This is a genomic window from Labrys sp. 22185, assembly GCF_052045555.1.
Taxonomy (GTDB): domain Bacteria; phylum Pseudomonadota; class Alphaproteobacteria; order Rhizobiales; family Labraceae; genus Labrys; species Labrys neptuniae.
The window spans coordinates 317,099-420,582 of the sequence record NZ_JBQEPH010000004.1 but is presented as its reverse complement, the minus strand read 5'-3'; the positions used below and the strand labels follow the sequence as shown (position 1 = coordinate 420,582).

Here is a 103,484-nt window from a genome sequence, read left to right as displayed (position 1 = left end):
CCCTTGATGATTTCCTCGACCATTTTCTTGGCATCGCCGAAGAGCATCATGGTGTTGTCCTTGAAGAAGAGCTCGTTCTCGACGCCGGCATAGCCCGAACCCATGCCGCGCTTGATGAAGAGGACGGTCTTGGCCTTCTCGACATCGAGGATGGGCATGCCGAAGATGGGCGAGGCCGGGTCGGTCTTGGCGGCGGGATTGGTGACGTCGTTGGCGCCGATGACGAAGGCGACGTCGGCCTGGGCGAACTCGGCATTGATGTCCTCGAGCTCGAACACCTCGTCATAGGGCACGTTGGCCTCGGCCAGCAGCACGTTCATGTGGCCGGGCATGCGGCCGGCGACGGGGTGGATGGCATAGGAGACGTCGACGCCCTCTTCCTTGAGCTGGTCGGCCATCTCGCGCAGGGCATGCTGGGCCTGCGCCACCGCCATGCCGTAGCCGGGCACGATGATGACCTTGCCGGCATTCTTCATGATGAAGGCGGCATCGTCCGCCGAGCCCTGCTTGACCGGGCGCGTCTCCGGGCCCTTGCCGCCGCCGCCGGCCGCCGCCGCATCGCCGCCGAACCCGCCCAGGATCACCGAGATGAAGGAGCGGTTCATGCCCTTGCACATGATGTAGGACAGGATGGCGCCCGACGAGCCCACCAGCGCCCCGGTGATGATCAAGGCAAGGTTGCCCAGGGTGAAGCCGATGCCGGCCGCCGCCCAGCCCGAATAGGAGTTGAGCATCGAGACCACCACCGGCATGTCGGCCCCGCCGATCGGGATGATGATCAGCCCGCCCAGCACCAGCGAGGCGATGACGATCAGCCAGAACAGGGTGTGGCTGGCCGAGAGCACGAAGGCGATGATCAGGGCGACCAGCAGCGCGGCCAGGGCCGCATTGATGACATGGCGGCTCGGCAGCAGGATCGGTGCGCCCGACATGTTGCCGTTGAGCTTGGCGAAGGCGATCACCGAGCCGGTGAAGGTGATGGCGCCGATGGCCACGCCCAGCGACATCTCCACCAGCGACTGCGCTTCGATCTCGCCGCCATGGGCGATGCCGAAGGCGGCGGGGGCATAGAGGGCGCCGGCGGCCACGAACACCGCGGCCAGGCCGACGCCCGAATGGAAGGCGGCCACCAATTGCGGCATCGCCGTCATCGCCACGCGCTTGGCCACCACGGCGCCGAGCCCGCCGCCGACGGCCAGGCCTGCGACCACCAGCAGCCAGCCCGACACGCCCGAGGGCGGGGCCACCGCCAGCGTGGTCAGCACGGCCAGGCCCATGCCGATCATGCCGAAGCGGTTGCCCTGGCGCGAGGAGGTCGGCGAGGACAGCCCGCGCAGCGCCAGGATGAACAGGACGCCGGCGACGAGATAGAGGAACTGGGTGAGATTCACGGACATGGACGCTTCCTCACTGGCCGGCGCCGGCGGCCGAAGAGGCCCCGGTCTTCTTGGTCTTGTCGGCGGTCTTGTCCTTGGGCTTGTACATGGCCAGCATGCGCTCGGTGACCAGGAAGCCGCCGAAGATGTTGATGGAGGCCAGCACCAAAGCCAGGAAGCCGAAGCCGCGGGCCCACCAGGGACCGCTCTCGTCCCCGGCCAGGGCGACGCCGACCGAGAGCAGGGCGCCCACCACGATCACCGAGGAGATGGCGTTGGTCACCGACATCAGCGGGGTGTGCAGGGCCGGGGTGACCGACCACACCACGTAATAGCCCACGAAGATGGCGAGCACGAAGATGGCGAAGCGGAAGACGAAGGGATCGATCGCCCCGCCGGTGGCGGCATGGGCGACGCCCCCCAGCGTGGCGGCGAGCTGGTCGGCATAGTCCTGGGCGTGTCTGGCGGCCTCGCCGGCAGCCTGCGCCGCGGCCTGGGCCTTGTCGAGAAGCTCTTGGGGCGTGTCGGCCATGTCGGTCTCCCTCGATGGGATGGATCTGATTGGGGGGCGGGTCTTCAGATCCGCCTCTTGATGAGATGCAGTCCGTTCCAGGCGGGTCCCGCTCCATCTCCCGATGGAGCTGAGAAGACCCGCCCCCGATCGTCAGGCCGGCTGGGGCTGGAAGGAAGGATGCACCACCGCCCCGTCCTTGGTGAGGAGGGTGGCCTTGACCAACTCGTCCTCCCAATTGGGCGCCAGCGTCTTTTCCTTCTTGTCGACCAGCGTCTCGACGAAGGCGAAGAGGTTGCGGGCATAGAGCGAGGAGGCGGAGGCGGCCAGGCGGCCGGGTACGTTGAGATGGCCGATGATCTTGACCCCGCCCGGCGTGACCACGACCTCGCCGGGGCGGGCGCCCTCGACATTGCCGCCGCGCTCCACCGCCAGGTCCACCAGCACGGAGCCTGGCTTGAGGCTGTCCACCATCTCGGCCGAGACCAGGCGCGGGGCGGGCCGGCCGGGGATCAGGGCGGTGGTGATGACGATGTCCTGCTTCTTGATGTGCTCGGCCACCAGGGCGGCCTGCTTGGTCTGGTACTCCGCCGACATCGGCTTGGCATAGCCGGCCGCGGTCTCGGCCTGCTTGAACTCCTCATCCTCGACGGCGACGAATTTGGCGCCGAGCGAGGCGACCTGTTCCTTGGCGGCGGGGCGCACGTCGGTGGCGGTGACCACCGCGCCCAGGCGCCGGGCCGTGGCGATGGCCTGCAGGCCGGCGACGCCCGCCCCCATCACGAAGACCTTGGCGGCGGGCACGGTGCCGGCGGCCGTCATCATCATCGGGAAGGCCCGGCCGAACTCGGCACTGGCGTCGATCACGGCCCGGTAGCCGGCGAGGTTGGCCTGGGAGGACAACACGTCCATCACCTGCGCCCGGGTGATGCGCGGCATCAGCTCCATGGCGAAGGCCGACACGCCCGCCTGCGCCAAAGCGGCGAGCGCCTCGTGCTGGCCGTAGGGATCCATGATGGCGAGCACCAAAGCGCCATGGGGATAGGCAGAAAGCTCGTCCGCCCGCGGGCGGCGCACCTTCAGCACGATGGCCGCGCCCGCCAGCGCCTCGGCATTGGAAGCCACCACGCTCGCCCCAGCCGCCGCATAGTCCTCGTCCGTGATCCCGGACGCCAGCCCCGCACCGCTCGCGACCCGAACCGTCGCGCCAAGCGCAAGCAGCTTCTTCACCGTGTCGGGCGTCGCGCCAACGCGAGGTTCGCCGGATTCAACTTCTGCCGGGACAGCTATGCCGATCATGATCGCTCCTCGCACAGGGCTGCAGGGATATGCAGAGAGGTCGCTCCGGTCTACGCCGGGATCGTTCGCCGAGAGCATTTTCCAGAAAAGCCGATAGACTTCTCGTTCAAGAAAACGCGTAAAAACAAATAGCTAGGTAAAAAGTGCGATTCGAAGAAATCGCGTTTTGCTCCAGGGGACGCGGCAACAGGCTCCCGCCCGGATGGAGCGGTCGCAGGTCCGGCCATGTCCCCTGCGGCAGCCGCCGCTTCAGTGGGAGAGGAGCAGCAGGATCAGAAGTCCCAGGATCAGCACGAGGGCGCCGGGCTTCCAGCTCCAGCTCTTCACCGCCATGCCGAATACGGTGGCGATGGTCGACAGGATCGCGATGATCGAGCAGATGCCCCAGCGGCCGCTGGTGCCGCCGATGGCCAGCGCAACCACGATGCCCAGGGTCCAGGCCATTCCGATCGCGGAAAAACGCAGGAACCCCTCATAGGTGTTCTTGTGATCGGAAAAGTCGTGCGCGGTCATCGTGTCGTGATGTGCTTCGGCCATTTTCATCCCCAGAATTGGATAAAGGGGCTTTAACCCGAAGAGCCGCTTTATGCAATGCGGCGATTTGGTGGCAGGCCCCGGCCGCCGGCGGCGTCCGTATCAATACCAGGCATCGGGCATGGCGGCCTTGCGCTCAGCCACGAAGGCCTCCAGCGCCTCGCGTTTATCCGCGCTGAGGGGTGGCGGCTCATACCCCTCCAGCATCGCCTTCCACTTGCGGTTGGCGCGCTGGACGATGTCGTGGCTACCCTCTTCGCTCCATTGCTCGAAGGAATTGTTGTCCGAGAGCGGGAAGTCGTAGAAGGCGGTTTCATAGTTGCGCATGGTATGGGCGCTGCCGAGGAAATGCCTGCCCGGCCCAACCTCGTGAAAGCCGTCGAGCGCGAAGGCGTTCTCGTCGACGGGCATACCCCGCGCGAAGGTATGGAAGGCGCCGAGCTGGTCGGCATCGATCACGAATTTCTCGTAGGACATCGCCAGGGCGCCTTCGGCCCACCCAGCCGCATGCAGGATGAAATGGGCCCCGGCCAGGAAGGCCGGCCACATCGAATTGGCACTCTCATAGGCGGCCTGGGCGTCTGGGATCTTGGAAGCGCACAGATTGCCGCCGCAGCGCAGGGGCACGCCGAGCCGGCGCGCCAGCGCGCCGATGCCGAGATAGCCGAGCGCCGGTTCCGGCGTGCCGAAGGTGGGGGCACCGGATTTCAGCGACATCGAGGACAGGAAATTGCCGAGGATGGCCGGCGCGCCCGGCCGCTCGAGCTGGGTGAGGGCCACGCACATCATGGCTTCGGCGAAGCATTGCGCCAAGGCGCCCGCCGTGGTCACAGGTCCCATGGCACCCCCGAGGATGAAGGGCACGCAAACAGCCGCCTGATTGGCCCTGGCGTAGGTGCGGATGACGCGCGAGGCCTCCCCGTCCAGCACCAAAGGCGAATTGGTGTTGACGTTGCCGAGGATGACGCAGTTGGCGTCGACGAAATCAGCCCCGAACAGCACGCGGCACATCTCGATGGAATCGGCGGCCCGCGGCGCCGTCGTCACCGAGCCCATGAACGCCTTGTCCGACAGGGTCATATGGGCCAACACCATGTCGAGATGCCGCTTGTTGACGGGCACGTCGACCGGCTCGCACACCGTGCCGCCGGAATGATGCAGCCAGGGCGTCAGATAGGCGAGACGGACGAAATTGCCGAAATCCTCCAGCGTGCCATAGCGCCGGCCGCGATCGGCATCGGAAACGAAGGGCGAGCCATAGGCCGGCGAGAACACCGTATTGGGCCCACCGATCACCACCGAGCGCTCGGGATTGCGGGCGTGCTGGACGAAACTCGCCGGGCAACTCGCCTGGATGATCGAGCGGACCAGGCCGCGTGGCGGGCGGATGCGCCAGCCATCGGTCTCGGCGCCAGCCTTGCGGAAGAGGTCGACGGCTTCCTGGTCGCCGCGGATCTCGAAGCCGACTTCCTCGAGGATGCGGTCGGCATGCTCCTCGATGCGGATGAGAGCTTCCTCTGACAGAATCTCATAGGGTGGAATCCGGCGGGTGATGTAAGCGGGCGCCGCCGGCCCGCTGCGCGCCCCGCGCCGTCCCGAACGGGCTCGCCTCGTCTCGGTCCCTGCTTCCGCCCCCATCGCGCCACTCCTGAATTGGACAGGGCGATGCTAGCCGGACGAAAATGTCTCAAAGACTGAAACCAGACATTCCCTGTTCTACAGGCGACAGTTTCTGCCCGCTCAGTGCACCGGCGAGATGATGGTGACGGAATGATCGAGCGAAAGCCGCCGGATGGCGAGTTCGGCCGCCATGACATTGTCGAGCCCGGTCAAGGTCGTCTCGGCCTCGTCACCCTTCGCCTCATGGCGGACTTCCAGCGTGCCGAAGCCGCGTTCGATGCCCTTGCGCTCAACGCCCAGAATGGCCCTGCCGGAAAGGGCCTCCTCGACGCCGTTGCGGATGGAGATCAGCACCAGGCGCCGGTCGGTAATCAGCACCACACGGTCCTTGGCCCGCCGATAAGCCGCCCAGGGGGCGCAGACGAGGTAAAGGCCGAACAGGAAGGCCGGCACGGCGAGCAGGCTGAACAAGGCCGGCAAGATCAAGGAGCCGCCATTGTGGACGGCCTGCCAGACGGCAGCGAGACAGGCCCAGGCGATCGGCAGGCTGAGCACGGCGAGCAGGACCCCGGCCCCGAGGGTCGGCAAGGCATTGCGCGCAGCCTCGCGCGGGTCAGGCGCGGTGACGTAGACAATCGGCTCGGCGGGCGCCAATGCCTTCACGGCCGCGCGTCGCGCCGCCTCGCTCAGCCTCAACAAGCCAGACATGGTTCTTTCCGGTCCAATTTACCTGTCACCCAATTTGCTTGTCGTCCAATTCGCTTGTCACTTGGGCCATCTGGCCATAAAAGACCGGGCAACAGGGCCCCATCTCACACGGTTTGAACACAATGGACAAGTTCACCACGCTCACCGGCGTCGCTGCGCCGCTGGAAATCATGAACGTAGACACGGACATGATCATCCCCAAGCAATATCTCAAGACCATCAAGCGCACGGGCCTCGGCGCGGGGCTGTTTTCCGAGATGCGCTTCAACGATGACGGCAGCGAGAATCCGGATTTCGTGCTGAACAAGCCTGCCTATCGCCAGGCCAAGATTCTGGTTGCCGGCGACAATTTCGGCTGCGGCTCCTCGCGTGAGCATGCCCCTTGGGCCCTGCTCGATTTCGGCATCCGCTGCGTGATCTCCACCTCCTTCGCCGACATCTTCTACAACAACTGCTTCAACAACGGCATCCTGCCGATCGTCGTCTCCGAGTCCGATCTCGAAAAATTGTTCGACGATGCTCGGCGCGGCGCTAATGCCACGCTGACGGTGGATCTCGAAGCCCAGGAAATCCACGGCCCGGATGGCGGTAGCGTCAAGTTCGACATCGATCCGGCCCGCAAGAACAAGCTGCTCAAGGGCCTCGACGATATCGGCGTGACGATGGAGAAGACCCCCTCCATCTCTTCCTTCGAGCAGAAGACGGCCGCGACACGGCCCTGGATCTGAGCCTGTCGCGTACGGCCGGGCAACCGCCCGCAAGGATACTTCAAATGCGCGCCCCGCTCGATGGCGAGACGCGCATGCAACTTCCTGTGGCACCACGAACTCTTGCCGATTACCACGGATGACGTTGGGAAACCGCCTTTGAGGCAGGAATTCTGAACGACCTTATTGTACCGGATAATGAAGAATTAACGATGATCAGCTTGTAGTATGCGCGCGATTCGCATGCTCATTCTGATTCCCGGTTTGGAAGGTCTGTGATGCCTCAACTGTCCCGCCGCCTCTTCGTGCTCGGCGCTCCCCTCCTTTTGGCCGGCTGCGCCTCGTCGAAGCGGCTTTCCGCGGACTCGATCTTCGACGGCTGGGGCGGCAGCGATTACGACTACGGCGAAATCTATGCGGGCTTCGACGACAACGGCAATCCGGTCCCGGCGATCGACCTGAGGCGGATCGACGGCGCCTTCCTGCGCCGGGAGGTTTCCGACCCGACCGGCGAGGCACCCGGCACCATCGTGGTCGACCCGCCCAATCACTATCTCTATCACGTGCATGAAGGCGGCAACGCTACGCGTTACGGCGTCGGCGTCGGCCGCGAGGGCTTTGCCTGGAACGGCCGGGCCACGATCAAGCGCAAGGCGGTGTGGCCGCGCTGGACCCCGCCCTCCGACATGGTGAAGCGCGACAGCGAAGCGGCCAAATGGGCGGGCGGCATGCCCGGCGGCCCCGGCAACCCGCTGGGCGCCCGCGCCATGTATCTGTTCCAGGGCAACCGCGACACGCTCTACCGCCTGCACGGCACCATCGACCCCTCCTCGATCGGCAAGTCGATGTCGTCGGGCTGCATCCGCCTGCTCAACCAGGACATCATCCACCTCTACAACAACACGCCCGTCGGCACGCGCGTTGTGGTGCTCGGCAATGGCGGTGATGGCGGTGACGGCAGCTACGACGACCAGGAAGCGGCGATGTGATAGCGGCGTCCGGCGAACGCCCGCAGGCCGCCCATTATAGTGCGGAGTATAGCAATTGCGGGACTGCCTCGGCGCGCTCGCAACCGTGCCGTCCTCAGTCGATCCCCTGTTGATTGACGTCACAGCCTCCACGTGACGAAATTTTCATGCGCAACCCTCTTGCGCATGAACCATCGCAGACCCGATTTTCAGGCCATGACGAACGGGTTCCTTCCGATGCATTACGCGCGCACTGCTCTGCTCCTTGCCGGCATGACGGCCCTGTTCATGGTGATCGGGCTCATGCTGGGCGGCAAGGGCGGCATGATGATCGCCTTGCTGGTGGCCATCGGCACCAATCTGTTCGCCTATTGGCGTTCGGGCGACATGGTGCTGTCGATGTACGGTGCCCGCGAGGTCAGCCCCGCCAGCGAACCGGGGCTCTACAAGCTCACGGCCGGCCTTGCCCGCAATGCCGGCCTGCCGATGCCCAAGCTCTATCTGATCGACGATCCGCAGCCCAATGCCTTCGCCACCGGGCGCGATCCGGCCAATGCCGCCGTCGCCATCAATACCGGCCTGCTGCAATCGCTGTCGCGCGACGAGGTTGCGGGCGTGATCGCCCATGAGCTTGCCCATATCAAGCATCGCGACACGCTCTTGATGACCATCACGGCCACCCTGGCCGGCGCCATCTCGATGGTAGCCAATTTCGGCATGTTCTTCTCCGGCAATCGCGAGCGCAACTCGCTCGGTCCGATCGGCTCCATCCTGCTCGCCGTGCTGGCGCCGCTCGCTGCCATGGTGGTGCAGATGGCAATCTCGCGCTCGCGCGAATATGAGGCCGACCGCCTGGGCGCCGAGATCAGCGGCAACCCGTTGGCGCTCGCTTCGGGCCTGGCACGCATCCAGAACGCCGCCCATGCCATTCCCAATGAGCAGGCCGAGGCCCATCCCGCCACGGCGCATATGTTCATCATCAATCCGCTGTCGGGCCGGCCAATGGACAATCTGTTCTCGACCCATCCCGACACCCGGAACCGCATCGCGGCGTTGGAAGAGCAGGCCCGGCGCATGGGCGCGGGCCGGCAGCCGCCCCGCCAGGGTGGGTTCGTCGAGGGCGTCAGCTTGGACGATCTCGGCCCACGCGGCCCGCAAAGCCCGAAGGGCCCCTGGGGCTGAGCCGGAGCGTTTGGATTTTGGCGGAATCGCCAGGGATCGCCGAGAATCGCAAAGACGCGTCGAACCAGAGAGTGCGAGCAAAGCGCGTTTCAGTCGAAACGCGCTTTGCTCTGTTCACTGGATCTTGGCGTAGCTCTCCGCAAAGCCGGCAAGCGGCAGCTGCACGCTGACATCGTTGCGCTGCAGGTTCTGGAATGTCGTCTTGAGCTGCTTGCCGGTCTTCATCCGGGCCAGCAGCCCGGCATCGAGCGGCGTGCCGACATAGCAGCCGGCGCCGTCGCAGGTCTGCAGGGGATAGCTCGCCACCTGGCCGTCATCGACCTGCAGCTTGAGGCCGGCCGGCAGATAGAGCCCGAGCGGCAGGCGCGCCAGCACCACGGGGGCGCGAGTGTCGCTGGGAACGCGGACCGAGAAGCCGACCACGAGCTGGCCGGTATTGTTCATCACCGCGTTTTCCTCGACCACGCAGTCGAGCGGCCCCTGCCGGGCGTCCGCGGTGCAGCGCGTCACCCAACCGGGCGCCGCGGGAGCGGGGGCTGCGGCAGGCGCCGGAGCCGCCGCCTTGGGAGCCTCCGGGGCGGCAGGTTTCTTGGCCTGCGCCTGCGCACTGCCCGCCAGCAGGCAGGCCAGGCCCGCCGCCACCGTCAATTCAACCACACGATGCATCGTCGCCTATCCGTCCTTCAATCTTACCAGCTGTAGCGAAGCCCGCCCGACCCGGTGAGGTCGTGCGAGGATTTGGAGAAATTGCCGCTGAACTTGCCGTAAACCGACAGGCCCGAGGCCGAGACCAGGTTCACGCCCGCTTCCACCAGAGCCGAATCCCGCGGCGCCGAAGCGCCGTAGACCACGAAATTATAGCCGGGTGCCGCCGTGAAGCCGGCTTCGACCGAGCGCCGGTTCGCGAACTCGTGCACCCAGGAGGCGCGCAGGAAGGGCTCGAGATAGGTCGTCTCGCCGAAATAGAAGCGGGTATCGATCTGCGCCCCCAGGAAGGATGGGAACGAGTTGATGGTCCGCCCGGCATAATTGAGGGCAAGGCCGCCAGTGGTGCCCTGGGCGTGCTCGGTCGAGCCGTCCAGATGCAGGGAGGAGAACTGCAGCGCCGCGAAGGGCGTGACGTTCACTCCCGAGAAATTGGCCTTGTAGCCTCCCTCCAGGCGCGCGCTGATGGCGCGGCCGTCGAAGCTGTTGCCGAGCGCGTCATAGGCGCCCGCCACCGGATTGACCGGGGCATCCGTGCCCTGGATCATGGCGTAACGCTGGGTCGTGGCGTGCAGAAAGTCGAAGCCGAGCAGACCGTTGGCGTAGAAATTGCCGTATTTGGCCGCCCCGTACAGCGCGACATGGCCGGCATCCACCTTACCCGTGGTGGCACGCTGCTCCACCCCGAAGGCGGAATGCCCGCCGCCCACCGACAGGCCGATCAGATAGTTCGGATCGAACTGGTAATCGAGGCCTGCCGCGATACCCTGGTTGTGGGTCTTCAGATTGCCCGAGCCGACGACGGTGTTGCCGTCGAAGGAGGAGCCGCCGCCATACCCAGTGATCCAGGCCCGCCACAGGCGGGTGTCGCAGAAGGATGCGCCCTTCACGGTTTTGCCGCCGACATCGGCGCTGCAGCCGCCGACGGTCTTGCCGGTGAGATCGACCGCATTGCCGTTGCGCCAGAAATCGGCCTGCTGCATCACCGAGCGCATGAAGGCACCGCTGTCGGAGAACAGCGTCTGCTGCACGCCGGCCGTGCCTTCGCCGTCGATGGAGTCATAGGTCTTCTGCAGCGCGGCCACGTCCGGCTGGAAGAAGATGGCTGCCGCCAGCGGCACGAATTTCGGCGAAGTCTGGTCGGTCTGGATCGCGTTGATCGCATTGCCGACGGCATGCCCGTTCTCAGTCAGGCCGTCGGCCGAGAAGTCGATCTTGGTGCGCAGGATCGCATCGTAATCGGTGAAGATCAGGCTGTAATTCGCCACCGCCGTCGGGATGGCATCGATGGTCATGCCGTTGTCGGTGACACCCTTTTCGGTGTGAACGATGACATGGTCGCTGGTACCCGGTGTCGCCTTGCCGGGGTTGAGCAGGTTGATCGAGACCTTGCCGGCGAGATCGGCCGCGCCCGAGACGTTGAGAAGGTCGGTGAAGCCGGGATTGCTCAGATCCGGCAGGGCCGCCGCCAGCATTGCCACCGACGTTGTCGTGCTCCAATCGGCGTTCCGGTCGAGGTCGAAGTCCAGCATGTAGGTGCCGTCGGCCTTCTGGCCGAAATAGCCGGTCTCGTTGGTGGTGAAGACCCGGTTGATGCCGCCAATCGCCATGAAGCCGGCATTGGAGAACAGATGGGCCGCGGTGTCGCCGAGCTGGACGGTGTTGCCGGTGACGAACCAGGCGCCGTTCTGGTTGTCGAAGGTGTTGAGGCCTGTTCCGAGCTTGACCGAACCGGTGACGAGGTTGGTGTTGGTCACCGCCTCGTTGCCGGCCGAGCCATAGACGGCGAGGCCATCGATCCAGCCGGTCCCGATCAGCTTCTTGTCCTTGTCGAGGGCGAGGCCGACGGTCTTGCCGAGGTCGGCTATGACGCCGGCATTGGCGAGCGTGTTGGTCGCCCCGTCGAGGAAGCCGACACCGGCGCCCATGCCTGTGCCGCCGACGATGCTGCTGTCGGCGTTGACGGTGATGGCGATGTTGCCATTGGTCTTGCCGGCGCTCTGGGCCAGGATGGCGAAGGAGCCGGAGCCGACGGTCATGATATTGCCGGTCTGGTTGATGGTGACGTCGCCGGCCTTGCCGTCGCCGCCGGCGGAACCGGCAAAGCCGATGCCGACGCTCTTGCCGTCGAGCAGGTTGGTGACCACGCCCTGCGCGGTTTCCGGCAGGGCATCAATGAAGGGCTTGGGCACGGTGAGGCCGCCCAGCGAATTGACCACGCCGCCGCCGCCGCCGATCGACTGGGCGAAGATGCCATGCGCATTGGTGCCATCGGTCGCAATCAGTTCGGCGGTGTTGATGACGCTCACCGCGCCGCCATTGCCGCCACCGCCTGCATCGGCGCCCCAGGCGCCGAGCCCGGTGGCCGCTGCGGCATAGCCGCCGCCACCGCCGACCGACTGGGCGAAGATGGCCGAGGAATTCTGGCCGAAGGTCAGCAGTGAACCGGCATTGGTGACCTTGACCATGCCGCCGTCGCTGCCTGCGGCCGCACCACGCTCGAAGGAGACGAGGCCGTAGGTTTCGCCGGACGAACCGCCGCCACCGCCGACCGACTGGGCCATGATGGCATTGGACTGGTCACCGGTGGTGATGATGCTGATCTTGATCGGATCATCGTTGCTATCCCCTGGCGTCAGATCAACGTCCTGGCCACCCGCGGCATTGCTGATGGTCACGTCACCGCCCTTGCCGCCCGCACCGGACTTGCCGCCGATCGCCACCGCGCCAAGGCCGCCGCCGCCGATACCGCCGCCACCGCCGACCGACTGCGCGAACAGGCCGTTGGAGAAATCTCCCTCGGTCTGCACGAAGCCGCTATTGGCGATGCCGACGCTGCCACCATCGCCCGAGGCACCGCCACTGCCGCCGACCTGCACGAGATTGACGCTGCCGACCAGGCTGCCGATGCCCTGCTTGTCATAGAGGAAGCCGCCGCCGGTGCCGCCACCGCCGCCGATCGACTGGGCCGTGACACCATTGGACTCGCGGCCCTCCGTGAAGATATCGCCGGCATTGGCGACAGCGACCGTACCGCCATTGCCTGCAGCGCCGCCGGCGCCGCCGATGGCGAGGGCGCTGAGCGAACCGCCGCCGCCAGTGCCGCCACCGCCGCCGACCGATTGCGCGGTGATGCCGTTCGAGAACAGGCCCTTGGTGCCGAGATAGGCAAAATTGGTGACCGTGACAGCGCCGCCATTGCCGGCCGCACCGCCATCGCCGCCGATATCGATCAGGCCGGAGCCCGCCCCGCCCTGGCCACCGCCGCCGCCGATCGACTGGGCGAGGATCGCGCCGGAGGAGATGGTGCCGTTGGCCTGGATGGCGCCGATCTCGACATCGCCCGACTTGCCGTTGGTCACGGTAACCGTGCCGCCATCGCCGGCCGAGCCGCTGTCGACGCCGAGGAGATTGGCGAGCGCACCGCCGCCGAGGCCGATCGTGCCGGTCAGGCCCGCAACGGCATTGCCGCTATTGCCGCCGCCGCCACCCACCGACTGGGCGAAGATGCCCCAGGAATAGATGCCTTCGGTCTGTATCTGACCCTGGTTGTCGATCGTAACCGTGTTGCCGTTGCCGGCCGAGCCGCCATAGCCGCCGACGGCGACCACATAGTTCTTGGCGATGCCGACGGCGCCGAAGGGCATGGCCGCCAGCGTGGCGTAGCTATAGGGGCTGGGCACCACGTCCTGCAGGCCGATGATGCCGCTGCCGCCCTGGCCGCCGCCGCCGCCGATCGATTGGGCGAAGATGCCGCTGGAGGCATCGCCCTTGGTGACGATCACGCCGTCATTGCCGACGGTGACGGTGCCGGCATCGTTGCCGGTGCCACCGAAGCCGCCCACCGTCGCCTGGAAGGAGAAATTGTTCTTGGTCTCTTCCGGTGCGGTGCAGACCACCGGCAGGGTGCAGGCCTTGGTCAGCACCAGCGAGAGGGAGTTGGCCTGGCCGCCATTGCCACCGCCCCCGCCGATCGACTGGGCCTGGATGCCATGCGAGCCGCTGCCATCCGTCTGGATCGAACCCGACTGGTCGACGGTGACATTGCCGGCCGTGTTGCCGTCGCCGCCGAGGCCGCCCACCGCGAAGCTGACATTGATCGTGCGACCCTGGCTGGCGCCGCCGACGCCGAGCACGCCCGACAGGCTCGAGCCGCCATTGCCGCCACCACCGCCGATCGACTGGGCGAGGATGCCCTGCGCCGCATCGCCCTGCGTCTGCAGATTGCCGTTGCTGGTGACCTTGACGTCGCCGCCAGTGCCGCCACTGCCGCCCTTGCCGCCAACGGCCGCCCCGAAGTTCAGATTGGTATTTTCACCACCAACGCCGAACACGGCCGAGCCCGCGAGCCCGCCATTGCCGCCGCCACCGCCGATCGACTGGGCGAGGATCGCCTGCGAGCCGATGCCCGTGGTGCCGATGTCGCCGGTATTGCCGATGGTGACGAGGCCGGCGCCGGTGCCGGCACCGCCGAAGCCGCCGAGCGAAGCGCTGATGTTCTTGGAACTGGTGCCGCCGAAGGCACCGGTGATCGACAGGCCGCCATTGCCACCGCCACCACCGATCGATTGGCCGGCCAGGCCGACCGAATAGTCGCCCGCGGTGAGGATGGTGCCGTTGCGCGTGACGCCGACATTGCCGCCGGTCCCGCCTGCCCCTCCGAAGCCGCCCATGCTCAGCGAGACGTCGACGGCATTCTGACTGACGCCGACCGCGCCGGCAAAACTCATGCCGCCATTGCCGCCGCCACCACCGATCGACTGGGCCAGCACGCCATCGGCATGGTCACCCCATGTGGTGATGAGCCCCGTCGAATCGACCGTCACGGCACCACCATTGCCCGCAGCGCCACCGAAGCCGCCGAGGGAGAGGGAGACACCGGCTTGCGTCGATCCGGACGCCCCACCGGTGATCGTCGCGGCGCCGCTGAAGCCGCCATCGCCGCCGCCACCACCGATCGACTGCGCCAGGATGCCGTTGGATCCTTTGCCTGTGATCTGGGTTTCGTCTCCAATCTGGGTTTTGCTTCCCGTCAGGATATTGTCGACGCTGGTCACCTTGACCGCGCCGGCATCGTTGCCGGTTCCTCCAAAACCACCGACGGAAATGCCGAAACCGGCAGTTGCTCCCTCGCTGAAGGTGAGTGACAGCGCCCCTGAGAACCCGCCACTGCCACCACCGCCGCCAATCGACTGCGCGTAGATGCCGTTGGAACCATCCCCCACGGTTTGAATGGTGGCGCTGTTGTCGGTCGGCAGGACCTTGCCGACGTTCGACTTGATGGTGACGTCGCCGCCGGTGCTGCCCGAACCGCCGCCACCGCCGACGCTGACGGAGGCGCTGCCGCCCGTGCCCGTGCTGACATTCAGATTGCCGGCGACCGAAAAGCCGCCATTGCCGCCACCGCCGCCGATCGACTGGGCCGCAAGGCCGTGGGCGAGAGCCCCCTTGGTGTAGATCAGACCGGTGCTGTCGACCTCGGCCGACCCGGCCTTGGCGCCATCGCCGCCGAAGCCACCGACGGAAACCGCCAGGCTGACATTCTGCTCGCCGATGCCGACGGCACCCGCCACGCTGGCGCCGCCATTGCCGCCATTGCCGCCGATCGACTGGGCGAGGATCGCCGTCGAACCGGCGCCGAAGGTTGCGACATTGCCGTTATTGCTGGCCTTGACGTTGCCGGCCGTGGCGCCGCCACCGCCGAAGCCGCCCACCGAAACGCCAAGAGCGACACCCTCGCCGATGGTCGCGCTGAGGCTGCCGGCAAAACCGCCATTGCCGCCACCGCCACCGATCGATTGCGCCAGCAGGCCGAGCGACAGGTCGCCCTTGGTCTGGAGATTGCCGGTATGGCTGACATCGACGTTGCCGGCCTTGCCACCGTCGCCGCCGAAGCCGCCGACGCTGGCATTCAGGCTGCCACCCTGCCCGATCTGCAGGGTGCCGGCGACGGAGAAACCGCCATTGCCGCCGCTGCCGCCGATCGACTGGCCGACGACGCCGCTGGACAGGATCCCGTCGGTCGAGACATCGCCGTTGACGGTGACCTCTACCGCATCGGCCTTGGCGCCATCGCCGCCCGTACCGCCGACGCTGGCCCCCAGAGCGACGCCATTGCCGATATTGGCCGAAAGCGTGGCGGCAAAGCCGCCATTGCCGCCGCCGCCACCGATCGACTGGGCCAACACGCCGGTCGACTGGTCGCCCTCGGTCGCGACCGCACCGGTCTGCGAGACCGTGACCTTGCCGGCCGTACCGCCATTGCCGCCTGCGCCGCCGACCGCGACCGCGATGCTCGCGCCACCCTCGGGCGACACCGTGATGGCGCCCGCGGCGGCAAAGCCGCCATTGCCGCCGCCGCCGCCCAGGGACTGGGCGAGAATGCCGGTGGACGAAGTGCCGAAGGTCGCCACGGCCCCCTTGTTGATGACGCCGACATTGCCGGCCGTGGCACCATCGCCGGCCGAACCACCGACCGCGACGGCCGCGCTGCCGCCGCCTTCGGGCGCGAGAGCGATGCTGCCGGACACGGCGAAGCCGCCATTGCCGCCACCGCCGCCGATCGACTGGGCCGCGATGCCGGCGGAGAAATTACCGAATGTGACGATGTCGCCATTGCTGCCGACGGTAACGGCGCTGGCGGTATTGCCCGAGCCGCCCTTGCCGCCGACGGCCGCCGAGAGGGAAACCACGCCCGAACCGGACACGCCGATGCCGAAGCCGCCATTGCCCCCGCCACCGCCGATCGACTGGGCGGTGATACCGGCCGAGAGGTCGCCGAGCGTGGTGATGTTGCTGGCCTGCTGCGTGCCGTTCTGGACGTTCACCGTGCCGGCCGAACCGCCATCACCGCCGCTGCCACCGAGCGAAAGCGACAGGGCGCCGACGCCACCGAGAGCCAGGGAGCCACTGAAGCCGCCATTACCGCCGCCACCGCCGATCGACTGGGCCAGGATGCCGCCGCCATTGGCGGTGGTGGCCTTGTAGTTGCCGTCGGCGACACTGCCCGTGCCCGCACCGTTGAGGATATCGCCATTGCTGGTGACGCTGACCGCCGACGCGGTACCGCCGCTGCCGCCGCTGCGGCCGACCGCGACCGACAGGCCAGCCGATCCGCCGAGACTCGCGGCAATGCTGGAGCCGCCATTGCCGCCGCCGCCGCCGATCGACTGGGCCAGCACACCGGCCGCATTGGCACCTGTGACCTGGACGGCCCCCTGATTGGTCAGATCGACGCCGCCGCCATTGCCGCCATCACCGCCGGTGCCGCCGACGGCAACACCGATCGAAATGCTGGAGGAGAGCGAAGCCGACCCCGAGAAACCGCCATTGCCGCCGCCACCGCCGATCGACTGGGCGACGAGGCCGTTGGAGGCATCGCCCTTGGTGAGGATCGGGCCGGTGCTCTTCACCGTCACGAGGGCGGCATCGGCCCCCGCGCCGCCACTGCCGCCGATGGCGACGGATGCCGCCCCGACGCCGCCGACATTGAAGGAACCGGAGAGGCCGAAGCCGCCATTGCCGCCGCCGCCGCCGATCGACTGCGCCAGCACGGCGTCGGAGCGGTCGCCCTCGGTCTGGATCGCGCCATTGCTGGTGACGGACACCGTACCGGCATTGTTGCCCGCGCCGCCCTTGCCGCCCAGCGATATCGCCGCCGAACCGGAAACGCCGACCAGGGGAGCACTGCCGCTCAAGGTGGCCGCAAAGCCGCCATTGCCGCCGCCGCCACCGATCGACTGGGCCAGCACGCCGGCCGAATTGTCGCCCTTGGTCAGGATGTTGTGGCTCTGGTCGACCAGGACGCCCGCGCCGCTGCCGCCGCTGCCGCCGCCGCCGCCGAGAGAGATCCCCGCAGAAACGCCGCCCGAAAGCGCGAGCGCGCCGGCAAAGCCGCCATTGCCGCCGCCACCGCCGATCGACTGGGCCAGGATGCCGGCCGAATTGTTCCCGTCGGTCTCGAGCGTAGCCGCGTTGCCCGTGGCACCTGCCGGCTTGTAGGCCTTGACCGTTACGGCGCCGCCATTGCCGCCGCCACCGGCCGTGCCACCGAGGCCGACATTGACGTTGCCGGCCACCGAGAGCTGGCCAGCCACGGTGGAGCCGCCATTGCCGCCGCCGCCACCGACGGATTGCGCCAGGATGGCGGCCGAATTGTCTTCCTTGGTCAGGAGGTTGCCGGTCGAGGTCACTGATACGATATCGCCATGCCCCGCCTGCGCGCCGCTGCCGCCGAGCGTGACCGAAGCACCGACGCCGCTGATCCCCGCACCGACGGCGAGGCCGCCATTGCCGCCACCGCCGCCGATCGACTGGGCCAGGATGGCGGAAGAGTTCTTGCCGCCGGTTGCGATGTCACCATTGCTGTCGACGGTGACGCTCTTGCCCGAGCCGCCCTTCTCGCCAGTACCGCCGAGGCCGACATTGGCGCTGGCCAGGCCAAGGCCGGCGGCAACCGACACGCCGCCATTGCCGCCGCCGCCGCCCACCGACTGGGCCAGGATGCCGCTGGCATTATCGCCCGCCGTGGTTATCACCGAGAGATTGGAGACATTGACCGTGCCGGCATCGCCGCCCTTGCCGCCGCCGCCACCGAGGGCGATCGAAGCCTGGACCAGCCCTGCCGAGCCGGCCACCGCCAGGCCGCCATTGCCGCCGCCACCGCCGACCGACTGGGCGAAGATGCCCGTCGAGCCACTGCCATGCGTCTCGATGCTGCCCTTGGTGTCGACCTGGACATTGCCGGCGCCACCGCCGTCGCCACCACTGCCACCGAGCGCGATGCTGGCGCTGATCGGACCGCCATTGGCGCTGATGCCGAAGCCGCCATTGCCGCCGCCGCCGCCCACCGACTGGGCGAAGATGCCAGCCGAGCGGTCGCCCCAGGTGATGATCGAGGCGCTGCTGGCCTGCGCAGGATCGACATCGTCACGCAGGACGCTGACATTCGCGCCCGTGCCGCCCACGCCGCCCTTGCCGCCCAGGGCTACCGTAATGCCGGTACCGACGGCTAGCGCGTTGCCGCCATTGCCGCCGCCGCCACCCACCGACTGCGCGAAGATGGCCGCCGAGTCCGTCACGGCACTCGAATCGGCCTTGGCATTGATGCCGGTTTCGATGGATCCGGCGCTGGTGACCGTGACGGCGCCGCCATTGCCGCCCGAACCGCCCTGGCCGCCCACGGTGAAGAGACCGCCCGAGGAGCCGCCATTGCCGCCGCCGCCGCCAACCGATTGCGCGAAGATGCCCTGCGAAAAGGACTGATAGGTGGTGATCGAACCGCCGGCCGCGTTGGTGACGTCGACCGTTCCGGCATTGCTGGTGGTCGAGCCCTTGCCGCCGATCGCCACGAGCCCGCCGGAGGAGCCACCGTCGCCGCCGCCGCCGCCGATCGACTGGGCGAAGATGCCGGTCGAATTGAAGCCCTTGGTGGTGATGCTGCCGCCATTGACCGCGGTGACGTTGCCGCCGGCGCCGCCGGCCGCGCCATCCGCCCCGAGCACGACGAGACCGCCGCCGCCGGAACCCGAACCGCCGCCGCCACCGATCGACTGGGCCAGGATGCCGAAAGAGTGGGTGCCGTTGGTGGTGACATCGCCGAAATTGCGGGCATCGACGGTGCCGGCATCGCCGCCCGTGCCACCCTGGCCGCCAATCGCGCCGAGGCCACCGGCGCTGCCGCTGCTGCCGCCGCTACCGCCGATGGATTGCGCCAGCAAGCCATGCGAATTGGCACCATGGGTGACGATGGTCAGGCCTTCCAGCGCCGTGACAGAGGCCGAGCCGCCGCGGCCGGCGCCCGATGCGTCGCCGCTGGAGGCGACGATGCCGCCGGCGCTGCCGCCGGCCCCACCCTTGCCGCCCTGGCTGATGGCCGCCAGGCCACCGGAATTGTCGCCATAGGTGGTGATCGTGCCTTCGCCCGCCGTCACGCTCGCTGCGCCGGCAGCGCCGCCCTTGCCGCCCTCGCCGCCGCTGCCGACCACCGTATAGGAACCGCCGCCATGGCCCCCGCTGCCGCCGATCGACTGCGCCACCACGCCATAGCCATTGGTAACGGTGATATCGCCCTTGCTGGTCACGGTGGCGCTGCCGCCAGCGCCGCCATTGCCGCCGCGCGCGCCGCCGCCGCCAAGATAATAGTCACCGCCATCGCCGCCATCGCCGCCCCGGCTGATGGCGATGACCCCGGGCTGTCCCGAAGTCGTCAGCGTTTGGCCGGTGCCGGCATAGTTGAGGTTGAGGCCGCCGCCCGTGAGGCTGCCGCCGGCGGCGCCCGGCTTGATGGTCATCGTGCCAGCGTCGCCATTGGTGCCGAGCGAGATGGTGATGGAGCCATCGGCCTCGTTGGGCGTGACGGTGGCGGGAATATCGACGCTGGTCGTATCGTAGCCGCCGCCACTTTTGGGGGTCTGGGTCTGCTTCGTATAAAGCGTGCTCGACCCCGCCTTCGGCGTCAGCGTGATGATGGAACCGTCGCTGTAGTTGATGACGGCGACGCCCGTGGTCTGGTTGAAACTCTGGCCCGTGACGGTCGGCGCACTGCCGCCGCCCGAACCGCCGCCGCCACCCGATGCCGGCGGCACGAACAGGGCACCGTCATGGCCGTTGCCGCCATCCCCGCCATTCTGCCGCAGCAGGACCTGGCCGTTCACGGGGCCGCTCAGGCTGTTGACGTTCAGCGTGGTCGGGCCGGCATCGAGCTGCACGCCGGTGGGCAGGTTGCCCGTACAGGTCTGGATCGACCCGCTCGTCGAGCAATCGGCAAGGGCTGGGCCCGCCATGCCGATCGACAGCAAGGAGGCACCGAGCAAGCTGCCTCTGAGATTGGCTCTCAATCGCGACAATGACGTCTGGCGGGAAGCAAGGTTCAGCTCGGCAACGCAACTCAGGTCACGACGATGGCACGTCATCTGGAATCCCCACCCGCTCAGACATCGGCGGGGGCTCCACGGCATGCTGATACCGCCTGGCTTCGACACAGGCGTCGATACCGGCTGATGGTTCCAACAAGTTGAGATAACTGATCCCGCCGCGGGGATACTGCCTCCACCCTCCGCCGGACCCGGCACGTCTTACCCCCCGGTAAGGCCGGATCGGCGCAGGCATGGATTTGTGGTCCCCGCGGACAAAAACTACCGCAACAAACCTTACCGTTCTATACGGTGCCCGTCGTATTTTTTGGTTTTTACTTTACATATCACGATCAAGTCACGAGTATATAAATTTAGATTTCATACTGTATAGATATATACTTACCAAACTGAATGATCTTTATAAAGAAACGAAAATCAAATCATCTATACACCAGACTACGATGTATTAAAATAATACAACAAGTTTTATCGATATAAATCGAAACAAGATTACCCTTCGTGCTTTGTTTCTAAATTCAAACAGGACAAATAATAAACATTGGAAAAAGTCGATGCCACTCATCTCAAAAAGCAGGCAGATTGGTATTTTATTACTCCGCGCAGGCCGAACCGGCGGCGCCCTTTCGCCGGATCTCAGGCGAGCGTCTTGACCCAATAGGCCACTGCCGGATCCCCAGGCCAGGTCGCGGCAAGAGCCTCGAACAGGCTCCGCGCCTCGGCCGGCTTCGAGGCCATCCTGTCGAAGGCCGCCATATAGGCCTGGCGGCGCTCGGGAGTGGCATCGTCGGGCCAGGGGCTGAAAACGGCCGTCTGCGCCGTACGCCCCCGCAGCACGACATTGCCGAGGGGCCGCAACCTCTCCGGTTCGCCGATGGCGGCGGCCGCGCGGGCGCCAAGGCAGACCGTGGTGCCGAACTGCTTGTTCAGCGCCTCCAGCCGCGCCGCCGAGTTCACGGCGTCGCCATGGGCGGTATAGTCGAGATGACCAAGACCACCGACGTCGCCCACGATCACGGGCCCGGTATCCAGGCCGATGCGGGTGCGGCCGAAGCCGAGGCGCCTGGCATCCTCGCGCTGGCGGAATTCCGTGGTGAAGCGGCCGATCTCGATGGCGCAGTCCAGCGCCGCCTTGGCATGTCCCTCGACCGTCAGCGGCGCATTGAACAGGCCGTGCACGGCATCGCCGACAATCTTGTCGACCATGCCGCCATGATGGATGACGATGGCGCAGACCCCATCGAAATAGGCATCGAGCGCACCCACCAGCGTGCGCGGCTCGGCGTTTTCCGACATGGTGGTGAAGCCCTCGATATCCGAGAACAGCGCCGTGACCTCCCGCAATTCACCCTCGATCTTCAGCTCTTCCGGCGCGGCTGTGAGGCGGCGCACGATCTCGGGGGAGAGGTAGCGTCCGAACTTGCGCTCGATCGCCCCACGCAGCTTGCGGGTATGGGCGAACATCACCACCAGGGCCGAATTGGCGGCGGCTATGGCCGGGATCAGCGGACCGGCAGGGTCGATCAGCAATCGCGTGCTGGCGAACAGGCCGGCACTGAAGCCGATCCAGCCCAGTATCAGCACCGCCAGCACCGAGCTTGCCGCCAGAGGGCCGAGCCACAGCGCAGCCGCCAGCGCCACGAGGCCGAGGGCGGAGGCGGCAAGTGGCTCGATCAGCCTCGGGCTGTGGATGCGCTGCGGGATGTCACCCGAGCGCAGGCCTTCGATCGCCTCGGCCTGGACCTGCACGGTCGGCGTGAGAGGTCCCGCGGCGGTCGGGAGCAGTGCGCCTGCTTCCGGCGCACTGGCACCGATCAACACGATGCGGCCGGCAAAACGTTGGGCCGGTATCTTGTCGTCCAGCACGTCGGCGGCCGAAACCGTGCGGGCGCGCCAGGTCGACGGAGCGGCGAGATGAAGCCGCACCGAAGCCCCCTCCCGCAAGGGAATGCGTGTCTCTCCCACCGAGGCGGTGGCTCCGTCGGGATCGAGCAGAAAGGCGGATGCGTGCTGCGCGCTTCGGAAGACCTCCATCGCAAAGCCCGCATAGATCTCGCTGCCGCCCCGCACGAAGACCGGCGCGTGGCGCACCTTCGAGCCGGTGACAGGAGAGAGCGACAAAGCGCCGATCGCAACCGCTCCATCCACGAGTGCCGCCGAGGGAGCGACGACACCGGCGGCCTTCTGGGACAGGTCCTGCTGCGGCACCGGAATGATCGGAGGCGGGAAGGGCAATGCATCCTTGCCGGCCTCGTCGGGCAACAAGCCCAGCACGACATCCGAGCGGGCGATCGCTTCGGCGAGTTGCTTGTTCTCATCAGGCAGGCTGTCGGCAACGCTCGTCAGCTCCGTCCGACCAGTCGATTTGGCATAGACTCTCAGCATCGGTGCCGGTGAGCGTCGGTCCGGGCCATCCAGCAGGATATCGACACCGATGACCTGTGCTTTCGCATCCTGCAGCTTGGTTACCAGATCGGTCAGCCCGCCGCCCCGTCGCCACGGCCACCCTCCCTTGGCGGCCAGGCTGGGCCTGTCGATGTCAACCACCACCACGCCATCGGGCAGGCGCTTGGGCGGGATCACGCTCTCGAGAAAGTCGAAGGCTTCTTCGCGCAGTGTGTTGGCGGCCCCGCCTGGATTGTAGACGAGAAAGCAAAGACCGAGGATGAAGGCCGCCAGGCCGGTGGCAATTGCGGGCTTGAAGGCAAGATCAGCCACGCGCCGCGTCCTGGCCGGCGCCGGCATGCGCCTCGCCGGGGACCGTTTCCGCCTGCGCCAGTTGGGTAAGCGCGGCCACATGGCAATGCACGATGGCGCCGCGCCGTTCGATCGCCCCCCGCTCCTCGAAAGCGGCGAGCAGCCGGTTGACCTTGGGCCGGCTGGCGCCGACGAAGCTGGCGATCGCGCTTTGCGAGATCGTCAGCGGCGCACTGCGGGCGCCGTCGGCGCGGGTGCGCCCGTACCGCTTGACATGCCAGAGCAGGAAGCGGGCCAGCCGGGCCTCGAGCGGATAGAGCGCGATCGATTCGAGCTGGTCGGTGGTGTCGCGCAGCCGCGCGCACAGCACCTGCAGGATCGGCATCTGCAGCGCGGGGCGGGTGGCGAGCAGCCGCACGAAGGAGGCCTGCGCGATGAAACCGGCAACCACCGGCCCGACCGCGGTGGCATCCGCAGTGCGCCTGCCGCTGTCCAGCACCGCGATCTCGCCGATCACGTCCCCCGGCCCGGCTTCACGCAGAATCAGCTCGCGCCCCTCGACGGAAACGATGGAAAGGCGGATCGTACCCTGGAGCACGATCAGCATGCCCTCACCCGGCGCCCCCCGCGAGAAGATCGATTCGCCGTCGCGAAAACGTTGTTCGATGGCAAGATTCGCAACCGCGTCGATATCCTCCGGGCTTGCGCCGGCAAACAGATCGAGGCGGGCAATGGCAGTGCGAAGCGGGACGGACATTGACGCAAATATTCCAGTCTCAAACGTAAATATGGCGGGTATAATGGCGATGTCGGGCTCGCTCGGCAAATTAAGCCCTAATGCCTTCTCATATTACCGGTGGCACTTCCACTGCAATGTCCTGATGACAGGCTCGGTAATCTTTGCCACTTTGCCGCCATGTCCGTCCCCACCATAGCCCCCTCCTCGCTGTCGCGCCTGCTCCTGCAGGCGGGAAGCCGGCTGGCGGACATCATCCTGCCGCCGCGCTGCCTGAGCTGCCGGGAAACCACGGCCAGCCACGCCAATCTATGCGTGACCTGCTGGCAGCAGCTGTCCCTGATCGAGCGGCCCTATTGCGAGAGACTGGGTATTCCCTTCGTCTACGACCATGGCGAGGGCATGGTGTCGGCCCAGGCGATCGCCGATCCGCCCGCCTATGGCCGGGCCAGGGCCGCGGCCCGCTATGAAGGCGCCTCCATCGAGCTGGTGCATCGGCTCAAATATGGCGACCGCGTCGAGATCGCGTCCTTCATGGGCCGGCTGATGACCCAGGCCGGACAGGACGTGCTGGCCGATGCTGACATGCTGGTGCCGATACCGCTGCATCGCCTGCGGCTGTGGCGGCGGCGCTTCAACCAGGCCGCCCTGCTGGCGCGCGAGATCGGCAATCGGAGTGGGGTGACCTATGAACCGCTGCTGCTCGGCCGCTCCAGGCGCACGGCCCATCAGGTCGGCCTCAGCCGCAGGGAACGGGCCCGCAACGTGCAAGGCGCCTTCGTGGTCCCGCCAAGCGCCAGGCCTGCGATCAAGGGCAAGCGCATCGTGCTGATCGACGATGTGCTGACCTCCGGCGCCACGGGCGAAGCGGCGGCGCGTGCCCTGCTGCGGGCCGGAGCAGCCAATGTCGACATGCTGGTGTTCGCCCGAGTAGCGACGCCGATCGAGTAACCGAACGGGACTGCCTAACTTGGATCCGATAGACCAATCGCCTCTTCTCGCCTGGCCCGACAGCCGCGAGTCCCTGCACAGTTCCCTGAGCGAAGCCGGCCTCGCCCCCGAAAGCGTCGCCCGGCTCGCCGAGCAGGCCCGGCCGGCGCTGGTGCTGGAAACCACGCCTTGCGAGGAAAGCCGGATTCCGCTCGGCGCCAGCAAGATCGGCGGCCTGCCCGATTTACCCGACACCATGGCCTGGCCGGAACGTCCGCCCTATGGCGATGCGGCCGAACGAACCCAGGCCCATCTCACCGAGGCGGATCGCCTGGCCAGCGAAGCCACGCGACCAGGCTCATGGCTGACGCCCGAGCACGCCCGCGAAGCCAGCCGCGAGCAGAGCGATCTCGCCCGGGCGGTGACAGCGGTGTTTCCCCTCGCCTTCATCGCCCAACTCGATCTGGCCGCGCTGTCGCTGACCCCCGGCTTTCCTGCGGCACTGCCCCATCACGGCCGCTTGCTGCTGTTCTGCGACTATTGGGTGAAGCCGAAACCCTACGATCCCCATGCTGCGACCGGGCTGCGCCTGATCTGGGACAAGACCCCGGTGGAGCGCCTGGAGCGCAAGGCCGAACCCGCCGCCCTGGCGGCCCTGGCGCAGGAACGCTGGAGCAGCCGCTTCAAGCCGGCCGCCGTGACGGCGCGCCCCGTCGTCACGGCCATCCCGCCGAGCGACAAGGGATTCGATGCCTTCCCGCATGGCGAGGAAGCCTCCACCTTCTGGGACGAGGATAGCGAGGAGATCCATTACGAGACCTGGCTCGGCCGCTACGGCACGCCGGGCGGCAAAGGCGGCGCCAACCACCAGCTCGGCGGCTGGCCGCGCCCGCTGCAGAACGGCATGCAGGCCCAGGCTCAGCTGGCTTCGCACGGTATTTTCTGCGGCACGGGCGAGGCCTATGCCAGCGCGGAGGCTCGCAGGCTGCTGCGCTCGGCGGATCGCTGGCGTCTGCTGCTGCAGATCGGCCGGGACGATGCCCTCGGCCTGCTGCCCTCCGGCGCACTCTATATCCTGATGCGCGAGCACGACATGCGCATCCGCGCCTTCGACCGGGCCTGGATGGTCTTCCAGAAACCGTGAGCGGATGCCTGCGGCTCCGGGACGCCCCTTCTTGTCGGCCTGCGGCAACTGCCTATAATACCGATTGATTTTGGTTCTCCGCCTTCCCATCTGTGGGCGAGGTCGTTTGTGGATGGAATGAAGGCAATGCCGCCTGTCGTCGTGTATTCGAAATCCTGGTGCCCCTATTGCAAGGCGGCCAAGGCCCTGCTGACCCGCAAGGGCATTCCCTTCGAGGAGATCGACGTCGACGGCAAGCCCGAGCTGCAGGAAGCCATGAGCCTGCGCGCCAACGGGCGGCGCACGGTGCCGCAGATCTTCATCGGGGACACCCATGTCGGCGGCAGCGACGATCTTCATGATCTCGAGGCTGCCGGCGGCCTCGACAAGCTTCTCGCTGCCTGAGGGAGACCTTTCATGCGTTTCAAAGCCGCCGTCCTGCAAATGCGATCCGGCCTGGTGCCCTCGGCCAATGTCGACATTGTCGCCGCTGCCGCCCGCGAGGCCAAGGCCGCCGGAGCGGACTATCTGCAGACCCCCGAGATGACCACCGTGGTCAATCGCGACCGGGCCGCCATGATGGCCGTGATCGGCGACGAGAAGACCAATCCCGAGCTCGACGCCTTTCAGGCCATCGCCCGCGACAACGGCCTGCACCTCCATATCGGCTCCATGGCGGTGCGCGTGGGCGACAAGGCCGCCAACCGCGCCTTCGTCATCGATCCCAAGGGCGAGGTGCTCGCCTCCTATGACAAGATCCATCTGTTCGACGTCGATCTTGCCGGCGGCGAGTCCTGGCGCGAGTCCAATGCCTATGTCGGGGGCGAAGAGGCCGTGGCGGTCGACCTGCCCTTTGCCCGGCTGGGCCTTGCCATCTGCTACGATGTGCGCTTTCCCCAGCTCTTCCGCGCCTATGGCGATGCCAGCGCTGATGTGATCAGCGCACCGGCCTGTTTCACCAAGCAGACGGGCGAGGCCCATTGGCATGTGCTGCAGCGCGCCCGCGCCATCGAGAACGGCGCCTGGATGATCTCGGCCGCCCAGGTCGGCCATCACGACGACGGCCGCGACACCTATGGCCATTCCGTCATCGTCGATCCCTGGGGCAGGGTGGTCGCCGATGCCGGCGATACGCTCGGCTTGATCTATGGCGAGGTCGACGTGCATGTCGTGGCGGCGACACGCGGCAAGATCCCCAATCTCAAGAATGCACGTTCGTTCACGGTAAAGACGGAACCCGCGCTGAGGGCTGCAGAGTGATTCGCTTTTCCCTCGTCTGCGACCAGGGGCACGAGTTCGAAAGCTGGTTTCGCGACAGTGCCGCCTATGACGACCAGGCCGAGCGCGGCCTGCTGAGCTGCGCCTATTGCGCCTCCACCAAGATCGGCAAGGCCATCATGGCGCCGCAGGTGGCTCGCAAGGATCGAGAAAGCGGGAATCCCGACATCAAAATTCGCGAAAACCTGGCGGCCTTGCCGCAGCCGGTAGCCCTGACCTCCCCGGAAGAACAGGCTTTGCGGACCAAGGTGCGCGAACTGCATGCCATGCTGACGGCGAAATCCGACTATGTCGGCGACAAATTCGCCGCCGAAGCCCGCAAGATGCATGATGGCGAGATCGAACATCGCACCATCCATGGCGAGGCGACCGGCGAGGATGTCCGCAGCCTGCTCGAGGACGGCATCGACATCCTGCCTCTGCCGATGCTGCCGGACGACCGGAACTAGCATTGGGGGCCGGTCTGCGGACCACTCCTTTCAAGATCGTTCGAACAAGCCAGGAAAAAGGGTTGAGATGGGGCAGCGCAACCCCTCATCCGCCTGCCGGCACCTTCTCCCGCAAGGGGAGAAGGAGGCATTTTGGAAGGCGCCGCGCTGGCCAATCACCTTCTCCCCTTGCGGGTGTCGTCAACTCTCTTGAGTTGACTAGAGGTGCCCCGGAGGGGCGGATGAGGGGTCGCACCACGCTATCCGGACAAAAGACCTCGACACCTTGAAAGGGCTGGAGTTCAGACCAGCCTGCAAAGCCAATGCCTGCCGATAGCTCCGGCGGGTCCCAAACCTTGCCCCCAATCCCACCTTCCCTATCCGCGCGCTCGGCCCTACAGTTCCCGAAACGAAAGGGAGGTCGATTGCGCATCCTGCTGGTCGAGGACGCCGAGGATCTGGGCGATGCCATGGTGGCGAGGCTGCGCAGCTCCGGCCATGCCGTGGAGTGGCTGCGCGACGGCGCGCTCGCTTCCGAGCGCCTGCGCGAGGAAACCTTCGACGCGGTGGTGCTCGACGTGATGCTGCCGGGCCGCGACGGCTTCGCCATCCTGTCCGATCTGCGCCGGGCCGGCCATGGCACGCCGGTCCTGGTGGTCACCGCCCGTTCGGAGGTCGACGACAAGATCAGCCTGCTCGATCTCGGTGCCGACGACTATCTGGTCAAGCCCTTCGACCTGCGCGAATTCGAGGCCAGGCTGCGCGCCGTGATGCGCCGGCCGGCCGGCATGCGCGCCAGCACCATCGAGGTCGAGGCCCTGACGATCGACCTCGCGGCGCGCACGGTCGCGATCCAGGGCAAGCCCATCGATTGCGGCCGGCGCGAATTCCGCCTGCTCGAAATCCTCGTCGCCAAGCTCGGCCAGGTGGCACCCAAGGAGCGACTGATGGACCAGGTGTTCAGCCTGGACGACGAGGTCTCCATTAACGCCCTGGAACTGCTGGTCTCGCGGCTGCGTCGCAAGCTGCAGGGCGCCGGCATCGAGATCGTGACGATGCGCGGCGCCGGCTACATGGCGCGGCGGCATGACGGCACCTGACGCTCCTGCCCGCGCTACCGCCTCGATCCGCCGTCGCGTGCTGGCGGCCGCCCTCATCGTGCTTGCCCTCGCCGCGCTCGCCTTCATCGTCTTCATCCATTCCTATGCCCGCCGCGCCGCCGACGAGGCCTATGACCGGTTGCTCACCGCCTCCGCCCTCACCATCGCCGGGGCCGTGCTGGTCGAGGAGGGGCGCGTCACCGTCGAACTGCCTTACGCCGCCCTCGCCATGCTCGGCTCGGGTGGTGACCGCATCTATTACCAGGTCGAGGCGCCCGACGGAGCCCTGGTCACCGGTTACGGCGACCTCGCCGAGGATCTGCCGGCCGTGCGCTCGGCCGAAACCGTCTTCGCCGATTCGAGTTTTCACGGCGAACCCGTGCGGGTCGCCAGCATCGGCCGCCTGATCTCTGCCAGCAACGCCGCCGGCTGGGTGACCATCCGCGTCGCCGAGACGCGCGGCGCGCGCACCGCCCTCGCTTCCGAGATCGCCTCGCGCGCCGTGCTGCCGTTGATCGGCGTCCTCGTGCTCGCCTTGGCCCTGGTCTGGTTCGGCGTGCAGCGGGCCTTCGCGCCGCTCACCACGGTGGAAGCGGCGCTACGCGATCGGGCCCCGCAGGATCTTTCGCCCCTCGCCGTGCCGGTGCCCGTCGAGGTCAGCCAGCTCGTTGCCGCCCTCAACGACTTCATGCGCCGCCTAGCCAGCGTGATGAACGCGCTGTCGGGCGTAGTCGCCGATGCGGCCCATCAGGTGCGCACCCCGCTCGCCTCCCTGCGCGCCCAGGCCGAAGTGGCGCTGGACGAGCGCGACTACCAGGCCCTGCATGAGCGCGTGGCCAAGATCCACCGCAACGCCGTGCACGCCAGCGAGCTGGTGAGCCAGCTCCTGATGGAAGCGACGCTGACCCACCGGCTCGAGAGCCGCGAATCCGTCCTCATTCCCATCACCGCCCTCGTCGAGGACGTCGCACGCCGCTTCGACCCCGATGAGGCCGGACGCCTCGCCGTGACCATCGCCCCCACCCTGGCCGGCGCCCGCCTCAAGGGCGATCGCCTCGCCTTGCAGGAGATGTTGCGCAACCTCGCGGGCAATGCCCTGCTCTATGCCCCTGGCAGTCAGGTGGAAATCGTGGCCGAGCCGGCGGGCGAAGGACGCGTGCTCATCAAAGTGTGCGACCGCGGCCCGGGCATTCCCGATGCGGAGAAGGACACCGTGCTCCAGCGCTTCCAGCGCGGGTATGCCGGTGCCGGCACCGTGGGTTCGGGGCTCGGCCTGCCGATCGCCCGCACCGTGGCGCAGGCCCATGGCGGCAGCCTGTCCCTGCAGGATCGGCCCGGTGGTGGGCTGGAGGTCCGGCTCGAACTGCCACTGGCGCCGGAGCCCGCGAGGGCGCGCGTGGTTCTCAAGCGTGGCGCCGCGGCCATCGCCCTGGCCCTCGGGATCGCCGCCGGAGGCGGCTGGATCGATGCCGCCCGAGCCGCCCCCAAATCCTATCCGGCACCGGTAGCGGGCGGACCGACGCTCTCGATCCTCGGCACCACCGACACACCGCAATTCGAATTGCTGATCCACGACTTCCAGGAACTGCATCCCGACGTCAATATCACCTATGAGGAAACCGATACGCTGCCGCTCTATCAGCGCACGCAGGAGAAGCGGCTGGATGCCGACGTCGATCTCCTGGTTTCCTCGGCCGCCGACCTGCAGGTCAAGCTCGCCAATGATGGCCACGCCCTCCCCCACGCCTCGCCTTTGCTGCCGGCCCTTCCTGCCTGGGCGAGCTGGCGCTCGGAGATTTTCGGCTTCACCTTCGAACCGATCGTCATCGTCTATAACCGCGCGCTTGTGCCCGACGCACAAGCCCCGCATTCCCATCTCGCTCTCACCGAACTCCTGGAACAGGAAACCGATCGCTTCCGCGGCAAGGTCGCGACCTACGATATCGGCAAGAGCGGAGTCGGCCATCTGCTGGCGGCGCAGGATGCCCAGATCTCCTCGAACTTCTGGCGCCTGACCCGCGCTCTCGGCCGGGCCGACGTCAAGCTTTCGGGCTCCAGCCCAGCCATCCTGGAGGGAATCGCCTCCGGTTCCCTGGCGCTGGGCTACAATGTGCTCGGCTCCTACGCCTATGCCCGCCAGCGCCTCGACAAGCGCATCGGCATCGTCATTCCCGACGATTACGCCCTCATCCTCACCCGCGTGATGCTGGTGCCGCGCTGGGCCAACCAGCCCGATCTCGGCCGCACCTTCATCGACTATGCCCTCTCCCCCAGGGGACAGGCGGTGGTGGCAGGCCAGGCGGCGCTGGGCTCGATCGTGCCAGGCACGCCAGGCGGCTGGACAGCCGAGCGCATCAGCGCCGCTTCACGCGGCGTGCTGCAGCCGATTACACTCGGCCCGGCCCTGTTGGTGGCCCTCGACCAGGAGCGCAAGGCCCGCTTCCTGGCGACCTGGCGCCAGCTCGTCACCGACGGCTCGCGCTGACAGGTCGCTGACAGGAATAGTTGCTATCGTGTCTGCAACCGGACCTAAGCGTTTTGCGATTTGGAATCGCAAAGACGCGTCGGAACAAGGAGTTAGAGCAAAGCGGGTTCACGCTTGAACGCGCTTTGCTCTGGCAAGGTCCGGAACAAGACGTAGGGCGCTGGGGGGACGGCTGCCATGGAGCGGCCTCGAGGTGCATGTCCCTTCCTCCTCTCCCTACCCGCACGATCGCAAGCGTTCGGCCATGAACGCTTTGCTCAGGGAGGAAATGATGAAGAGACTCTTGCTTGCCTGCGCCACCGCGGGTGCTCTGGCTTTTTCCAGCCTCACGGCTTTTGCCCAGACGGCGGGCTATGAGATCATGGCTCCGGCCGCACCGGGCGGCGGTTGGGACCAGACCGCCCGCACCATGCAGATCGCGCTACGCACCGAAAAGATCGCCCGCAACGTGCAGGTCACCAACGTCGCCGGCGCCGGCGGCACCATCGGCCTGGCCCAATTCGTCAACCAGGCGAAGGGCAACCCCTCCGCGCTGATCGTCGGCGGCTATGTCATGGTCGGCGCCATCCTCACCAACAATTCCGCCGTCAGCCTGGCCGACGTCACGCCGATCGCCCGCCTCACCGGCGAGAGCGAAGCCATCGTCGTGCCGGCCTCCTCGCCGATCAAGACGCTGGGTGACCTGGTCGAGGCCCTCAAGAAGGATCCGGGCTCCGTCTCCTGGGCCGGCGGCTCGGCCGGCGGCACCGACCACATCACCGCGGGCCTTTTCGCCAAGGCCGTGGGCGTCGATCCCTCCAAGATCAACTATGTCGCCTTCGCCGGCGGTGGTGAAGCCGTCGCCGCCGTGCTCAGCGAGCAGGTGACGGCCGGCATTTCCGGCTATGGCGAATTCGAGAGCCAGATCAAGGGCGGCGCGCTGCGCCTGCTGGCGGTGTCCGGCACCAAGCGCATCGACGGTGTCGATGCCCCCACCTTCAAGGAAGCCGGCGTGGACGTTGCCCTGGAAAATTGGCGCATGGTCGCCGCCGCTCCCGGCATCACGCCCGAGCAGAAAGCCGCCATCACCGCCGACATCGAAAAGATGGTGAAGTCGAAGACCTGGCAGGACACGCTCAAGACCCGCGGCTGGACCGACACCTATCTGTCCGGTGACGCCTTCGATGCCGCCTTGAAGAGCGACATCGCCGCCACCGGCACGGTGCTCAAAGACATCGGCCTGGTCAAATGAGCAGCGCCGGGGGCAGAACGGAGCACGGGCGTCCGCCCGGCTCCACCGTCGCCGGCCTGGTGATCGCAGCCGGCCTGGTGATCCTCGCCGTCGTCATCGGCATCGATGCGGCCATGCTCAACACCAAGGTCGCCAGCGACCCGCTCGGGCCGGCCGCCTTCCCCTACGCCGTCGCGGCCGGACTGCTCGTCCTCGCGGTGGCCACGGTCATCTCCGCCCTGCGCGGCAAGACGCCGACGCCGGAGGAGAGCCAGGATTTCACTGCGGTCGGCTGGGTGATCGCCGGCCTGCTGGCGCAGATCCTGCTCATCGCCGTCAATGCCGGCTTCTCGCTCGCCAGCGGCCTGCTGTTCGGACTGGCCGCCCGCGGCTTCGGCAAGCCGCTCTGGCTGGCCAGCCTGGTCGGCGTGGCACTCTCCTTCCTGACCTGGCTGGCCTTCTCGCAGCTCCTGCAATTGTCGCTGCCGCAGGGACCGCTCGAACATGCGGTCTCCGCGCTCCTGAGCGATTGATTTCAGGGCCGGCCTCCGGGCCAAGGCGCGCTTCAACGCGCAGGCGCCTTTACTGCAACTCATTGTTCCGAAGTGGCTTTGCGGCTCCCGGCTATCACGCCGGTTCGCAAGATGCTTCAGGCTAGGACCCTTCGATGCAGACATTCGGTCATCTGGTCGACGGATTGGCGGTCGCCCTGCAACCGTTCAATCTCATCTGCGCCTTCATCGGCGTCACGCTGGGCACCCTGATCGGCGTGCTGCCCGGCATCGGCCCGGCGCTGACCATCGCCCTGCTCCTGCCGGTGACCTTCCAGCTCGACCCTTCGGGCACCGGCGCGCTCATCATGTTCGCCGGCATCTACTACGGCGGCATGTATGGCGGCTCGACCACCTCCATCCTGCTCAATACGCCGGGCGAAAGCTCCTCAATGGTCACCGCCGTCGAAGGCAACAAGATGGCCAAGGCCGGGCGAGGCGGCCCTGCTCTGGCCACGGCCGCGATCGGCTCCTTCGTTGCCGGCCTCTTGGCGACGCTGGCCTTGGCCTTCATCGCGCCCTGGGTGGTCAAGTTCGCCCTGTCCTTCAAGTTCATCGACAAATTCGCCCTGATGGTGCTCGCCTTCGTCACCGTATCGGCGGCGTTCGGCAATTCGGCCCTCCGGGGCCTGACTTCGCTGTTCATCGGCCTCGTCATCGGCCTGATCGGCAAGGATATCGTCAGCGGCCAGAACGGGCGCCTGACCATGGGCCTGGCCGATCTGCGCGGCGGCATCGAGGTCACCATCCTTGCCGTCGCCCTGTTCGCCATCGGCGAAGCGCTGGCCGTCGCGGCCACCCACCAGCTCAGCACAGGCACGGTGGAGGCGATCAAGGGTTCGATCTGGATGGGCCGAGAGGACTGGCGGCGTTCCTGGAAGCCCTGGCTGCGCGGCACCTTGTTCGGCTTTCCGATCGGAGCGATGCCGGCGGGCGGTGCGGAGATCGGCACCTTCCTCTCCTATGCCGCCGAGAAGCGCCTGGCTGAAAAACCCGAAGAGTTCGGCCATGGCGCCATCGAGGGCGTGGCCGGGCCGGAAGCGGCCAACAATGCCTCCGCTGCCGGCACGCTGGTGCCGCTGCTCACGCTCGGCCTGCCCACCTCGGCGACCGCCGCCGTCATGCTCGCCGGCTTCCAGCAATTCGGCCTGCAGCCGGGAGCCCAGCTCTTCACCTCCAATCCCGAGTTGGTCTGGGGCCTGATCGCCAGCCTGCTGGTCGCCAATTTCATGCTGCTGGCGCTGAACCTGCCGCTGGTCGGCCTGTGGGTGAAGCTGCTCACCATCCCACGCCCCTGGCTCTATGCCGGCATTCTCCTGTTCGCCACGCTCGGCACGCTCGCAGCCAATCCCTCGCCCGCCCAGCTCGCCATGCTGCTCGCCTTCGGCCTGATGGGCTACGGCCTCAGGCTCTACGACTATCCGATCGCACCGGTGGTGGTGGGGCTGATCCTGGGACCGCTCGCCGAAGAACAGCTTCGCAAGGCGCTCCAGCTGCATCAGGGCTTCTTCAGCTCGGTGCCGGCGGTGATCCTCTTCAGCATCGCCGCCCTGGCTCTCGTCGTCCCGGCCTATATGCGCTGGCGCGGACGCGGCAAGGTTCTCACCCAGCTCGCCGCTTCCGAGGATTGATGCAACGTCCCGGCAGCCATGCCGGAACGTTACTTTTCTTTCATCTCGACTTGCAGTACACCACCCGCACCAGGCCGGGCCCCTCTGGCAGTTCCCGATGCGTAGCGCTCCGGGACCTGTGATGTCGGACTGGAGCAAACAGAGCGGTCCCGGCGCGTCGGCGTCCCCCAGCGCCCCAGGCTTTCCTCCTGGCTCGAATCGGCACCGCTCTCCCGCACCGGAACGAGAGAGCCTTCTTCCATGCCCGATATCCTTGCCATCCTGTCGGAAGCCATTTCCGTCTCCTCCCTGGTTGCCCTTGGCCAGGTCATCCTGATCGACCTGGTCCTGGCCGGCGACAATGCCATCGTCATCGGCCTTGCCGCAGCCGGCCTTCCCAAGGAGCAGCGGACCCGCGCCATCCTGATCGGCATCGCCGCCGCCACCGTATTGCGCATCTTCTTTGCCGCCATCACCACCCAGCTTCTCGCCATTGTCGGGCTTCTGCTCGCCGGCGGCATCCTGCTCCTGTGGGTGTGCTGGAAGATGTGGCGCGAACTGAGCACCAGCCATAGCGAGGAAGCCGCCGCCCAGCACGCCCTCGACGGCGACGGGGAAAACGGCAATGGCTCGAGCAACGGCACCCCGCGCAAGACTTTTGCCCAGGCCGCCTGGCAGATCGTGGTCGCCGACGTCTCGATGTCGCTCGACAACGTCCTCGCCGTCGCCGGCGCGGCGCGCGACCATCTGTGGGTGCTGATCTTCGGCCTGGTCGTCTCGATCGCGCTGATGGGCATCGCGGCGAGCCTGATCGCCCGCCTGCTCAACCGCTATCGCTGGATCGCCTATGTCGGCCTGCTCGCCATCCTCTATGTCGCCGGCGACATGATCTATCGCGGCGCCAAGGAAGTCTGGCCCCTGATGTTCTGAGGCGGTCGACCCGAACGTCATCCAGGCCGGCAGCGATGCCGGCCTTTTTTCTGGATCGGCATCCATGTTGCCTACGGATGATGAACGCCCCTCAGGAATCACTCCCGGTTTCAGGGCGTCGTTCACCGCTGCAAGCCGGCTCAGGGACACCGGCAATACCGGCCTGATATGAACGGGATAGCGACGATTTCGAGGCAAGATCCGACCGCCCATTGCCGTTTGCCTCGTCGAATCTTCTGAGGTACGTTCCCGAAAGATCGGGACAGGTGGAACCATGGCGCGGGCAACGGTGCACGATCTGGCGCGTGCGGCAGGCGTGAGCCTGGCTACCATCGACCGCGTGCTCAATCGCCGCGGCGGCGTGCGGCCGGCGACGATCGAGAAGGTCGAGCAGGCCATGGCCCGGCTGAATTATCGCCGCGACATGGCAGCGGCCATGCTGGCCAAGCAGCAGGAATATCGCTTCGTCTTTCTCGTGCCGGTCGGCGTGAACACCTTCATGCGCAATCTGGCGAACGAGGCGACCCGCCTGTCCGATCTCAACGCCGCCGACCGGATCAGCATCCGCGTCGTCGAGATCCCACCCTTCGATGACGACAAGCTCGCCGGGATCCTCAACGGCCTCGACAGCACCGATATTTCGGGCGTGGCCGTGGTCGCCACCGAGAACGCCCAGATACGCCAGGCCATCGACCGGCTTGCCGAGCGCGGCATACCGGTGGTGACGCTGGTGTCCGACGTGCCGGCCTCGCGCCGCGCCCATTTCGTCGGCATCGACAACAGCGCAGCCGGGCGCACTGCCGGCTCGCTGATGGGGCGCTTTCTGCGCGGGCGGTCAGGCCGCATTGCCGTGCTTGCCGGCTCGATGCTGCTGCGCGACCATGTCGAGCGCCATTTCGGCTTCGAACGCGTGCTGCGCACCGAATATCCCGATCTCGTCACCCTGCCGGTGATCGAGGGTCGCGACAATGGCGCCGTCGTCGAGGAGGTGCTCGGCGCCCTGCTCGACAACCATCCTGACATCATCGGCCTCTACAGCCTCGGTGGCGGCAATCGCGGCGTGATCGCCGCCTTGAACAAGCGCCATGCCGGTGCTCGCATCTGCGTGATCGCGCATGAATTGACCACCCATTGCCGCGAAGCCCTGGTCGACGGCACCTTCGATGCCATCCTCAACCAGGACCCCGGCCACGAAGCCCGCAGCGCCATGCGCGTACTGCGCGCCCTCACCGACGGCCAGCCGATCGACCAGGGCCAGGAACGCATCCGCATCGACATCTATCTCAGGGACAATCTGCCCTGAGGCTGCTCACGCCGCGCGCGAAAACACCATCATGTAGTTGACATCGGTGTCGCGGCTGAGCCGCCATTCGTCCAGCAGGGGATTGTAGATCACGCCGCAGCGGTCGAACTCGGCCAGGCCTTGCGGCGTCACCGCCTCCTCGATCTCCGCAGGCTTGACGAACTTGTTCCAGTCATGCGTGCCACGCGGCACCCAGCCCAGCACCTTCTCGGCCGCCACGATCGCCAGCGCATAGGCCTTCATGGTGCGGTTGAGGGTGGCGACGAAGAGGAGACCGCCGGGCTTCACCATATCGGCACATGTCTTGAGGAAGGCGGCGGGGTCGGTGACATGCTCGACGATCTCCATCGCCAGCACCACGTCGAAGCGCTCGCCGGCCGCTTCGAGCTCCTCGGCCGGCACGACGCGATAGTCGATGGCAAGGCCCGAGCGGGCGGCATGGGCCTTGGCCATTTCGACATTGGTCGCGGCCATGTCGATACCGACGACCTCGCCTCCGAGCTTGGCCAGCGGTTCGCTGAGCAGGCCGGCACCGCAGCCGATATCGGCGAGCCTGAGGCCCTTGAGCCCGTCGAGGGCGACGGAGGAGCGGCCGAAATGCCCGGCGATCTGGTCCCGCACATAGCGCAGGCGCACCGGGTTCAGCCGGTGCAGCGCCCGCATGGTGCCGCGCGGGTTCCACCAATCGGCCGCCATCGCCTCGAAACGTTCGATCTCCTTGGGATCGACCGACGAACCCGTGCCTGCTGCGCTCATTGCCTGCGTCCTGGAGAAAAGCGCGTTGCGACGGGAACGCTCATTTGCTCCAGCTCCTTGTTTCCAAGCCAATCCGACTGATTGGCTAGTGCCTCTTGCGATTCTTGCCGATTCCGTCAAATCGCAAAACGCAAAAATCGCGTGGTACAGAGCAGAAAACTACCATTTTCAGCCGCTTGTGTGGCCCCGATCTGCCCCTAAGGCAACCCCATTAACAATGCCCTGCTCTCTTTCTCGATATTGTCATCGCAATTTGGCAATTTCCGTCGCGCCTGGACTTTGAGCGGCCTTAATTTCAGCTATGGTCACCCGAGCCGCATCGACAGGGCAAAGCCGGCCTTCCTAAGGCGAGGAATCCTCGTCCTGGGAAGGCCGGCACGGCATTCGGCCGATGTGGAATTTCCGAGCCCGTCGATGGGCGGGTTCGGAAATTCCACAGAGCGCCGCCACAAGGCGGCGTAGCAAGAAGGGATGAACGAGATGGCGTGGCGCGACGACGAAGCCCGGGCGGCCCTGATTCACAAGGCGGCAAGGAGCCTCCAGCCAGGCAAGACCCCTCCCACCTTCGCCGAAGTACTCTTCGGCCGGACCACCCTCGAAGACCTCGCCACCCATGATGCCGCCTCGCTCGCCTTCCTGGCCGAGCAGGCCTGGGACCATGTGCAGCGCCGCACGCCCGGCCATGCCGATATCCGTGTCGTCAATCCCGACATGCCCGATGGCCGCGAGATCTCGGTCATCGAGATCCTCAACGACAACATGCCCTTCCTGTTCGATTCCACCATGGCCGAGCTGTCGGAACGCGGAATCGAGGCACAGCTGGTGGCTCATCCCATCATCGCGCTGGAGCGGGATGCCCAGGGCAAGCTCGTGCAATTCTTCGGCGACGCTGTGCCGGAAGGCAGCAAGGGCGTGCGCGAGAGTCTCATCCACATCCATATCGCCCGCATCGATTCAGACGCCGACCGGCAGAGTCTGATCGACGGCCTGACGCTGGTGTTCAACGATGTCAGGGCCTGCGTGGTGGACTGGCGCGCCATGCGTGACCGGGTGGAGCAGGCGATCGAATCCTTCCGTACCAATCCGCCGCCGCTGCCGGTCGACGAGATCGCCGAGGCCAACCAGCTCCTGCAATGGATCTGCTCGGACAATTTCACCTTCCTGGGCCTGCGCGAATACCGCTTCTCCACCGACAGCGCCGCCTCCGACGAAGTCAGCGAGGGCGAAGGTCTCGGCATCCTCAGGGATCCCGAGGTCAAGATCCTGCGCCGCGGCACCGAACTGGTGGTGATGACGCCGGAAATCCGCGAATTCATGCGCGAGCCGACGATCCTGATCGTCACCAAGGCGAATGTGAACAGCCGCGTCCATCGCCGCGTGCGCATGGACTATATCGGCGTCAAGCTCTACACGCCCGACGGGCAGGTCGAGGGCGAATTGCGCGTCGTCGGCCTGTTCACCTCGGCGGCCTATACGCGCTCGGTACGCCAGATCCCCTATGTCCGCCACAAGGTCGCCCAGGTGCTGCAGCGCGCCGGGCTCGACCCGCAGAGCCACTCGGGCAAGGCGATCCTGCACATCCTCGAGGAATATCCGCGCGACGAACTGGTGCAGGTCGATTCCGAGACGCTCTACAACTTCGCCATGGAGATCCTGCTCCTCTATGAGCGCCCCCGCCTGCGCGCTTTGGTGAGGGCCGACAAGTTCGACCGCTTCGTCTCCATCCTCGTCTTCATTCCGCGCGAGAAATACGACACCGACGTGCGCATCGGCATCGGCAATTATCTGGCCAATGCCTATAAGGGCCGCCTTTCCGCCTCCTACGCGGCCTTCCCCGAAGGGCCGCTGGCGCGCGTGCACTACATCATCGGCCGCTATGAGGGGGATACGCCCTTCATCGAGCGCTCGGTGCTGGAGGCCGGCATCACCGCCATCGCCACCAACTGGGGCGACAAGCTCCGGGCAGCCCTTGCCGGCACCACCGACGGCATGCGTGCACGCCTGCTCGGCAACCGCTACGCCAATGCCTTCACCGGCGGCTATCCCGAGACCTTCTCCACCGCCCAGGCGATCGCCGATATCGGCGTGATCGAGAAGCTGACACCCGCCCGCCCCGTGGCTATCCTGGTCTATCGCCTGGAGGAGGACGATACGCCCTCGCGCTGCGGCCTCAAGGTCTTCTCGCAGGGCGCACCGATGTCACTGTCCTATCGCGTGCCGGTGATCGAGAATCACGGCCTGCGCGTGGTCGACGAGCGTACCTACGAGATCACCCCCACCGCCAAGCCGGCGCCGGCTCCCGTCTGGCTGCACGACATGACGGTGGAGACCAGCGACGGCCAGCCCATCCCTCCCGGCATCGACTTCCAGCATCGCCTCGAAGCCTCGATCATGGCGGTGGTGGGCGACTATGCCGAATCCGACGGCTACAACGCCCTCGTCCTGCGCACCTCGCTGGGCTGGCGCGAGATTTCCGCCATCCGGGCCCTGTCGCGCTATCTGCGCCAGATCCGCGCTCCCTTCAGCCAGGACTACATGTGGGAAACGGCGCGCAAGAACCCGCAGATCACCGCCAGCATCGTGGCCTTGTTCCGCGCCCGCCACGACCCGAGGCTGACGGCAACCGATGCCGAACGCACCGCGCATGAGGCCGAGATCGTGGGCGAGATCGAGGAGCAGCTGCAATCGGTCTCCTCGCTCGACGAGGATCGCATCCTGCGCCGCTTCACCAATCTGGTGCAGGCGATCATGCGTACCAATCTCTGGCAGGTCGGCCCGGATGGCCAGCCCCGGCCGGTGATCAGCTTCAAGTTCGAATGCCGCAAGGTCGAGGGCCTGCCGGCTCCCAAGCCCCTCTACGAGATCTTCGTCTATTCGCCGCGGGTGGAGGGCATCCATCTGCGCTTCGGCAAGGTGGCGCGCGGCGGCCTGCGCTGGTCGGACCGCCCCCAGGATTTCCGCACCGAAATTCTGGGTCTCGTCAAGGCGCAACAGGTCAAGAACGCGGTAATCGTGCCGGTCGGCGCCAAGGGCGGCTTTGTGCCCAAGCGCCTGCCGCCGCCGTCCAACCGCGACGCCTGGCTGGCCGAGGGGACGGAAGCCTACCGCATCTTCATCCGCTCGCTGCTCGAACTCACCGACAATCTCGACGGCGACAATATCGTGCCACCCGACAACACCGTGCGCCATGATGGCGACGACCCCTATCTGGTCGTCGCAGCCGACAAGGGCACCGCCACCTTCTCCGACACGGCCAATGCCATCTCCATCGAGAAGCATCACTGGCTGGGCGACGCCTTCGCCTCGGGCGGCAGCCAGGGCTATGACCACAAAAAGATGGGCATCACCGCTCGCGGTGCCTGGGAGGCGGTGAAGCGGCATTTCCGCGAACTCGGCACCGACATCCAGGTCGAGCCCTTCACCGCAGTCGGCGTCGGCGACATGTCGGGCGACGTCTTCGGCAACGGCATGCTGCTGTCGCCGGCGACCAAGGTGGTCGCGGCCTTCGACCATCGCGACATCTTCATCGATCCCTCGCCCGATCCTGTCACCAGCCATGCCGAGCGGCTGCGCATGTTCAACCTGCCGCGCTCGAGCTGGCAGGATTACGACAAGGCGCTGATCTCCAAGGGCGGCGGCGTGTTCTCGCGCTCGCTGAAGGCCATTCCGCTTTCAGCCGAGATCCGGGCCCTGCTCGATCTCGACAAGGCCGAGGCGACGCCCACCGAGGTGATGACGGCGATCCTCAAGGCCCGCGCCGATCTCCTGTGGTTCGGCGGCATCGGCACCTATATCCGCGCCGCCAGCGAGACCGACGACCAGGTCGGCGACCGCGCCAACGATCCCATCCGCATCACCGGCGCCGATGTCAGGGCCCGGGTGATCGGCGAGGGCGCCAATCTCGGTGCCACCCAGCGCGGCCGCATCGAGGCGGCACAGAAGGGCATCAAGCTCAACACCGACGCGATCGACAATTCTGCCGGTGTCAACACCTCCGACGTCGAGGTGAACATCAAGATCGCTCTCGCCCGGCCCGAGCGCGACCAGCGCCTCACGCAGGCCGATCGCAACATCCTGCTGGCGGCAATGACCGACGAGGTCGGCTCGCTGGTGCTGCGCAACAACTATCTGCAGACGCTGGCGCTCTCGCTCTCCGAACGCAAGGGCGTAGCCGAGACCGGCTTCCTCACCCGCCTGATGCAGTCGCTCGAACAGCGCGGCCTGCTCGACCGCGCCGTGGAGTTCCTACCGGACGACGTCGCCATCGCCGAGCGCACCCGCCGCGGCCAGGCCCTGACACGGCCGGAACTGGCTGTGCTGCTCGCCTATGCCAAGCTGACGCTCTATGACGACCTGCTGGTCACCAGCGTGCCGGACGATCCCTATCTCGCCCGCGAGTTGTCGGTGTATTTCCCGCCCGAGATCCAGAACCGCTTCCCCGACGCCGTCGAGAACCATCGACTGCGGCGCGAGATCATCGCCACCAATCTCGCCAACGGCATCATCAACCGCGGCGGACCGGCCTGCGTGGTGCGCCTCAGCGACGAGACCGACGCCGACGTCACCACCATCGCCATGGCTTTCGCCGCCGTGGATGAATCCTATGGCCTGCGCTATCTCTACGATGCCATCGATGCCCTGGATAACCGCATCGACGGGCAGCTCCAGCTCAGCCTCTACGGCTTCCTGCAGGATCTCCTGCTCTCGCGCGTGGTGTGGTTCGTGCGCAATGTCGACTTCTCGCCCGGGCTTGAAGCGGTGATCGCCCGTTTCGGCGCCGGTGTCCACGAGATCGCCATCGGCCTCGACACCACCTTGCCGGAGGCGATGCAGGCAGTCCGCCTCAAGCGCATCCGCGAACTGGTCGAGGGCGGCGTGCCCGAAGACCTCGCCGGCAGGATGGGCAATCTGGATCCGCTGGTATCGGCGCCCGACATCGTTTTGGTGGCGGGCCGCACCAGTCGGGCCATCGGCGACACCGCGGCCACCTTCTATGCGGCGGAAGCCAATTTCCAGCTCGACCGCATCGTCACGGCCGCCCGCGCCGTGCCCGCCAGCGATTATTTCGAGCGCCTCGCCATCGACCGGGCCATCGAACAGATCGCGGCAGCCGAGCGACGCCTGGTCGCCGACATGCTGGCGACCGGCCTGTCCGGCCAGGCGGCGACGGAGGCCTGGCTCGAAGCCCATCCGGAAGCCGCGCGCATCCGCCGCTCGGTGGAGGAAATCGCGGCCAGCGGCCTGACCCTGGCCAAGCTCGCCGTGGCGGCCAACATGCTTGGCGATCTCGTCAGAGAGTGACGAGGTCGCGGTTTGAGAGTCGGTTGGCGCATGGATGTCGCCAACCGGCCTCTTCGTGGGACTCAGTTCGGATCCTTTTTGAGGGACCGCGGTCAGACAGCTGTTTCTTCGACGCTTCCAGCCTGCCGGCCAGCCGGCACGGCCGGGGATTGGGAAGGCACGCGCGGCGCGATGTCGTGGCGCCCCAAGACAAACAGCACCAACGCCATCAATGCCACGCAGCCATGAACCCAATAGGCTAAACCATAGCCGCCCAAATCGGTAAGCCAGCCGGCGACGACGTTGCTGAGTGAGGCCCCAATACCCTGCACGGTCATGACGGCAGCAAGGCCGACATTGAAGCGGCCGGTACCGGATAGAATGCGTTCAGCGGCGATGGGCGTGGCTATGCCGATCAGGCCGGCGCCCACACCGTCGAGAAACTGCACGGGAAAGACGAAAGCAAAGGAGGGAAAGGTCCCCGCAATCACACCGCGGATCGGCAAGGCCGCCAAGGCAACAATGAATATTGTGGCCAAGCCGAACCGTCTGATCAGCCAGGGCGCCAGCAATGCCATGCCGATCATCGAAAGTTGTGAAACGCCCGTCGTGATCGCGGTGGTCCGGAAAGGGGTGCCGAGCTGAATCGAGAAGGCCTGCGCGATCAGGCGGCTGATGGGGCATTCCCAAAATGAAAGATCATCAAAACCAGACTGAGCAGAATTAGTCCCTTGCTGCCTGCCAGGACCGAAAACCCAGAGGGGGCCTCCGATCCATCATGGTGCGCCAGCCCACGCGCTACCTGATGGTCGATCTGCTTGGGATCGATGGCGAGCGTCGCCGCGATCGTGGCGAAAGCAGCAAACAGCATGAGCCCAACGACGCCATGGATGCCGAACAGAAGTGTTCCTGCATAAATCGCCGCCAAGGAGACAACGTTTCCGGTGTGGTTCCAGAACTCGTTTCGAGACACCTGGCGGGAGAACCGCTCTTCTCCGACAAGGCCAAGCGTCAAGCCCATGAGTGCGGGCCCAATGACGGCGCCGACGACGGCCGTCGCTGATTGGCCTCCGAAGACCGAAAAGCCGTTGGGGGTCGCCAACGTCCACAGGGCCATCGTCGTCACGAAGGTAACGGGCAGGATAATCAGTGTTCGTTTGTAAGCCGATGCATCGACAAGCGCGCCGAACAAGGGGGTGGACGCCATTCCTAACACGCCCCCAATCGTCGCGATGACACCGAGCGTGAATGGCTCCCACCCGTGCGTTGCGAGAAAACCATCGAGGAAGGGTCCCAAGCCATCGCGAGCATCGGCAAGGAAGAAGTTCAGGACAGAAAGGGCAAAGAGGGAACGATGAAAGACGGAAGGGGCGCGGGGCGTCACGACGGCTCCGGAGGTCAGGCCTTTTCAACAATGCGCTATACGGTGAACCCGGCGGGGTGGATAGGGGATTTTCGCTAGCGCGCTTACTGCGTATCAAATAAAGGATCGGACAAGCACAACAGAATGTGTTCGCTTTCGAACGGGCTCGCCAGAGCACCCATACAGTCCCCCATGGTCTTTCAAGTTTCTGCCCCGATTCTCAGCCTTTCCGTTGCCGCCCTGACAGCGCTGACTTTGCTGATCCGGCCCTTCAAGTGGCCGGAGGCGGTCTGGGCCGTCCTCGCGGCAGCGCTGCTGACAGGCGCAGGCGCCATACCCTTGCTCGACGCGTGGGCGGGCATCGCCAAGGGCCTGGACGTTTATCTGTTCTTGATCGGCATGATGCTGATCGCCGAGTTGGCACGACAGGAAGGCCTGTTCGATTGGCTGGCCCTGATAGCCACCAACCATGCAAAAGGCTCTCCGTTCAAGCTGTTCACCCTGACCTATCTCGTCGGCATTCTGGTGACGGTCTTCATGTCGAACGATGCAACCGCCGTCGTCCTGACCCCAGCCGTTTATGCAGCCTGCCAGGCGGCCAGGGTCAAGGACCCTCTGCCCTATCTCCTGATCTGCGCGTTTACCGCGAACGCGGCCAGTTTCGTGTTGCCGATCTCCAATCCTGCCAATCTGGTGATCTTCAATGGGGGTCACATGCCTGCCCTCGCCGATTGGCTATCGACCTTCGCACTCCCCTCGGCGCTTGCCATCGCAATCACCTTTGCCGCGCTTTTGTGGAACCAGCGTGCGGCATTGGCGGCCGAAACGCTGGCCGCTCGCGTGCCGGGCACAAGCCTTTCCCTCACCGGAAAGGTGGCGGGACTGGGGCTGACAGTGACGGCCATCGGCCTGATAACCGCCTCGGCGCTCCACGTCGATCTGGGTTGGCCCACTTTCGCCGGCGGGATTCTCACCCTGTCGATCGTATCGATCATCAAGCGCCAATTCCCCTCGCAAGCGCTCGAAGATATTTCGTGGAGCGTCATTCCACTGGTGGCGGGCTTGTTCGTGGTGGTGGAAGCGCTCGGGACGAGCGGCGTCCTCGACATGCTGGCCGTGTCCGTCAGCCGCCTGACAGAAATGCATCCTCAGCTCGGTGCACCTGCCGCCGGTGTCCTGACCGCCATCGTCGCCAATCTCGTCAACAACCTTCCAGCCGGCCTCGTCGCAGGAAACATCGTTCAGTCGATCCACGCATCGCCCGCTCTGTCAGGCTCGATCCTGATTGGAATCGATCTCGGCCCCAACCTGTCGATCACCGGATCACTGGCTACGATCCTCTGGTTGAACGCGTTGCGACGCGAGGGCATAAAGGTTGGTTTCTGGCAGTTCCTCAAGATCGGGACCGTCGTCATGTTCCCCGCGCTCCTGGCTGCGATCGCCAGCCTCGCAATCCAGAATTCTTGAGCCGGCCGGAAGCGCTACCTTGCCAGGTGATGCAGCACAATGCCGCTCGTCGTGGCGACGTTGAGGGAATCGAAACCGCCGCTCATGTCGATACGGATGGTCCGCAGCCGCCTCAAGACATGCTCGGGCAGGCCAGGCCCCTCGGCACCGAACAAGACGGCCTGCCGGCCCACAGGCTCGATATCGGCGAGACGCTCCTTGCCGGCCGGGCTGGTGGCCAGGACCTCGAAACCGGCCGCCAGCAGGGCGTCGCAGAGGGTCCCGATGTCGCCTCCCTGCGCGAAGGGTGTCATGAGGACTGCGCCAGCGGAAACGCGGATCGCCTTGCGGTAGAGCGGATCGCAGGAGGTTCCGTCGATCAATACGCCGTCGAGGCCAAAAGCTGCGGCATTGCGGAAGATCCCGCCCATATTGTCGTGATTGGCAATGGCCGAAAGGCCGACGAACAGGGCGTTTTCCGGCGCGGTGGCAAGCAGCCTTTCGGCCGTCCCCCCCTCCCCCCGCAAACCCATGGCCAGGATGCCGCGATGCATGGGGAAGCCGGCAATATCGTCGAGAACGCTGCGCGAGGCGCTGTAGACCGGGATCCCGGCGGGCACCTTGGCGACGAGATCGGCAAGCGGCTCGGTCCTGTTCTCCGCGATCAGAATGGATTCGATGGCAAAACGCCCGAGTTGGAGTGCGGTGCGCAGCACCACCTCCCCCTCGATGACGAAGCGCCCACCCCGTCCCTTGAGATCGCGCTCGCGGATATCGCGATACGCCTCGATACGCGGATCGGAAGGGTCGTCGACGGGAACAAGCATGGAATGGCATCCGAACAAATAGTGCGGCTTATCCGGATAGACGCATCCCAGTGATGAAAAGCAAGCCTGAATGCCCTACATAGCGGGCATGACCACACCCCTCCTGTTCGACCCCCATGCGCTGGCCCTGCATCGCCGGCGCGCCGCGGTCGCTCCCGCGGACTTCCTGCTGCGTCACGTCGCCGAAGACATGGCCGACCGCCTCGCCGTGATCCTGCGTCCCTTCGAACGGGCGGCGGAGATCGGCCCGCTTTCGCCCGTGCTGGCGCAGGCGGTGCGCCCAGGCCTTGCCGCCGAGTGGCAGGACGTCGCCATCGGCAACGAGGCGCTCCCTCTTCAGCCCGAAAGCATCGATCTTGCGCTGTCTGCCCTCGCCTTGCAGTTCGTCAACGACCTGCCGGGCCTGTTGAGCCAGGTCCGCCGCGCCCTCAGGCCGGACGGACTGCTGCTGGCCGCCCTGATCGGTGGCTCTACGCTCACCGAATTGCGAGCCGCCTTTTCAGAGGCCGAATTGGAAATGGAAGGCGGCGTCTCGCCCCGCGTCGCCCCCTTTGCCGATGTGCGCGACATGGGCGGCCTCCTGCAGCGGGCCGGCTTTGCCCTGCCCGTCGCCGACAGCGACGTCCTCACCGTGCGCTACGACAACGCCTTCGCCCTGATGGCCGACCTCAGGGCGATGGGGGCCTCCAACATGCTGGTCCAACGCCGCAAGGGCTTCACCCGCCGCGCCACCATGCTGCGCATGGCCGAGATCTATGCCGAGCGCTTCTCTGACCCGGACGGACGCATCCGAGCCACCTTCGAAATCGTCTGGATCTCCGGCTGGGCGCCCCACGCCGACCAGCAGAAACCACTGAAGCCGGGGTCGGCCAAGACCCGTCTCGCCGACGCCCTGGGCGTGAAGGAATACAGGCAGGAGTGACGGAGCCTCGTTTCGGGGCGGTCGCGCAATCCCAGGCGCCCGGCCGCCATGTTCGGCAGCGCCCATGAAGGAGGGACATACCATGCGATCGATCGTGGCCCTCATGGCCTTCCTAGCTGCCGCGGCACAGGCGCAGGCTGCCCCTTCGATGGCGCAGCACTTTGCCCGGTGCGAGCCTGAATTCTTCGAGGCTCTGCGCGATTATATCGCGCACAATGGACCGGCAACCCGCGGCTCCGTCGTCACCAAAGCCGGCACATGGGACGAACTCGTTTTCGCCAAGCCGGTTCGGGCACATGGATTCGATATCAGGGCCTATCGGCAATTGCAGTCGACGCTGGGCTCCAAGCCCACCTCCAGGGCCTGGCAGTGGGGGCTGGTGATCGAGACGAAACCTCGCGCCGTCGCCTATGCCATCGATCCCTATCTGAGGAAGATTCGCGCCACTAGCGAAGGGCTCGGCCTGCGTGCCGAGGCCAATGGCTGGTCGAGCGGCATCGGCGCCTACAAGGGGGGACGATGGCGACAGGTACGCGTCGCTCCCCTCGAAGACGGCAAGGCAACCCTGCTGAGCTGTTTCACCTTCAATGGGGACTATCCCGGCTTTCCCGGCCTGCCCGACCTCACGCCCCTGGCCGCTTCCAGGAATTGAGCCTGCGTTCCCGACCTATCGCGCCGGGATCATGTCGATCAGCATCGGGATCAGCGGCTCGTCCGCAGGCGGCATCGGATAGTCGCGCAGCTTCCTGGGCAGCACCCATTTCACCGCCTGGCCCTCCCGCCCATGGGGCGTGCCCTCCCAGCGCCGGCAGATCCACAGCGGCATCAGCAGGGTGAAATCCTCGTAGCTGTGGCTGGCGAAGGTGAGCGGAGCCAGGCACTCCTCCTTCACCTCGATGCCGAGCTCCTCGTACAGCTCGCGGATGAGGGTTTCCTCGGGGCGCTCGCCGGGCTCGAGCTTGCCGCCGGGAAACTCCCACAGGCCCGCCAGCGCCTTGCCTTCGGGGCGCTGGGAGATCAGCACGCGCCCGTCGGCATCGACCAGGGCGCAGGCGGCGACGAGAAGCAGGCGTTTGGTCACGACCGGTAGTCGCCGTTGATGGCGACATATTCCTTGGTGAGGTCGCAGGTATAGACCCGGTCACCCGCCTCGCCGAGCCCGATGTCGACGGCAATGGTGATCGCCTGCCCCTTCATATAGGCGGAAACCGCTTCCTCGTCATAGGACGGGTCACGCTCGCCATCGACGGCGACGCGGATGTCGCCGAACCAGATGGCGAGCCGGTCGCGGTCGGCCTCCTCGCCGGCCTTGCCGACGGCCATCACAACGCGGCCCCAATTGGCGTCCTCGCCGGCCACCGCCGTCTTGACCAGGGGCGAATTGGCGATCGACAGGCCGATACGCCGGGCCGCCTGCTTGGAGGTGGCGCCACGCACCTCGACGGTAACGAATTTGCGCGCGCCCTCGCCATCCCGCGCCACCTGCTGGGCGAGATCGAGCAGCACGCCGTCGAGCGCCCTGGCAAAATCGGCCAGGCGCGGATCGGCCGCTTCGGTCGCCGGCGTGCCGCCAGCCTTGCCGGTGGCGAACAGCAGCAGCGTGTCGGAGGTGGAGGTGTCCGAGTCGACGGTGACCGCGTTGAAGCTGTCGATGACGCCCTTGGAAAGCAGGCCCTGCAGCACGTTTCCGGCGATCGGCGCATCGGTGAAGACGAAGGAGAGCATGGTCGCCATGTCGGGCGCGATCATGCCGGCCCCCTTGGCGATGCCGTTGATGGTCACCGGCACGCCACCGAAATCGACGCGGGCGGTCGCCCCCTTGGGGAAGGTGTCGGTGGTCATGATGGCGCGGCCGGCATCCTCGAAGGCACCCGGCGAGACGCGGCCGGCGGTCTCGACCAGCACGCCCCTGAACTTGCCGGCATCGAGCGGTTCGCCGATCACGCCGGTGGAGGCGAGATAGACTTCGCTCGGACGGCAGCCGGCGGCCTCGGCGGCGAGTTCCGCCGTAAGGGCCACCGCTTCAGCGCCCTTCTTGCCGGTGAAGGCATTGGCATTGCCGGAATTGACCACCAGGGCTCGCGCGCTGCCATCCCCGAGCGCCGCACGGCACCAGTCGACCGGCGCCGACGGGCATTTGGAGCGGGTGAACACGCCGGCCGCCTGCGTGCCCTCGTCCATCAGGACGAACAGCACGTCGGTGCGGCCCTTGTAGCGGATACCGGCTTCGGCCGTCGCCATCCGGACACCCGCCACCGGCGGCAGATCGGGAAAGTGGGCGGGAGCGAGCGGGGACAGCGGCGCGGCCTTGGCCATGGTATTCCTCGATGGCGTGTGCCGATCTCCTCAGTTCCATTGACCTATCGATGGAATGGGATCGGCACGGTCGGTGAAGAAAGTGCCGGTCCGAAGACCGGCACACCCGATCTTACTGGGCGGGAGCGGCCGGAGCCGGCGTGACAGGGGCCGGGGTGGCCGGGGCCTGATCATCGCCGCCGGGAAGCTGCATGCTTCCATCCGCAGGATCGGCCGGTGCCGCCGGAGGCTGCACGATCTTGGCAGCGGCGCGCAGCTTGGCGAAGACTTCCTGCTGCGTCTTCTGGGTCAGATAGTCCGAGATCTGCTGCTTGACGCGGTCGAGGGCCGGCGGAGCCTGCGGACGGCGCTCTTCGAGCTTGATGATGTGATAGCCGAACTGGCTCTTCACCGGCTGGGAGACCTCGCCGGGCTTCATGCCGAAGGCGGCCTCGGCGAATTCCTTGACCATGCGATCCTTGGTGAACCAGCCGAGGTCCCCGCCCTGCTCGGCGGAGCCGGGATCCTTCGAGACTTCCTTGGCGACCTTGGCGAAATCTTCGCCCGCCTTCAGCCGGGCCTCGACCTTCTTGGCGTCGTCCTCGCTCGCCACCAGGATGTGGCGGGCATGCACTTCGTCCTGGGCCGGGATCAGCTTGACCTGGTCGTCATAGGCCTTCTTGATCGCGTCCTCGGTCACCGCTTCCTTGACGGCCTTGGCGACGAGAGCATCGATCAGGATGCGCTGGCGGTAGAAGGCGAGCTTCTTCTGCACCTCGGCTTCATCAAGCACCTTCTGCTGCTCGGCCGCATTGGCGGCCACGCGCAGATTGATGGCGGCGTTGATGATGATGTCCTGCCGCTTGGCCGGCGAGAGCTGGGGTGACAGGCTCGGCCCGATCTCCTGCTCCACGGCATTGAGATCGTCCTGGGTAATGGGCTGTCCATCCACGCTGATGGTCGGGGTCGCCTGCGACGCGGGCGCTGCGGGAGCTGGCTGGGCTGCCGGAGCCGGGGCGGCGGCGGGCTTCGCCGCGTCTTCAGCGTTGGAAGGCGCGGCAGCGAAGGCCAGGAAGGCAACGCTGGCGAGCAGGGTCGCGGCTGGACGCGCGCGGCGAAGTGACATCATGGGCAGGTTCCTCGAGAGCGGGGGCGGACCCGGAAGCAGTCAGGCTCCGGACGGACGCTGTTTCGGCAACAGGCCCGCATTGCTCCTGATCCCGGGACGAACGCCTACGTAGCGCTGATAGGACAGGAGAAAAGCAAGGTCAATGTCGCCGAACGGCCAGCGCTTCGCCCGCCTTTTAGGAAGGCCTGTCGTCAAAACTGTGACGAGGCCGGCGCTTTGCGACGAATGACCGAGCCATAGCGGCGTGACGGCAAAAAATTACGGATTTTTCAGCCAAATGCCCCGGTCAACCGGCGTGGTAGACCCTAAGGTCGATTGACACCCCAAACCCCAATACTTAAGTGAGTCCGGCCGGCAAGCCCTTCGAACCGGGGCGCCGGCATTACGGCAGTCGGTTCACACAATTTCATAAGGCAGCCTGATTCCCGCTGCATCGGACTGCCCCCATCTTGCCGTATCGGGAGCATGCCGCCATGCTGGTGCCATAGCGCACGGTGATTGGAAGCGGGTTGCCTCACATCGGACAGCGCCCGGGCGATGTCCGGTTTCCGTTCCCCGGCTTTCACGGCCGGGGTTGACACGATGACCGGAGCCCCTCTCCGGTCAGGTATCACGCCGCCGCGAGGCGCGAAGATTTGAAGGCCTTCTATGTTCGGCTCGCTCGCCAAGAAACTGTTCGGCTCCTCCAATGATCGCCGGCTGAAAGCCTACAAACCCAAAATCGCCGCCATTGCGGCGCTCGAACCGGAAGTGGCAGCGCTGTCCGACGAGGCTCTGCGAGCCCGCACCGACGAGTTCAAGGCCCAGCTCGCCGCCGGCAAGACCCTCGACGACATCCTGGTGCCGGCTTTCGCCACCGTGCGCGAGGCAGCCAAGCGCGTGCTCGGCCAGCGCCATTTCGACACCCAGCTCATCGGCGGCATGGTGCTGCATGAGGGCGCCATCGCCGAAATGAAGACGGGCGAAGGCAAGACCCTGGTGGCAACCGCTCCGGTCTACCTCAATGCCCTCGCCGGCAAGGGCGTGCATGTCGTCACCGTCAACGACTACCTGGCCAGCCGCGACTCCGAATGGATGGGCCGTGTCTATACCTTCCTCGGCCTGACCACCGGCGTGATCGTGCACGGCCTCACCGACGAGGAACGCCACGCGGCCTATGCCTGCGACATCACCTACGGCACCAACAACGAATTCGGCTTCGACTATCTGCGCGACAACATGAAATACGACATGGCGCAGATGGTGCAGCGCGGCCATGCCTTCGCCATCGTCGACGAAGTCGACTCCATCCTGGTGGACGAGGCCCGCACACCGCTGATCATCTCCGGCCCGCTGGAGGATCGCCCCGAGCTCTACCAGACCATCGACGCGCTGATGCCGCAGCTCGACAAGGACGATTACGAGCTCGACGAGAAGCAGCGTACCGTCAGCCTCACCGAGAAGGGCAATGAACGCGTCGAGCAGATGCTGGCGGGTTCCGGCATGCTGCGTGACGGCTCGATGTATGATGCCGCCAACGTCACCATCGTCCACCACGTCAACCAGGCCCTGCGCGCCCACAAGCTGTTCACCCGCGACAAGGACTACATCGTCCGCAACAACGAAGTGGTGATCATCGACGAATTCACCGGCCGCATGATGCCGGGACGACGCTATTCGGAAGGCCTGCACCAGGCGCTCGAAGCCAAGGAGCGGGTGCAGATCCAGCCCGAGAACCAGACCCTGGCCTCGATCACCTTCCAGAACTATTTCCGCCTCTACGCCAAGCTGGCCGGCATGACCGGCACCGCCGCCACCGAGGCGGACGAGTTCATGGACATCTACAATCTCGAAGTGATCGAGATCCCGACCAACCGGCCGGTGCAGCGCATCGACGACGACGACGAGGTCTATCGGACGGTCGACGAGAAATACAAGGCGATCGTGCGCCTGATCGAGGAATGCCGCCAGCGCGGCCAGCCGCTCCTGGTCGGCACCACCTCGATCGAAAAATCCGAGACGCTGGCCGCTTATCTCATCAAGCAGGGTTACAAGCAGCGCGATTTCTCCGACCCGAACGCCTTCGCCTCACTCTATGACGGCGATCAGGGCACGGCCGATGAGAAGGTCTTCGCCGTGCTGAACGCCCGCTATCACGAGCAGGAAGCCTTCATCGTCAGCCAGGCCGGCGTGCCGGGCGCCATCACCATCGCCACCAATATGGCCGGCCGCGGCACGGACATCCAGCTCGGCGGCAATGCCGACATGCGCATCAAGGTCGAACTCGCCGACCTGCCCGAAGGACCCGAGCGCGAGGCGGCGGAGACCCGCATCAAGGATCAGGTCGCTACGCTGAAGGAAAAGGCGCTCGCCGCCGGAGGCCTCTACATCATCGGCACCGAGCGCCATGAGAGCCGGCGCATCGACAACCAGCTGCGCGGCCGCTCCGGCCGCCAGGGCGACCCCGGCCATTCGCGCTTTTTCCTGTCGCTGCAGGACGATCTGATGCGCATCTTCGGCTCGGAGCGCATGGACGGCATGCTGCAGAAGCTCGGCCTCAAGGAGGACGAGGCGATCGTGCATCCCTGGATCAACCGCGCGCTCGAAAAAGCGCAGCAGAAGGTCGAGGCTCGCAATTTCGATATCCGCAAGAACATCCTGAAATACGACAATGTGCTCAACGATCAGCGCAAGGAGATCTTCGAGCATCGCCGCGAGCTGATGGCGCAGGAGTCGGTGGGCGAGACCATCGCCGATTTCCGCCATCTCGTCATCGACGACACGGTGCGCGCCCACGTGCCCGAGAACGCCTATCCCGAGCAGTGGGACACCGAAGGCCTGCACAAGTCGGTGAACGACGTGCTCAGCCTCGACCTGCCGATCACCGACTGGGCCAAGGAAGAGGGCATCGCCGACGAGGAGCTGACCCACCGCATCACCGAAGCGGCCGACAAGCACGCCGCCGAGCGGGCCGCCGGCTTCGGCGAGGAGGTAACGCGTCAGGTCGAGAAGGCCGTGCTCCTGCAGACGCTCGACAATCTGTGGCGCGACCACATCGTCACGCTCGACCATCTGCGCCAGGTCATCGGCTTCCGCGCCATGGCCCAGCGCGATCCGCTGATCGAGTACAAGTCGGAAGGCTACCAGCTCTTCTCCGACCTGATGAACCGCTGGCGCGAGGATGTCACCCGCACCATGTTCCGCCTGCAGGTCATGCAGCAGCCGGAAGAGCCCGCTCTGCCGCAGATGTTCGGCCAGCATATCGACCCGCTCACCGGCGAGGACGAGTTCGCCATGCCCGGCTCCGGTTTTCCGCCAGCCCAGCTGAGCTCACCCTTCCCGGCCGCCGACAGCCCGGCCCAGCGCATCGTGGCGCCGGAAGATCGCAACCCCGACGATCCCTCCACCTGGGGCCGCGTCGGCCGCAACGAGGTCTGCCCCTGCGGCTCGGGCAAGAAGTACAAGCACTGCCACGGGCAACTGGCTTGAGCGACGCGCCGTCGCATCCGGCCGAAGGCCTGTCGACGGTGCTGACCTATCGCCTCACGCCGGAGGAAGTGCTGCTGTGGAGGGAACTGGCCGCCGGGCGTCGCAACGCCCTGCGGCGGGAGCCCATGGACCAGGGCAGCTACTACTACCTGCCCGTCCTGCTCCTCGCCGGCTTCGTCATCCTTCTTGCTTTGATCGGTGCCATCGGAATCGAGCACCTGCAATTGGCACTCGCCTTCGGGCTCGCAGGCTATCTCATCACCCGCCTCTGCGACTTCGCCCTGTCGAGATGGCATGCGCGCAAGGCCGTTCGCCACGGCACACGACGCGGCTTTTTCGAAGGTGATTATCATGTCACCTGGGATATGCACTCGATCCGCGCCGACATTCCCGATCTCAGCCTGACATTCGCGCGCAAGACCATCGGCCATGTCTCCGACTTGAAGGGCCTGGTCGTGTTGTGGATGGACGAACTCGATTCCTCGCTCGCCATTCCCCACCGCGCCTTCGAAGATGAGACGGCGCGACGACGGTTCATCGGCGGCATCGCGTCCAAGGCCGCCTGAGGCAGGAGCGGCTTCACCGGCTTCGATACAGAAATCGAGGAACCGGCGTCGCAGCCCTCAGGCCTTGTCCGCCTCTGCCTCGTCCGCCTCTGCCTCCTCCTCCAGCCTGTCCTCCACCCGCTGGCGCAGCACGGCGAAGAAGCCCGATTGCGACAACGTGAAGTTCGGCCTGGCGAAAGGCTTGCCGGCATCGGCCCGCATACGGGCGAGCAAGGCCAGGGCGTCGGCCTGTTTCTGGCTGACGGCGTGGCGCTCCAGCACCGCTTCCACCGAGGCGGCATCGGCAAGCCCCGACTGCGCCACGACGTCCGGCCAGCTGCGTTCCTTGAAATGGATGCGCCGCGCCGCGGCCAGCAGGGCCTCGCAGCTCGTGGACGGCAGCGCTCCGGCCTCGGCAATGGCCTCCAGCGTCGCCTCGACGTCGACCAGGGCAAGGCTGAGCGGTGCATAGCCGAACTCGGCCGGCGCATGCGCCACGCCGACATCGGCATCCGCCACCCGGCGCCCGCTGGCATAGTCCTCGAAGATCCGGCCGATGCCGATCATGCCGAAGGCGGCGCATTCGGCACCGCGCAGCGCTCCCATCGAGGCAGCGCCGTAGACCGGGATGCCTTCGCTGAGGGCGTAGAGGATCTCCTTGTGCCAAACCGAGGGCGCGTGGTCGAAGACGCCGTCGATCAGGCCTATGGCATCGGCGCCGGTCATCGCCGCCGCCAGCACATCGCCGCAGCCTGCGGGCGGGCGCACCGCAAAGCCCTCGAGCAAGGCAGGGTCGACGCCGTGAAGGCTGGGACCCGTGAAGAGGATCGTGGTCATGGGCGGGTTTCTCTGGCGGCTCCGGCCGGCCCGCCAACCGTCGTCTGTCTGGGAATGAGGTCGTTGACGCTGACGGAGGCGACGTCGCCCTCCATATAGGCGCCCAGCCCCGGTGTCAGGATCCTCACCACATGGGCAAGGGGCGAGGGAGAGGCGAGGTCGAACAGGAAGACATCCTCGCAGCCGGCATGGGCCAACGCCTGCAGCGTCACACTCAGGCGCTCAGCGTCCGAAAGACTGCTTCGGCTCGGATAGCGCTCGGCCAGGACCGACAGCGTCACCGCCTCTTCCCTTGGCAAGGGCACGGCGCTGGTCGCGACGTAATATTGCGAAGGATCCATGTCGTCCCGTGCGCCGGCTATGTTGGTCAGGCGCGACTGCACGGCTTCCAGCAGCGCCGCCAGCATGGCCTCCCCTGCATCGAGGCGGCAGGCATAGCCACCGGATAGTCGCTCCCCGGCTCCCTGCTCATCCAGGACGGGCCGGCTTATCACGGCGCCGACGACGGGAAGGTCCGTCTTGCCCCTGACATGGTAGAAATGGGGCACCAGGCCTGCGGCGGAAACCTTGCCGACGGCTTCGTCGAGCCCGGCATGCAAGCCTGGCTGCCACAGCAACTGCCGTGCGAAAGTGCTGGAAAGCCCGAAGAGCTCCACCGGCAGGGTGGCATCCCTCTCAATGGCTTCGAACAAGGCCCGGGTAGCAGCGAACTCGAATGTCCGTCCGGCGGCAAGGCCGGTGGACGCCACGGTAAAGGCCCTGTAGTCCCAAGGGAATCCCACGCGCGTATCGAGCCCGATCAGCTCATAGGGCGCGTAGACCTCCGCACCGGATCGCTGATGGACCCCGCGCACCCAGGCGCGCTGGCGCTTGGGATCGAAGAGAGCATATTTGCAGCGCGACAATCTCTCGAGGGGCACGAGCCTTCGCCCGCGAGCCACCATCTCCGTCGCCGTCGCGAATTCGCAGACCAGCTCTTTCGTCTGTTCGGCGACGGCCCCTTCGATCGATTCCATGATGGCGCCGATCCGCGCCTGTTCATGCGTCAGGCCCTTGCCCTGGCTGACCGACAAGGCGCGGGAATTGGGCCGCGTCGCAAACCAGACGGGAATGCCGATGATATCGAGCCCGGTGATGTCACCGCAGCGGGTGATGCGGAACGGCGCCAACGACTGCAGGGAAAACGGCGAACCGCAATCCGCCGTCTTCCCTGGATCCGTCGGGAGCAACTCCCCTCCTTCGAGGAGATGGTGCAGTTGGTCAGGCATTATTTGCCGGCATCATCCGATAGGACTGCGTTCTGCAGCGTATCGCCGTCCGAACCGATCAGTTGCCGCAGCGCCGCCTCGACCGGGGAATAAATGCCCGCATTCGATTGGATGGTCGTCTGGATACCGGCGTGGGGTTGGATGCCGGCCTGGCTGGTAATACCCGCCTGATTGGTGATGCCCGCCTGGGATTGGACACCAGCCTGCGACTGCACGCCCGCCTGGGACTGCACGCCCGCCTGGGACTGCACGCCGGCTTGGGACTGCACGCCAGCTTGGGTTTGAACACCGGCCTGGCTCTGGATCCCCGCATGCAGCTGGCCGTTGGCATCCGTGAAAATATCGGTTCCGAACGCAAAATCGACCTCGGACAGCCGCACGCCGGCAGCCACGAGAGCTTCGATACCCTGGGCACTGCTGGGGTCTATGCCACTTCCCGAAGCGGTCGGGGCTCGGCAGTCCGCCATCAACCGCCACAGCGCCGCAACGACTTTCGCGTAGCCGTCGCTCGAGGTTGCCTGGCTATATTTAACGATCTCATCGTGGCTGATTTCGACAACGCGCAACGGGCTCATCTTGATGAGTACAACCCCGGCGCCTCGGTTCCCGATCACGAACATCCGCTCGGTGGACATATCCCCTCCTGCTCCTTTCAAAAAGACAGCAACCCTCGAATGCACGCCAGCTTATGGAATTTTATTTCGTACAAATCGATCGTTGCTATCCAACGTCACCCCAATACACGAGTAACAGACTTTGATCTCTATATTTAAAGTCAAATTCGAGAATTTTTGGAGATGACAAAATCAATCCAAGCCGGCTATTCTCAATCCTTCCGCACATAGATTGATATCTTCGCTACGCCGGTCTGGCGCGAGGCGAGCCATTTCGAGCGCCGTTGCGCCGGGATACATTTCGGCGAGCTTCCTGCCATATTGGCGCGCCACGTCCACATTGCCCATGAGGCCGTGGCACATGGCCAGGACACGCAGCACCGCATCTTCGCTGCTCATGTTCTTGCACAGCTCGATTCCCGTGGCGAAATCCCTGCGCCGGATCGCGATGGTGCAGCCGAACCACCAGTAATAGTCAGGCGGGAACGGATTGAGCTCCAACGCCCGCTGGAAGCGCTCCCACCCGGTATCGGCAAAGCCGAGATGCGACAAAGCATCGGCATGGTGGGACAACAGGTCCGCCGAATGCGGATTCAGCGCCTCGGCGACCAGGAATTTCTCGGCCGCATAGTCGAAATCGCGCTGATAGAGCGCGACGACCGCCGCCATCCAATGGCCCTCGCCGATGCCACCGTCGATGGCGAGCGCCGTTTCGGCCTCGTGACGGGCCTGATGCAGGAGATAGGGGTCATTCCCCCCGAGCATCAGCCATTCGAGCTGCAGGGTCTGGGCGATGCGGGCATGGGCCGGCGCAAAGGAGCGGTCTTCGCTGATGGCCTGCTTGAACTCCGCCCGGGCTCGGCGCAGTTTCGGCAGGTCGCAATTCTTCAGGCGGGTCTGGCCTTCCAGATAATGCCGGTAGGCGTTCGGCTTCGGATCGGCCCTCATCCGGTCGAGCTGATCGCGCTCGATCTCGCTCGCGAGCGTCGACGAGATCTGCCGGGTAATACGCCTGAAGGTGGAAGGCAATTTATCCAGGCCGATCGGATATTCCGCCGCCCAGATGATCTCGGCGCCGGGCTGACGCGTCAATCTCAGAGCCATATGCTCGCCATCGGGGAGCATGAAGCCTGAAATGAGATAGCCGCTTCTCAGCGCCGCCAGCCGCTCCGCGTCCGGCGAATCCGCGACCTCGAAACTGCTATGGGGCGCAATCACCGCGAAGGTTCGATGACGCGACAGGTCATTGGCCACATCTTCGATGAGCGCGCGATGCAGGTAGTGGAGCTGGTCTCCCGCCAACGCCTTGGGAGGAAACAAGGCAACCCTTGGCAGGCCGACCAAGCTACGCGTTGCCGAGACCTCCCGGTCAGCGTCGCCCTGCATCTCGCTGGACCGGTCCGATACCACATGCAGGCGCGCTCTCGGCGCGTTCGCCAGGATGCGCCGCATCGCCGCCATCGTCTCGGGACGCGGCTCGCTGTCCAATTCCTGCTTCAGAACGGCAACGAGGGTGGCATAGGTGCGGTTCACCGCATCGAAATTGCCGTTTCGCCCATAGGCCTCGAGCAAAGCTCGATAGCTTTCCTCGCGCTCCGGCTCCAAGGCCAGCATGCGTTCGCCAATGATATCGATCTCACGCTCGGGCGCGCGCCCGAAGCGGGTCATTTCCAGTAGCACGTCGGCGGCCAAGCCGAGCACCAGGCGGCGGAAGCGTTCGCGCTCGCCGCGGAACCACTGCGCCAGTTCGCCGCCGCCGGTGTCGATGGTGTCGAGCAGATCGCCTCGCGCCAGCAGCACCGCCTCCACCCGCTCGGCGAGCACAGCCGATTTCTGCAGGGCAAGGATGCTCGCCAGATCGGAACGCTGCGCACTGGAGCCGGCCATCAGATGGGAACCGCTGGTCTCGATCAGGGGCTCCTCATAAGGCCAGCACCTGTGAATGCGCACCAGCAACTGACGCAGATTGGTCAGTGCCTTCTCCTCGGGCGCATCATCCCAGAGCAAGGCGGCCACCGCCTGGCGGCTCATCCGGCCGCTGCCGGCAAGCAGCAGCATGGCGATGAGAATGTAGCCTTTGGCCGGAAATACCCCCTCGGTCGGCTGGGCCATGTGAGGCACGCCGACCAGATGAACGATCATGTCCCGCTCAGCATTCATTCGTCGATCCCAGCTCCCTTCGCATGGTTGACGGACGAAAACCGCGCCCGCTCCCCCATAAGGCCTGGCACTATCGATCCGAACAACGCCGGCTCGCGCCCGTGGGAAACTCGCGCGAGCACCGCCAAGTTCGTGAACCGTGGCGACACTGTGTTACAAAATCCATTCAAGTCAATGAATTGGCCAGAAATCCTCGCCTCAAGTCACACCGGCGTCACACCAGCCGCCGAAATGCAAAAGAAAATAATGAGAATTATTTTCAAAAATCTTTACGTAATATATAATTATATTTGAACGCAGTCCTAAAAAATTGATACAACTACCATTATTATGTAAATACTGCAAAACTAAAACGCTAAAAATGGAATTTAATACAGAAAGACTACAAGGAATCTCCAACCTCTGCCGGAAGCTCTCCAAAAAATATACTGCCGATGCCCCGACAAATTGCAGGAATTCGTAATTTTAGGACCTCCCCCGCTCCCATGAGCAAGGCTTCGGGAAAGACGCGTTTTCCCTGCTTCCGCGCTGCCGCTTCCGGCACTGTGCTTCGGCCGGCACCATCACGTCATCGCTCCGAACAGATCCTCAAGGCCGATATCGGACACGCCATCCTCCACGAAAGTCTTGAGGCCCGGCACCAAGGCGCGCACCACATGCACGCCCTCGACCGGTCCGGGAAGATCGAAAAGAAAGATGTCGGCGTGCCCGGCCGCCGCAAGCTTGCCTGCGACGATGTCGAGTTGTGCGGCATGCGTCAACTCTTCCGCCCGGAGTAGAGGCGCTTGGCGATGACGCTCGGCGAATTCGGCCAGGCCGGGCGCCCCCGGAACCGGTGCGGGCAGAACGTCACCCCGCGTTTCGTAGAAATCCGGCTCCAGATCGTCGCGGGCCCCGCCAATATGGGTGAGCCGCGACTGCACGGCCTCCAGCAAGGCCGCCAGGGCAGCGGCTCCGGCATCGAGCCGGCAGGCCTCGCCTCCGGAAAAGCGCTCGCCACCGCCCTCCTCGCCGATCACCGGACGAACGATCGCGGCGCTGACCACCGGCAGACCGAGACGGTTGGTCTTGTCGAAGAAGCGCGGCTCCAGCCCGGCGGCGCGTACCTTGGCGACAGCCTCGTCCAGTCCGGCATGCACGCCGGCTTGCCAGCGCATTTGGCGCGACGTGGCCTCGAGGTGACCGAACGCGTCGGAGAAGGTGGTGGCATCATGCTCCGCCAGTTCGAGCAGGGCAGCCAGGGCGGCGAACTCGAAGCTCGGCCCGGCGGCAAGTCCGGCCGAACTGATATGGAAGGCATCCCGATCCCAGGGAAACTCTTCGCGCATGTCGAGCCCGATGAGCTCATAGGGTGCGAAGACCGGCCTCCCGCTGCCATGGGCAACGCCACGCACCCAGGCGCGCGGAGCCTCTTCGTCATAGGCTTCGACCCGGAAGCGCACGAGCTCTTCCAGCGGGACCAAATGCCGGCCGCGAGACAGCATCTCCTCCGGCGTGCCGAACTCGGCGATCAGGGCCTTGGTCTGTTCGGCGACGGCCCCTTCCACCGCCTCCATGATGGCGGATATGCGCGCCTGCTCAGGTGTCAGCCCCTTGCCCTGGCTGACGGCGATCGAGCGCGCATTGGGCCGGGTCGCAAACCAGACGGGAATGCCGACGACGTCGAGATCGGTCAGGTCACCCACGCGCGTGATGCCGAAGGGTGCAAGGGGCGGATGATCGTAGGCAGGTACCGGCTTCATGGCGGGGCGGTCATCAATCAATGAGCCGGCTATTTGACGGCTTGGGCCATGAGGTCGGCCATAACAGCCTCGCCCTCCGCCGTCAGGCCTTCGATAACGCTGCTGCGATAGGGCTCCGGCCGGTTCTGACTGAGCTTCCATTTGCCCTCGATGCTGGTAATCGCGATCTCCAGCCCGATAATGCCCTTGATCTGCCCCTTCATGAAGGATGATGGCGCACTCTCGGCCTGCCAGGGTTGCGGACGCCCGGCCTCGACCAGATTGGTCAGGGCGGTGACGTGCTCGCGCAGCCAGCGCGGATTCTCCGTCGACCTCAAACGGCCATGGACATGAACGGTGACATAGTTCCAGGTCGGCACGGCCTTGCCGCCTTCCACCTTGTCGACATACCAGCGCGGCGTGATGTAGTGCATCGGCCCCTGGAAGATCGCCAGCACCTCCAGGGCCGGGTCGTGATCGACGGCCATATGATTGTTGCGGTTGAGATGCCCCCGCAACACGCCCTTGCGCCCCTTGTCTGCCACCAGGAACAAGGGAATGTGATTGGCCTGCAGGCGTCCCCGTTCATGGGTGACGACCGTTGCCAGTGGATGATCGCGCATCAAGGCGTGGAGCACCTCCACGCGCTCTTCCCGGAAATATCGAGGGTTATACAAGGCTCACCTCATACTTCCACGAGGCCGGCATCACGAAACGGAACCGAACCGTTCAGGGCAAAGTACGATTCCCCAAAACCGCACTTTGCTCTTCTTCTTCGTTTTGACGCACTGCCTCGATCAGGAAGCCTGTCAACGTCCTTGGAAAATGCCCTAGCAGGCAAAATCGTCGGCATTGCCGTCATCGAGCAGCACCGCATCCTGGAGATTGTTGCCGGTTCTCTGCGTCAGGTAGCAAAGCGCCATTTTCAGGGAACGGTTGCGGCCCCGAACAGCTTCGATCGCCGCAGCCGACATGTTCGTCCCAAACGAAAACTCCAGATTGCTCAGCTCCGCACCAGCCTCGGCGAGCGAAGCGATGCCGACGATATTCTCGGGCTCGAGCGGCTTGCCTTGGCCATTGGCAGCACGGTGGTCGGCAATCACCCGCCAACAGAGGGCAGCGACCGCCGCATAGCCGTCGCAATTATGTTCTTTGCCAAAACGACGGACCTCCTTGTCGGGAATCCGAACGATGCGGATGGGACTCATCTTGATCAGGAAGACTCCGACGCCCCTGTCGCCAATGATGTAGATATGATCTCGATCTCGTCTTATTCCAGCCATGCTACCCTCTCTTGAGTAAGTTTATGATTATAAGTTTTCTTATTATGAAGTTAAGAAGAAGAAGCATTCTGCGAATTAACTTATCCCAGCCACTTTAAGCCCACGCACAATAACCTCTTTCATGTTTCCTTTCTTATCCGGCGTGAGATTTACTACATCTGCCGCAGTGATGCCGGGATACATATCCTTCAAACGTGCCCCATAGTTCCTGGCGACCTCCTTGTTACCGAGATTGCCATGGCATATTGCCAGGATCCTCAGGACGGACTGATCGTTCTCCATTTTGCTGCACATGTCGATCGCCCCGTCGAAGTCCTCGCGAAAATAGGCGATCGTGGCCCCGCCCCACCAATAGCGGTCGGGCGGGAAGGGGTTGAGTTCGATGGCGCGCTGAAACCTCTGCCAGCCAGCATCGGGATCCCCCAGATGAGCCAGGGTGTCACCATGCGATTCCAGCAGGTCGGCCGAATTGGGATTGAGCGTCTCGGCTTCCAGGAATTGCTCCGCCGCCTTGTCATAATCGCGCTGATGCAGTGCAATCACCGCCGACATCCAATGACCGACGCTGTTGCCTGCATCGATGCCGATTGCCGCCTCGGCTTCGTGGCGGGCCTGCATCAGGAGTGATGGGTCATTCGCTCCCAGCATGAGCCATTCCAGCTGGAGCGCATTCGAGACAGCTCCCCTCGCGCCGGCGAAGTCCATGTCGATCGCCGCCGCTTTCTGAAACTCCACTCTTGCGCGCCGCAGACGCGGCAGGTCGCAATTCTTGAACAGGAGATGTCCTTCCAGATAGTGCCGATAGGCAAGCGGCTTGGGATCGGCCCGCAGGCGATCAAGCTGATCCCGCTCGATTTCGCTCGCCAGCGTCACCGCAATCCGATGCGAGATCATGCGGAAGGCAACGACCAGGTCCTCCAGTTCCACGCGATATTCGGCTGCCCAGATGATCTCGTCGCCGGGATTGCGGGTCAGGCGTAGCGCCATCTTCTGGCTCCCGGGCACCAGAAAGCCGGTAACGAGGTAGCCCGAGCGCAGGGCGGCCAGTCTTTCCCGATCCCCGGTATCGGCCACGTCGAAACTGCTGTGAGGCGCGGTCACCGCAAAGGTGGCGTGACGCGACAGACTGTTGGCGACGTCCTCGATCAGCATGCGATAGAGGGGATGCAGAGTCTCTCCCGGCCGCGGCTGCGGCGGGAACAGGGAGACGCGCGGCAGGCCCGCCAGATTGCGCAAGGCCGGAGGCTGGACAGTCTGCTCGATCGCCGCCGATACCTCGGCTTCGGCGACGACCTGCAACCGAGGGCGCGGAGCATTCGCCAGGATACGCCGCATCGTGGCCACCGTTTCCGGCCTCGGCTCGGTGCCGAATTCATCGCGCAAGATCTTTTTCAGATCGTCGAAGACACGGTTGGCTTCCTCGATATCGCCGATCCGGCCATAGGCCTCCATCAGTGCGCGGAAACTCTCCTCCCGCTCCGGTTCCAGCGCCAGCATGCGCTCACCGATCTCGTCGATGTCGCTTTTCTTGGCTCGGGCGAACTGTGTCATCTCCATGAGCACCTCGCCCGCCAGCCCCAGAACCTGGCGACGAAAGCGCTCGCGCTCGCTGCGAAACCATTGTGACAATTCGGGCCCGCCGCTGTCGATCGTGTCGAGCAGATCCCCCTTCACCAGCCTGACGACGGCCACACGTTCGGCCAGCACCTGGGATTTGCGGCGCGCCATGATCTGGGCAAGGTCGCTGCGGGTGGCTCCAGGCCCGGCCATCAGGTTGGAGCCTTCCACCTCGACCAGCGGCTCCTCCAGCGGCCAGAACCTGTTAATGCGGGCCAGCAATTGCCGGAGATTGGTGAGGGCCTTCTCTTCGGGAGCATCGTCCCACAGCAACGCGGCAATAGTCTGCCGGCTCATCCGCCGACTGCCGCAAAGCAACAGCATCGCAATGAGAACATATCCCTTGCCCGGAAACACGCCCTCCATTGGTTTGGCAACATGCGGTACGCCTACCAAATGAAGAACAATGTCGTCCTCAGCGTCCATTCGACTATCCTCGCCTGGGGAGTCTGGCCCGGCATCCCATGCATGCCGCCGCCACTTGCCAGATCCCCGCCGTTCCCATCACAAATCTCGTGGTTCGGAATGAGAACCTTCGGGCCACGCCCGACATATGCGCCGCATCTACTACTTGTTCGTCAAACACATTGAAGTCAACAAGTCCAATCTGATTCCCCACCAGACTTCACGCCCGAGTCACACAGAAACGGAATCATGAATATCACATCGCCCCCGATCAAGAAGTTCATTTATAAAATGATGACAAGGAGTCGCATCCATATCGACGCTCCAAATCGTACAACTAATCTTGCAATTATAAAATAAAACATAATTCAATTCTTGAAATAAAGCAGCCGAACAAAGTCGGGTGCGGGAAAATATCGAGCACCGCACACCGACAATACATTTAAGGAAGGTAATCGCTCGAAACTTCGGGCACCCGCCCGGCCGATTGGACTCTTCTTGTATTTCTCGGCGGCAGCCGGCTCTTCTTCAGGAAAGGCCGGCGAGGCGCAGGCCCTGGGCGCAGAACTCGATGTCCTCCTGGCGGCGATCCGGTGCCAGGCGCGCGAGGTCCAGGGCGGACATGCCTGGATAAGTGTCCATGACGCGCCGCCCATAATGACGGGCCATCGCGGTATCGCCCACGAAGCCATGGCACATGGCCAGCACCCGCATGGCCGATTCGTCATTCTCCATCCGGGCGCACATCTCGATTGCCTCCTCGAAGCGCCGGCGACGGATGGCGATGGTAGCGCCGAACCACCAGTAATAATCCGGCGGGAAGGGATTGAGCTCGAGGGCCCGCTGGAAGCGCTCCCAGCCCAGTTCCGGCTCGCCAAGATGCGACAGCGCATCGGCATGGTGGACCAGCAGATCGGCCGAATGCGGATTGAGGACCTCCGCTTCCATGAACTTTTCAGCGGTATAGTCGAAGTCATGCTGATAGAGCGCCACCACGGCCGACATCCAGTGGCCCGTGCCGTGGCCGGGATCGATCTTCATCGCCAGATCCGCTTCCGCCCGGGCCTGGTTGAGCAGGGACGGATCCGTGCCCCCCAGCATCAGCCATTCGAGCTGCAAGGTCTGGGCAATGCGGGCGCGCGAAGGCGCGAAATCCCCGTCCTCCTCGGTAGCCAGCTTGAACTCGGCGCGCGCCCGACGCAGGCGGGCGAGGTCAAAGCTGTGCAGCCGCGCCTGCCCTTCGAGATAATGGCAATAGGCGGCCGGCTTGGGATCGGCCCGGGCCCGATCGAGCTGGTCGCGTTCGATCTCATTGGCAAGGGTGGCAGCGATCTGCCGGGTGATCAGCCGGAAGGAAAGCGCCAGCCGCTCGGGCGAAACCAGATATTCGGCAGCCCAGACGATCTCCTCATCCGGCTGCCGTGTCAGCCGGAGGGCCATACGCTCGCTGCCCGGCACCATGAAGCCGGTGATCAGATAGGCGCTGCACAGGCTGGCAAAGCGCCGGGCATCGCCCGCATCGGCGACATGGAAACTGCTGTGCGGTGCGAGCACCGCGAAAGTACGGTGGCGCGACAGGTCGTTGGCGACGTCCTCGATCAGGGCCCGATGCAGGGGATCCAGCACGCGGCCGGGTATCGGGCGCGGCGGAAACAACGCCACACGCGGTAAGCCTGGCAGGCGAGGCGCAGCCGGGTTCGCCACAAGCAGGCGTTCATCGGGCATGTTGCGCGTTCCGCCGCTCACCTGCACCCGCGGCTGCGGCGCGCTGGCGAGGATACGACGCAAGGTGGCGACGGTCTGGGGCCGGGGCTCCGTTCCGAATTCACGCCGGAGCATGTCGGTCAGGCCGGCATGAACCCGATTCACCGCCGGAATGTTGCCGTTGCGTCCATGGGCTTCGATCAGGACGCGGTAGCTCTCCTCCCGTTCCGGCTCGAGCGTGAGCATGACCTCGCCGATGAGATCGATCTCTCGCTCGGGCGCGCGACCGTAGCGGGTCATCTCGACCAGGACTTCGGCGGCCAGCGCCAGCACGATGCGGCGGAAGCGTTCACGTTCGCTGCGGAACCATTGCGACAATTCGGGGCCACCCGAATCGATACTGTCGAGGAGATCCCCCTTGGCGAGCAGGACGGCCTGGACCCTCTCGGCCAGCACACCCGATTTCGCCAGACACAGGAGCGCGGCAAGGTCGCTGCGGTCCGCACCGGGTCCAGCAGCCAGATGGGGCCCGCTGGTCTCTACCAACGGATCGGCATAGGGCCATGTCCGATGGATGCGGACGAGAAGCTGGCGCAGATTGGTAAGGGCCTTCTCCTCGGGCGCATCGTCCCAGAGCAGGGCGGCGATGGCCTGGCGGCTCATGCGCCGGCCGCCGGCCAGCAACAGCATGGCAACCAGGACATAGCCCTTGGCAGGAAACACCCCCTCTCCCGCCACCGTGAGATGGGGGATACCGACCAGGCGAAGTGCTATGAAGGGCTTGTCATCCATCCTGTCCACCACGACCCCGGCACCTCCTGCGAGGCGCAACGCTAGAGAGTCTCGATGGTGAAGATCGCGCGCATCAAAACACGCCCGGCCCGACGCCAGTACGACGTCGGTGCCGATCTTCTCCTCATCGAGACCCAGGCCGGATGAACTGCCCCAGCGCCACAAAGCTGCCGGGGCCCACGTACATCTGAGTATCGTCAGAACGACCCGCGACGATGTCGTCGAGCCGTGCTGCACCGCTGAGAATGGTCAACATTGTGTGATGAGTCAATCAAAGGGACTGCAAAGCCTCCTTGCTTGACCTCCGGCACTATCATATTACCGCAAAGCGAGGACAGTTTGCCGTGCCATCCTTGGCGAGCCGGCATGCCGGCCCGCCAATCACTGAACCCCTGGAGCAGCAGGCTTCAGCTTCCTTCCGGCTCGCCCATCGTCGCCGCCGTCACCGTCGAAGGTTTGGGCTTCTCGCGGAAGAGCTTGCGCACGATCAGGCGGATGGTGACGTAGAACACCGGCGTGAGGAAGAGACCGAGGAAGGTCACGCCGCTCATGCCGAAGACCACGGCCGTGCCGATGGCCTGGCGCAGTTCCGAGCCGGGGCCGGTGGCGATCATCAGCGGCACAGCGCCGAGAATGAAGGCGAAGGAGGTCATCAGGATGGGGCGCAGGCGCAGCCGGCAAGCCTCGACCACAGCCTGCCAGGGCGTGTCGCCGTGGTCCTCGCGCTGGCGCGCGAACTCCACGATCAGGATGGCGTTCTTGGCGGCGAGGCCGATCAGCATGACGAAGGAGATCTGCGTCATGATGTTGTTGTCCATCACCTTGACCCACCAGTCGCCGAAGATCGGCAGGCCGCGCGCCATGCCGCCGAGCAGCGCTCCGAGGATGGAAAGCGGCACGATCAGGATGATGGCGAGCGGCAGCGACCAGCTTTCATACTGGGCGGCCAGGAACAGGAAGACGAACAGCACGGCGATGCCGAACACGAAATAGATCGTATTGCCGACCGAGCGCTGCTGAAAGGCGATCTCGGTCCACTCATAGCCCACACCCGGCGGCAGCACCTCGGCCGCCGCCTTCTCCATCAGGTCGAGTGCCGTGGAGGAGGACACGCCGGGTAGGCCCGAGCCGCTGATATAGACGGACGGATAGAGATTGTGGCGCATCACCGTGTCGGGGCCGGTGCGTTCCTCGAAGGAGATCAGCGAGCCGAGCGGCACCAGGACACCATTGGCGCTGCGGACCTTGAGGCGGACGAGGTCCTCCTTGTTGAGACGGTCGCCCCCTTCGGCCTGGGCATTCACCTGGAAGGCGCGGCCCAGGCGCGTGAAGTCGTTGACATAGGCCGAGCCGACATAAACCTGCATCGCCTCGAAGATATTGCCTATCGGCACGTTGAGCATGCGCGCCTTAATGCGGTCGACATTGACGAAAAGCTGCGGGCCATTGTTGGACAGCGTGGTGTAGACCTGGGTGAGGCCAGGTGTCTGGTTGGCCTTGCCGATCAGGGCATTGGCGGCCTGCATCAGAGCTTCCGACCCGACGCCGCCGCGATCCTGCACCTGCATCTTGAAGCCGGCACCAGTGCCGAGCCCCTGGATGGTGGGAGGCGGAATCACGAAGACGAAGCCTTCTTCGATGGCGAAGACGCGCTTTTGCAATTCGCCCACGATGGCCTGCGCCGACAATCCTTCCTTCAGGCGCTCGTCGAACGGCTTGAACGGCACGAAGATGGTGGCTGCATTCGAGGCGGCGGTGAAGGTCGCGCCGGAGAAGCCGGCAACGCCGATGACATGGGCGACGCCCGGGCTGCCCGCCGCGATCTGCTGGGCCTTGCGCACCACGGCGTCGGTGCGTTCCAGCGAGGCGCCGTCGGGCAACTGCACCACCACGATGGCGTAACCCTGGTCCGAATCCGGCACGAAGCCTTCCGGCACTTTGGTATAAATATGCCAGGTGGCGAAGAGCAGGCCGGCATAGATCAGGAGGAACACTAGCTTGTGGCGGGCCGCAAAGCCCACCGTGCCGCCATAGCCGCGCGACAGCCTGTCGAAGCCGTGATTGAAACCGTCGCCCGCGGCCCGAAGCCAGCGGAACAGGAAGAAGCGGCTGCGGTGCTCCGGATCATGCGGCTTGAGCAACAGGGCCGCGAGCGCCGGCGACAGGGTCAGCGAGTTGAAGGCCGAGATCACCGTGGCGGCCGCGATGGTCACCGCGAACTGCTGGTAGAACAGGCCCGATATGCCCGGAATGAAGGCGGTCGGCACGAACACCGCGCACAGCACCAGGGCGATGGCGATGACGGCGCGGCCGACCTCGTCCATGGTGACATGGGCCGCCCGGTTGGGCGTCATGCCGTCATGGATGTTGCGCTCGACATTCTCCACCACGACGATGGCGTCGTCGACCACGATGCCCACCGCCAGGATCAGCCCGAACAGAGTGAGCATGTTGAGCGAGAAGCCGAGCCCTGCCATCACCGCGAAAGTGCCGATGATCGAGACGGGAATGGCGATGATCGGAATGATCGCCGCGCGCCAGGATTGCAGGAAGACGAAGACGACGATCACCACCAGCACGATCGCTTCGAAGAAGGTCTCGTAGACGGCCTCGATCGAGGCCGAGACGAATTCGGTGGGATTGTAGACGATGGAATATTTCAGCCCCGGCGGAAAGGCCTTGGCCAGATCGTCCATCTTGGCCTTGACGCGATCGGCGGTAGCCAGCGCGTTGGAGCCGGGCCTCTGCAGCACCGCGATGCCAACGGTGGGCTGGCTGTCGAGATAGAGGTTGGAGCTGTATTGCTTGGCGCCGACCTCGACGCGGGCGACGTCCCTCAGCTTGAGCAGGCGGCCATCCGGCGTCGACTTGATGATGACGTTCCGGAACTGCTCGGCGTCCTGGAAACGGCCCTGGGTGGTGACCGTGATCTCGCTGGTGGTGTTGTTGGGTGAGGGTTGGGCGCCGAGCGTGCCGCCGGAGACCTGCACGTTCTGCTCGCGCAGGGCCTGGACGACCTCACCCGCCGTCAGATCGAAACTGGCCAGGCGGTTCGGATCGAGCCAGACGCGCAGCGAGGGCTCGCGCAGGCCGAAGGCGAAGGTCGAGCCGACACCGTCGACACGGGCCAGGATGTCGTTGACGTTGAGAATGGCATAGTCGGAGATGCCATAGTCGTTCAGCGAATTATCCGGCGAATAGAGCGTGACGATCAGGAGGAAGTCGGAAGACGATTTGTTGACCGTGATGCCCAGAGCCCGCACTTCGGCCGGCAGCCGCGGCTCGGCCGAGGAAACACGGTTCTGCACCTGCACCTGGGCGATGTCGAGATCGGTGCCGGTGGCGAAGGTGACGGTGATCTGCAGCGAGCCGTCATTGGTGGCCTGGGAGGTCTGATAGATCATCCCTTCCACGCCGTTGATCGACTGCTCCAACGGCGCCGCCACAGTCTCGGCGATGGTCTGGGCGTTGGCGCCGGGATAGGTGGCGTTGATCACCACCGTCGGCGGGGCGATCTGCGGGAACTGGGCGATCGGCAGGCCGACATAGGAAACGAGCCCGATCACCACCGTGACGATCGAGACGACGGCGGCAAAGATCGGGCGGTCGACGAAGAAATGGCCGAATTTCATGGGCTGCGCTCCCGATCAGTTCGGGTCGGGAACGAGCGTTTCCGGCACGTCCAGCTTGGTGGGTTGCGGCACGACCTCGCCACCCGGGCGGGCGCGCATCTGGCCGTTGATCAGAACCTGGTCCTCGGGCTTGAGACCCGACTTGATCACGCGGAACGAGCCGAATTTCGGCCCTAGTTCCACCACGCGCGGGTTGGCGATCTTGTCGGCGCCGACCACGATGACGGTGCGCCCCTGTGCCGACTGACTTACCGCAACATCCGGCACGACCAGCGCCTCATAGGGCTCGCCGATGGTGATGCGGATGCGCCCGAACAGGCCAGGGGCCAGGAAGCCGTCGGCATTGGCGACCTTGGCGCGAGCCGTCACGGTCCCGGTCTGGGCGTCGACCTGCGGCGCGAGATAATCGAGCGTTCCCTTATGGGAGAACCCCTTCTCGTCCGACAGGCCGATCTCGACCTTCAGCGTGGGATCCTTACCGCCGGTGTCCAGCTTGCCCCTGGAGGCCCGCTGATAGGCAAGATAGCTCGCCTCGTCGAGGTCGAAGTAGAAATAGATCGGATCGACGGCGACGATCGAAACCAGCGGCGAGGTCGAGTTGGCCACCACCAGATTGCCGCGCGAGACGAGCTGGCGGGTAATCCTGCCCGAGATTGGGGCGGTGATGGTGGCGTAGTTGAGGTCGAGTTTGGCCGTCGCCAGCGCCGCGCTGGCCGAATCGATCGAGGCGGCCGCTTCCTGATAGGCCTGGAGGTTGGCCTGGTAGGTGGCATCGGTAACGTTGCCGGTCTTCTTCAGGGCTTCAGCACGCGCCAGATTGGCCTTGGTCAGGTCGATCCGGGTCTGTGTGATCTTCACCTGGGCGGCCGCCTGGTCGACTGCGGCCTGGAACGGGCGCGGATCGATCGCAAACAGCACGTCGCCCTCCTTGACGAGGGAACCTTCCACGAAGCTCGACTTGTCGAGATAGCCGGTGACGCGTGAGGTGATGTTCACCTGCGGCCAGGCCTGGAAGCGACCGGTGAATTCGACCGATTCGGTGATCTTGCGGGCGACCGGGTTGGCCACCGTGACCGGCATGGCCGGCATTTGCTGGGCGAGCGCAGCACCCGTCCCCTCGAAGGCCGCCAATGCCAGCACGCCGGCGGCCAGCCGACCCATTCTGCGACGCAACCTCGACATGAACATCCTCGCAAGCAACGCGCCTCAGCCAAGCCACCCGCATGGCTAATGGCCTTGTCGCGGGCACTGGAGCTGGCGTCTGGAAATTTTGCAGGATTTCCCAGCCTGCGCCGCCAGGGCAGGGTCGGAGATCCTGTTCAGCGCTCCACCGGCCGGAATCGCGGTCGAATCGCCGTGTGAGCCTTATAGTATGATAATTCTTAGCGCTTTGATCCAATCAAGATCGACGCCCTGCAACCATGAGTTGGGACTTGGTGCAAATCCGCAACAGCACCGTCATTTCTCGCGCCCGTGCTTGACACCCGCTTGGCTACATTCCGATCGGTGCGAACCGGCGGTGCCGGCTTCACCTCAGAAACGAGGCGAGGCCCTCTCGCTGGCTTCTGAAGCCAGCAGCGCCGCGCCTGCGCCGGTTTGCGCAAATATGCGGGAATGTCGTCAGCTCAGGGCGCCGTCCCCTCGCGCCCGATGCTCTCATAGCGGAAGCCGTGCCGCTTCATGTCTTCGAGCCGGTAGATGTTGCGCAGGTCCACGATCACCGGCTGCGTGAGCAGGTTCTTGACCCGCTCGAGGTCGAGCGCCCGGAACTCGTCCCATTCGGTGACGATCACCGCGACATCGGCACCATCGAGACAGTCATAGGCACTGGAGCGATAGCCGACATCGCTCAGAACCTTGTGGGCCTCCTCCATCGCCTGGGGATCATAGGCACGAACCTTGGCTCCCTTGTCCTGCAAGGCGAGCACGATCGGGATCGAGGGGCTGTCGCGCATGTCGTCGGTGTTCGGCTTGAAGGCAAGGCCGAGCAGGGCCACCGTCTTGCCGGCGATATTGCCGTCGAGGGCCGCGATGACGCGGCGGGCCATCGCCGCCTTGCGGGCATCGTTGACGCCGACCACCGCTTCCACGATGCGCAGGGGCACGCCATGCTCCTGGCCGGTGCGCAGGAGTGCCAGCGTATCCTTGGGAAAGCACGAGCCGCCGAAGCCCGGCCCGGCATGCAGGAATTTGGAGCCGATGCGGTTGTCGAGGCCGATGCCGCGCGCCACCTCCTGCACGTTGGCACCGGCCTTCTCGCACAGATCCGCGATTTCGTTGATGAAGGTGACCTTGGTCGCCAGGAAGGCGTTGGCGGCATATTTGATCAGTTCGGAGGTGCGCCGGGCCGTGAACAGCAGCGGCCCCTGGTTGAGATGGAGCGGGCGATAGACCTCGGCCATCACCTCCTTGGCCCGTTCGTCCTCGGTGCCGACCACGATGCGGTCGGGGCGCTTGAAATCCTCGATCGCCGCCCCTTCGCGTAGGAATTCGGGGTTTGAGACCACGCGGACATCGGCGTCGGGCCGGACCTCGCGGATCAGCCGCTCGACCTCGTCCCCAGTGCCGACCGGCACGGTCGACTTGGTCACCACCACCGTGAAGCCCTCGACCGCCGCGGCGATCTCGCGTACCGCGCCATAGACATAGGACAGGTCCGCATGGCCGTCGCCGCGGCGCGAGGGCGTGCCGACGGCCAGGAACACCACGGCTGCATCGCGCACGGCGGGGGCGAGCTCGGTGGTGAAGGACAGGCGCTTCTCGCGCACATTGCGCGCCACCAGATCCTCCAGGCCCGGCTCGTAGATCGGCATGCGGCCGGCCAGCAGGCCCTCGATCTTGGCCGGATCCTTGTCGACGCAGGTGACGACATGGCCGAAATCGGCGAGGCACGCCCCCGTCACCAGGCCGACATAACCCGTACCGATCATTGCAACGCGCATGACATCAATCCTGTTTGGGCGACTAACCCGTCAGAGGCGTGTCTACAAAAGGCCCGGCGACATGCCAATGACGAAAAAGGAAAAGCAGCACTGCGGGAAGGCCCAGCCGGAGCGCCTCTATGTCTCCAGCCGCAGCGACCAGCCGCGGGCAGAAGGCCTGAGATCGGCGCGCGCCAGCGGAGCGGCCTCGATGCGCCAGAAGGAACGAGGCTCGCTGCCGAGGGCATGAATGATCGCCGCGCGCAACACCGAGGCATGGGTAACGGCCAGCGTGAAGCCCTCGAACCGCTCGCCATCGAGCCAGGCGCCGACCCGCGCGATCAGGGCCGCAATGCTCTCTCCGCCATGCGGGCAGGCCTGCGGATCGGTCAGCCACGCCCCAAGCGCTTCGGGCTCGGCGGCGGCCACCGCCTCCAGGCCAAGCCCCGACCAGCGGCCATGGTCGCATTCGCGCAGTGCCTCGTTGATCTCGGGTTCGAAGCCGAGGGCCTGCGCCGTCTGGCGGGCCCTGAGCGCCGGACTGCTCAGGATGCGGGTCGCCTTGGCAAAACGCCACTGCAGGTCCCGGGCCGCCTGTGCCCCCCTTGCGTCGAGCGCCTCGTCGAGCGGAAACCCCGCCGCACGCAGTGTGGGCGTCGCGCCATGGCACAGCAGGGTCAGGCGTGGCGTCATGAAGGCATTTCCCCAAGATAAAGTCGCTTCCGGAATATTGACATATCCGTGACTTGGGCTCTTATGGAAGAGCTTTGCCAAGGGTGGGAAGCCGGTGGAATTCCGGCACGGTCGCGCCACTGTGAACGGCGGCGCTGCGGCGTCAATCCGGAAGTCAGACCTCTTCCAAGGCAGCATGACTCGTAACGGGACGCGTAATCCCAAGGAGCTTTTCATGACCACCGCAACTCTGGCACCCGTCGCCCAGCAGCCGATCGCCATCCCGGTCCGCGAGATCCTGCCCTGGGCGCTCTTCACCGTGCTCCTGGCCGTGCTCGCCATCTATTTCGTCGGCGCCGAACAGGGCGCAACCTCGCTTATTCCCGGCGTCTACATCCACGAATTCGTGCATGACGCTCGCCATCTGCTCGGCTTCCCCTGCCACTAGGGCGCTTGGACACACGACATGGTTAGATCGCTTTTGATCCGGGGGATGCTGATCGGCATCCTGGCCGGACTGTTTGCGTCTGGCTTCGCCTGGGTGTTCGGTGAACCCCAGGTCGACGCAGCCATCGCTTTCGAGGAAAGCCACGCATCCGAGCCGGCGCCCGCTCCGACAGCTGCGCCGGCTCCCGGCGCTGCGCAGACGACCGCAGCCCATGAACACGAGGAAGAGCCGGTCAGCCGGCCGGTCCAGGCCAGCTACGGGCTCGTCACAGGCATGGTCGTCTATGGCGCAGCGCTCGGCGGCATCTTCGCCCTGATCTTTGCCTTCGCGCAGGGCCGGATCGGCAGCCTCAGCCCGCGCGCAACCGCCGGATTGATCGCCGTCATCGGCTTTGCCGCCATCATGGTGGTGCCGCAGATTAAATATCCCGCCAATCCACCGGCCGTCGGCAATCCCGACACGATCGGCCTGCGCACCGCCTTCTATTTCGGCTTGATCCTGCTGTCCCTCGTGACGATGGCGGCGGCGCTGGGCACCGCGAACCGGCTCGCCGCCAGCCTCGGCCGCTGGAACGCCAACCTCGTGGGGGCGGCAGCCTATCTGGTGGTGATGGTGGTGGCCATGCAGATCTTGCCAACGGTCAACGACATCCCGGCTGATTTTTCGGCCACGGTGTTGTGGAAGTTCCGTATCGCCTCACTCGGCATCCATGCCGTGCTGTGGGCGACGCTGGGGATCGCCTTCGGCATTGCAGCACAGAAACTGCTGCAGGCCCCCGCTCGCCGCTGAAAAGAGGCCGGTCAACCGCGTCAAACGTCGCATTTTTACAACACTGGCCCGATTTCAGGCCGGTTTTCAAAATTTATTTCATTTCGCACTTGCGAAATGAACCGATGAGGATCACTTTAGGGGCGTGGCGGATGCGCCTTTGCGCTCCCCCACTGCCCTCCTTGGGCGTTTCCTCCCTAAGACTTGGGCCGCCATTTGGGCGGCCTCTTTCTTTTTCGGGTCAGCGGACCCCATATTTCAAATTCTGCAGCGGCATTTCGCCTTGATTAACCCCAGGGCAAAGCGTGCTCAGCTATGAACGCTTGGTTGCTCTCGCTTTCTGGTTCCAAGCCATTCCCATGGATTGGCTGAAGCGTTTTTGCGATTTGATGTGCTTCGTTCAAGTTACAAAACGCTCTTGCGTCCAAGCTCGCGCTTGCCCATTTGTGTTCACCCTCGCATAGTGTGTCATTATGGATCTGGACTCGCCCTTGTTTGATCGCATCCGGGTGCGCCCAAGGGCCGAAGAGGTCCAGCCGGCGAGCGTACGGCTATGCGAACATGCCGGTTGTCGGAACGCCGGCGAATTTCGCGCGCCCAAGGGGCGCAACCGCGAAGGCCAGTTCTGGCATTTTTGCCTGGAACATGTGCGCGACTACAACAAGACCTACAATTATTTCGCCGGCCTGCCGGACGACTCGGTGAGCGCCTATCAGCGCGATGCCGCCACCGGCCATCGCCCGACCTGGACGATGGGGGTCAATCCCTGGGCCAAGAAGCGCGGCGAAGGGCCGCAACCCGGCCCCGAGATCCATGACGGCTTCGGTTTCTTCGACGAGGATCACGGCTTCCGCCGCCCGCAAGGGACGCCCGAACCCGAGAGACGGCGGCTGAAATTGCTGGAGCGCAAGGCCCTCGACGCGCTCGATCTGCCGGAAACGGCCAGCGGCCCGGAAATCAAGGCGCGCTACAAGACGCTGGTCAAACGTCTCCATCCCGATGCCAATGGCGGGGACCGATCCAGCGAAGATAAATTGCGCGGGATCATCCAGGCCTATAATACGCTGCGTAGCGCCGGGCTCTGCTGAAGCGACGCATAAGAAGAGGATTGTCGGCTGCGCCGCCCTGGCGCCAGCCAAGGAAGGCATAATGACTGACGCAACGACACCGGCCAATCTGCCGGACATCATGGTTTCGGCCAAAAAGCTGTTTGGTTTCGATACGGATCTCGAAGTACCGGCCTATTCCCAGTCCTCCGACCACGTCCCGGACCTCGATCCCGATTATCTTTTCGACAAGCCGACGACCCTGGCGATCCTGGCGGGCTTCGCCCACAATCGCCGCGTAATGGTCACGGGCTATCACGGCACGGGCAAATCGACGCATATCGAGCAGGTCGCCGCCCGCCTCAACTGGCCCTGCGTGCGCATCAATCTCGACAGCCACGTCTCGCGTATCGACCTCGTCGGCAAGGACGCCATCGTCCTCAAGGACGGCAAGCAGGTCACCGAGTTCCGCGACGGCATGCTGCCCTGGGCCCTGCAGAACAACATCGCTTTGGTGTTCGACGAATATGACGCCGGCCGGCCCGACGTGATGTTCGTGATCCAGCGCGTGCTGGAAATCTCGGGCAAGCTGACCCTGCTCGACCAGAAGCGCGTGATCCGCCCTCACCCGGCCTTCCGCCTGTTCGCCACCACCAACACGGTGGGACTGGGCGACACTTCCGGCCTCTATCACGGCACCCAGCAGATCAACCAGGGCCAGATGGACCGCTGGTCGATCGTGACCACGCTGAACTATCTGCCGCATGACAAGGAAGTCGACATCGTGCTGGCCAAGGCCAAGCACTATCAGAAGAGCCCGAACGGCCGCGACATCGTCAACAAGATGGTACGCGTGGCCGATCTCACCCGCAACGCCTTCATGAATGGGGATCTCTCCACCGTGATGTCGCCGCGTACGGTGCTGACCTGGGCCGAGAACGCCAATATCTTCCACGATATCGGCTTTGCCTTCCGAGTCACCTTCCTCAACAAGTGCGACGAGCTCGAACGCAGCCTCGTGGCCGAGTTCTACCAGCGCGCCTTCGGGGCGGAGCTGGCCGAAAGCTCGGTCAACGTCGCGCTCCCAGGATTGACGGCATCATGACCACGACGAACCGCAAGCCCGGCGAAAAGCCCAAGGACGTTCCCAACGACGCCTTCAAGCGCTCCGTCGCCGGGGCCTTGCGCGCCATCGCCCGCAAACCGGACCTCGAAGTGACCTTCGCTTCGGAAAAGCCCTTGCTGATGGCCGACAAGGCGCGCCTGGCCGAGCCGCCGCGCAAGCTCGACGCCCATGTCGCGGCGATCGTGCGCGGCCAGGCCGATGCGATGGCGCTCCGTCTCGCCTGCCATGACCCGGCAGTGCATCGTCGCCACGCCCCGCAGAACGAGCAGGCGCGCAGCGTGTTCGATGCCGTCGAGCAGGCCCGCTGCGAGTCGATCGGTTCACGCCGCATGGCCGGGGTGGCCAACAACCTCACCGCCATGCTCGAGGACCGCTATTTCCGCGGCGGCAAATATGAGGACATCCGTGTCCGCGAGGAAGCGCCCGTCGAGGATGCCCTCGCCTTGATGGTGCGCGAGAAGCTGACCGGCCTTGCCCCGCCCGAGCCGGCGCGCAAGCTGGTGGATCTGTGGCGCCCTCTCATCGAAGAGAAGGCCGGCAAGGACCTCGCCCGCCTCGACAGCGTGATCGAGAACCAGCGCGCCTTTGCCCGTGCCATGAACGATCTCCTGACCCATATGGGCCTGTCAGAGGAAGCACAGGCCGATACGGACGATTCCGACGACCGTGAGAATGACGCCGAGAGCGAGCAGGAAGGCGAGAACCAGGAGAACCAGGGCGAGGTCCAGGACGATTCCGAATCCATGAAGCTCGAGGAAACCGAGAGCGAGGATGAGGAATCCCAGGACGGCGAGACGCAGGACGCCGAATCGCCCTCCTCCGACCTGCCGGACGATACCGAGACGGGCGATGCCGAGGAGGCGGCCCAACCCTGGCGGCCCCCCGAGCATCGCGACAATGAGCGGCGCGCCAGCGACTACAAAGCCTTCACCACCCGCTTCGACGAGATCGTCGAGGCGGCGGATCTGTGCGACCCCGAGGAACTCGATCGCCTGCGGGCCTATCTCGACAAGCAGCTTTCCAGCCTGTCGGGCGTGGTGGCGCGCTTGGCCAACCGGCTGCAGCGCCGCTTGATGGCCCAGCAGAACCGCTCCTGGGATTTCGACCTCGAAGAAGGCATGCTCGATCCGGCCCGGTTGTCGCGGGTGATCATCGACCCGACCTCCGCGCTCTCCTTCATGCGCGAGCGCGACACCGATTTCCGCGATACGGTGGTGACGCTGCTGATCGACAATTCCGGCTCGATGCGCGGGCGCCCGATCACGGTGGCGGCCACCTGCGCCGACATTCTCGCCCGCACGCTGGAACGCTGCGGCGTGCGCGTGGAGATCCTGGGCTTCACCACGAGGGCCTGGAAGGGCGGGCAGTCGCGCGAGAGCTGGCTGCAGGCGGGCAAGCCGACGTCGCCCGGCCGCCTCAACGATCTCAGACATATCATCTACAAATCGGCCGACGCGCCCTGGCGCCGGGCTCGCAAGAGCCTTGGCCTGATGATGCGCGAGGGCCTGCTCAAGGAGAACATCGACGGCGAGGCGCTCGCCTGGGCGCATCAGCGCCTGCTCGGGCGCTTCGAAAGCCGGCGCATCCTGATGGTGATCTCGGATGGCGCTCCGGTCGACGATTCGACCCTGTCGGTAAACACCGGCAATTATCTGGAGCGCCACCTGCGCTGGGTGATCGAGGACATCGAGACGCGCTCGCCGGTGGAACTGATCGCCATCGGCATCGGCCATGACGTCACGCGCTATTACAAGCGGGCCGTCACCATCGTCGATGCCGAGGAGCTCGGCGGCGTCATGACCGACAAGCTCGCCGAACTCTTCGAGGAAACCGGGGCGTCGGGCTCGCGCCGAGCCGCGGCGTGAGCTCCCGGCAGCCGCCTCTCTGGCATCGGGCCCTGTTCGGGCCGATGCCCCTGGCCTATCCCCTGGCCGCGGTCTGCGCCGGCCTCTATTTGCTGGCCGTGCTGTTCACGGCCTGGCTGGCCGGCTCGCCCGAGAATTTGGGGCGGATACTCTGGCAGCCTTCGCAGGGGATTCTCTACGCGCTCGGCACCGGCGGCCAGGTGCCCTTCATCCAGGGGCGGGTATGGACCGTGTTCACCGCACCCTATCTGCATGGCAGCCTGCCCCATCTGGCACTGAACCTGTTCTCGCTGCTCCAGGTCATGCCGATGGTGGAGCGGACCTATGGGCGGCTGCGAGCCTTCGTGATCTACGCCATCGGCGGCATTGCGGGTGCCGTCGCCTCGGTGCTGTGGGGCGAGGTGTTTTCCCTCGGCGCCTCCGGGGCGATCTTCGGCCTGCTCGGTGCCATCGTGTTGTACGGTGCCCGGCGCGGCGACGCCTTCGGCCGGGCGCTGATGACCAATGCCGCCTTCTGGGCCGGCCTCAACTTCCTCTACGGGCTGCTCAATCCCGGCATCAGCAATGCCGGCCATTTCGGCGGCTTTCTCGGCGGCCTGGCCGCCGCCGTGCTCATCACCCGGCGCATCGGTCCTTTCCAGGACCCCCGTCGCCTTGCCTTCACGCTTGCCAGTCTGGCACTGCTCGCCCTGGCCTTCGGGCTTGGCAACACGACCTCCCGGGTCTGGCAGTTCAGCATGAATGACCAGAGCGCCGCGACGAACAGCGGCAACGAATCGGCGGCTGCGGAAGTCCACATGCTGCGTGCCCTCGTCCTGGCCCAGCGCGACGATTACGAGGGAGCGCTCCGGGAAGTGGATCTTGCGATCAAGGGCGGACGCGACGATGCCGTGGCGCTCAACCTGCGAGCCTGGTCCCTGTTCAAGCTCGGCCGCGCCGAAGAAGGCCTGGCCGATGCCGAGGCCGCGGTCAAGGCGGCGCCTGACGAAGGCGCCATCCTCGACACCCGCGCCCATATCTACGAAGCCCTGGGCCGGCGCGAGGAGGCGATCGCGGACTACAAGGCAGCGCTGCGCCTGATCCCGAACGAGCCCGAAACCCAGGCGGGCCTGAAGCGGCTGACCGGCGAGAATTGACGACACATCGAGCCAAGGCAATCCCTCCCCTACCCAGGCTCGCCCGCGTTTCCTGAAACGCATTCCGGGCGTAGCCGAACGCGATCGAGGTCTCGCTTCGCGGCGAAACATGCTCCCACCCGTATCTCGATGCATTTGCAGGCATGCGACCACGGGGCCAGAATTTCGATGAAGGCATGGATCATATGTTGGGCTGTCGCCCTTGGCGCCGCGATGATGGCGCAGCAGGCGCTGGCCGCCGATGACGGTGCCGGTGTCCGCCGGATTATCGTTCCTTCCAGGGAGCGCGCCACCGATCTCGAGGTGACGGTATGGTATCCCGCCCGGCCCGGCGGCGAGCCCGTCATGCTCGGTGACGGCGAGTTCTTCACGGGAACGCCCGCACGGCGCAATGCCCCCATCCGGCCGGGGAAATTTCCGCTCATCCTGCTCTCCCACGGAGCTGGCCTGGCCGGCAACGCCCAGGCCCTGAGCTGGATTGCGGCCCCCCTGGCGGAGCAAGGTTTCGTGGTGGCGGCCCCCACCCATCCCGGCAACACCGGGGCAAACCGGTCCGCCGCGGAGACGATGAAGCTCTGGCTGAGACCCGCCGACATCAGCGACAGCCTGGATGCGATGGAGAGGGAGCCTTTCTTCAAGGATCATTTGAGTGCTGGCGACATCGGCGTTCTCGGCCTCTCCATGGGCGGCAACACGGCGCTGGCTCTGGCCGGGGCCCGTATCGATCCCAAGCTTCTGGCCGCTTATTGCGACACCGATCGGCTGAATCCGTCCCTCTGCGATTGGGTCCGGCAAAGCCGCGTCGACCTTCACGCCCTGGATCTGCAATCGGCCGGCCGGAGCGGTCGGGACAGGCGCATCCGCTTTGCCATGGCGATCGATCCGGCTCCCATCGATGTCTTCGACTTCGAGAGTTTTTCGAGCATCGACATCCCGGTTGCCCTCGTCAATCTCGGCCGGGCCGAAAGCATCCCGCTGACGGCGCAGGCGGCGGGGACCGCCAAAGCCATCCCGGTCTCGACCTATGCGACGATCGCGGTTGCCAGCCATTACAGCATGTTCGCGCTGTGCAAACCGGGCGCCGAGGAGATCGCCAAGGCGGAGAAAGTGGGGGATCCGATCTGCTCGGACGGCGGGGGCCGGTCCCGACAGGCGGTTCATGCCGACCTGATCGAAAGGGCAGTGGCCGCATTCAGCAGGGCATTGCGAACCACCCCGTAGAGCGTCGGTCCCTACCACCGAATCGGATACATCGAAGGCGGAGCGCTCTAGCCGGCGTTCCGCCCTTCCGTATCCTGATGCTTATCGGACACCACCGGAGACGGCTAGCACCTCACCGGTCAGCCAGCCGGATTCGCCCGAGGCCAGGAAGACCGCGACAGGCGCGATGTCCCCGGGCTGGCCGATGCGTCCGAGCGGCGTCTGGGCGACGGTCTGGCTTTCCAGGTCGCCGCCGATGAAGCCGGCGGCATGCACGCCCTCCGTCTCCACCATGCCGGGGTTGATCGAATTCACCCGGATCTTCCTGGGGCCGAGTTCCTTGGCCAGCACCCGCGTGATCGAGGTCACCGCTCCCTTGGTGGCGGTGTAGACCGACGTGGCCGGGAAATTCACGTCGGTCGCAACCGAGCCGATATTGATGATGCTGCCGCCCTCGGGGCCGAAATGCTTCTCGGCCTCCTGGCTGGCCAGCAGCAGCCCGAGCACATTGGTGTTGAACTGGCGATGGAACTCGGCTTCCGTCACCTCTTCGAGCGGCGCGAAGGCATAGACGCCGGCATTGTTCACCAGGACGTCGAGGCGGCCATAGGCCTTCTCGGCCTCCGCGAAGATGGCCTTCACCTCTTCCGCCTTGGAGACGTCGCCCTTGACGGCGATCGCCTTGCCGCCCTTGGCGGTGATCTCCGCGACGACCTTCTCGGCGCCATCCCGGCTCGAAGCATAATTCACCACGACGGCGGCGCCTTCGGCCGCCAGGCTTTTCGCAATACCCGCGCCGATGCCCTTCGAGGCACCGGTAACCACGGCGACCTTGCCTGCCAATCTGCTCATTGAATATCTCTTGGTTCGAGTGACAATGATTCGATACTTAGATAATCATCGAAATGAAACAAGAGCAGGCGATGGAAAATTCTGGTGCGCGCCAGCCGTCAATTCGTTGCCGCTAGAGCAAAACGCGTTCGAATGTGAACGCCTATTTGCTCTAACTCTTTGTTTGGACGCGTCTTTGCGATTCTTGGTGACTCCGTCAAATCGCAAAACGCTTAGGGATCCGTGTGGACCGCAGCAGGAGTGTCAGCCGGAGACTGACATCCTAGCGGGGGCAGATGCCCAGCTTTCAAGATATCGGCCGGAGGCTGACACTCCCGATCCCGCTCGATGCAACTGTCGAGCTAAAGGCTGGCCAATTCGCGCAGATAGGCATCCAGCGTCTCGCGCTTGAGCACGAGCGTAGCGAACTTGCCCTCGCGGACGATCTCGATGAGCCCGGCATTCTCGAGCTCCTTCATGTGATGGGACAAGGTCGCCGGTGTGATCTGATGCTTCTGCTGCATGCAGGCGCAGGCCATCGAGCCGCCTTGAGCGGCGATTTCCTTGAGGATCTGAAAGCGCCGCGGCTCGGCCAGCGCCCTGGCGATCAGGGTGCATTGGCGCTCCGTCAGCGCGACTGGCGCGGTCATCGTCATGATGAAGCCTATATCATGTCTGCGATGGGCCGGCGCAATATCGCGGTGCGCGGCTTGCGCTAAGCGGAGCGCACCCCCACTTTGCCTTGATTCGGCCTTGTCCATCCGCTCAACATCACCGATGTCCGTGTCTTCGCTTCCTCTTCCCTTACGCTTTGCCCTGCGCGAATTGCGCGCCGGCATCCGCGGGTTCGGTATTTTCCTGGCCTGCCTCGCCCTCGGCGTCATGGCGATCGCCGGGGTCGACGCCATCTCCAGCGCTCTGTCGGACGGGCTGCGCAGCCAGGGCCGGGTGATCAATGGCGGCGACATTGAGTTCACGCTGGTGGGTCGCGAAGCCAATCCCGAGGAGCTCGCCTTTATTGGGCAGCAGGGCCGGCTCTCGGTCGCCGCGAGCACGAGGGCGATGGCGCGCACGCCGGACGGGCAGACCGCCCTGGTCGAGATCAAGGCGGTCGACCAGGCCTATCCCCTGCTCGGCACGGTGGAGTTCGGGCAGGGCAAGCCGCTGTCGTCGACCATTGGCGGCCAGGGCAACCGGGCCGATGCGGCGGCCGACGCAGCCCTGTTCGCCCGCCTCGGCCTGCAACCCGGCGCCAGCGTCACCATCGGCAACCTGACGGTTACCCTGGCCGATCGCCTCATCGGCGAGCCGGACAAGATCGCCGGCGGCATTTCCTTCGGTCCGCGCCTGATGATCACCCTGGATGCGCTGCGCGAGAGCGGGCTGATCCAGCCGGGATCGCTGATCCGCTGGCGCTATCGCCTGGCGTTGCCGCCGAATGTCTCGCCGGATGCCATCAGGCAAAAGGCGAACGAGACCTTTCCCCAGGCGGGCTGGGAGGTGCGCACCCGCGACGACGCCTCGCCGGAACTCCGCCGCGGCATCGAGCGCTTCACCATGTTCATCACCCTGGTCGGGCTGACGGCCTTGCTGGTGGGCGGCGTCGGCGTCGCCAATGCAGTCCGCGCCTTCGTCGAGCGCCAGCGCGACAACATCGCCACGCTGAAGACGCTGGGAGCCGGCGCGAACCTCGTCACCGGCATCTATCTCACCCAGACCCTGCTGCTGGCTGCCCTCGGCATCGCCATCGGCCTTGTCGCCGGCGCCGCCCTGCCCTTCATCCTGGCCTATGGCTTCGCCGACTACCTGCCGCTGCCGATCACACCAGTGCTCAATCCGGCAGGACTGGCGCTCGCCGCCCTCTACGGCCTGCTCACCGCCCTCGCCTTCTCGCTGCTGCCGCTCGGCCGGGCCCGTGACATCGGGGTATCGGCCCTTTTCCGCGACGCCATCGCCCCGACACGGCGCTGGCCTGCGCCCATCGTGCTCGCCTTTGCAGGCCTGGCCGTCGCTGCCCTGATCGCCCTGGCGGTGTTCTTCGCCGCCGATCGCAAGGTGGCCCTGGTCTATGTCGGCTCCGCGCTCGGCGCCTTCATCCTCCTGCGCGTGGTGGCGAGCCTGTTGATGGCGCTGGCCCGCCGGCTGCCCCGTCCGCACAACACGCCGCTGCGCCTGGCGGTTACCAACATCCACCGGCCAGGCGCCGCGACCCCCTCCGTGGTACTGTCGCTCGGCCTCGGCCTCTGCCTGCTGGTGGCGCTGACGCTGGTCGACGGCAATATCCGCCACCAGCTTTCCGCCGCCATCCCCGACAAGGCGCCGAGCTTCTTCTTCCTCGACATCCGCCGGGCCGATGCCCCCCGCTTCGACGCTTTCCTCAAGCAAGCCGCGCCGCAGGCGACCAGCGAGCGAGTGCCCATGCTGCGCGGGCGCATCGTCGGCGTGAAGGGTGGGCCGGCCGAGAGGATCAAAGCGCGGCCGAACATCGCCTGGGTGCTGAGCGGCGATCGCGGCGTCACCTTCACCGATGCGGTGCCGGCCGGCTCGCGTGTGGTCGAGGGCCAATGGTGGGCCCCCGACTATAGTGGCCCGCCACTGGTCTCGCTGGAGCAGGAGGTCGCGCATGGCCTCGGCCTCAAGGTCGGCGACGACATCACCGTCAACGTGCTCGGCCGCAACATCACCGCCAAGGTCGGGGCGCTGCGCAAGCTGGAATGGCAGAATTTCGGCATCAATTTCGTGCTGGTCTTCTCGCCGAACACCTTCAAGGGCGCGCCAGTAACGGATATTGCCACCCTCACCTTCCCGCATGGGGCCGACGATGCCGTCGAACTCGGCCTGCTCAAGCAGGTCGCCGACGCCTTTCCGATGGTGACCGCCGTGCGCATCAAGGATGCCCTGCAGAGCTTCGCCGATCTCGCCGGCCAGCTCGCCATGGCGATACGGGCCGCAGCCGCCATCGCCCTCGTCGCCTCGATCCTGGTGCTGGCCGGCGCTCTCGCTGCCGGGCAGAGCAGCCGGCTCTACGACGCCGTCATCCTCAAGGTGCTGGGCGCCACCCGCCGGCGCATCCTGCTCGCCTTCATTCTCGAATACGGGCTGCTGGGCCTTGCCACCGCCGTGTTCGGTGTGGTCGCCGGCACCGCTTGCGCCTGGCTGATCGTCACCTATCTGATGAATTTCGGCTTCACATTCCTGCCGGGGCCGGCTTTTGGGGCCGCTTTCGGGGCCCTGGCGCTGACCATCCTGTTCGGCCTTGCGGGCACCTGGCGCATCCTGCGCCAGAAACCCGCCTCGCATCTGCGAAGCCTGTAGAACTGGACGTCGGCGCCAGGAATGACAAGCGTTTCACTCGAAGTTCTGGCGATAAAGAACGACCACCTCACGGTGGCAGGCCGGCAACATTGCAAGCAATTCACTTAACTGTTTCAATGGAAAGCACTACATAAGAGCAAGCTTTCTGCGGCATGTGCCGCATCTGGAGAGACACATGGCTTTCAATGATCCTCGTTTCTCGGCCGGCACCGTCTCCGACGTCCGCGCCGGAGCACCGGCGATCGATCAGGGCCTGCGCGCATTCATGCTCGCGGTCTACAACCACATGACCTTGGGCGTGGCCATCACCGGCCTGGTGGCGCTCGGCGCCTATATGGCTTCGGGGATCGTGGTCAACGAGGCGGGCAAGATCGTCGAGCTGAACTCGTTCGGCATGTTCCTGTTCAACTCACCCTTCAAGTGGGTCGTCGCGTTCGCCCCCCTTGGCATGGTGTTCTGGATGAACATGGGGACGGAAGGTCGCTCGGTTCAAACCACGCGCGTTCTGTTCTACGTGTTCTCGGCTCTCATGGGCCTGTCGCTGTCGACGATCTTCCTCGTCTACACGCATGGCTCGATCGCTCGCGTCTTCTTCATCTCGGCCGCCAGCTTCGGCGCCCTGAGCCTCTATGGCTACACCACCAAGCGTAACCTCTCGGCCTTCGGCGCCTTCCTGATGATGGGTCTGATCGGCCTGCTGCTCGCCAGCCTGGTCAATCTGTTCTTCCCCTCGGGCATGCTGACCTTCATCATCAGCGTCGCCGGCGTGGGTATCTTCGCAGGCCTGACCGCCTACGACACCCAGATGCTGAAGTCGCTCTATGTGGAGAATGCGCACAGCTTCAGCCGTGACGAGGGCGAGAAGCTCGCCGTTCATGGCGCGCTGACGCTCTATCTCGACTTCATCAACCTCTTCATCATGCTGCTGCGCCTGCTCGGCGACCGCCGCTGATCGCAGAAGAGTGTTGCACGGATTGCACCGGCCGGGATTTCCCGGCCGGTTTTGTTTTTGGGAGCGCCCTCAGTCGAGCTCGCGCAGGGCCCGGCGGATGATCTTGCCCGACGAGGTCAGCGGCAGCGCATCCACATAGGCGATCACGCGCGGATATTCGTGGGCGGACAGGCGCTCGCGCACGAAGAGCTGCAGGTCGGCGGTCATGGCGTCCGACGCGGTGAAGCCCGGCTTGAGCACCACGAAGGCCTTGACGATCTCGGTCCGCAGGGTGTCGGGCATGCCGACGACAGCCACCATGGCGACGGCGGCATGGCGCATCAGGCAGTCCTCGATCTCGCCGGGTCCGATGCGGTAGCCGGCCGAGGTGATGATGTCGTCGCCGCGGCCGACGAAATGCACATAGCCGTCGATGTCGCGGCGTGCCTTGTCGCCGGTCATCAGCCAGCCATCGCGATATTTCGCCGCGGTGGCGGTGGCATTGCCCCAATATCCCAGGAACATCACCGGATCGGGCGCGCGCACGGCAATCTCGCCGATCTCGTCCGTCGGGCTTTCCTGCCCCTCTTCGTCGACCACCGCCACGCGATGGCCGGGCACGGCCTTGCCGATGGCGCCGGGCCTGGAGACGCCGAGCTCATGGCAGGAGCCGAGCACGAGATTGCATTCGGTCTGGCCGTAGAGCTCGTTGACCGGAAAGCCGAAGGCGGCTTCGGCCCAGGCATAGGTGCCCGGCCCCAGCGTCTCGCCGGCCGACATGATCGAGCGCAGATGGGTGCGATAGACTTGGCCGGGCTGATGCGCCGCCTGCAGCATGCGCAGCGCCGTGGGCGGCAGGAAGGCATTGCGGACCTTGAAGTCCCAGAGCAATCCCAGCACCTCGTCCACCGAGAACTTGGCATGAAGGCCGGCCACCACCGGCACGCCCAGGGCCAGGCTGGGCAGCAGCACGTTGAGCAGGCCGCCCGCCCAGGCCCAGTCGGCCGGCGTCCACATCACGTCGTCGGGCCGGCCCAGGCCCGGATGGGCAAAGCGCAGGCCGGGAATATGGCCGAGCACCACGCGATGGCCGTGCACGGCACCCTTGGGCTGGCCGGTGGTGCCGGAGGTGTAGATCATCATGGCCGGATCGTCGGGCGTCGAGGCGACCGGCGCCAGTTCCCCCTTTGCTCCGGCGATCAGACGATGGAAGTCGAGCGCCCCGCCGCTGGCGCCATCGACGCTGATCACCGTCTCCAGGTCGGGCAGCCTCGCCTCGATCTCGCCGAGCTTGGCGAGCCCGCTTTCGTCGAGCAGCACCGCCTTGGCCCCGGAATCGCGCAGGCGGAAGCTCAGCGCATCCGGGCCGAACAACACGGCGAGCGGCAGGGAGATGGCACCGAGCTTGGCCACAGCGAGATGGGCGATCACCACCGCCGGCGATTGCGGCAGCAGGATCGCGACGCGGTCGCCCTTGCGGATACCCAGGCGTTTCAGCGCCAGGGCGAAGCGGTCGGAGGCCTCGCGCAGGGCGCTATAGCTGATACGCTCGCTGCCGCCGCCAGGAAGCCGGCGCAGGATGGCGAGCCGGTCCGGTTCGCGCCGGGCCCAGACGTCGCAGACATCGACGCCGATATTGTAGCGAGCCGGCAGCTCCCAGCGAAAATCGCGCGCGGCGATGTCGTAGTCTTGCTTGTCCAGCTCGTTCATGCCGCACTCATCCCCCGAACAGGCCGCCGAAGAGGCCTCCGGAGCTTTTCACGCGCGTAGGCCGGCGTACCACGCGCACCACCGGGCCGGCCCCGAAGGCCTGCGCCTCCTCAGGCCCACTGGGTTCACCGGCGACCGCCATGGCCCAATAGACCCGCTCGCCGGCCCTGGCAATGGCAATGCCGAAGCGGGTGGCGCCTGGCATCAGCAGATTCTCGTTATGCTCGGGCGAGTTCTTCCACTGCTTCATGGCGTCCAGATCGGTGTAGGTGCCGTAGGAGACATTCTCGCCGATCTTGGAATCGTCAAGCCCCGCCGATTTGACCCGGGCAAAGAAACTGCCGCCGATCGAATGGGAGAGCTGGTTGGCCGAGGCCATGGCATTGGCCTGGTTCTGGGCGAAGGCCGTCAGGCGCGAATCGAGCGCCACCGCGGTGAGGCCCTTGCTCTGGCGATATCGGGTCAGCCAGTCCCGGGCCTCGGCCGGATTGAAGGATACCGGGCGGCGTTGATAGGAAACGGTTTCGGGCTTTTGCGTGAGGGCGCAGCCGCCCAATCCCAAGGTAACGCCCAAGACAAGAAAAGCGGCCGCAGCCCCCCTCATGCGCGACATCGAGTTCTCCACGGTCAGGTTCCCGCCGAGGCCGGCGGGGTTGAAGGCTTGGCGGCGGCCGGCTCCGCGGCAGGAGCCTCCGCCTCGGGCTTGTCGCCCTTGAGTTTGGCGGTCATCGCCGCCTGCAGTTCGGGCTCGAACAGGATGACCCGCTGCGGCGGCGCCGCAGCGCCCTGGCCTTGCAGGCGGATGCCCTTGGCCTTGAAATTCTTGAAGATACGGGCCAGCAGGTCGCTCTTCACGGCAACCTGCGTCTCCATGCTGGCGACCATCACGATGAGCTCGAACTCCAGCCCGGCATCCATCGAGGTCATGTAGACCTGCGGCCTCGGCGTCGGCAGGATGCGCGGATCATCCTCCGGCGCCGCCAGCATGGCCGCCTTCACCGCATCGATGTCGCTGTCATAGAGCACAGTCAGGGCGATGCGCAGCCGGCTCCAGGTATTGCCATAGACCCAGTTCTTCACCGAGCCGGTGATGAGGGTCGAATTGGGGATGATCAGCGTGGCGCGGTCATAGGTCTCCAGCGTGGTCGAGCGCACGCTGATGCGGCGGACATAGCCTTCTTCGCCGGCGGCGGCGATGATGTCGCCGACGCGGATCGGCCTTTCGGCCAGCAGGATCAGGCCGGAGACGAAATTGCCGGCAATGCCCTGCAGGCCAAGACCCAGACCGACCGACAGACCGCCGGCGACGATGCCGATATTCTGCCAGCTGACGCCGATCTCCGACAGGCCGGCGGAAATGGCGAGGATGAAGCCGAGATAGCCGATGATGGTGGCGATCGAGTTCTGCACGCCCGAATCGAGCGAGGTGCGCGGCAGCAGCGTGTTGCCGAGCCAGCCCTTGATCAGGCGCATCACCGCCCAGATTATGATGAACAGCACCACGCCGCTGATGATCGAAGAGGGCGAAATTGTCAGCTCACCGATCTTGAAGCCGAAATAGGCGCGCTGGATCGCAGGTGCCATGTCGGTCGAATAGAGGCCGAAGGGCAGGCCGAGACTGCCGACGGCAAAGGAGATGATCAGGAAGCGTAGGACGCCGGACAGCAGGGTCGCCCCGAACGTCACCTGCTTGGCGGTGACGCCGATGGTGCTCGCCACCGCACGGCGGCGGTCGACGTCCGAGATCAGCCTTTCGGTCAGGGCCGAATCGACCAGGGTGGTAAGCAGATAGCTTGCAGCAACCACGCATAGGACGAGCAAGGGAAGAACCGCCGCCGCCACCGCGAGCGTGCTGTAGCCGATGGCAAGGCACACGGCCATCACCAGCACGGAGAGCCACCCGATCGGCCTGAGAATGTCGAGCCCGGTCAGGTCCTCGTCGGGCGCCAGCGTACGCCCGTCCACCACCGTCGGCGGCGCGCTGCGCAGGCGGATGAGCAGGGAGACGATGATGCCGAGATAGAGGATGGCCGAAATCGTCTCGCGGGCGACGCTGAGCGAGGGATCGGCGTGGATATGCTCGATGACGCCATTGAGGAGAATGGACAAGCCCAGCACGACCGCAAGCCAGCTCATGCGCCGCCCGATACGGCGAACGGCCCAGTCGCTCAGCGGCAGCAGGCGCAGTTCGGCGTGGCCCTCGGCCAGCACCGCCTGCGCCAAGGCCCACAGGCCAAAGCCGATCGAGGAGGCCTTGATGAGGTCCGAGCCATAATTGGCGAGTACGTTCTCCGGCAACAGTCCGGAAAAACCGAAGGCCAGCACCGCCACGACGACTCCGACCGGCACGCCGAGCATGATGTGGACGATGCCGAGCACTGCATCGAGCGAGGCGACGTAACGCCGCGAGGCCCGCTTGCTGCGCGGCAGCCGGGCGCGCCAGCGCTGGATGCGCAAGCGCAGGAACTGCGTGATGGCATAGCCGATGGCGATGGTCAGCAGGAAGATGGCAATGCTGGTGGAATTGACCTTCGATGCCAGATAGCTGCTATGGTGTGAAAATTCACCCCTTGCCAGCTCCCCCGCCCTGGGCAGGTTTTCCAGTACCGGAATCCAGAATTCGGCCGAGAAGGGACTGTTGCCGCTCTTGAGCAGGCGGCCTGTGAGCTGCTCACGCTGCCGCTCGGTGATGGCATTGGAGAGGTTCGCCGCCCGCGTAGACTGGTCGCCCGCCACCTTGACCACGTCGGTAAGTTGCTTTTGCAGATTGCCCTGCGTACTGCGCGTTTCGGCGATGTCGGCGCTTTCGGACGGATCGGGATCCCCCAGCTTTGCCAGCCTCGCCTTGGACTGATCGAGCAGGGGTGAAACCGTCGCCTGTAACGCGGAGAGATTGGTGATGGATGTATCCACCGTACCGCGCAGCTCATCCAGGATCTTCGCTGCGTTCTCCTGATCGGCGGGGAGACTGGCCAGAGCCGCTTCCACCCCGTCGAGCGACTTCTGCTCCTTGGCCAGCGCATTGTTGAAGGGGCGAACGACGATGGTGTTGCCGAGTTGGTCGGCTCGCGAGATCTGCTTTTGCGTCTCGGCGGCGACATCGTTCAGCTTGGCGAACAGGTCGGAAGCCGTCTTGCGGGCGTCGGTCGTGGCCTTGGCCTCGGGCGGGTCGACCGGCTTGGGCTGCGGCGGAAAGGCATCGAGCGCCGCCTTGGCCTTGTCGCGGGCCGGAATGATGGTGCCGAGCAGTGCGACGAGATCGGCACGCCTCCTGCTGACCGTCTCGCGCAGGTCCTGCAGGGATTTCTGCGCCTCATCGCCATTATCAGTGATGGTGGCGAGTTGGGTCGCGATGTCGTCGAGAGACTTCTTGTCGAGGGCAAGCCCCGTCTGGAAACCGGTCAGGGCCTGGTCGTCCTGCGCCCTCGCCGCCATGGGCGCAGCCAGGAGCGTGAAAAGCAGGCTGCACAGCAGCAAAAGGCGGGAAAGCGAACGAAACATGGCGCGAAACTAGAGTGTTTTGCGCTTCGGTGGAATTACCAAGAAGCGCAAACACGCAACGAAACGGGGGACCAGAGCAAAGGAGCGTTTCCGCTGGACAGGCCTTGCTCCAGAGGCTGTTGCCGCCTGATGGAAGAAATTGCGGGCGGCATTATGGCGTAGAAGCCGTTTTGGGCACCTAAATCAGCCCACTGGCGCCCTCAACTCGAAGATATCGAGGGTGTATGGGCCGACATCCTCCTCGAGATGGCGCCATCCCAACCCGGCGTAGAAGGCACGCTTGTCACTTTCGGCGCAGAGATAGGCCTGGGCGAAACCACGGCTGAAGGCCAGCTCCGCCGCAGCCGCCACGATGGCGGCGCCATGCCTCAGGCGACGGAATTCCGGCTCGATCCACACCGCGGCGACCCAGGGCGTCAGGACCGGTCGTTCTTCCAGATCGCTGGCGATCAGCGAGGCCGTGCCGACGAAGTCGCCGCCCCGGTGAGCTACCAGGCAGGCCGGCAACACTTCCCTGGTCGTCAGGTTTTCTGCAAACAGGCCCGCCACGGTCTCGAAGCTCTCGCCCTGTTCCTGCCACCAGGCCCGCCAGACGCGGTCAGCGACCGTCTCGAGGAAATGCGGCTGGTCACGCAGGTCGGAAATCTCGATGGAGCTCACACTCAACTCTTTTCGATCAGATCGATGAAACCCGGCTCGTCCAGCACCAGGAAGCGATCATGGTCGAGCGTGCGGAAGCCGTGCCGCCGATAAAAGCGCTGCCCCGCTTCATTGCCGGCATCGAGGTCGAGCCGCATGAAGCGCGCGCCACGCTCGCGGCCGCGGCGTGCGGCCGCAGCCAGGAGGCGGATGCCGATGCGATCATTGCGCCATTGCGGCGCGACATAGAGATCGACCACGAAGACGCCGTTGGCGCCGCGCCAGGTCGAAAAACTGTCCTGGTGCACGAGATAGCCGGCGAGGCCTCCTTCCGGTGGCTCAGCAACGACTATGCCGATGCTGGGAGTGGCCCCGAAAGCCTCGGCACGCAGGATGTCGCCCGTCGTGCCGACCTTGACCCCGAACAAGGCCGCAAGCTCGCCTACCATCGCCGCGACGGCATCGCAATCCTGCGGCGTGGCAGGACGGATCCGCATCAGCGCGGCCGGATGCCGATGATGGCGCGCGCCTCGTCCGGCGTGGCGATGGCCAGGCCCAGTTCCTCCAGGATGGTGCGGATCTTGGCGACCTGCTGGGCATTGGAGCTGGCGAGCTGGCCCTTGCCGATCCACAGATTGTCCTCGAGTCCGACGCGGACATGGCCGCCCATCACCGCCGCCATGGTGCCGAGCGCCATCTGGTTGCGGCCGGCGGCCAGCATCGACCACTGATAATCCTTGCCGAATAGCTTGTCGGCCGTGCGGCGCATGTCGACCACGCTGTCGGGATTGGCGCCGATGCCGCCGAGGATGCCGAGCACGGTCTGCACGAAGAGCGGCGGCGTCACCAGCTTGCGGTCGAGGAAATGGGCGAGCGTGTAGAGGTGACCGACATCATAGCATTCGAACTCGAACCGCGTGCCGAGGGGGCCCATGGTGGTGAGGATGTGTTCGATATCGGCCAGCGTGTTCTTGAACATGCCGCCGCGGGTCGCCTCCAGGAAGGGCACCTCCCAATCGTGCTTCCATTCGCGCGGCCGCTCCAACATCGGATAGAGCCCGAAATTCATGGTGCCCAGATTGAGCGAGCACATTTCCGGCTGCAGGCTCGCGGGGCCTTTCAGGCGCTCCTCGATGCTCATGCGGGCCGAACCGCCGGTGGTGATGTTGACGATGGCGTTCGTGGCCTGGCGGATGCGGGGCACGAACTGCTCGAACACGGTCACATCGGGCGTCGGAGCCCCCGTCTCGGGATCGCGCGCATGCAGATGCAGCACGGCGGCACCAGCCTCGGCCGCTCCGATGGCGGAGGTGGCGATCTGGTCGGGCGTCACCGGCAGATGCGGCGACATCGAAGGGGTGTGGATCGAGCCGGTGATCGCGCAGGAAATGATGACCTTGTTCGCCATGACAGCCTCTATGCTCCAATATCCTTGAGGGCCTGGCGCAGCGATACCGCAAAGCGCCCGGCAATTTCGCTCAACTCGCCGTCCGTGGCGTTGTAGGGCGGCGCCAGGATCACGGTATCGCCCTTGATACCGTCGACGTTCCCGCCCGAAGGGTAGCAGATCAGCCCGTTGGCGAAGGCGCGCGCACGGATCCTGAGGAACAAAGCCTTGTCCGCCGGGAAGGGCTCCTTGCTTTCCAGATCCTCGACGATCTCGATGCCGGTGAAGAAGCCGCGGCCCCTGATATCGCCGATCTGGGCAATGCCGTGGAGGGCATCGGCCAAAATGCGCTTGAACTCCTCGCCTTTCACGGCGACGCGTTGCACCAGCCCGTCGCGCTCGACGATGCGCTGCACGGCGACGCCGGCCGCACAGGCAGCGGTATGACCGGTGAAGGTGTGGCCGGTCTGCGGCCCGCCGTCGACGGCGTTGATCGGCTCGGCGACCCTGTCGGAATAGACGGCAGCCCCAAGCGGCAGATAACCCCCGCCCAGGCCCTTGGCCACCGTCATGATGTCGGGGAAGACGCCGTCATGTTCGAGCGCCCGCCAGGTGCCGCAGCGTCCGGCGCCGCACATCACCTCGTCGGCGATCATCAGCACGCCGTAGCGGTCGCAGATCTCGCGTACCTTCCTGGCATAGCCCGGTGGTGCCGGCACCACGCCGCCGGCCGCGCCCACCACCGGCTCGAAGACGAAGGCAGCGACCTTGTCGGGGCCGAGTTCCAGGATCTTGTCTTCGAGTTCCTGCGCGCAGGCCGCGCTGACATCCTCCGGCGCCACGCCGGCCGGCGGCCGGTAGACGTTGGCGGGCGATATCAGCGGCACGTCGACGAGCGCGCCCTCGAAGGAAAGGCGGCGTTCGCGGAAGCCCGAGAGCGCCAGCGCACCCAGCGTGTTGCCGTGCCAGGAGCGCTCGCGCGAAATGAAGCGCCGCCGGCTCATCTCGCCCCGGGCGGCGAAATATTGCAGAGCCAGCTTCAGGGCCGATTCGACCGCCTCCGAACCGCCGGAGACGAACACCATTTGCTTGAGCGTGCCGCCGCAGAGCCGGCCGACGCGCTCGGTCAGCTCTTCCAGGGGATCGGAAGTGAAATTGTAGCGATAGCCATGGGCGATACGGTCGAGCTGGTCCTTGATCGCCTGGTTGACCTCTTCATTGCCATGGCCGAGGCAATAGACGGCCGGGCCGCCCGAGCCGTCGAGATAGTGCTTGCCGTCGACATCGGTGAGCACGAGGCCCTTGCCCCAGGCGATCTTCGGCAAGCCTGCCCCCGCCACCGAGGTCGATTCCGCGACGTCGCCCGCCATTCCCGTCTCCATGCCCCAGAGTCGCGCGCCGATCGGTTCGACGCCCTGTTTGGTAGGACTTATGGGAGGTCGCATCGCCGGGCGTCAAGCGCGGCATCTTTACCCTCCCCTGGAGGGGGAGGGTAAAATGTCCGTACGCCCAGCATCTTGATCTTGGCCTGCAATCCACGCATGGTCCGCTCTTTCGCCGGCAAAGGCGGCTTGGGGCACTTTTCATGAATATCGATATTGCCAAGAGGGTGTATGATCGGACCTGGAAGCTCGATCCGATCGTTCGCAGCCTCCTGGACACGGACTTCTACAAGCTCCTGATGCTGCAGCCCATCCATGCCCGGCATGAGAATGTGCGCACCACCTTCACCGTGATCAACCGCACCAAGTCGATCAACCTTGCCGCGGTGATCGACGAGAAGGAACTGCGCGACCAGCTTGACCACGCCCGCACGCTGCGCTTCGGCAAGCGCGAACTGATCTGGCTGCGCGGCAACACCTTCTACGGCAAGCAGCAGATCTTCCGGCCTGAATTCCTCGACTGGCTCGCCGATTTCAGCCTGCCGGAGTATGATCTGCGCATCGAGAACGGCGATTATGTGCTCGAATTCGACGCGCCCTGGAGCCAGGCCACCATGTGGGAGGTGCCGGCGCTCGCCATCATCAACGAGCTGAAATCCAGGGCCGCCACCCGTTCCATGGGCCGTTTCGAGCTCGACATCCTCTATGCCCGCGCCAAGGCCAAGCTGTGGGACAAGATCGAGCGGCTGAAGAATCTGGAAAACCTGAAGATCTCCGATTTCGGCACCAGGCGGCGCCATTCCTTCCTGTGGCAGAGCTGGTGCGTGGAGGCGATGAAGGAGGGCCTCGGCTCGGCTTTCGTCGGCACCTCCAACGTGCTGCTCGCCATGAACAACGATCTCGAATCGATCGGCACCAACGCCCATGAGCTGCCCATGGTCTATGCGGCTTTGTGCGAGGAGGATGGCTGCCTGCGCGAGTCGCCCTACAAGGTGCTGGAAATGTGGCGCGACTTCTATGACGGCAATCTCTTGATCGTGCTGCCCGATACTTTCGGCACCGCCGCCTTCCTCGAACGAGCCCCCGACTGGGTGGCCGACTGGACCGGCATGCGCCCCGACTCCAAACCGATCCAGCAGGCCGGCGAGGAGATCATCGCCTGGTATAGGGCGCGCGGCCGCGACCCGGCCAAGAAGCTGATCATCTTCTCCGACGGCCTCGACATCGATTCCATCGAGACCGCCCATAAGAATTTCAACGGCCGCATGCGCCCCTCCTATGGCTGGGGCACCAATCTCACCAATGACTTCCGCGGCTGCGGTTCGCACCCCATCCCGCTGCTCGATCCGATCTCGCTGGTCTGCAAGATCACCTCGGTCAACGGCAAGCCGGCGGTGAAGCTCTCGGACAACCTCGCCAAGGCCACCGGCGGCAAGGAGGCCATCGATCGCTACCTGAAGGTGTTCGGCGAGGAAGGCCGCGGGGTGCAGGCGGTGAGCGTCTAGCATCGCTTGCACCGGGACATTGCCCTTAGGATCGGCGTCACTCCGGCAGTTCGACCGCCACCCGTCGGCCCAGCGGCCGCTTCAGCAACTGCGCCGCGATCACGCCGGCGAGCACCAGGCCGCCGCCGATGACGTGGTAGGAGCGGATGGGCTCGCCCAGCATGACGATGGCGGCGAGCGCCGTGAACACCGGCAGCAGGTTGAGGAAGATGGCGCAGCGGCTGGGGCCGAGCTGCTCGACGCCGCGGATCCACAAGACCGGCAGCACCACCGAGGCCGCACAGCCGGCATAGGCGATCAGCGGCAGCGTCTCCGTGTTGAGGGCCCTGAGCGGTGCCGGCGTCGCCAGCAAGGCCGGGAACATCACCGCCAGGGAGCACAAGGCCTGCATATAGGTCGACTGCCAGCCCGAGACCGGCAGGTTCCAGCGCTTCAGCAGCACCGAATAGAGCGCGTAGACGAGGCCGGCCAGCAGCATCAAGGCATCGCCCGGATGTACGCCGTCCCGGGTCAGGCTGGCGAGATCGCCTGCGCTGACCAGATAGACGATGCCGACGATCGAGAGGATGCCGCCGCCGACCATGCCGATGGTCGGCCGCTCGCCCAGCATCAGCGCGCTCAAGGCCACCGTCAGCAGGGGCGACAGCGCCGTGAACACCGCCATGTTGGTCGCCGTGGTCGAGCCGGCGGCGAGATAGGACAGGCTCTGGAACAGGCACATGGCCAGGAAGCCGAGCACGGCGAATTCGCCGAGATGACGCCACAGGACAGCCCGGTTGCGCCAGGCCGGCAGGCCGACGAAGAGGGTCATCAGGCCGATCGCCAGAACGAGACGATAGAAGGTGATGGCCTGCGGCCCGATGGCGTGGGCCGACAGCCTGGAGACGATGACATTGCCGGCCCACAGGACGATGGCAAAGAAGGGATAGAGCAAGGACAGGGGACTGGCGGAGGTGGGCTGGGAGGACATGGCATACCCGTGAAGTGAACGGGGCGGACACTGCCGCTTTTCACCAAGTCCGTCTCACGCTAATCTAACATTGACTATTGCGATTGAGACATGAACGACGACCGTACCACCCGCCATCTCGCCTTCCACGACACCGAACGGGCCGTCGTGGCGATGGAGATCGATTACCCCGACGGCTCCGACACCGGCTGGCATGCCCATCCGCGCGCGCAGCTGCTCTACGCCATCCAGGGCGTGATGATCGTCCGCTCGCAGGCCGGCAGCTGGGTGGTGCCACCCAACCGCGCCGTCTGGCTGGTTGGCGGCCTGGAGCACGAAGTGCGCATGTGCGGCGAGGTCAAGATCCGCACCGTCTTCATCGATCCCACCGTCTCCGCTACCCTGCCCGGCGACAATTGCGTGATCGCCGTCTCTCCCTTGCTGCGCGAACTGATCGTTGCGGCGGTCGCCATCCCGCTCGATTATCCCGCCGGCGGCCGCGACGAGAGGCTGATGCAGCTGCTGCTCGACGAGCTCAAGCTTTTTGATGTTCTGCCGCTTCATCTGCCGATGCCGAGGGATGTCCGCCTGCGCACCGTCTGCCGGCACCTGATCGCCCATCCCGAAAACGAGGAGACGGCGCAGGACTGGGCGCGGCGGCTCGGCATCACGCCCAAGACGGTGCACCGGCTGTTCGCCAGCCAGACGGGGCTGACCTTCGGGCAATGGCGCCAGCAGGCCCGGCTGCTCTTCGCCCTGGAGCGTCTGGCCAGCGGCGCCCGCATCATCGATGTCGCCTATGATAGCGGCTATGCCAGCCAGAGTGCCTTCACGGCGATGTTCCGGCGGCATTTCGGCCTGCCGCCGAGTGATTTCTATCGCTGAGTACGCCATGCTCCGCCTGGCAGCAGCCATGGGCAGGGGATGACAGCCGCCTGCCGTACCACCGCCTCGGCTTGCCGACGGGGCTTGCCAAGCCCGCCTTCCTTGCGTCAAACAGGCGTCCTCCCTTTTCGGATTCCTTTCATGAAATTTCATAAGCTCGGCCGCACCGGCCAGGACGTTTCCGTGATTTGCCTGGGCACCATGACCTGGGGCGAACAGAACAGCGAAGCCGATGGCTTCGCCCAGATGGATTATGCCCTCGAACAGGGCGTCAATTTCTTCGACACCGCCGAAATGTACGCGGTTCCACCGCGCGCGGAGACCGCCGGCTCGACCGAGCGCATCATCGGCAACTGGTTCAAGGCGCGCGGCACGCGCGACAAGGTGATCCTCGCCAGCAAGGTCGCCGGTGCTGGCACCTCGGTCTGGCTGCGAGACGCCAAGGAGCCGACGCGGCTCAATCGCGCCCAGATGACCGAGGCCCTCGACAAGAGCCTCAAGCGCCTCCAGACCGACCGTATCGACCTCTACCAGCTCCACTGGCCCGAGCGTTCGATGCCCTGGGGCTCCAATCCCACGGCCTTCCGCGTCAGCCCGGCCGACGAGACCAGCAGCATTGCCGAGCAGCTCGACGTGCTCGACGGCTTCGTGAAGGCCGGCAAGGTCCGCTGGATCGGCCTCTCCAACGAAAGCGCCTGGGGTGCGATGCGCTTTCTCACCGAAAGCGAGACGCGCGGCCTGGCGCGCATGCAGTCGATCCAGAACGCCTATTCGCTGGTCAACCGCACCTTCGAAACCGCCCTGGCCGAGATCGCCATGCGCGAGCAGCTCGGCCTGCTCGCCTATTCCGCTCTGGCCCAGGGCTATCTCACCGGCAAATACCGCGACGGCGCCTTGCCGGCCGGTTCGCGCAAGGCCCTGTTCAACCGGCTGCAGCGCTATGAGAAGCCCGGCTCCGACACCGCTTTCAACGCCTATCTCGACCTCGCCCGCGAGCATGGCCTCGATCCGGCCCAGATGGCGCTGGCCTTCGTCAACACCAGGCCCTTCACCACCGCCACCATCATCGGCGCGACCACCATGGCGCAGCTCAAAACCGCCATCGGATCGATCGACATCGCCATTCCGGCCGAGCTCGAGGCGCGTATCGACGCCATTCACCAACTGCACATGAACCCGGCACCGTGAGGGCGCGGCGGGCCAGCCGCCAGCGCTGGCCCTCCTCGTTTTCCGCAGAAAAAAACAGGCCGCCGAGAGGCCGCGACGCTTTGCGCTTTCCCCTCGGCGGTAAAACTCTCTAGGATTGAATCTCCGACGATAACTATACGGCGTTCGTGCCATGCCGCGTTTGTTTACCGCTCTGGAAGTTCCTCCCATCATCGGCATGAAGTTGTCGACGCTCCGCGGCGGCCTGCCCGGTGCCCGCTGGATCGACGTCGAGAACTATCACATCACCCTGTCCTTCATCGGCGACATCGATGACGGGCTGGCGCGCGATGTCGCCGAAGCCCTTGACGGCATTCGCCGCCCCATTGTCGATATCGTCGTCGACGGGCTGGATGCCTTCGGCGGCAGCAGGCCGAAATCGGTCTATGCCAGGGTGCTGCCCAACCCGGGCCTGATGGAGTTGCAGGCTGTGCAGGAGCGCCTGCTCCGCCGCCTCGGCGTGCCGATCGAGAATCGGCAATATACGCCGCACATCACGCTCGCGCGGCTGCGCAGCGAAGCCACGGCACGCCTGACCGCCGACTGGCTTGCCCTGCGCGGCGGCGGCCGCCTCGGCTTCACCGCCGAGCGCTTCGTGCTCTACTCCTCGCGCGATTCGGTGGGCGGCGGCCCTTATATCGTCGAAGAGGCCTATGAATTGCAGCGCCGCGAAGAAGCCGCGTTGCGCTGACGTCGTCCTTGCTGCCCGCGAAGCGGCGTCCTCACCGCCACGGCTCAAACGCATCGAAGGAGGCCGGCATGCCCCAAGCGAAACTGAACGAGGACGAGCGTCGATCCGCCTTGGCCGAACTTTCGAACTGGGCATCGACACCGGGCCGGGATGCGATCCGCCGGGTCTTCGTCTTTCGCAATTTCAGCGAAGCCTTCGGTTTCATGGCGCGGGCTGCCCTCACCGCCGAAAAACTCAACCATCATCCCGAATGGTCGAATGTCTACAAGACCGTCGACGTCACCCTCTCCACCCATGACGTCGACGGGCTGACGGAGCTCGACCTCAAGCTCGCCAGGAGCATGGACAAGATCGCCGCGACGGTGGGGGTGTGAAAAACGACTTAAAGAGATCGCATTGCCCTATCCCTACCTCTCTCGACATCCCTGGACACCGTCTGGAAATAGCTGAAACGCCGCCTTTGTCATGCCCGGGCTTGACCCGGGCATCCATCGGCCCTGTCTGAGTGCCTGGAGGGAATGACTGGATTGCCGCGTCAAGCCCGGCAATGACAAAGGTCGAGCCGATTCAATTCGTTATTTGCGGATTGCTCCTTAGTACCCCCCTCTCACGCCGCCTGCCATTTCTGCGCATATTCGCTACGCAGGGTGACGAACCAGGGCGGCTGAGCCGGCCACCACCAGATCTTCGACAGGCCATCGTCGGGATAGGCGGCGCGGAGGAAATCCCGCAGCTTGGGATCGAGCCGATCGACGGCACCTCGAGCCACGGGATTGGCGGAGAAAGCCGTGGCATAGGCGGCCGACGCTTCCGGTGTCACGATGAAGCGGGCCCATTCATGCGCCTGTTCGGCGTTTCGGGCATTCTTGAGCAGGCCATAGCCCTGCAGCCAGCCGAAGGCACCCTCCCTGGGCGCCACGAAGCCGACATTGTCGCCAGCCAGCGCCTGCGCCGTGGTGTCCCACGTCAATCCCAGCGTGCAGCCTTTGCTGCGGAAAGCCGTGAGCGCATCGTTGTCGCTGCTCCAGAACTGGCCGATCATCGCCTTGCGCCGGGTCGCCTCGGCCAATGCCAGGTCCCAGAGCTGCCGCATGGTCGCCTCGTCCTTGTAGCCGTCGAGCCAGGGCTTCGGCAGTTTGCCCTCGGCTTCCAGCACCCGGCCCATCGCCGCCAGGCCCGTCGAGGGCCTGATTGCGACCTTGCCGCGATATTTGTCATCGAAGAGCGAGGCAAGGGAGGCGGCGCCATAGGTCTGCGCCGCCGCCTGGCGCGCATAGGCCAACGCCTCCGCCCCCCAAAGCACCGGCAGGAAATAGCGCCGGCCCTTATGCATGGCCGAGCCGGTCAGGAAGGCCTTGTCATAGAGGTCGAGACCGACATTGCCATCGTCCCAGGGCTGCAGCAGGTCCGCCTGCAGCCATTCCGGCAGGCGGTCGAGCGAGGGCTCGACGATGTCGGCGCCCACGCCCTGGGCAGCGATGCGCGCCTGCGCCAGCATGGCCTCCTGGTCCGGCTGCTCGACGAAATTGATGGTGATGCCGGTCTTTTCGGTGAAGCTGCGGAACAGGGCGCTGAAATCATAACCCGACCAGCCCAGATAGGTCAGTTCCCCCGAGGAGGAGAGCGCCCGGCTGACGATGGCCGGCGAAGCCAGCGTGCCCAGGCCGAGTGCCGCCGTGCCACGCAGGAAAGCGCGGCGGGTGGGGTGAAGGAAACGACTCGGCCGGCCGCGCTGCATTTGTCCGCCTACGCAGCGCGCGTCAGCGCCTGGGCCAGGAAAGTGCCGCCAAGCCGCAGGCCCTGGTTGTCGATGCCGTGGCCGAGCCCACGGCTCATATGAGCCTCGACCGGCACGGCCAGGGATTTGAGCCCTTCCTGCGAGAACTGCAATGCGAAGGGAGGAATGACCTGGTCCTGGTCGCCATGGGCCAGCAATACCGGAGGCCTTGCCGTGATCTGAGGCGCCATCACCGCGGGCAGCTGCCCGTCCGGGCAGACGAGCACGCCGGAATAGCCGACGATCGCCCCCATCGCCTTGGGGCGGCGAAGCCCGACATGCAGCGCCATCATGGTGCCCTGGCTGAAACCGACCAGGGCGAGCGCGGCCTCATCCAGCCCTTCGCGCTTGAGCTCCTCGTCCAGGAAGGCATCGAGCACGGGCCGGGCCTTCTCGACGCCGTGCCAGCGCTCATTGGGGACCTGGAAGGTCAACGGAAACCACTGACGGCCGAAGGGACTTCCGGCGCAGGGCTCGGGCGCGTGGGGCGATACGAAGGCAGTGTCGGGCAGGAGTTCCTGCCAGGCACGGCCGATATCGATCAGATCGTTGCCATCGGCGCCATAACCATGCAGGAACACGACGAGCTGGCGGGCTTTTCCGGATTTGGCAGGCAGGCGGGGCCCGTCGAGTGTCGTCATTCTGCTCTCCTCAAGCAACTCAT

The 103,484-nt window shown here is 65.4% G+C and carries 76 protein-coding genes, 1 pseudogene and 1 riboswitch; of the genes and pseudogenes, 37 read left to right on the top strand and 40 right to left on the bottom strand.

Annotation, left to right across the window (positions count from 1 at the left end; translation table 11 throughout):
• From ACTJKX_RS11825 to ACTJKX_RS11800, 6 genes are all read right to left on the bottom strand, one after another.
• A partial coding sequence (locus ACTJKX_RS11825) for an NAD(P)(+) transhydrogenase (Re/Si-specific) subunit beta (RefSeq protein WP_440725364.1) occupies nucleotides 1–1,397 on the bottom strand: 1,397 nt, incomplete at its 3' end.
• A gap of 10 nt (nucleotides 1,398–1,407) precedes the next feature.
• Nucleotides 1,408–1,908: a proton-translocating transhydrogenase family protein gene (locus tag ACTJKX_RS11820; protein WP_068299804.1), complete on the bottom strand. Its 501-nt coding sequence runs from the start codon at nucleotides 1,906–1,908 to the stop codon at nucleotides 1,408–1,410.
• Between the two features lie 132 nt (nucleotides 1,909–2,040).
• Nucleotides 2,041–3,183, bottom strand: coding sequence for a Re/Si-specific NAD(P)(+) transhydrogenase subunit alpha (locus tag ACTJKX_RS11815; protein ID WP_440725377.1), 1,143 nt, complete (start codon nucleotides 3,181–3,183; stop codon nucleotides 2,041–2,043).
• Between the two features lie 252 nt (nucleotides 3,184–3,435).
• Nucleotides 3,436–3,723, bottom strand: coding sequence for an aa3-type cytochrome c oxidase subunit IV (locus ACTJKX_RS11810; RefSeq protein ID WP_082980274.1), 288 nt, complete (start codon nucleotides 3,721–3,723; stop codon nucleotides 3,436–3,438).
• A 99-nt stretch (nucleotides 3,724–3,822) separates the two neighbouring features.
• The gene (locus tag ACTJKX_RS11805; protein ID WP_440725363.1) at nucleotides 3,823–5,358 is read right to left on the bottom strand and encodes a trimethylamine methyltransferase family protein; all 1,536 of its coding nucleotides are present in this window, start codon (nucleotides 5,356–5,358) and stop codon (nucleotides 3,823–3,825) included.
• Between the two features lie 102 nt (nucleotides 5,359–5,460).
• A complete protein-coding gene (locus tag ACTJKX_RS11800) occupies nucleotides 5,461–6,048 on the bottom strand; it encodes a hypothetical protein (RefSeq protein ID WP_311937548.1) in 588 nt (195 codons plus the stop codon).
• Nucleotides 6,049–6,170: 122 nt separating this feature from the next.
• Here ACTJKX_RS11800 and leuD point away from each other — a divergent pair, with 122 nt between their 5' ends.
• The 3 genes from leuD (at nucleotide 6,171) to htpX (ending at nucleotide 8,905) form a co-directional block, all read left to right on the top strand.
• Entirely contained in the window at nucleotides 6,171–6,776 is a 606-nt protein-coding gene (gene leuD / locus ACTJKX_RS11795; RefSeq protein WP_440725362.1) for a 3-isopropylmalate dehydratase small subunit, read from the top strand.
• Between the two features lie 257 nt (nucleotides 6,777–7,033).
• Nucleotides 7,034–7,744 carry a L,D-transpeptidase gene (locus tag ACTJKX_RS11790; protein ID WP_311937554.1) on the top strand — a complete coding sequence of 237 codons (711 nt, stop codon included), beginning with the start codon at nucleotides 7,034–7,036 and terminating at the stop codon, nucleotides 7,742–7,744.
• Between the two features lie 216 nt (nucleotides 7,745–7,960).
• Nucleotides 7,961–8,905 (top strand): zinc metalloprotease HtpX, encoded by a 945-nt coding sequence (gene htpX / locus ACTJKX_RS11785; protein ID WP_367626178.1) that lies wholly within the window; start codon nucleotides 7,961–7,963, stop codon nucleotides 8,903–8,905.
• A 114-nt stretch (nucleotides 8,906–9,019) separates the two neighbouring features.
• Here htpX and ACTJKX_RS11780 read toward each other — a convergent pair whose 3' ends face one another.
• From ACTJKX_RS11780 to ACTJKX_RS11765, 4 genes are all read right to left on the bottom strand, one after another.
• Nucleotides 9,020–9,571, bottom strand: a complete 552-nt coding sequence (locus ACTJKX_RS11780; RefSeq protein WP_440725361.1) for an invasion associated locus B family protein — start codon at nucleotides 9,569–9,571, stop codon at nucleotides 9,020–9,022.
• A 23-nt stretch (nucleotides 9,572–9,594) separates the two neighbouring features.
• Nucleotides 9,595–20,523: a hypothetical protein gene (locus ACTJKX_RS11775; RefSeq protein ID WP_440725360.1), complete on the bottom strand. Its 10,929-nt coding sequence runs from the start codon at nucleotides 20,521–20,523 to the stop codon at nucleotides 9,595–9,597.
• 597 nt (nucleotides 20,524–21,120) lie between these two features.
• Nucleotides 21,121–23,202: a CHASE2 domain-containing protein gene (locus ACTJKX_RS11770; RefSeq protein ID WP_440725359.1), complete on the bottom strand. Its 2,082-nt coding sequence runs from the start codon at nucleotides 23,200–23,202 to the stop codon at nucleotides 21,121–21,123.
• Entirely contained in the window at nucleotides 23,195–23,938 is a 744-nt protein-coding gene (locus ACTJKX_RS11765; protein ID WP_082980208.1) for a Crp/Fnr family transcriptional regulator, read from the bottom strand. Before ACTJKX_RS11765 ends, ACTJKX_RS11770 begins: the two co-directional genes overlap by 8 nt.
• Nucleotides 23,939–24,097: 159 nt before the next feature.
• Between ACTJKX_RS11765 and ACTJKX_RS11760 the strand changes: the two genes are divergently transcribed.
• The 12 genes from ACTJKX_RS11760 (at nucleotide 24,098) to ACTJKX_RS11705 (ending at nucleotide 36,865) form a co-directional block, all read left to right on the top strand.
• Nucleotides 24,098–24,868 carry a ComF family protein gene (locus ACTJKX_RS11760; RefSeq protein WP_440725358.1) on the top strand — a complete coding sequence of 257 codons (771 nt, stop codon included), beginning with the start codon at nucleotides 24,098–24,100 and terminating at the stop codon, nucleotides 24,866–24,868.
• A 19-nt stretch (nucleotides 24,869–24,887) separates the two neighbouring features.
• Complete coding sequence (locus ACTJKX_RS11755; RefSeq protein WP_440725357.1) at nucleotides 24,888–25,991, top strand: DUF1963 domain-containing protein; 1,104 nt, start codon at nucleotides 24,888–24,890, stop codon at nucleotides 25,989–25,991.
• Between the two features lie 126 nt (nucleotides 25,992–26,117).
• A complete protein-coding gene (grxC, locus tag ACTJKX_RS11750) occupies nucleotides 26,118–26,375 on the top strand; it encodes a glutaredoxin 3 (RefSeq protein ID WP_311937584.1) in 258 nt (85 codons plus the stop codon).
• 12 nt (nucleotides 26,376–26,387) lie between these two features.
• Entirely contained in the window at nucleotides 26,388–27,230 is an 843-nt protein-coding gene (locus ACTJKX_RS11745; protein WP_440725356.1) for a carbon-nitrogen hydrolase family protein, read from the top strand.
• Nucleotides 27,227–27,697 (top strand): DUF1178 family protein, encoded by a 471-nt coding sequence (locus ACTJKX_RS11740; protein ID WP_440725355.1) that lies wholly within the window; start codon nucleotides 27,227–27,229, stop codon nucleotides 27,695–27,697. The genes ACTJKX_RS11745 and ACTJKX_RS11740 overlap by 4 nt, the downstream gene beginning before the upstream one ends.
• A 404-nt stretch (nucleotides 27,698–28,101) precedes the next feature.
• Nucleotides 28,102–28,776 (top strand): response regulator transcription factor, encoded by a 675-nt coding sequence (locus tag ACTJKX_RS11735; RefSeq protein WP_311937592.1) that lies wholly within the window; start codon nucleotides 28,102–28,104, stop codon nucleotides 28,774–28,776.
• Entirely contained in the window at nucleotides 28,763–31,261 is a 2,499-nt protein-coding gene (locus ACTJKX_RS11730) for a sensor histidine kinase (protein ID WP_440725354.1), read from the top strand. The genes ACTJKX_RS11735 and ACTJKX_RS11730 overlap by 14 nt, the downstream gene beginning before the upstream one ends.
• 271 nt (nucleotides 31,262–31,532) lie before the next feature.
• Nucleotides 31,533–32,492 carry a Bug family tripartite tricarboxylate transporter substrate binding protein gene (locus ACTJKX_RS11725; RefSeq protein ID WP_440725376.1) on the top strand — a complete coding sequence of 320 codons (960 nt, stop codon included), beginning with the start codon at nucleotides 31,533–31,535 and terminating at the stop codon, nucleotides 32,490–32,492.
• Nucleotides 32,489–33,004 (top strand): tripartite tricarboxylate transporter TctB family protein, encoded by a 516-nt coding sequence (locus tag ACTJKX_RS11720; protein WP_367626165.1) that lies wholly within the window; start codon nucleotides 32,489–32,491, stop codon nucleotides 33,002–33,004. The genes ACTJKX_RS11725 and ACTJKX_RS11720 overlap by 4 nt, the downstream gene beginning before the upstream one ends.
• Before the next feature lie 134 nt (nucleotides 33,005–33,138).
• Entirely contained in the window at nucleotides 33,139–34,653 is a 1,515-nt protein-coding gene (locus tag ACTJKX_RS11715) for a tripartite tricarboxylate transporter permease (protein ID WP_440725353.1), read from the top strand.
• A gap of 240 nt (nucleotides 34,654–34,893) precedes the next feature.
• The gene (locus tag ACTJKX_RS11710) at nucleotides 34,894–35,562 is read left to right on the top strand and encodes a TerC family protein (RefSeq protein ID WP_376717683.1); all 669 of its coding nucleotides are present in this window, start codon (nucleotides 34,894–34,896) and stop codon (nucleotides 35,560–35,562) included.
• 274 nt (nucleotides 35,563–35,836) lie between these two features.
• Nucleotides 35,837–36,865: a LacI family DNA-binding transcriptional regulator gene (locus ACTJKX_RS11705; protein WP_394311207.1), complete on the top strand. Its 1,029-nt coding sequence runs from the start codon at nucleotides 35,837–35,839 to the stop codon at nucleotides 36,863–36,865.
• A 6-nt stretch (nucleotides 36,866–36,871) separates the two neighbouring features.
• Here ACTJKX_RS11705 and ubiG read toward each other — a convergent pair whose 3' ends face one another.
• On the bottom strand, nucleotides 36,872–37,621 hold the full coding sequence (gene ubiG, locus ACTJKX_RS11700) for a bifunctional 2-polyprenyl-6-hydroxyphenol methylase/3-demethylubiquinol 3-O-methyltransferase UbiG (RefSeq protein WP_440725352.1): 750 nt from the start codon (nucleotides 37,619–37,621) through the stop codon (nucleotides 36,872–36,874).
• Between the two features lie 480 nt (nucleotides 37,622–38,101).
• On the opposite strand from ubiG, the gene ACTJKX_RS11695 reads away from it, so the two are divergent.
• The gene (locus tag ACTJKX_RS11695; RefSeq protein ID WP_440725351.1) at nucleotides 38,102–42,922 is read left to right on the top strand and encodes an NAD-glutamate dehydrogenase; all 4,821 of its coding nucleotides are present in this window, start codon (nucleotides 38,102–38,104) and stop codon (nucleotides 42,920–42,922) included.
• Nucleotides 42,923–43,014: 92 nt separating this feature from the next.
• Here the strand turns inward: ACTJKX_RS11695 and ACTJKX_RS11690 are convergent.
• A pseudogene (locus tag ACTJKX_RS11690) lies at nucleotides 43,015–44,303 on the bottom strand (MFS transporter).
• 153 nt (nucleotides 44,304–44,456) lie between these two features.
• On the opposite strand from ACTJKX_RS11690, the gene ACTJKX_RS11685 reads away from it, so the two are divergent.
• Nucleotides 44,457–45,731: an arsenic transporter gene (locus ACTJKX_RS11685; RefSeq protein ID WP_440725350.1), complete on the top strand. Its 1,275-nt coding sequence runs from the start codon at nucleotides 44,457–44,459 to the stop codon at nucleotides 45,729–45,731.
• A 14-nt stretch (nucleotides 45,732–45,745) separates the two neighbouring features.
• Here the strand turns inward: ACTJKX_RS11685 and ACTJKX_RS11680 are convergent, their stop codons facing one another.
• Entirely contained in the window at nucleotides 45,746–46,537 is a 792-nt protein-coding gene (locus ACTJKX_RS11680) for a TrmH family RNA methyltransferase (RefSeq protein WP_440725349.1), read from the bottom strand.
• 70 nt (nucleotides 46,538–46,607) lie between these two features.
• On the opposite strand from ACTJKX_RS11680, the gene ACTJKX_RS11675 reads away from it, so the two are divergent.
• A complete protein-coding gene (locus ACTJKX_RS11675) occupies nucleotides 46,608–47,459 on the top strand; it encodes a methyltransferase domain-containing protein (protein WP_440725348.1) in 852 nt (283 codons plus the stop codon).
• 82 nt (nucleotides 47,460–47,541) lie between these two features.
• Nucleotides 47,542–48,111, top strand: a complete 570-nt coding sequence (locus tag ACTJKX_RS11670) for a hypothetical protein (RefSeq protein ID WP_311937623.1) — start codon at nucleotides 47,542–47,544, stop codon at nucleotides 48,109–48,111.
• Nucleotides 48,112–48,126: 15 nt separating this feature from the next.
• Here the strand turns inward: ACTJKX_RS11670 and mutT are convergent, their stop codons facing one another.
• From mutT to ACTJKX_RS11655, 3 genes are all read right to left on the bottom strand, one after another.
• Nucleotides 48,127–48,540, bottom strand: coding sequence for an 8-oxo-dGTP diphosphatase MutT (gene mutT / locus ACTJKX_RS11665; protein ID WP_440725347.1), 414 nt, complete (start codon nucleotides 48,538–48,540; stop codon nucleotides 48,127–48,129).
• Nucleotides 48,537–49,775: a bifunctional glutamate N-acetyltransferase/amino-acid acetyltransferase ArgJ gene (gene argJ / locus ACTJKX_RS11660; protein ID WP_440725346.1), complete on the bottom strand. Its 1,239-nt coding sequence runs from the start codon at nucleotides 49,773–49,775 to the stop codon at nucleotides 48,537–48,539. The genes mutT and argJ overlap by 4 nt, the downstream gene beginning before the upstream one ends.
• A 112-nt stretch (nucleotides 49,776–49,887) precedes the next feature.
• Nucleotides 49,888–50,883, bottom strand: coding sequence for a peptidylprolyl isomerase (locus tag ACTJKX_RS11655; protein WP_394311196.1), 996 nt, complete (start codon nucleotides 50,881–50,883; stop codon nucleotides 49,888–49,890).
• A gap of 648 nt (nucleotides 50,884–51,531) precedes the next feature.
• On the opposite strand from ACTJKX_RS11655, the gene secA reads away from it, so the two are divergent.
• Both secA and ACTJKX_RS11645 read left to right on the top strand, forming a co-directional pair.
• Nucleotides 51,532–54,351, top strand: a complete 2,820-nt coding sequence (gene secA, locus ACTJKX_RS11650; RefSeq protein WP_394311194.1) for a preprotein translocase subunit SecA — start codon at nucleotides 51,532–51,534, stop codon at nucleotides 54,349–54,351.
• Nucleotides 54,348–54,917, top strand: a complete 570-nt coding sequence (locus tag ACTJKX_RS11645; RefSeq protein ID WP_394311192.1) for a hypothetical protein — start codon at nucleotides 54,348–54,350, stop codon at nucleotides 54,915–54,917. Before secA ends, ACTJKX_RS11645 begins: the two co-directional genes overlap by 4 nt.
• A 57-nt stretch (nucleotides 54,918–54,974) precedes the next feature.
• On the opposite strand, the gene ACTJKX_RS11640 is transcribed toward ACTJKX_RS11645, so the two are convergent.
• The 4 genes from ACTJKX_RS11640 to ACTJKX_RS11625 form a co-directional block, all read right to left on the bottom strand.
• The gene (locus tag ACTJKX_RS11640; RefSeq protein ID WP_394311190.1) at nucleotides 54,975–55,733 is read right to left on the bottom strand and encodes a TfuA-like protein; all 759 of its coding nucleotides are present in this window, start codon (nucleotides 55,731–55,733) and stop codon (nucleotides 54,975–54,977) included.
• Nucleotides 55,730–56,962, bottom strand: coding sequence for a YcaO-like family protein (locus tag ACTJKX_RS11635; protein ID WP_394311188.1), 1,233 nt, complete (start codon nucleotides 56,960–56,962; stop codon nucleotides 55,730–55,732). The genes ACTJKX_RS11640 and ACTJKX_RS11635 overlap by 4 nt, the downstream gene beginning before the upstream one ends.
• Before the next feature lie 38 nt (nucleotides 56,963–57,000).
• The gene (locus ACTJKX_RS11630) at nucleotides 57,001–57,636 is read right to left on the bottom strand and encodes a hypothetical protein (RefSeq protein ID WP_394311186.1); all 636 of its coding nucleotides are present in this window, start codon (nucleotides 57,634–57,636) and stop codon (nucleotides 57,001–57,003) included.
• A gap of 171 nt (nucleotides 57,637–57,807) precedes the next feature.
• A complete protein-coding gene (locus ACTJKX_RS11625) occupies nucleotides 57,808–59,757 on the bottom strand; it encodes a BTAD domain-containing putative transcriptional regulator (protein WP_367626150.1) in 1,950 nt (649 codons plus the stop codon).
• Here ACTJKX_RS11625 and ACTJKX_RS11620 point away from each other — a divergent pair.
• Nucleotides 59,746–60,069, top strand: coding sequence for a hypothetical protein (locus ACTJKX_RS11620; RefSeq protein ID WP_394311185.1), 324 nt, complete (start codon nucleotides 59,746–59,748; stop codon nucleotides 60,067–60,069). The two genes, ACTJKX_RS11625 and ACTJKX_RS11620, sit on opposite strands and share 12 nt — an antisense overlap.
• Before the next feature lie 269 nt (nucleotides 60,070–60,338).
• Here the strand turns inward: ACTJKX_RS11620 and ACTJKX_RS11615 are convergent, their stop codons facing one another.
• Nucleotides 60,339–61,517 (bottom strand): YcaO-like family protein, encoded by a 1,179-nt coding sequence (locus ACTJKX_RS11615; protein ID WP_394311183.1) that lies wholly within the window; start codon nucleotides 61,515–61,517, stop codon nucleotides 60,339–60,341.
• 29 nt (nucleotides 61,518–61,546) lie between these two features.
• Nucleotides 61,547–62,173, bottom strand: a complete 627-nt coding sequence (locus ACTJKX_RS11610) for an FMN-binding negative transcriptional regulator (RefSeq protein WP_367626147.1) — start codon at nucleotides 62,171–62,173, stop codon at nucleotides 61,547–61,549.
• Nucleotides 62,174–62,314: 141 nt separating this feature from the next.
• On the opposite strand from ACTJKX_RS11610, the gene ACTJKX_RS11605 reads away from it, so the two are divergent.
• Nucleotides 62,315–62,794, top strand: coding sequence for a hypothetical protein (locus ACTJKX_RS11605; protein WP_440725345.1), 480 nt, complete (start codon nucleotides 62,315–62,317; stop codon nucleotides 62,792–62,794).
• A gap of 60 nt (nucleotides 62,795–62,854) precedes the next feature.
• On the opposite strand, the gene ACTJKX_RS11600 is transcribed toward ACTJKX_RS11605, so the two are convergent.
• From ACTJKX_RS11600 to ACTJKX_RS11575, 6 genes are all read right to left on the bottom strand, one after another.
• Nucleotides 62,855–64,693 (bottom strand): BTAD domain-containing putative transcriptional regulator, encoded by a 1,839-nt coding sequence (locus ACTJKX_RS11600; RefSeq protein ID WP_394311181.1) that lies wholly within the window; start codon nucleotides 64,691–64,693, stop codon nucleotides 62,855–62,857.
• Between the two features lie 636 nt (nucleotides 64,694–65,329).
• Complete coding sequence (locus tag ACTJKX_RS11595) at nucleotides 65,330–67,297, bottom strand: BTAD domain-containing putative transcriptional regulator (protein WP_311937650.1); 1,968 nt, start codon at nucleotides 67,295–67,297, stop codon at nucleotides 65,330–65,332.
• Between the two features lie 407 nt (nucleotides 67,298–67,704).
• A complete protein-coding gene (locus ACTJKX_RS11590) occupies nucleotides 67,705–70,929 on the bottom strand; it encodes an efflux RND transporter permease subunit (protein WP_440725344.1) in 3,225 nt (1,074 codons plus the stop codon).
• 15 nt (nucleotides 70,930–70,944) lie between these two features.
• Nucleotides 70,945–72,111, bottom strand: coding sequence for an efflux RND transporter periplasmic adaptor subunit (locus tag ACTJKX_RS11585; RefSeq protein ID WP_367626143.1), 1,167 nt, complete (start codon nucleotides 72,109–72,111; stop codon nucleotides 70,945–70,947).
• Nucleotides 72,112–72,554: 443 nt separating this feature from the next.
• Nucleotides 72,555–73,871, bottom strand: a complete 1,317-nt coding sequence (locus ACTJKX_RS11580) for a UDP-glucose dehydrogenase family protein (protein ID WP_440725343.1) — start codon at nucleotides 73,869–73,871, stop codon at nucleotides 72,555–72,557.
• A gap of 117 nt (nucleotides 73,872–73,988) precedes the next feature.
• A complete protein-coding gene (locus ACTJKX_RS11575) occupies nucleotides 73,989–74,543 on the bottom strand; it encodes a histidine phosphatase family protein (protein ID WP_440725342.1) in 555 nt (184 codons plus the stop codon).
• A gap of 37 nt (nucleotides 74,544–74,580) precedes the next feature.
• Nucleotides 74,581–74,727, top strand: a riboswitch (cobalamin riboswitch).
• 30 nt (nucleotides 74,728–74,757) lie between these two features.
• Here ACTJKX_RS11575 and ACTJKX_RS11570 point away from each other — a divergent pair.
• From ACTJKX_RS11570 to ACTJKX_RS11540, 7 genes are all read left to right on the top strand, one after another.
• A complete protein-coding gene (locus tag ACTJKX_RS11570; protein WP_068284091.1) occupies nucleotides 74,758–74,970 on the top strand; it encodes a CbtB domain-containing protein in 213 nt (70 codons plus the stop codon).
• A gap of 18 nt (nucleotides 74,971–74,988) precedes the next feature.
• Nucleotides 74,989–75,759 carry a CbtA family protein gene (locus ACTJKX_RS11565; RefSeq protein WP_440725341.1) on the top strand — a complete coding sequence of 257 codons (771 nt, stop codon included), beginning with the start codon at nucleotides 74,989–74,991 and terminating at the stop codon, nucleotides 75,757–75,759.
• Between the two features lie 470 nt (nucleotides 75,760–76,229).
• Nucleotides 76,230–76,826 carry a J domain-containing protein gene (locus ACTJKX_RS11560; protein WP_311937665.1) on the top strand — a complete coding sequence of 199 codons (597 nt, stop codon included), beginning with the start codon at nucleotides 76,230–76,232 and terminating at the stop codon, nucleotides 76,824–76,826.
• Nucleotides 76,827–76,887: 61 nt separating this feature from the next.
• On the top strand, nucleotides 76,888–77,889 hold the full coding sequence (gene cobS, locus ACTJKX_RS11555) for a cobaltochelatase subunit CobS (RefSeq protein WP_440725340.1): 1,002 nt from the start codon (nucleotides 76,888–76,890) through the stop codon (nucleotides 77,887–77,889).
• A complete protein-coding gene (gene cobT / locus ACTJKX_RS11550; protein ID WP_394311168.1) occupies nucleotides 77,886–79,775 on the top strand; it encodes a cobaltochelatase subunit CobT in 1,890 nt (629 codons plus the stop codon). The genes cobS and cobT overlap by 4 nt, the downstream gene beginning before the upstream one ends.
• A complete protein-coding gene (locus ACTJKX_RS11545) occupies nucleotides 79,772–80,911 on the top strand; it encodes a rhomboid family intramembrane serine protease (protein WP_311937670.1) in 1,140 nt (379 codons plus the stop codon). The genes cobT and ACTJKX_RS11545 overlap by 4 nt, the downstream gene beginning before the upstream one ends.
• 168 nt (nucleotides 80,912–81,079) lie before the next feature.
• Entirely contained in the window at nucleotides 81,080–82,132 is a 1,053-nt protein-coding gene (locus ACTJKX_RS11540) for an alpha/beta hydrolase family protein (protein ID WP_440725339.1), read from the top strand.
• A gap of 81 nt (nucleotides 82,133–82,213) precedes the next feature.
• On the opposite strand, the gene ACTJKX_RS11535 is transcribed toward ACTJKX_RS11540, so the two are convergent.
• Nucleotides 82,214–82,963 carry an SDR family NAD(P)-dependent oxidoreductase gene (locus ACTJKX_RS11535; RefSeq protein ID WP_311937672.1) on the bottom strand — a complete coding sequence of 250 codons (750 nt, stop codon included), beginning with the start codon at nucleotides 82,961–82,963 and terminating at the stop codon, nucleotides 82,214–82,216.
• A 341-nt stretch (nucleotides 82,964–83,304) separates the two neighbouring features.
• The gene (locus ACTJKX_RS11530) at nucleotides 83,305–83,598 is read right to left on the bottom strand and encodes an ArsR/SmtB family transcription factor (RefSeq protein ID WP_311937674.1); all 294 of its coding nucleotides are present in this window, start codon (nucleotides 83,596–83,598) and stop codon (nucleotides 83,305–83,307) included.
• 121 nt (nucleotides 83,599–83,719) lie between these two features.
• Here ACTJKX_RS11530 and ACTJKX_RS11525 point away from each other — a divergent pair, with 121 nt between their 5' ends.
• A complete protein-coding gene (locus tag ACTJKX_RS11525; RefSeq protein WP_440725338.1) occupies nucleotides 83,720–86,257 on the top strand; it encodes an ABC transporter permease in 2,538 nt (845 codons plus the stop codon).
• Nucleotides 86,258–86,432: 175 nt separating this feature from the next.
• Nucleotides 86,433–87,209, top strand: a complete 777-nt coding sequence (locus ACTJKX_RS11520; RefSeq protein ID WP_311937678.1) for a Bax inhibitor-1/YccA family protein — start codon at nucleotides 86,433–86,435, stop codon at nucleotides 87,207–87,209.
• A 69-nt stretch (nucleotides 87,210–87,278) separates the two neighbouring features.
• On the opposite strand, the gene ACTJKX_RS11515 is transcribed toward ACTJKX_RS11520, so the two are convergent.
• From ACTJKX_RS11515 to ACTJKX_RS11485, 7 genes are all read right to left on the bottom strand, one after another.
• Nucleotides 87,279–88,898, bottom strand: a complete 1,620-nt coding sequence (locus ACTJKX_RS11515) for an AMP-binding protein (RefSeq protein WP_440725337.1) — start codon at nucleotides 88,896–88,898, stop codon at nucleotides 87,279–87,281.
• 7 nt (nucleotides 88,899–88,905) lie between these two features.
• Nucleotides 88,906–89,511 carry a CAP domain-containing protein gene (locus tag ACTJKX_RS11510; protein WP_440725336.1) on the bottom strand — a complete coding sequence of 202 codons (606 nt, stop codon included), beginning with the start codon at nucleotides 89,509–89,511 and terminating at the stop codon, nucleotides 88,906–88,908.
• A 14-nt stretch (nucleotides 89,512–89,525) separates the two neighbouring features.
• Entirely contained in the window at nucleotides 89,526–92,399 is a 2,874-nt protein-coding gene (locus ACTJKX_RS11505; RefSeq protein WP_440725335.1) for a DUF3772 domain-containing protein, read from the bottom strand.
• A 183-nt stretch (nucleotides 92,400–92,582) separates the two neighbouring features.
• Nucleotides 92,583–93,059 carry a GNAT family N-acetyltransferase gene (locus tag ACTJKX_RS11500; RefSeq protein ID WP_394311156.1) on the bottom strand — a complete coding sequence of 159 codons (477 nt, stop codon included), beginning with the start codon at nucleotides 93,057–93,059 and terminating at the stop codon, nucleotides 92,583–92,585.
• A gap of 2 nt (nucleotides 93,060–93,061) precedes the next feature.
• Complete coding sequence (locus ACTJKX_RS11495) at nucleotides 93,062–93,535, bottom strand: GNAT family N-acetyltransferase (RefSeq protein WP_394311155.1); 474 nt, start codon at nucleotides 93,533–93,535, stop codon at nucleotides 93,062–93,064.
• On the bottom strand, nucleotides 93,535–94,446 hold the full coding sequence (locus tag ACTJKX_RS11490; RefSeq protein ID WP_440725334.1) for a 3-keto-5-aminohexanoate cleavage protein: 912 nt from the start codon (nucleotides 94,444–94,446) through the stop codon (nucleotides 93,535–93,537). The genes ACTJKX_RS11495 and ACTJKX_RS11490 overlap by 1 nt, the downstream gene beginning before the upstream one ends.
• A gap of 8 nt (nucleotides 94,447–94,454) precedes the next feature.
• Entirely contained in the window at nucleotides 94,455–95,795 is a 1,341-nt protein-coding gene (locus tag ACTJKX_RS11485; protein ID WP_440725333.1) for an aspartate aminotransferase family protein, read from the bottom strand.
• Between the two features lie 215 nt (nucleotides 95,796–96,010).
• Here ACTJKX_RS11485 and ACTJKX_RS11480 point away from each other — a divergent pair, with 215 nt between their 5' ends.
• Nucleotides 96,011–97,312, top strand: a complete 1,302-nt coding sequence (locus tag ACTJKX_RS11480; protein WP_311937694.1) for a nicotinate phosphoribosyltransferase — start codon at nucleotides 96,011–96,013, stop codon at nucleotides 97,310–97,312.
• A 37-nt stretch (nucleotides 97,313–97,349) separates the two neighbouring features.
• Here ACTJKX_RS11480 and ACTJKX_RS11475 read toward each other — a convergent pair whose 3' ends face one another.
• Nucleotides 97,350–98,282: a DMT family transporter gene (locus ACTJKX_RS11475; RefSeq protein ID WP_440725332.1), complete on the bottom strand. Its 933-nt coding sequence runs from the start codon at nucleotides 98,280–98,282 to the stop codon at nucleotides 97,350–97,352.
• Nucleotides 98,283–98,372: 90 nt separating this feature from the next.
• Between ACTJKX_RS11475 and ACTJKX_RS11470 the strand changes: the two genes are divergently transcribed.
• From ACTJKX_RS11470 to ACTJKX_RS11455, 4 genes are all read left to right on the top strand, one after another.
• Entirely contained in the window at nucleotides 98,373–99,146 is a 774-nt protein-coding gene (locus ACTJKX_RS11470) for an AraC family transcriptional regulator (protein ID WP_440725331.1), read from the top strand.
• Between the two features lie 141 nt (nucleotides 99,147–99,287).
• Nucleotides 99,288–100,334: an aldo/keto reductase gene (locus ACTJKX_RS11465; RefSeq protein WP_367626129.1), complete on the top strand. Its 1,047-nt coding sequence runs from the start codon at nucleotides 99,288–99,290 to the stop codon at nucleotides 100,332–100,334.
• Nucleotides 100,335–100,485: 151 nt separating this feature from the next.
• Nucleotides 100,486–101,043 (top strand): RNA 2',3'-cyclic phosphodiesterase, encoded by a 558-nt coding sequence (thpR, locus tag ACTJKX_RS11460; protein WP_367626128.1) that lies wholly within the window; start codon nucleotides 100,486–100,488, stop codon nucleotides 101,041–101,043.
• Between the two features lie 68 nt (nucleotides 101,044–101,111).
• Complete coding sequence (locus tag ACTJKX_RS11455) at nucleotides 101,112–101,417, top strand: 4a-hydroxytetrahydrobiopterin dehydratase (RefSeq protein ID WP_311937704.1); 306 nt, start codon at nucleotides 101,112–101,114, stop codon at nucleotides 101,415–101,417.
• Between the two features lie 233 nt (nucleotides 101,418–101,650).
• Here the strand turns inward: ACTJKX_RS11455 and ACTJKX_RS11450 are convergent, their stop codons facing one another.
• A complete protein-coding gene (locus tag ACTJKX_RS11450) occupies nucleotides 101,651–102,781 on the bottom strand; it encodes an extracellular solute-binding protein (RefSeq protein ID WP_440725330.1) in 1,131 nt (376 codons plus the stop codon).
• An 8-nt stretch (nucleotides 102,782–102,789) separates the two neighbouring features.
• On the bottom strand, nucleotides 102,790–103,461 hold the full coding sequence (locus ACTJKX_RS11445) for an alpha/beta hydrolase (RefSeq protein ID WP_367626125.1): 672 nt from the start codon (nucleotides 103,459–103,461) through the stop codon (nucleotides 102,790–102,792).
• Nucleotides 103,462–103,484: the final 23 nt, after the last annotated feature.

Bases quoted from the DNA above. Each gene is read 5' to 3' on its own strand.
- ACTJKX_RS11820 (WP_068299804.1), bottom strand. From the start codon at position 1,908: ATGGCCGACACGCCCCAAGAGCTTCTCGACAAGGCCCAGGCCGCGGCG.
- ACTJKX_RS11810 (WP_082980274.1), bottom strand. From the start codon at position 3,723: ATGGCCGAAGCACATCACGACACGATGACCGCGCACGACTTTTCCGAT.
- ACTJKX_RS11805 (WP_440725363.1), bottom strand. From the start codon at position 5,358: ATGGGGGCGGAAGCAGGGACCGAGACGAGGCGAGCCCGTTCGGGACGG.
- ACTJKX_RS11800 (WP_311937548.1), bottom strand. From the start codon at position 6,048: ATGTCTGGCTTGTTGAGGCTGAGCGAGGCGGCGCGACGCGCGGCCGTG.
- leuD (WP_440725362.1), top strand. From the start codon at position 6,171: ATGGACAAGTTCACCACGCTCACCGGCGTCGCTGCGCCGCTGGAAATC.
- ACTJKX_RS11790 (WP_311937554.1), top strand. From the start codon at position 7,034: ATGCCTCAACTGTCCCGCCGCCTCTTCGTGCTCGGCGCTCCCCTCCTT.
- htpX (WP_367626178.1), top strand. From the start codon at position 7,961: ATGCATTACGCGCGCACTGCTCTGCTCCTTGCCGGCATGACGGCCCTG.
- ACTJKX_RS11780 (WP_440725361.1), bottom strand. From the start codon at position 9,571: ATGCATCGTGTGGTTGAATTGACGGTGGCGGCGGGCCTGGCCTGCCTG.
- ACTJKX_RS11775 (WP_440725360.1), bottom strand. From the start codon at position 20,523: ATGACGTGCCATCGTCGTGACCTGAGTTGCGTTGCCGAGCTGAACCTT.
- ACTJKX_RS11765 (WP_082980208.1), bottom strand. From the start codon at position 23,938: ATGTCCGTCCCGCTTCGCACTGCCATTGCCCGCCTCGATCTGTTTGCC.
- ACTJKX_RS11760 (WP_440725358.1), top strand. From the start codon at position 24,098: ATGTCCGTCCCCACCATAGCCCCCTCCTCGCTGTCGCGCCTGCTCCTG.
- grxC (WP_311937584.1), top strand. From the start codon at position 26,118: ATGCCGCCTGTCGTCGTGTATTCGAAATCCTGGTGCCCCTATTGCAAG.
- ACTJKX_RS11745 (WP_440725356.1), top strand. From the start codon at position 26,388: ATGCGTTTCAAAGCCGCCGTCCTGCAAATGCGATCCGGCCTGGTGCCC.
- ACTJKX_RS11730 (WP_440725354.1), top strand. From the start codon at position 28,763: ATGACGGCACCTGACGCTCCTGCCCGCGCTACCGCCTCGATCCGCCGT.
- ACTJKX_RS11725 (WP_440725376.1), top strand. From the start codon at position 31,533: ATGAAGAGACTCTTGCTTGCCTGCGCCACCGCGGGTGCTCTGGCTTTT.
- ACTJKX_RS11720 (WP_367626165.1), top strand. From the start codon at position 32,489: ATGAGCAGCGCCGGGGGCAGAACGGAGCACGGGCGTCCGCCCGGCTCC.
- ACTJKX_RS11715 (WP_440725353.1), top strand. From the start codon at position 33,139: ATGCAGACATTCGGTCATCTGGTCGACGGATTGGCGGTCGCCCTGCAA.
- ACTJKX_RS11710 (WP_376717683.1), top strand. From the start codon at position 34,894: ATGCCCGATATCCTTGCCATCCTGTCGGAAGCCATTTCCGTCTCCTCC.
- ACTJKX_RS11705 (WP_394311207.1), top strand. From the start codon at position 35,837: ATGGCGCGGGCAACGGTGCACGATCTGGCGCGTGCGGCAGGCGTGAGC.
- ubiG (WP_440725352.1), bottom strand. From the start codon at position 37,621: ATGAGCGCAGCAGGCACGGGTTCGTCGGTCGATCCCAAGGAGATCGAA.
- ACTJKX_RS11695 (WP_440725351.1), top strand. From the start codon at position 38,102: ATGGCGTGGCGCGACGACGAAGCCCGGGCGGCCCTGATTCACAAGGCG.
- ACTJKX_RS11685 (WP_440725350.1), top strand. From the start codon at position 44,457: ATGGTCTTTCAAGTTTCTGCCCCGATTCTCAGCCTTTCCGTTGCCGCC.
- ACTJKX_RS11680 (WP_440725349.1), bottom strand. From the start codon at position 46,537: ATGCTTGTTCCCGTCGACGACCCTTCCGATCCGCGTATCGAGGCGTAT.
- ACTJKX_RS11675 (WP_440725348.1), top strand. From the start codon at position 46,608: ATGCCCTACATAGCGGGCATGACCACACCCCTCCTGTTCGACCCCCAT.
- ACTJKX_RS11670 (WP_311937623.1), top strand. From the start codon at position 47,542: ATGCGATCGATCGTGGCCCTCATGGCCTTCCTAGCTGCCGCGGCACAG.
- argJ (WP_440725346.1), bottom strand. From the start codon at position 49,775: ATGGCCAAGGCCGCGCCGCTGTCCCCGCTCGCTCCCGCCCACTTTCCC.
- ACTJKX_RS11655 (WP_394311196.1), bottom strand. From the start codon at position 50,883: ATGATGTCACTTCGCCGCGCGCGTCCAGCCGCGACCCTGCTCGCCAGC.
- secA (WP_394311194.1), top strand. From the start codon at position 51,532: ATGTTCGGCTCGCTCGCCAAGAAACTGTTCGGCTCCTCCAATGATCGC.
- ACTJKX_RS11640 (WP_394311190.1), bottom strand. From the start codon at position 55,733: ATGACCACGATCCTCTTCACGGGTCCCAGCCTTCACGGCGTCGACCCT.
- ACTJKX_RS11630 (WP_394311186.1), bottom strand. From the start codon at position 57,636: ATGTCCACCGAGCGGATGTTCGTGATCGGGAACCGAGGCGCCGGGGTT.
- ACTJKX_RS11620 (WP_394311185.1), top strand. From the start codon at position 59,746: ATGAACGATCATGTCCCGCTCAGCATTCATTCGTCGATCCCAGCTCCC.
- ACTJKX_RS11625 (WP_367626150.1), bottom strand. From the start codon at position 59,757: ATGATCGTTCATCTGGTCGGCGTGCCTCACATGGCCCAGCCGACCGAG.
- ACTJKX_RS11615 (WP_394311183.1), bottom strand. From the start codon at position 61,517: ATGAAGCCGGTACCTGCCTACGATCATCCGCCCCTTGCACCCTTCGGC.
- ACTJKX_RS11600 (WP_394311181.1), bottom strand. From the start codon at position 64,693: ATGAGCCGGCAGACTATTGCCGCGTTGCTGTGGGACGATGCTCCCGAA.
- ACTJKX_RS11595 (WP_311937650.1), bottom strand. From the start codon at position 67,297: ATGGATGACAAGCCCTTCATAGCACTTCGCCTGGTCGGTATCCCCCAT.
- ACTJKX_RS11590 (WP_440725344.1), bottom strand. From the start codon at position 70,929: ATGAAATTCGGCCATTTCTTCGTCGACCGCCCGATCTTTGCCGCCGTC.
- ACTJKX_RS11585 (WP_367626143.1), bottom strand. From the start codon at position 72,111: ATGTCGAGGTTGCGTCGCAGAATGGGTCGGCTGGCCGCCGGCGTGCTG.
- ACTJKX_RS11580 (WP_440725343.1), bottom strand. From the start codon at position 73,871: ATGCGCGTTGCAATGATCGGTACGGGTTATGTCGGCCTGGTGACGGGG.
- ACTJKX_RS11575 (WP_440725342.1), bottom strand. From the start codon at position 74,543: ATGACGCCACGCCTGACCCTGCTGTGCCATGGCGCGACGCCCACACTG.
- ACTJKX_RS11570 (WP_068284091.1), top strand. From the start codon at position 74,758: ATGACCACCGCAACTCTGGCACCCGTCGCCCAGCAGCCGATCGCCATC.
- ACTJKX_RS11565 (WP_440725341.1), top strand. From the start codon at position 74,989: ATGGTTAGATCGCTTTTGATCCGGGGGATGCTGATCGGCATCCTGGCC.
- cobS (WP_440725340.1), top strand. From the start codon at position 76,888: ATGACTGACGCAACGACACCGGCCAATCTGCCGGACATCATGGTTTCG.
- cobT (WP_394311168.1), top strand. From the start codon at position 77,886: ATGACCACGACGAACCGCAAGCCCGGCGAAAAGCCCAAGGACGTTCCC.
- ACTJKX_RS11540 (WP_440725339.1), top strand. From the start codon at position 81,080: ATGAAGGCATGGATCATATGTTGGGCTGTCGCCCTTGGCGCCGCGATG.
- ACTJKX_RS11535 (WP_311937672.1), bottom strand. From the start codon at position 82,963: ATGAGCAGATTGGCAGGCAAGGTCGCCGTGGTTACCGGTGCCTCGAAG.
- ACTJKX_RS11530 (WP_311937674.1), bottom strand. From the start codon at position 83,598: ATGACGATGACCGCGCCAGTCGCGCTGACGGAGCGCCAATGCACCCTG.
- ACTJKX_RS11525 (WP_440725338.1), top strand. From the start codon at position 83,720: ATGTCCGTGTCTTCGCTTCCTCTTCCCTTACGCTTTGCCCTGCGCGAA.
- ACTJKX_RS11520 (WP_311937678.1), top strand. From the start codon at position 86,433: ATGGCTTTCAATGATCCTCGTTTCTCGGCCGGCACCGTCTCCGACGTC.
- ACTJKX_RS11515 (WP_440725337.1), bottom strand. From the start codon at position 88,898: ATGAACGAGCTGGACAAGCAAGACTACGACATCGCCGCGCGCGATTTT.
- ACTJKX_RS11510 (WP_440725336.1), bottom strand. From the start codon at position 89,511: ATGTCGCGCATGAGGGGGGCTGCGGCCGCTTTTCTTGTCTTGGGCGTT.
- ACTJKX_RS11505 (WP_440725335.1), bottom strand. From the start codon at position 92,399: ATGTTTCGTTCGCTTTCCCGCCTTTTGCTGCTGTGCAGCCTGCTTTTC.
- ACTJKX_RS11495 (WP_394311155.1), bottom strand. From the start codon at position 93,535: ATGCGGATCCGTCCTGCCACGCCGCAGGATTGCGATGCCGTCGCGGCG.
- ACTJKX_RS11490 (WP_440725334.1), bottom strand. From the start codon at position 94,446: ATGGCGAACAAGGTCATCATTTCCTGCGCGATCACCGGCTCGATCCAC.
- ACTJKX_RS11485 (WP_440725333.1), bottom strand. From the start codon at position 95,795: ATGGCGGGCGACGTCGCGGAATCGACCTCGGTGGCGGGGGCAGGCTTG.
- ACTJKX_RS11480 (WP_311937694.1), top strand. From the start codon at position 96,011: ATGAATATCGATATTGCCAAGAGGGTGTATGATCGGACCTGGAAGCTC.
- ACTJKX_RS11475 (WP_440725332.1), bottom strand. From the start codon at position 98,282: ATGTCCTCCCAGCCCACCTCCGCCAGTCCCCTGTCCTTGCTCTATCCC.
- ACTJKX_RS11470 (WP_440725331.1), top strand. From the start codon at position 98,373: ATGAACGACGACCGTACCACCCGCCATCTCGCCTTCCACGACACCGAA.
- ACTJKX_RS11465 (WP_367626129.1), top strand. From the start codon at position 99,288: ATGAAATTTCATAAGCTCGGCCGCACCGGCCAGGACGTTTCCGTGATT.
- thpR (WP_367626128.1), top strand. From the start codon at position 100,486: ATGCCGCGTTTGTTTACCGCTCTGGAAGTTCCTCCCATCATCGGCATG.
- ACTJKX_RS11455 (WP_311937704.1), top strand. From the start codon at position 101,112: ATGCCCCAAGCGAAACTGAACGAGGACGAGCGTCGATCCGCCTTGGCC.
- ACTJKX_RS11450 (WP_440725330.1), bottom strand. From the start codon at position 102,781: ATGCAGCGCGGCCGGCCGAGTCGTTTCCTTCACCCCACCCGCCGCGCT.
- ACTJKX_RS11445 (WP_367626125.1), bottom strand. From the start codon at position 103,461: ATGACGACACTCGACGGGCCCCGCCTGCCTGCCAAATCCGGAAAAGCC.